Origin of the sequence: Paenarthrobacter sp. YAF11_1 (genome assembly GCF_052113445.1) — a bacterium.
Lineage (GTDB): Bacteria > Actinomycetota > Actinomycetes > Actinomycetales > Micrococcaceae > Arthrobacter.
Genome location: NZ_JBFRDF010000004.1, coordinates 114,893 through 226,926, shown reverse-complemented (window position 1 = coordinate 226,926; position 112,034 = coordinate 114,893). Strand labels below are relative to the sequence as shown.

The following is a 112,034-nucleotide window of genomic DNA, read 5'->3' as shown; positions in this document are numbered from 1 at the left end:
GCGTCCGTTCCGGCTTCTGTGGTGGCGGTATCTTCGACGGCGCCTGTGCTCACTTCTGTGTCCACGTCTTTGGTGCCTGGAACCGTCCCGCCCGTCGAGGTGACCGGGCAGTACCGGGGCTTCTATCTTTACGAAACCTCGCTTACTGCCGGAGGTGTGCTGTCCTTCACGGAGGTTCGTGACAGGGCACAGTTCTTCCTGGACGGCGTGCCCGTGGGGGTGCTGAGCCGGGAACTGGGCGAGCGCTCGGTTGTCATCCCCGGCGGTGGCCGTCTGCAGGTTCTGCTGGAGGACCAAGGCCGCGTGAATTACGGTCAGAGGATCGGCGAAGCCAAGGGGTTGATGGGGCCTGCGCTGCTGAACGGCGTGGAGGTTCTGGACTGGGAAGTCGGCGCGGTTGACCTGGGTTCACTGGAGGCTTTCCGGTCAGCAGCGGTTGCTCTTCCTCATGGTGCCGCGTCTGCCGGTGTGGCTGGTCCGTCTGTTTCGTTCGTGACCTTCGACGCCGAAGGCCCGGGAGACCGATTCCTCCGCCTCGAAGGCTGGACCAAGGGTGTTGCTTTCGTGAACGGGTTCAACCTTGGCCGTTACTGGAGCCGCGGACCGCAGCGCACGCTGTACGTTCCCGGTCCCCTGATCCGCGAAGGTGCCAACGAGCTCGCCATCCTGGAACTCCACGGAAGCGCGACACGCGAGGTGAGTTTCGCCGTCGGGCCTGACCTTGGTCCCGACGAAAAGTAACCCTCTCTCACATGCCACCTGCTAAAACCGAACCGTCTCTCACATCCCACCTGCTAAAACCGAACCGTCTCTCACATCCCACGCCCTTCCCGGTAACCCTCTCTCACTTTCTTCAGGAAAGTGAGGGACGGTTCCGAATTGGGCAACGGGATGTGAGAGACGGTCCCGAATTGGGCAACGGGATGTGAGAGACGGTTCCGTTTTAAGGGACGGGACGTGAGAGACGGTTTGCGGCACACAAAAGGGGACCGGTTGCTCAACCGGTCCCCTTTAGTGTGTTTGGCCCTGTTCGTTCAGCGACCGTGTGTTCAGCGACCGTGTGTTCTGCGCGCGGGCGTCATTAGCCGCGGCAGAGCTCGCCGTACTTGGCACCGGCTTCCTGGAAGGATGCATTGAGCTCAGCCAACTTGGCTTCACGCTCGCTCTTCTGCGCGGCGTCGGTAGGCTCGTCCTTGCCCTGCTCGTCGAGGAATTCCAAGATGGCGGTGACCACCGGCTTCATCTCAGTGGATGCTACCGGTTCGATGGGCCTGATGGCGTTGGCCGCACGGATAGTGGCGGTCTGGCTCGGGCTTTGGGGGATGCCGGCTGCGGCGACGCCAACGCGGTCACAGGTTTCCGCGGTGGTCAGCTGCTGCTGGGCGGAACAAGCGGATGCCGAGGCAATGAGCCCGGCGGCGATCAGGACAGTGGTGAGTTTCTTCATGATTCCCTCAGTGGTCGACGTCCCTTTGATTGTAATCAGAGCCGGGGCCCGGTCACGCATTAGGTCCGGCTTGCCCGCCGTCGAATCCGCTATCGAATGCCCTACAGCGCCGGCGTCCGGGGCGGCACCGTACGACGCGAACCCGTTGCTTCGAAGGCCGCAGCCAACGTCAACAGGGCAGTGTCGTCGTACGCCCGGCCCGCAAAGGTAAGGCCCACGGGCATGCCAATGTCCGCCATGGTTCCCATCGGCACGGTCACCGTGGGGATGCCGAGGTGCCTTGGAACAAGGTTTCCGTTGGCCACCCACACACCGTTGCGCCAGCCGAGGTCTGCGGAGGCCGGGTTCACGTCCATGTCTGCGGGTCCCACGTCTGCTGCCGCCGGGAACAGGACAGCATCCAGCCCGAGGCCGTCCATCCACTCCTCAAGGTCTACACGGCGTGTCTCCTCCAGGCCGCACGCGCCGCTTTCCAGCTCGGGAATTTCGGTGAAGCTGGATACGCCGCGCTCACGGACATGCCGGGGATAACCGGAAATATGGTCGTCGAATCCGGTGTAGCGGTCCGCCAAGGCGCCCTTCGGATGCGGGAAGATCATCGCGCCGTCCACGTCGGCCAGCCGGTTCAGGGATGGGTCGCCGTTGGCGCGCAGAAAATCGTCCCATGCCCAGGCTGAGAGGTCCTCGATTTCACGTTTGAGGTACCCGGAGCTGAGCAGGCCGCGGGTGGCGACGGTGGGTGCCCCGGGTCGGTCGCCTTCGTAGTTTGAGACCACCGGGAAGTCCACCAACACAACTTCAGCGCCAGCTGACTCAAGGTCCCGTTTGGCGGCCTCCCACAGATCAATCACGGAAGCCCGCGTCTCGATGCGTTGCCCGGTGGGCCCGCCAATTCCCGGCTGTGTGCTGGTTCCGGCATCAGGGTCCGCGTTGACGTACATGCGCGGCACACCGAAGCGTTTGCCCCGCAAAGCCAACCGTCCGGCGTCGAGCGCTTCCGAAGCGAGCGACACGTAGGACTCCGGCCGGACCTCGGACGACTTCGGGATCTGAACCCACGGCTGCGCGCGCCAGAAATCACCGCGGGACTCGGCGTCGTCGGCCACGATCACGTCCAGTAGTTCCAGCATGTCGGCCATGGTGCGGGTGTGCGGGACCACGACGTCCATGGTGGGGACCAGCGGCCAGTTGCCGCGCACAGAGATGACGCCGCGCGAGGGCGTGTAAGCGCACAGAGCATTGTTCGACGCCGGTGCGCGGCCACTTGACCAGGTCTCCTCGCCCAGGCCGAAGGCCGCGAAGCTGGCCGCCGTCGCGGTGCCGGAGCCGTTGGAGGAACCGGAACCGAAAGCGGCCGTCAGGAAGTCCGCGTTGTAGGGGCTTTCGGCGCGGCCATAGACGCCACGCTGCATGCCGCCGTTGGCCATGGGGGGCATGTTGGTGAGGCCGATCAGCACCGCGCCGGCGTCCCGAAGGCGCTCGATGGTGAACGCATCCCGCTGCGCCACCAGATTCTCGAAGGCCGGAGAGCCGGCAGCGGCAGTGAGCCCCTTGGCCAGGTAGCTGTCCTTGGCTGTATAGGGAATACCGTCCAACGGACCCCAAACAGTCCCCTGTGCCCGGCGTTCATCCGAGGCCCGGGCCTCCGCCAGAGCCTCGGGGTTCATGACCACCAGCGCGTTGAGCTTGATGCCGGTGCGGTCATAGGCCTCGATGCGGTCGAGGTAAGACTGGGTGAGCTGTTCGCTGGTCACCTCCCCTGCCTCCAGTGCCTCGCGCAGTTGCGCGATGGAGGCTTCAACGACGTCGAAGGGGGCCATTACGCCGTACCTCCGGCGAACTGCGCCCCGCTGAGACGAGGCTGCTGCTGGGTGATGCAGTGGATGCCACCGCCGCGGGCCAGGATGGGCCGGGCGTCCACGGTGACTACACGGCGGCCGGGGTAGGCCTCGGCAAGGATTTCCGCCGCGAGGGAGTCGGCACGTTCTTCGCCGTAACCGCAGGCGATCACGCCGCCGTTGACCACGAGGTGGTTGACGTAACTCCAGTCCACGAAGCCGTCGTCGTCGCGCAGCGTTTCCGGCGCGGGCAGCGGCACAATCTCGAAGGGCTTGCCCGTCGCGTCTGTTTGCGTTTCCAGGAATGCCTGGAGGGTGCGGCTGACCTCAAAGTCCGGGTGCTCAGGATTGGTTTGGGAGTGCAGCAGGATACGGCCGGGAGTGGGGAGGGTGGCCACCATGTCGATGTGGCCGCGGGTGCCCAGGTCCTCGTAGTCGCGGGTCAGTCCGCGGGGAACCCAAACGACCTTGGTGGCGCCGATGGTCCGGGCCAGTTCGGCCTCAACTGCGGCCTTGTCTGCAAAGGGGTTCCGGCCCGGATCCAACTGCACTGTTTCGGTGACCAGCACGGTTCCCTCGCCGTCCACGTGGATGGCGCCGCCCTCATTCACCAGGAGGGAGCTGACCAGTTCGGCACCGGACTGTTCCGCGACAAAGCGGCCCATGCCGGCACTCTTCTGCCACTCGGACCATGCCGGAGCGCCCCAGCCGTTGAAGATCCAGTCCACGGCGCCAAGCACGCCGGGACGTTCATTGTCCAGCACAAAGGTGGGTCCGACGTCGCGCATCCAAAACTCATCCAACGGCGCCTCGAGCTGCTCGATGCCACTGCCCAGCATGCGGGCGGCGCGTTGGCGCTCACTGGGGTCCACCACCATGGTGACCGGTTCGAATTCGGCCACGGCATGGGCGACGGCGGTCCAGGCCGCGTAAGCCTCTTCGGCCGAGGCGGCGTCGTCGCCGAGCGTGAGGCCGGTGCGGGGAAACGCCATCCAAGTGCGCTCATGCGGTGCGGTTTCGGCCGGCATTCTCCAAGCCATGGGTGACTCCTTCGTCTTCAGTTCGATTCTACTGTTGATCATACGATCAACAGTGCTGCAAAAGTAATCTAGACTGGTCTTTGATGTCAAGCACTCCACAGAAGCGCGCGCTCCGGAAGTCGCCGGCCGAGCGCGCCGCAGAAATCACAGAAGCCGCCCGCGAGATCGCCCTCGAGGCTGGTCTCACCGCACTCACGCTGCGCAATGTTGCCGCCCGCGTCGGTGTCGCTTCAGGCTTGGTTGCGCACTATCAGCCCAACATGGACGCGCTCGTTTCCAGCACGTTCGCCACCATCGTGGCCGCGGAAACACAAGAAGTTGCAGGCATGTTGAGCCAACGTCCAGGACCCTCCGAACGGCTTGGCCTGCTGGTGGACACCCTCTTGGACAACAGCAGGCTGGACGTCACGGCCATCTGGGTGGAGGCCTGGACCCTGGGGCGCCGCAACGAAGCACTGGCCGCCTCGGTCCGGGAGCAAATGGACGCCTGGCAGAACGTCTTCCAGGGAGTAGTGGAGGACGGGAACGCGACCGGAGCGTTCAACGTTTCCGATGCCGCCGCCGTAGCCTGGCAGATCCTCGGCATGGTGGACGGCCTGAACGCGCAGGCCTTGGTCCGCTGGGACGGAGTCAACGATCGCGGCACCCACCTCGCCCGTGCGGTGGAGGGAATGGTGGGGGCGGCCCGGGGTTCGCTCACCCCAGCACCTAGGTCAGCCCACCCAAACGCGAGTTAGCGCACGAGGTGCACGCTGGCGCCTTCGAACCACCGATGGAATGGTGGGCGCGGCCCGGGGTTCGCTCACCCCAGCACCTAGGTCAGCCCACCCAAACGCGAGTTAGCGCACGAGGTGCACGCTGGCGCCTTCGAACCACCGATGGACCGGCGGCGCGTCAGGGTGTTGGATGATCGCGTCCAGGAGTTCCGTGGCTGCCTTTCCGTAGGCACGCGGCGCCAGGTCAATCGAGCTGATCAGCGGATTGCCCGTTTCCAACGCAGCGGCACCGGCAAAGGACACAACATCCAGGTCCGCGCCCAGTGCGAGTCCCCGGCCTTCCAAGACAATCTGACTTTGAGCAGCCTGTCCCTGCGCACCGCAGACCAGCGCATCCGCGCCGCCCAGGTCCACAGCCTGGGTTATGGCCGCTACCAAGTCACGCGGGCTTGCACCGGCTCCCACCTCAAACACTTGGGGCTCCAGCCCGTTCCGGATGCACCACTCCGTGTAGGTCCGTCGGGTGTCCACGGCCCAGGATGAAGCTATTTCGTCGTCAATGGCAAGCAAAGCAGTGCGTCGCCGCCCACGGGCAAGGAGATGGTTCAGGGCCTGGGTCTGCAATTCGGCGTGGTGTGCTTCCAGTGTTCCCTGGACCCGCTCCTCGCCAGGACCGGAATACCGACCGACGCTGACCGTCGGGATGCCGCCAGCGAGCAGCGCGGCCACCAAAGGCTCACCTGGCGCGGGGTCGATGGTTATCACCCCGTCCACCTGAAAGGCCATGCGTGGAGTGAGTTCGCGTGCGAAGAGCGTGACGTCATAGTCGGCTGCGGCAGCGCCCTCAGTGACTCCAAAGGCGAAGTCCATGTAAAACGCCAGGCTGCGGGCTACCGGAGGAATGTGGAGCCCGATGGTGCCAATCCGGTTGACGCGCAAGCTGCGGGCAGCGCGGTTGGTGACATAGCCGAGGCGGTCCGCGGTTTCCTGGATAAGTTCGCGCTTCTCGTCGGAGATGCGGCCGGAGCCACCCAAGGCACTGGAGACGGTGGTCTTGGACAGGCCGAGCTCCCGCGCGATGTCCATGATGGTTGCCCGGGTTCTCGCCATGACCTCATCCTAGGCGGCGCTCGGGCGATGACGCTCCCCGGATGTTCGGGAAGCCCTTGACATCAACCCTGTGACGTCCCACACTTTTATTTGCGGGAACGTTCCCGCAAATCGTCTCCTTCGCTTACATCCGGCCAACGACGCCCGGAGGAATGGATCCCCCCAATGTCCCAAGCTGTCCTGACTTCGGACCGCCGAAGCCACATCCGCAGGACGATCTTCGTGGTCGATATCCTGCTCCTGCTCGCCCCACCCGTGCACTGGTTGTTCAGCGACGGTCAATCCACCATCTGGTACTTCCTCGTGGCCAACGCCTTGGTGACCTTGTCGCTGTTAGGACTCTGGATGATGCGGGATGCCGACGAGGAGGAAACGGCATGAACATGCTGATCGGTTACGGATCCATCTTCCTGTTCACCGTGCTGGTGGTGGTCGTCATGAGCCGCGGCCGGCGCGTGGACAAATCCATGAGTGAGTACGCAACCGGAGGCCGCTCGTTCAGCTCCTGGTTCGGCACCATGGCGTTCCTCAACACCTGGCTTGCCGGGACCATGTTCATTTCCTTCGCCGGCCTCACTGCCAGCGCAGGGGCAATCGGCTTCTACTCCCTGTCCTACTCACTGCTCAGCGTGGTGCTGATGTTCTTCCTCGGCACGCCTGTGAATAAGTGGGGCCGCATCCATGATCTCCGCACACAAGCAGACCTGCTCGGCTTGCGCTACAACTCACGCTCGGTAAGGGTCATCGCAGCCCTCATCGGCGTCCTTGCATCCATACCGTGGGTTGTCTTGGGCATGCAGTCCCTTGGGCTTGTCTTTTCCACCCTCTCCTTTGGGCAGGTTTCGCCCTACATAGCCGTGGTGATCGGCGTGCTTTTCATCGCCGCGCGCCAGATCTGGACCGTGAAGCTCGGTACCCGCGGACTGATCATCAGCGACATGGTGCAAGGGATTTTCGCCTACGGTGTCGGCTTCCTGGTGATCCTCGGACTCATGGTGTGGCTCATCACCAACGGCCACGGTTTCAACGAGATTTCACCCAGCCTGCTCCAACTGCCCGGTCCAGGCAGCGCGGCCGGCCCGTTCTATCTGTTCTCCCTGATCTTCACGGGAATGATGGGCGCCTGGTGCTGGCCAGACCTCTTTGTTCGGATGTTCAGCGTCAAAACCCCTAAAACGGTACAGAAGTCCGCCGTTCAGGCAGCACCGATCATGTTCCTGTTCTCCGCCGCGCTCACTACGGTATGCCTGCTGGCCACCAGCATCCCCAGTGTTTCCGACGCCCCGGATACCGTGTGGTTCATCCTTGCGGGAATAGGTGGCGTGGGCATGGTTGCGATTGCTGGCGTGTGTGTTGTGGCCGCCACCATGGGCAACGTCGGAGCCAACCTGCAGGCCGTTGGCACGCAGTTGGCCAACGACGTGATCGGAGTTCACAAGCATGAGCGCATCGAGTCCGCGAAGGGCGCAAAGATCGCAGTCGCCGCCATCACGCTCGTCTCAGCCGGTGCCGCGCTTTTGATGGCAAACCAGGTCTCGGGCCTGATTGTGGTGGCCTTCGTGTCCTATCAGGCCATCTGCCAGCTGGCCCCCACCCTCCTGCTCGGGATCTTCTGGCGCCGGGGTACAGCGGCCGCGGCAAACGCTGCCATGGTCTCCGGAATCCTGGTGGCCGCCGTGCTGGAACTCATGTACCCAAGCCCCCTCTCCATTCCGTGGTTGGGCGGGTTGACCTCCGGAGTGGCCGGGTTGATCGTGAACCTCGCCGTCTACCTTGTGGTCTCGATGGCCAAACCGGCTCAGGCCGCAGAACAGGCCCGTGTCGACGCCCTGTTCGAGGGGCTCAAGAAAAAGGAACCCGTGAGCGAAGGAGCACTGACGTGACAGTCGCGGACGCAATCATCCTTGCTGGCACTATCCACACCCTGGATCCACACATGCCAAGCGCCACCGCCCTTGCGATACGGGACGGCCGGATTGCCGCCGTCGGGCGTTTTGCGGACGTTGAGCAGCACCGGGGACCCAACACCGTAATCCGGGACTTCGGCGACGCGACGATTGTCCCTGGCCTGAATGACAGCCATACGCACGTGGTCTTTGGCCTGGATCTGGCCCGAGGCCTGCAGTTGACGGACCTCGGGCCTCTCGAGGAGGTCCACCGGATCGTCGCCGACGCCGCCACGGCTGCCCACCTTGGCGGGTGGGTCATCGGCTGGGGACTGGACCCAAACCTCTTCACGGACATCGGCTTCAGCGGCCGGAGCTTCGACGACGCCACCGGTCCCGTGCCGATGTTCCTGCGCATGCGGGACGGCCACTCGGCCATCGTCAATTCAGCGGCCCTGGCCGCGGCAAGCATCACGGGCCCGGTGGACTTTCCGGACGAGTCGCTGATAGACGTCGACGACGACGGGACGCCCACCGGCTACCTCGTCGAGTTCAGCGCCATGGACCTTGTGACGAAAGTCCTCCCGCAGGAAGGCTTCGACATCCGCGCCGAAAGGCTGGCCGGGCTGCTCAACGGGATGGCCGCCGTCGGAATCACCTCCACGCATGTCATGGACTATGCCGAAGGGTCCGGAAAACTTGCCGCCCACCTGGAGTCCACAGGCGATCTTCCCCTGCGGCTGCGCTTCTCTCCCATGGTCAATGCCGGGGCGTCGATGGAAGAGCTGGAAGAGGCAGCCGCCCTGCAGGGCACCGGTGGCCGAAGGTGGCGCGTGGAAGGCGTGAAGTTTTTCATTGACGGCACCATTGACAACGGATCGGCCTGGCTGGAGAAACCGGACATCTACGGCGAGAACAACGAGTCGGTGTGGACTGATCCGGACGACTTCCAGAAAGCCCTGGGATTCTTCGTTGAGCGCGGCATCCCCACAGCCACCCATGCAATCGGCGACCAAGGCGTGCGCTACGTCCTCGAAGCCCTCGAGGCTGCCGGGGATTCGCGAGGGCTGGCCGCTCACAGGATCGAGCACATCGAGACCATCCCTGACGATCTGGTGGCGAGGTTCGCCGAACTCGGTGTCGCAGCCAGCATGCAGCCGGTCCACGGGACCCACCACACCCGGGCGGACCGTACCGACAACTGGTCAGTTCGTCTGGGTGCCGAACGGGCTGCCCACGGTTGGCGGTGCCGGGATCTGCGGGAGGCAGGGGTGACCGTGGCCCTCGGGTCCGACTGGCCCATCACGCCGTACGATCCCCGGGCCATGATGGCCGACTCCATCCTTCGCCGGCCGGTTGAGAGGCCGGACGTTGAGCCGGTCCAACCAGAGCAAGCCCTGACTGCGCTGATGGCCTTGGAGGGTTACACGAGCCATGCGGCAGCCGCTGCCGGCCTTGGTGCGGAAACAGGCGCCATCAGCGTTGGGAAACTGGCCGACCTCACGGTCTTCGACCAGGATCCTCTGCTCGTCACGCCGGACGAGCTGGCAAAGACAGCGGTGGTGACCACCTTCGTGGGTGGGTTGCCTACGCACTAGTTGCTGGGGGCAGGGTGCTTGTATTCGGGAGCCGCCGCACCCTGCCCTAGGCTGGGATGCATGGCGATCATTCACAAGGCAACCCTGTCCCCGTCCAAGCTCGAACTCATCGCCGGCTACCTGCCGAAGCAGCCCTGGTTCATCCAGGACGGCACGCCGGAGCTTATTGGCGCCTACCGTTTTGACGATCCCGCCGGCGAGGTCGGGATCGAGACGCACGTGGTCGCCGCCGGCGAACGCATCTACCAGGTTCCCCTGAGCTACCGGGGCTACGAGCTGGCCGGCGCCGAGGAGTGGCTCATCGGCACCATGGATCATTCGGTCCTGGGCAAGCGCTACGTTTACGACGCCTGCGCCGACCCCATCTACGTCAAAGCCTTGGCCACCGCCATTTTAACGGGCCAGGAAGAGGCCCAGCTGATCGTCGATGGCGAGCCGGAGCCCCGTCCCAGCTCAGTGACGGTGAAAGGCAGTGGAAAGCTCGACGGCGGCGTTCCCGCCTTGAGTGCCTCGGCGCCGGTTTCGGGCAGCGGTGTGACCATCATTGACGCCGGCGAGCTGCGGTTGAAAGTGGCCCGGGTGGTTGACGTGGCCGCGGACTCTTCTGCCAACTCGGCGGCCGCTCCGGAGCTCCACGGAGAGCTGACCCTCAGCGGGCAGTGGGCCGGGCTGGAGAGCCCGGTGGAATTGGCTGCCGTAGTCCGCGACTGACGTTTCGCCGCCGGAGCACCTGTTGGTCGCAGGGGTACCTGTTGGTCATAGGGGGCTCCGGCGTAGGCTGGCTTACGGAGCCATTTACTCCCTGGAGGGGTGCATCATGTACAAAGCACAGAACATCATTCCCGCCGCGCAGGATCTCGCCCGGGAATGGGTATCACACGCGGCGGACGGCACGTCATCCCAGGCCGATGCGGTGGTGAGGTGGGCCTTGACCCGCATCAATCATGCCGATGTCCCGGCCGTGGTTCACGGCGTCATGCTCACTCTGACGGGCAACAAGAAGGCCGCCAAAGAAGCCCAGCGCGCGGCGGCAAAAGCAGTGAACAAGACAACGCAGGCCTTGAAACGGAGCAGTCGGCAGCGCGCACCGCGCCTGTCCGGGTGGGTGATCGGCCTGCTCATCGGGGTTGTCGCTGGCGCGGGCGCTGTCCTGGCTTGGCGCATGATGGTGCCCCCGGGCGAGCCTCAACCCGTCAAGCAGCCTGAGACGCCGGTCCAGCCGCACGTGCCGCCGGTTCCCTAGGGGACGACCCGCACGAGCAGCCGCCCCCGCACAATCGGCACTAATCAGCGCGGCGCATCAACATTACTGGGTGCCCGGAGCCGACAGGCGAGGGGCCCCGCTAAGGTACGGGTTCGCCGTCGTGCCTTCCGGATTTTCTCCGAAGTGAGGTCCCGGACAGCAGCCAATACGCCCCGGCGCTGGCCAGCAGGAAACCTACCACGCCCAGGACAACAAGCTGGGTGATGATCCCGGCGATCACCATGACAAAGCCGCCTAGAACGGCCAGACTGCCGAGAATCGTGCGGGCAGCCTCTCCCCGTGGCCGGCCCGATGTCAGCTCGGAGGCGAGATCGGGATCGGTCGAAGCGAGTTCCCGCTCCAGCTCTTCCAAGCTCCTGCGTTCTTCATCGGACAACGACACCGTTATCACCCTCACGATGCTCGGGCCATCAGCACGCGCGCTGCTTGCCGTGCCATGCCTTCATTATCTGCCCGTTTTGCCGATCAAGCCACAGGTCCGCCTGCCGAACCCAGCCACGCTGTTCAGTTGGCCGGGACGACGTCGTTGAGTACCCGGAGCGCGTTGAGCGTCCGCGGATAGCCGATGTAGGGCAGCAAGGCGTTGATGACCTCAAGCATCCGCGCACGGTCATTGCCGACGTTGAGGTTGCCCTGGATATGCCCCTTCACTTGAGGTTCGCAGCCGCCCAGCGACACCAGCATGGACAAGGTGAGGAGCTCGCGCGTAGCGACGTCGAGGCCGCCGCGGGTGAGGTAGTCGCCAAAGCAGTTGCCAGCCAGGTAATCCTGGAAGTGCTTCTCATCTCCGGCTGCGGCAGCACGCATGGCCTCCACCCGCTCGGGGCCCGCGATGACTTTCTGGACGGACAGGCCCCTCTCTGCCCGGTCGGCCAGTGTAGTGGTGGATTGACCTGTGAGCGGCAATTCCACTCCGTGGTCGGTGAGGACCTGGTTGGTGACAGTAAGGAAGTCCGAGACTTTCCCCATGCCGACGTAGGGCACCGCCTGGTAGACGACTTCCTTGATCTGAACCGGAGTCACGCCGACAGTGAGGGCCGCGCCCACCAGGGTCCTGTACTCCCCCATGCCCTGGCATGCGATGAGCGAGGCAAGCTGGACCATGAGGCGGGTCCTGATGTCCAGGTTTCCGTAGCGGCGGGTCTCGTCAAAGCTGAAGTTGTTGAAAATCTCCACGAGTTCAGGGTCCGTGATCGCAAGGGCGGGGAGCTGTCCGGGAAATAGTTCATCGTGGTTCTTGCGTGCAGTTTCGGTAAGTGCCAAGGGGTGTCTCCTTTGATTGATTAGTTCTGGATCCGACGAATGAAAAGGCTCGCAACTGCCGTCGCGAAGAGCAACAAGGCTGCGATCAGCAGGCTCGTCTGCAGACCGGGGACAAACCCGGCAGGCGCGACCAGCAGGGCGCCGAACACCGCTACCCCAAGGGCACCGCCGAGTTGCCGGAAGGTGTTGAAGACTGCGCTGGCCGTCCCGGAGCGATGCGCCGGGACGCTGTCCAGGACATGGGCGGTGATGGGCGGCATGGCCAGGGCTCCCCCGACGCCGATGGGGATCAGAAGAAGTGCGACAGTCACCAGCGATCCCGTGGGCGCAGCCAGGAGCATGCCCAGCAACCCCGCCACCATGAGCAGTTGGCCCATAACTGCCGGGACACGCGGGCCAAACTTTGCCGCCATCCGGCCGGCCACCACGTTGCTGATGGCAATGAGTACGGACGCCGGCAGGAAGGCCAAGCCGGCCAGCAGCGGGGACAGGCCGAGGTGCTGTTGGAGGTAAAGGCTGATAACGAACACCATCCCGTACCACCCCACCATGAAGCTGAAGCCCACCGAAAGGGCGATCCGCAGTCCCGAAGACTGGAAAAGGTCAAGGGGCATCATCGGGTTTCGACCGCGGGCCTGAGCCACAAGGAAAACGGTGATCGCCACAGCCGCTGCACCCAAGGAAGCGATGACCTGCGGCGCCGCGAACCCGAGGACCCCTCCCTCGATCAGCCCATAGATGAGGGCCCCAATACCGAGGAGGGCTGTGATTTGCCCGAGCCAGTCGAACCTCGCCGGCCGCACCGGTGAGACGGGGACCTTCACCAGCAATGCCACCGCCACCGCACCCACCGGGACGTTGATGAGGAAGACCAACCGCCAATCCAGGGTGGTGAGCAGGCCACCCAGGGCTGGTCCGGCCGCAGCGGCGACCGCTCCACCCAACGCCCAGAGGCCGATGGCCTTGGAACGCTGGATCGCGTTCGGGAAGGCTTCGCGGATCAGGGCCATCGACGGCGGCAGCATCAGCGAGGCGGCAGCGCCCTGCACGAACCTTGCGAGAATCAGCACCCATAGAACCGGAGCAAAAGCACAGGCGGCCGATGCGAGAACGAACAGCACCAGCCCGAGGGTGAACGCACGTTTAGCCCCAATACGGTCCGATAAAGTGCCGGCGAACAGCAGCAAGGCCGCGAACATGAGGGTGTAGCCGTCCACGATCCACTGCTGGCCTGCCGTTCCGCCACCCAGTTGGGCGCCAATGGTTGCCAAGGCCATGTTGACGATCAGGGCGTCGAGCGTGATGACGAAGAAGCCCAGAGTCGAAACAGCCAGTGCAATGCGGCCTGTTGAGGGCGGGGCCGGCGACAGCGAGGGTTTTGAGGAAGTGCTGGTGGAGGTCACCTACCCATCAGAACCCGTAAAGGGGATGTGTGGGAGAGCCCCTTGTTACGGGTAGCGGCAGTACCTCCCTCAGCGCCAAAGGCCGCGAACCGCCGTCGAGCGTTGAGTACTCGACGGCGGTACGGGGCTGCACCAGCGAAACAGCCTGCCGCTGAGGTGCGTTAGTTCGCGGCGGCGAGCGCCGCCGTCGCGGTCAATTCCACCTTCATTCCGGCGATGCCTAGCCGGCTGACCCCGAGGGCGCATCGGACCGGACGGGGTGCCGGGAAGTACTCCCGGTAGAGTTCGTTGAAGGCAGCCCGTTCGGCCATGTCGGTGAAGTAGATGGTCATGTGGAGAACGCGGTCCAGGCCGCTTCCGGCCCGCTCAAGAGCGGAGCGCAGGTTGTCCAGCACCTGCCTGGACTGCGCCTCAATGCCATCGGGAATGCTGCCATCCGGCCCTGTGGGAATCTGGGTGGTCCAGACAACTCCGGCGGCCGTGGCGGTATCCGAGTACAGTGCGGTTTCCGGGTCCGCCCCGGGTTCGGCAATGAACGTCGCCGTCTCCTGTGCCACACTCATTAGCTGGTGTGCGCTTTGGATTCGGTGATCTTGGCACTCTCGAGGCCCCACTTGGCGAAGATCTCGTTGTACTTGCCGTCCGCGATCAGCTTGTTGAAGGCTGCCTGGAAGGCGGCGGAGAGCTTGCTGCCCTTGGGCAAGGCGATGCCGCCTTCAACCGTGTGGAAGACCTTGCCGGCGGTCTTGAGCTTTCCCTTGGACTGCTGGGCAACGTAGCCCGCGACTTCCGCACCCATTCCGGTGGCGTCGGCGCGTCCGCTGGTGACGGCAAGGGTGGCTTGGTCCTGGGTCTTATAGCCCTGGATCTCAACGGTTGGCTTGCCGGCCGCCGTACATTCCTTTCCGGCGTCTTCGGCGTAGGTCATCTCATAAGAGCCGCTTTGGAGGGCAACCGAACGACCACAAAGGTCGGCGAAACTGTCGATGGCACCCTTGCTGTCGTCCCCCCGGACCAAGTACTGAGAGCCGCTTTGGAAGAAGGACACCATATCCACTGCCTTGGTGCGTTCCTCGGTGATCCAAAAACCGGCAAAGCTTGCCTGGTACCGCTGGGACTGCAGGGCGGGCACTATCGCGTCGAAAGCCACAGTGGTGGGCTTGATGGTGACGCCCATGAGCTCGCCGGCAGCGGCCCAGATTTCCGGTTCGATGCCCACCATCTTCTCGCCTTCCATGAAGTCCATGGGAGGGTAGGCGGAGTCGACGGCGATCTCCACGGTGCCGCCCTTCTTGAGCTCCTCGGGCAACAGCGCCTGGACTTCTGTGTTTGCCTTGACGCCGGAGGTGGCTGCCGGAGCTGCGGCGCCGTTGCCGCAAGCTGACAGCAGACCGACGGCCAAGAGGGCTGAAGCTGCCGCCACTGGCTTCTTCAGGGCATGACGGGGTTGGGAAATGGCTTTCATGAGAGTTCCTTTGTCGGTGGTGGGAATGCAGGGTGGCCCTGTCAGAGGACCTTGGAAAGAAAAGCCTGTGTTCTAGGGTGCTGCGGGTTGTTCAAGACGTCGCGGGGGCTTCCGCTTTCTATGACGGTGCCGCCATCCATGAATACCAGCGAGTTGCCCACTTCCTTGGCAAACGCCATCTCATGCGTGACCACTGCCATGGTCATTCCTGATGCCGCAAGCTCACGCATGACGTCCAGGACCTCCCCAACAAGCTCGGGGTCCAGCGCTGACGTGGGTTCATCAAAAAGCATGACCTTGGGCCGCATTGCCAACGCCCGGGCGATGGCGACGCGCTGCTGCTGGCCGCCGGAGAGCTGGCCCGGGAAGTTGCCGCTCTTATTGCCCAGCCCAACGCGTTCAAGGAGTTCCAAGGCTTCGGTGCGGACTTCCGCGCGCTTCCTGCCCCGTACCTGCATGGGCGCTTCCATGACGTTTTCCAGTGCGGTCATGTGGGCGAACAGGTTGAACTTTTGGAAGACCATTCCGACGTCGGCACGCTGCCGGCATACGTCCTTGTCCTTCATTTCGTGAAGGTTGCCGTTGCGCTCCCTGTATCCCACCAGCTCACCATCCACGTGGATGGTGCCGGCGTCGATCTTCTCCAGGTGGTTGATACAGCGCAGCATGGTGGATTTACCGGACCCGGAGGGCCCCACCACGCACATCACCTCTCCTGCGTTGAGCGACAGGTTGATGCCGTTGAGGACGTGGAAGTCGCCGTAATGCTTGTGGACATCGCTGACCTGGACCATGGGGAGGGCGTTCATCGGTTGCCTGCCTTCAAGAGACGCCGCGTGTTGAACAGCTGCGTGAATTTGTTCGATTGGCCGGAGATCTGCTGATCGCTGCGGCCGAACTTCCGTTCCAGCCGGGACTGCCCGACGGACAGCACGGAGGTTGCAAGGAGGTACCAGAGGCTGGCGACGATGAGCAGCGGGATGGTCTGGAATGTCTGAGCAGAGATGAGGTTGACCTGGTACATCAGGTCCGCCACGGCCACTACGCTCACCAAGGATGTGCTCTTGAGCATGGTGATGGTCTCGTTGCCTGCAGGCGGGATCATCACCCGTGATGCCTGCGGAAGAATGATCCGGCGCAGTGTCTTGGCCCTGTTCATGCCGAGGGCACTGGCCGCCTCTACCTGGCCCTTGTCCACGGCGGTGATTCCGGAGCGGACAATTTCGGCCATGTACGCGGCCTCGTTAAGCACCAGGCCCAGGAGGCTTGCGACGATCGGTGTGATGATCTTGTTGGCGTCCAGGCTGGCGAAGACCGGCCCTCCAAAGGGGATGCCAAGGTTGATGGCTGGAAACAGGACCGCCAGGTTGTACCAGAACACCAACTGCACCAGCAGCGGCGTCCCGCGGAAGAACCACACGAAGGCCCATGCGGTGTAGGACGCCACCGGGTTGGATGACAGGCGCATGATCGCGAGCACCACGCCCAGGGCTATGCCGAGCACCATGGCCACCACAGTGAGCCAGAGTGTCAGCCACAGCCCTTGCATGATGGGCGGAGCGAAGATGTAGCTCGCCACCACCTCCCATTCGAAGTTGGGGTTGGTAAACAGGACCAGGGTGCCTTGGGCAACCAGGACCAAAATGATGATTGCCGAGACGATCCTCCCGGGACGGCGGAGCGGGATGACCTTGCGCGGCACCGTAGCGCCCGCTGGTTTGGTGGTTGATAAAGCGCTCATGCCATGACCTCGCTGTAAAGACGCATCCAGTTTCCGCCCATCACGGCCGAGACCTCCGAAGAGTTGAGTCCGCGGCCGGCCAGGCCATCGGCGATGCCGGCGAACGACTCCATGGAGGTGAACCACTGGGGATCGTCGTCGCCGGGGGATGCTGCCGAGGCAGCGCCGTAGTTCGCTTTCCGGGTCCAGCGCCCCTGCCGCATCCAGGACAGGTCCTCATCCGTGGTGCTGCCACCCAGATCCGAGCCGATGCCCACATGCTCGATCCCGGCTATGTCCGCGGTTTTGAGGACCATGTCGCACCAGGCATCAAGGGACTTGCTATATTCGGGTCCGGCAAGGTTGGGGTAGAGCGCACAGCCGATCACTCCGCCTCGCGCGGCCAATTCTTTGATGGTGCTGTCCGAAACGTTGCGGGGGTGCGCATAAAGGCTCGCCGCATTCGCGTGGGTGATGGCCACAGGCTGGGCGGAAGCGGCAATTGCGTCTTTGCAGGTCCGCTCCCCTACGTGCGAGAGGTCCACCAGGATGCCGTTCTGGTTGAGTTCGCCCACCACTTCGTAGCCGAACCTGGTCAGTCCTGCGTCGCCAGGCTCGTAGCAGCTCGATCCGACGTCGTTCTGGTTGTTGTAGGTCAGTTGAAAGACGCGAACTCCCAGTTCGGCGAACAACCGCACAAAACGGATACGGCCCTGCAGGGAGGATGTGTTCTGGAAACCCAGCAGTACTGCGGTGCGGTTCTGGGACCTCAGCCGCCGGATGTCATCGGCATTTCGCGCGATCCCCGCAACGTCACTGTTCTCCTCAATGAGTTCACGCCATTGTGCAATGGAGTCCATGGACTCCAGGGCGTCATCCCAAAAACCGCACGTGACCGTAATGCAGTCGACATGCCCGGACCGGATGGTCCTGAGCGTCCCGGAATCGAAGCTGCCGCTTTCCATTCCGTCGACGTAGATGGTGTCGGGTGTTTTCATGGTCTGGTAGTTCCTCTGGTCTGTACTAGTTGGCTGGATGCCACAGCGCATGGAGGTTGTCAGCGCCGGCTTGGAGCCTGCGCGCCACGTCCTCAATATCCAGGCGCTCTTCGGGTCCAAGGACGCCGAGGGCGGCAACGCAGTAGCCGCGATCGTCCATCAGCGGGACGGCAACGGCCGTGATCATGTCTTCGTCATCGGGTTCCCGCGCCGACACGGCATAACCGTTACGACGGACGCGGGCGAGTTCTGTTTGTGTGGAAAGTTTTGCGCCGGCGGCCCTGAGTTCATCGACGACGGCGGGATCGGCGAACGCTGTCAGCACCCGTCCCGAAGCACTATCGTCCAGCGCCCAGCTCATTTCCGAGCTGATGTCGGCACGGATACGCCTGCGTGGCTCCATCCGTTCAACGATGTGGGCCGCATCGCCGTCGAGAACTGCCAGGAACGTTGATTCCCTGGTGGCTTCCGTGAGTTGGCGCATCAGCGGCAGGACCCGCTCGCCGATGCTGGACTGCTCCATGGCAGCCCTTCCCACACGGCTTGCCCGCATGGACAACCGGTAGGAACCATCCTCGAGTTGCTCCAGCCAGCCTGCATTCACAAAGGTGACCAGGTGCTGGTGCAAGGTAGCCCTGGACCAGCCCAGTTGCCGGGACAACGTGGGTGGCTTGACGGGACGTCGGTGCTCCGCGATTGCTTCGAGCAGGCCGAGGGCCCGACTGGCTGAGCTGAGGGTCCGGGTTGCGGACTTCTGAGCGGACTGTTCTTCGAGGGCTGATGTGTTTTCCATTTGTGAGGAGCATACGTGTGCTGTGACACAGATACAAGACCTAAATTTCTTAGATGACCATTTTGGCCAAAAACCGCTCTATCGCTGGATTTTACGTATGTGTATGCTGAACACTGTCACGTATGCGTAGACATACGCTTAGAATCTGGCCCGCTCATCCGGGCACACCACAAGCCATTGAATGGAGCAGGAATGATGCAATTAAGGGACCCGGGGGTTGTCATGACACCCGATGCGCTGGGCGCGCTGCAGCCTACGCGCTTCAGCGCCAGCCGAACGCTGGTCACCAAGATGGTCCAGGAGCGCTGGGTCATCTCCCGGGCAGAGTTCGACATCGACGCTTCCGGCCAAGGAAACGCCCGCTATCACGTGGCCGTCAATGACGACTGGTCCTTCGAATTTGTGGTGTTCTCCAACGCACCCAAGGAGGGCGTTGAACGGACAGACCGAATCATCGGAAGCCACTGGGACATGATGGGTGCGCTCATTGAGGGCGCCGCGGGTGACGAACGCATTGAGCAAACCAAGCGTGAGCTACCCAAACTTTACGGCGGACGGGCAGCCCCCGGAACCTTGATCTGGTGCCGAGCCAACCGCAGCATGCGGGCCTTTGACCTCACAGTTGAGGCGTTGTCCCGGGGCGAACAACCGCCGGCAAGGGTGCTGGGAGCTGTTTGCTACCTCATGCGGAACACCGGTTTGGACGGAAACGGGACCTTCGGCACCCGCTCCTTCGCGGCCTACGAGCCCGATCACCCACTACGGACGCCGTATCACGCCCAGATGTTGACGTCGTACCTGATGCGCGAGTTCAGCCTTGATCTCGCGGAACACATGGCTGCAGCCCAGAGCCGGTCCGCTGTAGCACTGAGCTATGAGTTCCGTCGTTTTCTTGGACTCGGCAACGCTTCCGGGCTCGGCTTGGTGTTGTTCGCCAAGAACCACCCCGGGATGGTGGACCGTTGGATCACACTGCGGGAATCAAGCCTGGCCGAGGCACGGGATCTGGTACTGGTTGCAGATGCACCGGAACTGGATCGGCTGGACTCATTGTTGGAACGTGCGGTGAGCTACAAAGCCAAAGACCGGATGCGGTACACGTATCAGCCTGCTGCGGAGCTGGTCAGTTCGGAGCTTGCCCAACTCCGCTCGCGGCTTGCCAATTTGAGGAAAACCGCAGGCGAACCCGGCAAACTGTTGGAGTCCCTTTATCAGGCGTCCACGGACTTCACGTCCGAAACACAGGAAATCCTGAGCGCCTTGCTGATGGAACTGCTGCCGGCCCCGGAGAATATGTCCACCCTGATCACCGTGGAAGAGCACGCCCCGGCGTCGCCCGCCACACGAGTCAGTGTGCTCCTGGACATTATTGCCAAGGACTACGCCTGGGCAACGGCGGTGGATTTGGATGAACCGTCTGCCCTGCACTTCGCCTGGTACAAGTCCGCGAATGCCGAAGAGCCACGCCGCGGTCCGCTCAAGGAGCTTCCGGGAATATTCGACGACATGACCTTGGACCTGCCACAGAAGCTGCAGCAACTGATCCCCCTTCTCAGGGACATGGATCCAACCAGGACCGCCGGGTCCGTTTCGCGCCAGTTCCCTGAGTACCGCGCCACCATTGAACGCCTGCTCGCGCTGCGGGACACCAGTTATCACACCGTTCGGGCCAACACCCGTGACGAGCATTTCAACCCAGCCCACATCATCCGACTTTTCAACAGCGCGTTCTACGGCCTGGACAAAACCAAGGAAGACGGGCCCGTTGGCGTTGTAGGAGTCCTGTTCCACGGCGCCCCCACTCCCACAGAGATCGCCCACGGAACGGGCCAGGACTGGCTGTTCCCCGCAGAACCAGAGGACTAAACAATGAGCGATTCAAAACTGACGCCCCCGCCCGGCAAAGCAGCAATGTCCGTCCGCGAATGCCGGCTCATCCTGGAGCGGCTGTTGGTCGCTTCCGGCTCCTTGCCAGGGGAAGTACCCGCAGCCCGTGATGCCCTCCTGGCTGCGGAGGTCCACGGACTCGGCCTGCTTCACCTGATCCATGCCCATCCGTTGAGCCTTCCCGGCGAGCCGGTGCATTACGACGAAACCGGACCTGCCGTCGTCGTCGATGGCGCAGGCCGCCTGTCAGCGCTCCTGATTCCGGCGCTGCGGGACATCATTCTTGAACGCGTCACTGTGGACATTTCCGTCCGCAATATCAGCGCACCAGAGCTGCTGCAGGCGCTTGACTCCGTCCCGGAGCTGGATTCCAGTCGAATCTCGGTGTCCGTTGCTGCTGATTCCGGGGCTGTTGTCAGCGCGTTGCCCGCCGACGACGTTGAAGCTGCAGCACGACGTGCCGCGCGCACCCAGCGCATCACCGACGCCCACCTGAACGGTCTCCCCGTGCCGGGTGTCGTGTGGCTCGAGCTGTACCAGCGGTCCAATGCAGCACTGCTGGGCGAGTCCGCCGAAACCCGCAGTCATGCAGGCTACAAGGACGTGGATGAGACGGGAAGGATCGTCAAGCAAATGGACGACGACGTCGATGTTGAGTTTGCGCTGCAGCAGTTGGCCGGCTGAGGTACTGCGCAGACAGCTCCGCCCTTGGTTCTCGTTGACGGGAACCAAGGGCGGAGCGTGTTCCTGCGCGGTCTCGACTTACCAAGGGTTCTCAGCATGCTTACGATGGTGTGGCGGGTTACGGCCTGCTCATGCACGGACTATCGAACGCCGACGGAAAGTTGAACTCCCCATGGCACGACGAAGCTCAAAGAAAGCACCAAGCATCACTGAAGCCGTTCAAAGGCGCCGCGGACCGGGAAGGGCCATCTGGCTCATCGCCGCGGGCCTCGTCGCTGGCATAGCGGGTGGGGTTTTTGGCTTCCGGATGCTGGTCCAGCCCGGCGAAGCTGAGCCGGCCAAAAAACCGCAGACGCAACCCGACGAGATTCTTGTCAGGGAAGAACCCGTGGAGATCTCCACGAGGATGCGGCCTGGCGAATGGACTGAAGAGTCGCTGCAGGAGCATCTTGAGGATTACCGGCAGCAAATCCGTGACATGGGTGCCATGGAATCGCAGATCGTCACCAACGTTGAGCGGACCGAAGAAGGTGCTGCACGCGTGGTGGTCAGCTGGGACCGGAGCCGGGCTTAGCTCCAGTGGCTAAGCGCGGCTCTCCCCCGTTCGCGGCCTCCACACCACAACAGCCTGCGACCGGGCCCGGGGACGCTGCCCACGGGCCAAACTAACGACGTCGCCCGCCGCACCTGCCGCGAAGATACGGGCATCCAACGGTGAGCGACGGCGGGACAGCTCCTCCGTCAGTTCGGTCACCCGGTACTGCAACGCAGCAACCTGGTTTTCGAGGTCGAGGATGCGTTTGATGCCCTCAAGCGAGACGCCTGACTGCGAGAGCCGCTGGACCTCCCGCAGCTTGTTGACGTCGTTCTCCGAGTAGCGGCGGGACTTCCCGGGAGCACGGCTGGGCGAAACGATGCCCAAGCGGTCGTACTGGCGCAACGTCTGCGGATGCATGTCGGCAAGCTCCGCAGCGACGGAGATGACAAAGATCGGCTGGTTGACGTCGATGGCCATGACCGCCTCCTTACAACCGGGCCTTTGCGGCCAGGTCGTGACGCGGGTCCGCGTCGGTGGTGGCGGCAGCGAACGCCTTCACGGCTTCCTCCGCTTCCTTGTTCAGGTTCTGCGGGACAGCGACGTCGATGGTCACCAACAGGTCTCCGGTCGCCTTGGACGTTTTCACGCCACGGCCCTTGACCCGGAGGGTACGGCCCGACGGCGTTCCGGCCGGGACGCGCACCTTGACGGTGTCGCCGTCGAGCGTGGGAACCTCGATGGTGGCGCCAAGCGCCGCCTCCGCGAACGTGACGGGCACGTGGATGCGGATGTTGTCGCCGTCGCGGTGGAAGAAGTCATGCGGCTTCACGCTCACCGTGATGATGAGATCGCCATTGCCGGCAGGGCCAACGTTGCCTTTGCCGCGCTGGCGGACTTTCTGACCGTCCTTGATGCCGGCGGGGATCTTGACGTCGATCACGTTGCCGTTGCTTTCGCGCAGGCTCACCGTGGTGCCCTTGATGGAGCCGGCAAACGAGATGGACGTGGTCGCCGTCCGGTCGGCGCCCTTCTGCGGGGCACGCTGGAACCCGGTGGGGCCAGCTCCACCGAAGCCGCCACCGAACAGGTCGGCAAACTCGGGCGGGATACCGCCACCACCGGCAGGCTGACGAGCGCCAGGCCCACCGCCGAACAAGCCACCGAACAGGTCCTCGAACCCGCCGTTGGCTCCGGCACCACCACGGCCGGCGCCAGCACCCGGAGCAAACCGGGCACCGCCCATGGCACGGATGGCGTCATACTGCTGCCGGTCCTCAGGACTCGACAACACCGAGTAAGCCTCGGAAATGTCCTTGAACTTCTTCTCCGCAGCAGCATCCCCGGAATTGGTATCAGGGTGGTACTGCCGGGCGAGCTTGCGGTAAGCCTTCTTAATATCCGCGTCGGACGCGTCCTTGGCGATACCAAGGATCGCGTAAAAATCCTTTTCAACCCAGTCCTGGCTGGCCAAGAGCGTTTCCTTTCGTTGAAGAACGAGATGGCAGTTCGCGCCAATGTTTTAGTAAATCACTGTCACGAACTGCCATCTCGGTGAGTAACTACGCCGGGACAGCCACGATGACCTGGGCTGCACGCAGGACCCGCTCGCCGGAGCGGTATCCGGAGCGCAGCACCTGGCTGACCGTGTCAACCTCGATGTCTTCGCCGGGCTGCTGGATGAGTGCTTCGTGGATGGTGGGGTCGAATTCGACTCCGGTATCCGCGATGCGTTCCAGTCCGTACGTCTTCAGCGCGTTCTCCAGCTTGGCGGCGATGGCGGCAAAAGGGCCGTCTTCGAGGTCACCGTGCTGGCGTGCGGCGTCGACGTCGTCCAGCACCGGGAGCAGGGAGTTGAGGACGCCGATGACGGCCATCTCTCCTGCTACGGCGCGGTCGCGTTCGACGCGCTTGCGGTAGTTGACGTACTCAGCCTGAAGGCGGAGGAGGTCGTTGCGGAGCTCCGCTGCCTGGGCTTCAGCCGCGGCACCGGAGGCTACCGATTCCTCGGCCGGAACCTCTACCCCGTTGAGGATTTCCTCAGCTTGGGACAGGGCGTCACCGTCCGTGGGAGCGGCGTTGCCTTCGGTGGGAGCCGCAGCTTCGCTGTCAGGCTGACGTGCTTCGCCGGTCTCCGGGTCAACCTTGCGGTTGTCCCGAATAACTGGCTTGCGCGGCTCGTTGCCTTCAGAGTGCTCTGCTTCGTTGCCGTGGTGAGGCATGGCTACTTCTTCGCTTCGTCTTCGTCGATGATCTCGGCGTCGACGATGTCTTCGTCATCGGCGGCCTTTTCACCGGCGGGAGCGCCTTCAGCGCCGGCACCCGGAGCATCAGCTGCGGAGGCCTGCGAGTAGATGGCTTCGCCGAGCTTGGTCTGCGATGCCTGGAGCTTCTCGAACGCAGTCTTCACGGCGGCGTCGTCAGTGCCTTCCAGCGCGGACTTGAGGGCGTCGACGTCGGCCTTGACCTCAGTCTTGACCTCTTCGGGCAGCTTGTCGTCGTTGTCGGCGATCAGCTTGTCCACAGAGTAGGCGAGCTGCTCAGCGGAGTTACGGGTGTCCGTAGCTTCGCGGCGGGCCTTGTCCTCTGCAGCGTGCTCTTCCGCTTCACGGACCATGCGGTCGATGTCGTCCTTGGACAGTGCCGTGCCACCAGTGATGGTCATGGACTGTTCCGTGCCGGTGCCCTTGTCCTTGGCGGATACGTGGACGATGCCGTTGGCGTCGATGTCGAAGGTGACCTCGACCTGCGGAACGCCACGCGGTGCCGGAGCGATTCCGGTCAGTTCGAACGTGCCCAGCGGCTTGTTGTCGCGGGTGAATTCACGCTCGCCCTGGAAGACCTGGATGGCCACGGACGGCTGGTTGTCGTCAGCGGTGGTGAAGGTCTCGGAACGCTTGGTGGGGATAGCCGTGTTGCGCTCGATGAGGTGCGTCATGACGCCACCCTTGGTTTCGATGCCGAGGGACAGCGGGGTGACGTCGATGAGGAGGACGTCCTTGCGCTCGCCCTTCAGGACACCGGCCTGCAGTGCAGCACCAACGGCCACAACTTCGTCCGGGTTGACGCCCTTGTTGGGCTCCTTGCCGCCGGCGAGTTCCTTGACGAGCTCGGAAACAGCAGGCATACGGGTGGAGCCACCGACGAGGACGATGTGATCGATGTCGGAAACCTTGATGCCGGCTTCGGCGATGACGTCCTGGAACGGCTTCTTGGTGCGGTCCAGCAGGTCCTTGGTGAGGTCCTGGAACTTGGCGCGGGTCAGCTGCTCGTCCAGGTGAACCGGACCGTCGGGGGTGACGGAGAGGTACTGGAGGGAGATGTTGGTGCTGGTGGAGGAGGACAGTTCCTTCTTGGCCTGCTCTGCAGCTTCACGGAGACGCTGGAGGGCGATCTTGTCCTTGGAGAGGTCGATGCCCTTGATCTTGAGCTGGCTCAGGAGCCACTCGACGACGCGGTTGTCCCAGTCGTCGCCACCGAGACGGTTGTCACCGGCGGTTGAGCGGACCTGGATGGTGGAGAAGTTGTCTTCGTCCTTGCCGACTTCGAGGAGGGAAACGTCGAACGTTCCGCCACCGAGGTCGAAGACCAGGATGAGTTCGTCTTCCTTGCCCTTGTCCAAGCCGTAGGCCAGTGCAGCCGCGGTGGGCTCGTTGACAATGCGGAGGACGTTGAGGCCAGCGATTTCGCCGGCTTCCTTGGTGGACTGGCGCTCGGCGTCGTTGAAGTAGGCCGGAACGGTGATCACAGCGTCGGTGACCTTTTCGCCCAAGTAGCTCTCGGCGTCGTTCTTGAGCTTCATGAGGATACGCGCGGAGATTTCCTGCGGCGTGTACTTCTTGTCATCGATGGCGACGTTCCAGTCGGTGCCCATATGGCGCTTGACGGAAGCGATGGTGCGGTCGATGTTGTTGACGGCCTGGCGCTTGGCAATTTCGCCGACCAGGACTTCGCCGGACTTGGAGAACGCAACGACGGACGGCGTGGTGCGGCCGCCTTCTGCGTTGGCGATAACGGTGGGCTCGCCACCTTCGAGAACAGAGACCACGGAGTTGGTGGTTCCGAGGTCGATACCTACTGCACGTGACATATCTTGTTTCCTTTCAATGGCCGATGTTGGAGATTGCACCTGACAGCGGTCCGCTGGGCGGTCTACGTGCCGGAAGCCTGCTCAACAATCGGCTAGTTGAGCGTTCTGCACTCAACTGTACTCAGCCTCAGTTTTAAGTCAATCCAAAGTTGAGCGAAGTACGCTCAACTTTGCTTTCCAAACCGAAAAGTTCCCCGGAATCACGGGGCCCAGGGGCTGGTTTCGCCGTCGGTGAACTGCGAGACTGGCGCGATGAAGCTCACTGGATTCCTGCCCCCGGACGAGTTCTGGGCCATGAATGACCGGATGGATCAACAGGTCCGGGACGGCGCCGGACTTCTCCCGCTTTTCAGGATCAATACCTGGGAAGGCCCAATGATGCTGGGCTCCTGGCAATTGGATGGCAGCGAAGGCGGGGTGATGCACGGGAACGCTTTTTCCCCGGCGGGCCCGCTGGTGGAAGTGGTCACAACAACCCAGGATCCCGGCGAGACTGCCAGAAACCGATGGCGCGCTTCGGCCGGAATCCCGCACAATCTGGAGGAGCTTCAGCGCCAGAACGCGAAGTTCAGCGCCCTCACCAATAGGCGCATAACCATCACGGTGGACGGCGTGGCCACGGACTTCACTTTCTGGCCCGGAAAAGGATCTTGGCTCGCTGCCGCCGCGACCGGAATCTTCAGCATCGTCATCGACGCCCAACGCAACCCGCCCGTGCCTGAAAGCGTGAGCCTCAGCCGGGTCCCCGACGTCGAGCCCTTGCTTCAAGCGCGCCGCAACGCGCTCAAGGCGCTACGCGGCGAAGCCTAGGAAGTTCAACCCCGGCGTCGAGCGGTTCCGGCCTGTACACCCACGCCACCAGCACCACCGAGATGATCATGAGCAGGAACCAAGCCAAAAGCTTGTCGATCGAGACCGCTTGCCAGCCCGCCAACTGGTTCGGATACAGCCACGCTCGCGACCAGGTGCCGATGTTCTCGGCGAACCATATGAACAGGGCCACCAGCAGGAACGACACCAGAATGGGCATGCGGAAACGACGGCGGAACACCCTGAAGTGCATCACGCACCGCCCGTAGACAAGCACGACGGCGGCCAGCAGCACCCAGCGGAGGTCGAGGATGAAGTGGTGCGAGAAGAAGTTCACATAGATCGCGCCAGCAACAATGGCCGTGATCCACCGGCGCGGGTATCGATCGAAGCGGAGGTCGAACAGCCGGAAAACGCGCACCATGTAGGAGCCAACAGCGGCGTACATAAACCCGCTGAACAAGGGCACGGCGCCAATCCGCAGGACGCCTTCGGCCTCGTACGCCCAGGATCCGACGTCCGTCTTGAACAGCTCCATCACCGTGCCCACCACATGGAACAGCACGATCACCCGCAGTTCCCGCAGGGTCTCCAGCTTGAAGGCGATCATCAGGACTTGAATGACGACGGCGGCCAGGGTCAGGAAATCGTTCCGGGCCAGCCCTGCATCCGACGGATACCAGAGTCGGGCCCCGATGATCACGGCGAGCAACGCGGCCCCGAACACGCACGCCCACGCCTGCTTCAGTCCAAAGACCACGAACTCGGTGAGCCCGGCCTGCAGGCGGCCTCCCCGGAACCGGTCCAGGTAGCGGTGGGCAAGGGCGTCGATGGACTCTTCCACCGAGGTGGAGTTACGCATGAAGGACCTCGGCTTCCACAACAAGCCGGCCAAGGTAGTAGTCGCGGGGCCAGTGCCGGATCCGTTGCGGCAGCCGCGGATACACACGACCCATCAGTCGCATGGTCCGCTCGAACCGGCGGGCGTGGCCGGCACTCCACTCAAAACCGAAGCCTTCACGCAGGTGGTCCGGCAACAGGCCGGCGGTCAGGAAGCGTGCCAGTGGCATCGCCAACCGCAGGAACCGCGGACCACCAGCCGGATAGAGCAGGTCCCGGGCAACCCTCAGCGCTTTATCGTCGGGATGGAGTCCGCGCACGTGGCTGTCCCAGTAGGCAGCGAACGCAGCACGGTCGGCCGGCCACCTGTCCGCCGGAAGCTGCAGGGCTGTCCCGATCCGCGCGTACTCGCGGTAAATGCGGTCGGCGGTGTCGTCGTCGAGCTTTCCATGGATCTGCTCGTATACGGTGACGGCGGTGTCGTAGAGGGTGGCGACCACCCACAGCTGCGACTCGGCATCGAAGGCGCTGTATCCCTTGGAGGCGCCCTCCGGTCCGCGGCGAACGGGCGCATGGGCGCGGTTGACGGCGCGACGAACGGCTTTTAACTGCTCCTCGGATCCGTAGACCACCGCATAGACGTACGTCATGGTGGCGCGCAGCCGGTCCATGGGGCGCTCAGCGAAATTGCTGTGCTCGGCTACGCCGTGCCCCACTTTGGGGTCGGCGATTTGCAAAAGAATGGCGCGGCCTGCACCGGCGAGAAGAACACCTTCCGCGCCAATGTCTGCCAGTCCTCGAGCCATCTGAATACTGTAGCGCCCTAGCCTTGGAGCCCCACCACGCCTTGAAGGACGCTGAGCTGATGGTCGAACAGCTCATCGCGGGCGGCGAAGGTATCGCGTCCGTACTGCCCAAAAACCTCGAAGCTGATGGCCCCAAACACGGACGTCCACACCAGGACACCCCGCGCCAAGGTTGCGTCGGGTGCGGCGAGATTCATCTCGCCCCGAATGGTTGCCAGGTCTGCGGCCAACCCGTCGGGAATCACGACGGCGGGACTCACCGTGGCGTTGAGCGCGCCTGCCCGGTAGGCGGCATCGAAGATACCGACGAGGCGGACGATGACCCGCGTTCCAGGGACGGTAGTGCGCTCACCCGGTGCTTGATACCCCGGGACGGGACTGCCGAAAAGGAGGGAATAGCTGGCCGGTTCCCGGATAGCCCACGTTCGCACCGCCTGAGCCAGTGCCCTGAATTGTGCTGCGAAGTCATCCTCCGTCTCGGCATTCACTGCTTCATCGACGTCGTCGCCAAGCTGGTTGTAGGCGTCGATCAGCAGGAGGGTGAGAAGTTCATCGCGGTTCTCCACATAGCGGTACACGGCAGAGGACACGACGCCGAGATCCCTCGCCACTGCGCGGAGGGACAGGGCGGCCGCGCCATGAACAGCAAGGTGCTCGCGACCCAGCCGAACAATGTCGGCGATGGTCTGCGTTCGGGCACGTTCGCGGGGAGTCGAGGGCTTCTCCCTGGCTTCGACGGCGGCGGGTTCGGCTGAAGTCATGATCACAGCTTCCCACAACAGAGAGCGCTGTCAACAAACGAGAGCAGTGCTCTTGACATTGAGTTGGAGAACGTTCATTCTGATTGAGAGAGCACTGCTCTCACTTTTCGACTCTTACGTCATTAGCCCCGGAAGAAGGAACCCATGTACGTCGTCACAGGAGCAGGACCCGTTGGCTACACCGTCGCGGAGCAACTGGCAGAAAAGGGTCATCGAGTCCGGGTTCTGACGCGCTCGGGCAGCGGCCCAGAGCATCCTTTGGTAGAACGGGTCCGGGCGGACGTCTCGGATCCTGCGCAGCTTGATGAGGCGCTGAGGGGCGCAACCGCCGTCTTCCATTGCATCCACGGATCCGCCTACCGGGCATCAGCGTGGGCCGCCGAGCTACCCCACGCCGAGCAGGTGGTGATGGACGCAGCGGCGGCCGCGGGCGCCGTCGTCGTCTTCCCCGAAAGTCTCTACTCGTACAGCGAGCCGGACCGGACCATGACGGAATCGAGCCCGCGGGAAGCAACAGGCGGCAAACGCGGCATTCGGACTGAGTTGCTGAAGGCGCGGCAGGCGCACGCGGCCGACACGGTCAGCGTGGTTGCCGGCGACTTCTTCGGGCCACGCGTGAAGACAGCTCATGCCGGCGAGCGCATGGTGACGCCGATCCTGGCGGGCAAGGCGGTGACGTTCATCGGAGCTACGGGCCAGCCCCACTCCTTCACGTACGTCCCGGACCTCGCAGCGGCAATGATTGCAGCTGCGCAGAAGCCCGAACTCTGGAACAGCGTGCTGCATGCCCCCACCGGCCCGGCCGTGACCCAACGGGAAATGGCCGCAGCCCATGCGACCGCCGCGGGCGTTGCTGCACCCAAGGTGAGCGCCGTACCAGGTTGGGTGCTGCGGGTAGCGGGCATCTTCTCCACGGACATGCGCGAGCTGGCCGAACTCCTGTACCAGTTCGAGCGCCCGTTCGTGATGGACTCGGCCGCGAGCCAGCGACTCCTGGGCCTGGAACCGACTCCCCTGCCGGAAGCTGCAGAAGCAACGATGACGTGGTGGCGCGGCGCTATCAAGGAGGCAAAGTAACTGTCCAAAAGCGGGCTACAGTGGACATCTGGGCCGTGGCCAAACAAGAAACTTGCGCGCACGTCATCTCCTTTGCAGAAGGCGCCCCGTCGTTTCCACACTTGTTACGGTGGAACGGGAGACCTTGAAAATTTGAGAATAGGATCACTGAAGAAATTTCTCATTGGAAAAATGAAGCTGGTTCCTCTAGAGTAGTTTCCGGTAGCGGGTTCCATAGCGGATTACGCGCCATTTCCGAAGCCCGCGCTCTGCGCGGGCTTTCGTGTTCTCCGGCGGAGCAGTTGTAGCATCGAGAAATGCTCATCGCTTATCTGGACGAGTTCGGCCACATCGGTCCATACATCTCGGATTCCCACACGAAGTTCAACACGCATCCGGTCTTCGGATACGCCGGCTTTGTTATGCCCGCTGAGAACGTCCGTGAGTTCGGCGGCTACTTCGAGTACATCAAGGAGAACCTTCTCCGCTTCGAGATCGAGAGAGACGGTGCGCACCCGCGACGCTGGGAGAAGAAGGGCGCCTCTTTGTTCACGACTAAGAACATCGAGCAGTACCCGGAACTGACCAGGGCATTCAAGCGCCTGATGCGCAAACTCGACAAGCTCGGCGGCAAGGTCATCTTCTACGGCCAGGTCAAGCCACTGGGCAGCGCCAAGGAAACCGGCGAAAGTGCCGCAGACCGCAGCGCCCACGCCTTACGTCAAACCCTTCGGAGGCTCAGTTGGCATGCCGGTCGCCTGGACAGGGACATCATGATCGTTCTGGACAGCGTTGACGATAAGCCCCGCCTCGAAGCGGTGTCCGTGATGGCCAGTTTCATCTACTCCAACAGCAAGACCGATCTGCGACGAGTGGTCGAGGCCCCGATGCAAGTCGAGAGCCATCTTTATGCAACCATCCAGTTCGCTGACTGGCTTTGCGCTCTCCTCGGCCGCGCTGCTCACCACCAGTTCGTGGAAAACTCCCAATTCGCGTGGGCTCCAGCAAACTTCTCATCCGTGATAACCAGCGCGTCCTGCTCGGAAGAGTCAAAGATCCTCGTCCCCCAGAACCCAACGAAAAGCGTCCACTCCAAACACCTCTTCAGCGCCCAGAACTGGATTGAACGCACGAAACCAAACCCATCGGTGCGGGCAGCACCGATGCCGGGTCCACGCCCGATCTTTCAACGACTTGCCACCAACAACCCCGAGCTAGCCGAACTCCGCGACAAACTGTCCAGCGGCTAACCACTTCTGCGAGCAAAAAGGGGTAACAAGTGCGAGTCGAGTACGTCGGGAAGAGCGTTGCCGACCTGGATGTGAATGTCAGGAGTGGACCCTCGATCCAGTGTGGTTTCACCTACGGCCTGCGATTCCGCAAGTATGCCCATGACGACATCTTCAAGGAGAGCGTCACTTCCATCAATCCCGCACGAGAGGATGACGCCGACATCCTTGTGCTGGATCCGCATATAGACGACGACCCCTACGAACTCATCGTCGTCGTGGTCGACCAAAAGTGTCTGCAGAACCGCCGACTCTACCAATGGCTTAACCACGCCCTGACCTCGGACCCAGATGCTCCCTCAACTGCTTTGATGTTCGTTCCGGAGGCCCAACCCGGCGAAACGCGGGCCGCTCACATTCTTGGGAAAAGGCTGAATCGTGAACGGGTGGTTGCGGAAGCGTGCTCCTACTATCCGACGCTCGTTGAATGAAGCCCACGACGCCGGAAAAAGAAGTTTCGCTCAATCGGATAGTTCCGTGATCGATTCCTCGCAAAGCCAGAAGCTCCTGGGCCTGGAACCGACTCCCCTGCCGGAAGCTGCAGCGGCCACCGTGGAGTGGTGGAAAGTCGCCGCGGCGGGTTAGAGGCCGTCGTCGTAATTCCAATGCTCCTGCCAGCGCCAATCGATAGGTTCGCTCAGCCGCTGGTAGCGGATGTCGGTGGACAGGCGCATGGTGCCATGGCGGTCCGTGTTGTCCAGAGCGGCATGAACAATATGTGCTGAGTGGACCACGACGTCACCCACCTCGTAGTCGGTGACGAGCCATCTGGCATCGCGCTCGTTCGCCAGCGCCGGAAGATCGGCGGTGATTGAGGCAGCGGGCATCTTCAAGGTTCCCTCGCGCTCCTGGGCCATCACCCAGTGGTGGCTGCCCTCGAGGTAGGCCAAGCCGCCCCGCTCCCGAGGGCAATCGCCCAAAGGTATCCACATGGAGAGCACTCGATCGCTGCCCTCGCGCAGATAGACAAGATCGTAGTGGGCCTGCGTGGCCGTGCCGATGCCGCTTTCGCCCGGTTTGGTGTGTCGGATGATCTTCCGGCGGTGCAGATGGACATCATCCCCAAGGAACCAGGCGAACCAGTCGGCAATCCCCTCCGCAGTGCACAACGCCTGGTACTCCGGTCCCGGCACTATGCGGTCGAAGAGCCCCCGGCGCAACGCAGCACGGTCCACATCACCTGGCGCTGCAAGGCCATCACGCGGATCCGTGCCGGCCGCGTACACATTGGCTTCGCCTAAGGACTCGAAGTAGAACTCCCGGAAATCCAGCAGCTGGTCCGGTTTCAACTGCCCCTTCAAGTAGAGGTAGCCATCCCGGCGGAGCCTTGCCCACAGCGCGTCACGATCCCGGCGCTCGGAAGGGGGTACCGGTTCCAGCTCGGCGAGGCGGGTCTCCGATTCGTCCAGAACATAGCCATTCGAGGTCAACATGTTCTCCACTGTGGCAGTGGCAGGCAGTGAAGTGAATGGACTCCGGTTTGCTGATACTTGGACTTTTGTGCGGCTTGTTTTTGTACTTCGGGTAAGTGCAGCATGGGAGCCTATGGACAATTGGTCAAGCTACCGGCACCCGGCACTCCCCCTTCGTGACCTTGGCCTTGCTTGTCTGGGCGTCGGGGAACAAAGTGGCCTGCTACCGTCCTTTGCCGGCCGGACCCTCAACAGCCACGGCATCGTCCTGGTATCCGAAGGTTCGGGCCATTTTTCTGTTGATGGTAAGAGATTCGAGGTCCGCGCCCCCGCGATCATGTGGCTTTTCCCGGGTGTGAGCCATGGGTACGGACCTGGGCCTGCAGGGTGGAACGAACACTGGCTGTTGTTCACCGGACCTACGGCGAGAGCGTTTGAAGAGTTGGGGTGTTACGTCCGCGACTACCCCGTGCTGCAGATTAATGGTTCCCCGGGAAACACCTTGATGGAAGCACTTGGACTTTTTCCAGCCCTGCGTGCGGCTCTCTCGGTGGGCGGTCACCACTCAGACCTGGACGCTTCCTTACTCTGCCAGCGGGTACTCGTCGAGGCCGGCAAGCATCGCAATCATGGCGCCAGCGGGTCCCCCTTGGATGAGGAGAAACTGCTCACCAGGCTTCATGAGATGGCCCACCTCCCGCTCAGCCTGCCGCAACTGGCCGCTTCAATGGACATGACCGCCTCCGAACTCCGGCACGCAGTCCAGGCTGCCACGGGCGTGGGGCCGAAAGAGCTGGTGATTCAGCTCCGGATGTCGCGTGCCCAATCACTCTTGGCGGACACTGACCTGCCCGTCCAACGCGTCGCCACGCTCACCGGATACGACGATCCCGCCTACTTCAGCCGGCTCTTCACCAAGAAGACCGGGGTTTCTCCGAGCCAATTCCGCCGGGATCATCACCGGAAAAGTCCGCACTGACCTCCACGCAGCCAATGTCTGAAAATGTTCGAATCATGGATTTCCCAGCCCCTGCCTGAAACCCTGAGTGCAGTGCACAGGACGTATCCGGAACGTCCCCAACGACACCACACCACCCAACGATCACTGCCCCACGGGATACTCAATGAGGAGATCTTCCATGTCCACATTTGCCATCAATCGTCGCCAATTGCTGCAGACCGGGGGCATCGGCGGACTCGCCGTAGCACTGTCGGCAATGTCCTCCGGCGCAGCCCATGCTGCACCAGGAAAGCAGACCGCTGGTGGTCCGCAAATCACCGATCTGGGACCCGCCGTCGTGCAGTTTTCCCTGATGAGCTCGCTGCTGGTGGGCGACACCGTCTACATCGGTTCCCGCAACCTCAATCCTGTGCGGATCATCGGCTTCCACCTCCCCACCCGCACCATCACTTCAAGGACAGACCTCGGCTCCGGGTACAGCATTCAAGCCCTGGCTGCTGACTCCACCGGCCGCTACCTCTATGCGGGCGTGCTGCGCGAGGGCATCGATGGGAAGGCAAACCTCTACCGTTGGGACCTCAGCACACCCAATGCTCCTGCAGTGGGTGTCGGCGAAACAGGAGACCGGGACATCCGGGCTTTGGCTGTAGCCCCGGACGGCAAGGTCTACGTTGCCGGTGGCGGGTTGACCACCAATGCACCCTCCCTCTGGGAGTACGATCCCGCCACGAATGCCATGACCAGTTGGGGTGTCCCGGACCCCGGAGCCACCATTGCCCAGGCTGTGGCTGCCACTGCCAGCCAGGTGTACTTCGGCACAGGCAGCACACTGGGAGGCGGCAACGGCTCCAGCCCGGCCCGCCTCTTTGCGTTCGATCGGACAACGAAGTCCTCCACGAACATCCTTCCGGCCGAGGTAGCCACGGGTGTGTCCGTGACTTCGTTGAGCGTTTTGAACGGACAGCTGGGAGTAGGGGTCAAGGGACCAGGAAAGTCCGTGCTGATCAATCTGGCGGACCACTCCAAGTACACGATCATCGCCAAGACCGGCGTGATGTTCCGGCAGTTGGGCAACGACGTTTTCTTCGTCAAGGAGCCGGGCGTCTGGTCCTACAACATGGTCAGCAAGAAGATCACCCAGATCCTCACGGAGGATGTTGGCGCTATGTGGGGCCTGGACGTCTACGGCAACAAGGCTTTGACGGTGTCTTCTTACGATGTCATCGAGGTGGACCCCGTCGCGAAAACTGCCGTGAAGCATGACCTCACCCAGGCCGGAGCGCCGGGCGGACCGCAGTCGTGCATGGGCCTCGCCGCGGGAGCCGGGGACGTTTATGTGGGCGGCACTGGCACCATTGCGCGTCACCAATTGGCCTCAAACCAGGTTTCTTACCTCCGGGCGACGGGCGAGGCCAAGGACGCCGTGGTGGTGGGCGGAATCCTGTTCACGGGCCAGTACAACTCCAGGGGCATCTACTCCTACGATCCCTCCACCGGGCAACTCCCCTATCAAGTGGCTGCCCTCCCTGCCGGGCAAAACCGCCCGCTGGATGTCTGCTGGGACGCCGTCAACGGGCTGGTCATTGCCGGCGCGCAGAACGATACCGGCGGAGGCGGCTGCTTCGCCGCCTATAACCCGGTGACAACGCAGGTCATCACCAAGGTCAATCCAATCGATGCCCTCCAGATGGTCCGGGCCGTGGCCACCAAGGATGGAGTGGCCTACCTCGGCGGGGACAACATCTACGCCACCGGCCCCCGGAGCACCGTGGTTGCCTGGGATCCGGTAGCAAACCAGGAGTTGTGGCGCCTTGATCCGGGCCAGCCCCAAGGGATCGCAGCAATGGCCATCCACGGCAAGTACCTCTACGGCATGTCCCGCAAGGCTGCGGGCCTGTTCGTCATTGACCTCGACACCCGTCAAGTGGTTCACCGGGGCGACCTGAGCAGCGTCTGCACGGACTTCGGCGCCCTCCAGGTCAGCCGTGGGATTGTCTACGGAGTATCCGACACCACTGTGTTCCGCATAGACCCGATCACGTTCGCGACGTCCGTTGTTGTGGCAGACATCAATGGCGGCTGGTACAGCGGGCCCCACATCACAGCCGACGAGGACGGTCTGCTGTACACCCTCCGGGGACCCAACCTCGTGCGGATTGACGATCAGCAGGCGATGCAAACCATGCGGCGCTAGGCCGAATCCAAGTAGCAGCAGATGCCGTTTTGAGCTCTCAAAACGGCATCTGCTGCTACCCAGTTGGGCTGGCAGTGAACAGTCCCGCAAGCACCGAACAAGCAGCACCCCTGGCCAGCGCTACGGGATCCGCAATGGCGGTATCAAAGATTGGAGGCGGAGTATTCGCGTGGTCGTATTGGCGCACGAACGCGTCTTTGGTCTGCTCGGCAAACGTGCCCAGAGCGGCTTCAGGAGCGAACCCGACCACCACCTGTCCGGGGCCCAGGACCTTGGCCATGTTCGCCATGCCGATGCCCAAGTGCAGGGCTGCGTCGGCAATCAGTGCGGAGTCGCCGTCGGGGTCCAGCCGCCTGTCCTGGCCGTGTCGCTCCAGTTCACGCTGCATGCCCCACAGGCTGCCGCGGGTCTCGAAACAGTCCTCCGCGCCGCAGTGACAGGGCCTGGCCGGCTCGGGACCGGTGATCGCCCTCGAATGAGCGAAGCCGCCTGCAGAACCGTTGAAGCCACGCTGGATACGGCCTTCAACCACGACGGCGGCGCCCAGGCTGGTGCCGACGCTGAAGATGAGCATCTCGCGGCCTGCAAAGACGTCGTCGAAAAGCAGCCCGCGCGTGTAGGCGTTGACGTAACTGTCGATGATAACGGGGTGGTCCGCGGCTTCTTCGAGGAGCCCTTGGAACGCTATGTCAGCCCAGCTCATCGCCCCGCTGTGCCGCACCAGGCCACTTGCTTGGTCCACCACGCCGGAGACGGCCGCACCCACACCAATAAGCTTGGGCTCCCTCCCGTCTGCAGCAGCGCGCACAGCCCGCGCCGCGGCTGCTACAGCTTCGGCAGGTTCCGTGGACGCCAACGGCTCGCTGTGCGTGGCCACCACGTCACCGCGCAAATCGACGACGACGGCGTGCGCTTCCGTAGCGGACAATCTCACGCCCGCGGCGAAAACGCCCTCGCGGCCAAGTTCGAGCAGGCGGGCGGGCCTGCCGCCCGTGCTGGGCGCGATCTCGGTTTCCACCAGCAGGCCCGAGTTGATGAGCTTGCCCGTAATTCCGGTGACGCTGGCAGCGCTCAAGCCGGTCTGAACAGTGATGGCGGCCCGGGAGACGGGCGATTGAGTCCGCACGACGTCGAGCACCAGGGCCTCGTTGATCTCACGGATCAGGGCCTTGCTGCCTGCACGTGGCTTCATCGCTGGTGGCTCCTGTTGTTGCGCGGCAAAGGATCCCACCCATTCTGGCATCCGTAGCGCGGTTGCTTTCACACTCTCCATGATACTTACTTTAGTCATTGACAAAAGATATTGAAACTGGCAATCTCAACCCATGAACATCAACAACGGCGTTGCATCGACACCACCGCCACCCACCACCTCCCGGCCGAGGATTCTCATGAGCATCCCGGACGTGGAACGGGCGGCCTTCATCTCACCGGAAACCCACGCTGCGCTGAACCAGCTGGGCGAAGTCACCGCCATCGCGCCGGCCCAGCTCCAGTCATTGGAGGCTTTCGCCGCGGCGGCAGCAGAGACAGAAATCTTCATCACAGCCTGGGGCTTCCCCCGCCTCGACGCCGAACACCTGGCAGCGGCACCGAACCTCACATGCGTCGTTCACGCCGCGTCCTCGCTGCACGCCCTTGTCAGCGACGCTTTCTGGGCCGCCGGCATCCCCATCTCCCAAGCGGGCGCAGCAATGGCCCCGGCCGTCGCCGAGCTCTCGCTCACCTTCACGCTGAGCCTGCTGCGCCGCGTGCACCAGCTGGATCACAGCCTCCGCTCCGGCACCAACTGGGACGATGCCCGCACCGTCCCGAGGGCCCGTGAAATCTCCGGCGCCCGCATCGGCGTTGTCGGCGCCTCACGAACAGGCCGCCGCTATATCGACGCCTGCCGGGCACTCGGCGCAGAGGTACGTGTCTATGATCCGTACCTCCTTGAGGGGGATCCCCTTGCGGACAGCTCAGCCACCTTGCATGGCTTGATGGCAAACAGCGATGTCGTCGCCATCCATGCCCCCGCCACCAGTGAAACCGCGGGGCTGATCGGTGCTGCCGAACTCGCACTGCTTCCGGATGGGGCAGCGTTCGTGAACACGGCCCGCTCCACCATCGTGGACATGGAAGCCCTCTACAAAGAGGTGCACTCGGGCCGGATTGACGCTGCGTTGGATGTCTTCGACGCCGAGCCCCTTCCCGTAGATGATCCTTGGCGCTCCCTGCCGAACGTGCTCCTCACGCCCCACCTCGGCGGCGCCACTGTTGACTCGCGGCGCCGGGCAGGCGGCATCGTCGTTGACGAGCTGAACCGCTTCATCAGCGGCCGGCCCATGGAACACGCCCTCACCCGGGCCGACCTCGAACGGATGGGCTGACATGCGCAACATCCTCTTGATCCACTGCCACGACCTCGGCCGTTTTCTGGGCACGTACGGAGTGGAGACGGTCTCAACCCCGCACTTGGACGCCCTGGCCGATGAGTCCGTGCTCTTCGAGCAGGCCTTCGCCACCGCTCCCCACTGCAGCCCGGCCCGGGCCTCCTTGTTCACCGGTACGTATCCCCAGACCAACGGTGTCCTCGGGCTGACGCACGAGCCGTTCGGCTGGGACCTCAAAGAGCCGAAAGACCACATCGCCTACAGGCTGAAGTCCGTCGGCTACCAGACCGAGCTCGTAGGCGTGCACCACGAATCGCGGGTTTTGGCCGACGACGTGGTGGCCGGCAGGCTCGGGTTCGACCACGCCCGTACGGGAGGTGCCCGGGACGTCGTCGTGGATCGCGCCACTGACGCGCTGCGTCGGCTGTCCGGCAGCGACCGGCCTTTCTACCTGCAGGTCGGCTTCACCGAGCCGCACCGCGTGCCCTCCGCAAGGGACCGCCCGGGAGTGATGGGCTTCCTGTCCGACGGCGTGGAACCGGACGTCTCCCTGGGCCACACCGTTCCAGCCCACTTAGTGGACGACGACGGTGCCCGCGAGGAAATCGCCGAGCTCCAGGGCGCGGTCAAACACATGGATGAAGGCGTCGGCAGCATCCTCGCCGAACTGGATTCCCTGGGCCTTCGCGAGCGGACGCTGGTGCTGTTCACCACCGACCACGGGCTTGCGCTGCCCCGCGCCAAATGCACCTTGTACGACGCCGGACTCGGCGTGGCGCTGATGCTTCGCCATCCCGGCAACCCGGCGTGGTCCGGGAGACGCGTGTCTGGCATCGTCAGTCACGTCGATGTCCTGCCCACCTTGCTTGACCTGGCAGGACTGCCGACTCCGGATGGCCTCGCCGGGACCACGCTGCGGCCCGCCGTCGAAGCAGGCGAGGCCACGCGAAGCCACTGTTTCAGCCAGCTGAGCTACCACACGTACTACGACCCCAAACGATCAGTGCGGACACCCACCCACAAACTGATCATCAACTTTTCCAACGCACCACGCTCTATGGATCCCACACAATCCTGGATCCATCGCAGCCTGCCGGCGGACCTTGGCGGGCCCACCATCGGCACCAGCCCGGCGACGGAACTCTATGACCTCACCACAGACCCCGAGGAACTGGACAACATCGCCGGCCATCCGGAGCAGTCGGAAATCCTCAGGGATCTCTCCGCTGCCCTCTTCGACTGGATGCGGGAATGCGGCGATCCCCTCCTCACCGCCCCCGTAGCAGCCAGCCGCCACCAGCTCGCGCTCAGCGCGATCCAAGAAGCCACCCTCACCCGAAAGTAGCCACCATGTTCATTCGAAAGATGCACCGCACCGCTTTGGCGACAGCCGCCGTCGTCACCGCCGCTATGGCGCTCACCGCCTGCGGTTCCGCCGGTTCTACAACGTCCGACGGCGGCCAGGCCACCGGCAAGGTGACGCTCTGGATGTATCCGGTCATCAAGGACGAGACCGCCAGCAAGAAGTTCTGGCAGGACACCGAGGCCAGCTTCGAGAAGGCGAACCCTGGAATTGACCTGTCCATCGAACTCCAGACGTTCGACAAGCGGGACGCCCAGATCTCGGCGGCGTTGGCCGCAGGCTCGGGACCCGACGTCGTACTCATTACGCCCGACCAAGCCGCAACCTACCGCAACGTGCGCGGGCTGCTTCCAGTGGACAAGGCCGTGGAGCAGGACAAGGACAGCTTCTACCCCGGGACTTTGGAAGCGGCGACGTTCGACAAAGAGGTGTTCGGCGTTCCGCTGTTCCAGAACATCAACACCACGTCGTACAACACCAAGATCTTCGCGGACGCCGGGATTCCACTACCCAAGACCTGGGACGACCTCCGCAGTGCTGCGCCGATCCTGGCAGAGAAGGGCATCGCAGTGATGGACTACGCCGGCAGCCCTGAGCAGACGTTGAACCTGTCCTTCTATCCCCTGTTATGGCAGGCCGGCGGAACAGTCTTCACCGATGACGCCAAGGACATCGCCTTTGATTCAGAGGCCGGCGTTTCGGCCCTGCAATTGCTGATCGACCTCAAGAAACTCGGTGGACTTCCCGCGGATGCCGCCACCGACGGCCCCAAGGTTGAGGGTGCACCGATCGCCGCGGGCAAGGCAGCAATGCGGGCCACCACGTCACTGCCGGAGCTGAAGCAGATGCGCGCCGCGCTTGGTGCCGAAAACGTTGCCTTGGGTGCTCCTTTGCAGGGCAAGGTCCAGGCGACGTACGGCAACCCCGGGCTGCTCGCACTGACTTCCATCAACAAAAAGGAGAACCGCGAAGCTGCCTACAAGGTGATGAGCTACCTGAGTTCAGCTGAGTCCCAGAAGGCCCTCAACGCCGCTGCCGGCAACCTGCCCACCCGTACAGATGCCGCCGCCTTGGGCACGGACGCCGATTCTTTGGCCATGGCCGAGGCCCTGAAGTCCGCCAACCCCGGCGAACCGTCCCCGGTTGCACGCCAGGTCATGGGTGCCCTCGCACCGAATATCCAAGCTGCGCTCCGCGGCGATGTCAGCGCCAAGGAAGCCCTTGACCGTGCTGCCAAGGAAGCCCGAGGCATCCTCCAGCGCTCGGCATCCTGAGTCCAGCCCAACCACCGATTGGTCACCCCATGTCTGTAAACACCCGCACCAGAACCACGCTGGCCGGCCGACATCCAGAGCTGACGGCGTCACCGCTCAAGCCTTTTGGGGCCAAGAAGGCCCGTAGCCGCGAGGCACTGGCCGGCATCCTCTTCGTCCTGCCCACCCTGGTCATTTTCGGTCTCTTCAAGTTCCTCCCCATCTTCGGGGCCGGCGCCATGAGCCTGACCGAGTACAGCCTCAACGGCGACTTCGAATTCCTCGGCGCAGACAACTACACCCGCTTGGCTGCTGATCCCAACTTCTGGCAAAGCCTCAAGGTGACGTTCCTGTACGTGGCGATCTTCGTCCCATTCATCATCGCCGTATCGCTGGCCGGCGCCGTCCTCCTGGACAAACTGGTCAGGTTCACCGGGACTTTCCGGGCCCTGCTGTTCATCCCCTACCTCAGCTCCTTCGTCATGGCCGGCATCATCTGGACGTGGATCTTCTCAACGGATGGTCCGCTGAATGCAGCGTTGGTTGGCCTGGGCATGGGCCCCGTCCCCTTCACGTCCGGGCCCCAACTGCTGGTCCTGCTCTCCTTGGCCGTGGTGTCCGTATGGAAAGGGTTCGGCTACTCCATGCTGATCTTCCTGGCCGGGCTCAAAGCACAACCGGCCGAAGTCCACGAGGCTGCGCGTATTGACGGAGCCGGCGCTTGGAAATCGTTCTGGTACGTCACGTTGCCCCTGCTGAAGCCCGTGGTGTTCTTTGTCCTGGTCATCGAGACGATTGTCGGATTCCAGGTCTTCGACACCATCTACGTCATGACTGGAGGCGGACCCGCCCGGGCCAGCCACAGCCTCATCTACTTCCTGTTCGATGAAGGATTCAAGTTCTTCGACTTCGGCTATGCCTCGGCCATTGGCGTGGTGCTGTTCGTCATCGTGCTCATCCTGTCGCTCATCCAGCAGCGCTTCTTCGAAGGTAAGGACTCCAAGTGACTGCCACTCTGCCTGCTCCCGCCGCTGGGCAACGGCCCGCCACGGGCCCCGCCCCGCGCAGCCCCCGCCGCAGCACCGAAAAGCGCCGCCAACGCACCCTGACCTGGGTGCTGGCAGTGATCTCACTCTTCACGGTGGCGCCCCTGATTGCCGTTGCCGTGCTGGCCCTCTCCCCGGAAGATGCCCCCACGCTCCCCTACGCGTTGCCGTCGTCTCTGACGTTGGACAACATTGTGCGCATCTTCAACGTGGGCGAATTCCCGCTCTGGCTCTGGAACTCGTTCCTGTACTCGGCAGTGTCCGTGGTGGTTGTCCTGCTGACGGCTTCCATGGCCGCCTATGCCTTGGCCCGCAAACGGTTCCCCGGCCGTAACGCATTGCTGTGGGCCATCATCGCCACCATGATGGTGCCCGTCCAAGCCACGCTGATCCCCACCTTCATCCTCATCTCCAAGATGGGCGGCGTGAACACCCTGTGGGGCCTGATCCTGCCGACTTTGGCCAACGCCCAGGCAATTTTCCTCATCCGTCAGTTCGTCCGGGACATGCCGGAGGAACTGTTCGACGCCGCCCGGATCGACGGTGCCGGCGAATGGCGGACCTTCTGGCAGATCGTGCTCCCCCTGATCCGGCCCGTCCTGGCAACCCTGGCCATCTTCGTCTTCCTCTGGCATTGGAACGACCTCCTCTGGCCGCTGGTCGTGGGCCAATCGGACGCGGCGCGGACCCTCACCGTAGGCCTGGCAACGTTGAACACCGAGACAGCCTCCACGTCCAACGTCATGGCCGCAACGCTGGTCAGCTTCATCCCCTGCCTGGTGATTTTCGCCCTCCTGCAGAAGCACATCGTCGCCAGCATCACGCACAGCGGGGTGAAGGGATGACGCCTGTTGCGCCTATCCGTTTCGGCCTCATTGGCGTCGATTCCCCGCACGCGCCGTCGTTTACCCGCCTCTTCGGCAACGGTTCCGACGGCGTTGTCCCCGGCGGCACGGTGACGCACGCCTGGAAGGGGGAATCGGCGTCGGACTTTCCCTTGAGCCGCGACCGGATCGACGGCTTTGCCGACGAGGTGAGTGGGCTGGGCGTCACCCTGTGCGACTCGCCGGAAGAGGTGGCCGCGGCCTGCGACGCCCTGCTGATCGTGTCCTCGGATGCGCGGACGCACCCACGCTACTTTGAGCGTGTGGTGCGGTTCGGCAAACCGGTCTATGTGGACACGCGGTTCGCTCCCACCCTGGCTGAGGCCCGGACCATGCTCGCCCAGGCGCAGGCCTCCGGGACTTTGGTCCTGGCCGGGTCCCCCAAGCGGTTCACACCGGAGTTCCAGGCGGCGCTGACCGGAGGGCCGTATCACTCTGTTTCCTTGGACGGCCCCCTCCCCACCCAGCCCGGCCACCCGGGCCTGGCCTGGTACGGCGTGCATCTGGTGGACCTCGCGGTGGCCGCGCTCGGTGCCGGCCCGGAAACTGTAACGGTCGACGCCGGGAGGCCGGGTCCTACGGACGGCGCCACCACGGTGACGGTCCGGTGGGGAGACGGACGCGAGGTCGCCATGACGGGCGAAGCGGCGTGGAGCCCGTTCACCATAGGGCGCATCGAATCCGAGGGCGGCTGTTCCGAGTTCTCGATCGAAGCCGGCCCGCCCATGCTGGTTGGCCTCCTGGAGGGGATCGTGAATTCCATCCGCAGCGGGACACCGAATGTACCGCTGCGGGAAATCCTGAGCATTGTCGCGATCGTGGAAGCCGCCAACAGAAGCCTGGAAGCCGGCCGCCCCGTCCCCCTCTCACCCAACTAAGTAGCAGCAGATGCCCTTTTGAGCACCCAAAACGGCATCTGCTGCTACCTATTTGGGTGCCAACCCCGAAAGATCACTGATGACACTGAGCTCCACCCCCGTCTTGCCCGCCCCGCACCCCGCTGAGCACTCAGCTACGCAAACGGTGAGGATCGGCGTCGACATTGGCGGCACCAAGATCGAAGCGGTCGCCATCGATCAGGACTGCACGGTCCTGCACACCGTCCGCCGTCCCACCGGATTTGGGAATGAAGCGCTGCTCAGCTCGCTCTTTGGCGTCCTCGGCGAGTTGCGCGGCGCGGAAAACCTGGCGGACTGCACCGTGTCCGGGCTGGGCATCGGCATCCCCGGAACGGTAAATACGGAGTCCGGGTACGTAGCCAATGCCGTGAATGTCGGCGTTGCCGGCGTGGACCTCGGCAACCTGGTGGCAGCTGAGCAGGGACTGCCGGTAGCGGTGGAGAACGACGTCAATGCCGCCGCCATCGGCGCCCACTACTTGCTGGCCGATGCCTCCGGTTCCAGTGCCTACCTCAATCTCGGCACCGGGTTGGCCGCGGGCTACGTCAGCAACGGCGTCGTGGTCCGTGGCACGTCCGGAGCCGCGGGCGAAATTGGGCACCTCCCCCTCGGGCTGCAGGGCGAGGAATGTCCCTGCGGCCAGGCAGGTTGCCTTGAACTGATCGCATCAGGTTCGGGCATTGCCCGTCAGTGGAGGGGCGACGGCCAGTGGCCCGCCGTCTCGCTGTTCGAGGCAGCGCTCGACGGCGACCCCGTCGCCAAAGTTGTTCAGCAGCGATTCTTTGAAGGTGCTGCCACAGCCATCAGAATCCTTGGGCTGACGTACGACCCCTCCGCCATCTACATTGGCGGCGGCTTGAACGCCCTGGGACAGCCACTTCTCAGCGGTATCCAGCGGGAGCTTGCCCGGTTCAGCGCTCCCTCCCCATTTCTTTCCGGCCTGGCGCTGGGGGACCGTGTCCAGTTGGTTCCGCCGGGGCTCTCCATTGGCTCTGTCGGTGCGGCCATCGCCGCCGACTAACTACGCTTTTCACCAGTTACTCAAAGGAAACCCATGGCAGAAGTCATCATTGTCCGCGACCCCATCGAGGCAGGAAACGTCGCCGCGTCGATCTTCGCGCAGCAGATCATCGCCAACCCAGCTACCGTACTGGGCCTGGCCACCGGATCCACCCCGCTGACCACCTACGCTGCGCTTGCAGCCGCTGTCGCGGAGGGTCCCCTCGACGTCTCCGGAGTGCGTGGCTTCGCCTTGGACGAGTACCTCGGCGTCCCACCGGAGCACCCGGAGAGCTACCGCTCAGTGATCACCCGCGAAGTGGTGGAGCCATTGGGCCTCAACCCGGACCAGGTGTGGACGCCGCGAGGCACCGGCCCTGACATCACCCACGCCGGAGCAGAGTATGAAGCCATGATCGCCGAAGCGGGTGGAGTCGACATCCAGATCCTGGGCATCGGGTCCAATGGGCATGTGGGGTTCAACGAACCCGGGTCCTCCCTGGCCTCCACCACCCGCATCAAGGCTCTGGCCGAGCAAACGCGCAGGGACAACGCACGGTTCTTCAGCACTCCGGATGAGGTCCCTACCCACTGCATCACCCAGGGCCTCGGGACCATCCTCCGGGCCAGGCAGTTGGTCCTTCTCGCGTTTGGAGCGAACAAAGCGGACGCCGTTGCAGCTGCGTTGGAAGGACCCGTCTCCTCCGCCGTGCCGGGCTCAGTGATCCAGCAGCATCCGCGTGCCACTGTGATCATCGACGAGGCAGCCGCCGCTGGCCTTGCACACGCCGAGTACTACCGGCACGCCTGGCGATCGGCGCAAGATCTACGTGCAGTAGATTTCTAAACGGGACTATTCTTCGTCCCGCAGACTCAAGGGGGCATTTCGTGGACCAGACCGTCCATTCATCGCGTTGGAAAGCATTCTGGGACAAGGGTGGATGGTGGCGGGCCATCCTGCTGACCGTGCTCTATATGGCGATCTACCTGGGCGCCGGCCTGGTCATCGGGACCGTTGCGGGCGACCAAGTGGTGGCCGAGGACATCTTCCGCACGCCTCAGAGCGTCTTCGTCGGCCTGACTCTGTCCTTGATTGTGGGCAGCGTGGCCCTTGCTGCGTTCGTGTACTCCGTGGGCTGGTTCAAACCGCTGTTCGCTCCCCAGCCCGTCAAGGGAAGCTGGTGGATGTGGGCAGCACCGTTCTTCCTGATGGCCGCCATCGCACTCCGCTTCCTGGGCATCAACTACGGCAGCTACCAAGCATCGGTGGTGGTCCTCATGCTCGTCACCGGGCTGCTGGTGGGCTTCGCCGAAGAGATCCTCACCCGGGGCATCGTGGTCAAAATGCTCCGCGATTCAGGTAAGTCCGAGTGGGTAGTCATGGTGCTGTCCTCTTTGGTCTTTGCACTGCTGCACTCTGCAAATGCCCTGTCAGGCATGCCAATCGTCACAGTCTTGGCGACCATCGTGTTCACGTTCGGCTTCGGCATCTGCATGTACCTGACGCTGCGGGTCACCGGCAATCTGATCTGGCCCATGATTCTGCACGCGCTTTACGACCCCACGCTTTTCCTGTCCACGGGTGGAATCGACCAGGCCGCCACGGGTCCACAGAGCCCGCTCCTGCAGCTGGCGGGCCCTGCCAACATGATCTACATCCTGATCGGCGTCATCGCCCTGATTGTGGTGCGCGGACGGGCGCAGCGCTCACCTCTCGCGCCCCCCAACGCTTCTTCTGTTTTCTTTGGCTGTAGTCGGTGCACCGCTACGCCTGGCTGATGTCGATGCCCGTCACGGGTGCGCCTGCACGCTCGTAGACGAGCGCAACAGCGCCTTTCGAGAACCCCTGCGGCGGCTGGGCCAAGCGGAACGCAGCGGGCACACCGGCACCGTCAGGGAACAAGCGCTTGCCCGAGCCGAACGTGAGCGGGTAGAGGTACAGGTTGAGCCGGTCCACGAGGTCGGCTTCGAGCAGTGACCGTGCGAGGTCGCCGCTGCCGATGACGTGGATGTCGCTGAACCGGTCCTTGATCCCCGCTACCTCTTCGATGTCCGCCAACGCCGTGGTCCCCTGCCAGCCGGGGTCGGTCAGGGTACGGGACACGACGAAGCCGCCCGAACGGTCCTCGTCCGGGCCGCCGGGCGCTTGATACACGCCGTCGAGGGTGATGAAAAGGTCAACGGAGAGAATTCCCATGGTGTGCTCCTCTTACTTGTGGTTCAGGGTCGCTGATCTTGCCAGCCCTGAGCTGTCGGGGCGTCCAGGAATGTGGTGACAACGTCCAGCACAAGATTGGTCCTCGCCAAGCCGAAGAAGTGGGTGGTGCCCGGGAAGACAGCGAGCTGTGAGGCGGGCACGCCGTCGAAATCGCCGTTCACGTCTCCCCCGCGCAACTGCAGGAACCGCACCGCATGCTCAAGTTTGACCATGTCGCAGTCGCCGACGGTGATCAAGGAAGGGGCTTGGATTCCGCGGATCTCGTCGTCCGACCAGCCCTTTGACCTGGTGTCGTAGCCTCCGAGTTTGGTCAAGAGCCCTTGTAGGTGCTCGTGGTCCGGGTGCGGTGATACGGCCATATAACGCTGCTCCATCGGGGTGCCGGCGATCATGTCCACGGTCATTTCGGTAACAACCTCAGCGTTTCCACCGCGATCGCCGTCGGGGTTGAATGACACAGACGAAACGATGAGCTTCCGGACGAGCTCGGGGTGTTTGATCGCCAGATGCAGAGCAACGGCCCCACCGACGCTGAAGCCGAAGACATCAACCTCGCCGACGCCCAGATGCTCCAGAAGACCAACGACGTCCGCTGCCAAGTCAGCGGTGTTCAACGGGCGGTCGATGTCGTTGGTTCTACCGTGGCCTTGGAAGTCGGCGGCGATCACCCTGCGCTCCGCTGCCAAGGCCGGGATCAGCGTGCCGAACTGCTGCTCGATGTCGAACAGTCCGCCGTGCAGGAGCAGCAAGGGTGTGCCACCGGAGCCGTGCAGCTCGTAGTACATCTGTAGTCCGTTGACCTCCGCGTAACCGGCTTCCGGGTCTGGGGTCTGATAGTTCATACGTTGTCCTCCTGCGCCGTAAGGATCGCTCGCCGTTGCGCGTCATCCTAGTCCCGCCGCGGGGCTGGCGGCAGGGTCGCGGGGTTGACGTAATAGCGCTAATCTGACGCGCATGGCCCAGGCAATTCCGTCCGCTCGAGCATGGATCGGGACGATTCTCTTCCTGTTCCTGGCCCCTGGCATCGTGGCAGGACTCGTTCCGTGGCTCATCTCCGGCTGGCGATGGTTTGACTGGGGCTCAGTGTGGATCGTGGTGTTGTTTGCGTGGATGGCTATCGCTGCTGGGGTGGTTTTCCTCCTGCACGCCTTCACACTATTTGCCCTGCACCGCGGAACGCCCGCTCCCGTGGCTCCCACCGAAACGCTCGTCGTGACGGGGGCTTACCGCTACGTGCGCAATCCTATGTACATCTCCGTCGTCAGCATGATCCTCGGCCAGGCTTTGCTGTTCGTCAGTTGGGGACTGGTGATCTACGCAGTGATTGTCCTCGACACGGTGTTCGCGTTTGTGAAGGGCTACGAGGAACCAACCCTCACCGAGACCTACGGCGAGCAATACCTGAACTACCGACGCAATGTCCCGGGGTGGTGGCCGCGGATCACGCCGTGGCGGGGGTGATCGAAATTGTTGTCGGGAAGCGCTGATTGGGACGGGATTTCCAGCCCTAGTTTGCAGCGTCTGCAGCTTTACGGAACGTCCGTTATCGGCGTTAAAAGCACGGGAGTAGAAGTAGCTGCGAGAACTCCCGTGCATCAACGAATCCGGCGTTTCCGCAGTCCGAGGTCGTGGATTCCGCCACGCCGTAGACCTTCGCGTTCGCAGCCGACTCAGCATAGGTTATCAACTTGACTTCTAAGTCTATATAGCTAGATTAGGGGTATGGAGAACCTGGGACGTGTCACACCCGCTACTGCGCTTGTCCTGGAGGCTTTGTTGTCAGCGGAAAGCGTGTGGGGGCTGCAAATCGTGAAAGACACGGCGAAGAAGCCGGGTACGGTTTACCCCATCCTGGAGCGCCTTGAATTGGCGGGCTGGGTTGAGGGGGAATGGGAAGAGGAGGACGGCCGCAAGGGGCCTCGCCGCCGGTATTACCGGCTCATGGCAGACGCTCGCCCGTTGGCTCGGGCATATGTCAGGCAGCTGCAGTCGCGACTTTCTTCCGTTCCGCGGCCGTCCCCGGCGTTGTCAGAGTGTGCATGGGGCCCGGCGTGAAGCCAGCTGAAGCCCTCCTGACGATGTGTATTGCGTTGACGCCGGCAAGGCTTCGCGCTATCCGCGAGGAGCAGTGGAGGGCGGATCTCAGGGACGGTCCAAGGATGGGCATTTCTTCGTCTGCGGTGTTAGTCGGCACCGTTTGTGCGTCGGTAATGTCCCGGTTCAATGATTTGTCACGGCGCGGCAGCATGGTGCTGTCGCGCCTCACTAAGGGGGAAGACGTGAAATTGGTACTAGGTGTTGTGGGTGCTGCGGCAGTCCTGGCTGTAGCCGTGGTCGTCGGTGTTCAAGCCAACGCCGCGGATGGGCAGGATGGTTCCCTGATGGTCAAAGCACCCATGGAGGACCGGGTGCTCGGTGGTTATGAAGGGTGGTGGACCTCCACTCCGGTCGCCGGAAACTCCGCCAATCTGCCTCAGGAGACGATAGCCGTAAACACTACGAGCGGTGAAATTGTTGACGTCTTCAACCGCGCCAAGAGTGCTGCGGGACAGGAAATGTCAGTTTCTGATGTGCAGTTCAACGTTGTTCCCGACACGACGTGGCCAAAACATTCGGTGGTGATCATCGATACAGCTTCAGGAAAAGTAATTGAGGATTTCCCGGTAGATGACAAGGGCTTCCCGATCATTTCGAGTGGCCACTAGTAAGCCTTTCGCGAACCCATTTACACTTCGAACCGGGCCATCAACCTCTTTACACTGATCGGGCGGCACGCCGAAACAGAAGACACAAAACGAACGCAGGACCTTGGCAGCGGCCAAAGTCCTGCGTTCGTTCATTCACCCGGCAAAGAAAGGGATGCCTAGTAAATGGCTACACTTGTTACAGTAACGGCACCACTGAAGTAGAAGCACGTTGTCCTCGGGGTTACTGGACCCCGCCTTGGGCTGATGTAGTAGTTGCCATCAGACGCCTGATAGGTAACGTTTCCATTGTTGTTCCCTGGGCACAGCGCGGTGATTCCCGGCATGTAGAAGCTCATGCTTCCAGCATTTGCGAAGCACCACTCCTTGCTATCCGCGCCGCGAACGATGCTGTAGAAGTCCACGTTGTTGCAGATCGGGTTAGTAATCCGCAGCTGGGGTTGGGCAGCAGCTTCGCGCTTGATCGCCTTGACCTCTGCGGCAGTGGTTGCCGGATAGAACTTCTTGACCTCGCCCAAGCTTGCACCACGCAGGACAAAGTCCTTCACGCTGTACAGACTACGGACCTCATCGTCGGAGAGCTAGTGGCTGTTCTCTGTAGTAATCACTTGGCCGCCGTCGATCTTCTGACCCGCAGCGGATTCGCCGACGTAGGCAATATTGCCGGACGTCGTCCCTCCGACGTACGAAGTGTTGCCGGCGGAGGCGTTCGCTGCCCCGACTCCGCTTCCGACCAGTGCCGACAGGACAACTGTCAGAACGACAGCCGATTTGCTTAGAAATCGCATAAATCCCCCATTTGAGTTATTTGAAAAGAAAATTCCCACACAAAAGTCAACCCCCCTTGACATTCAGAGGGTCGTGTTTGAAGGGAGTTCCTGATTTTTAGTGGTGAATCAGGCGAATATCATTGTGCACATGTGTCCGCGAAACACAACGTACTGGATGCGGATACAAGTGGCTGCACCCTGATGAAGATGAGTCGCCTGTCACTACCACTAAGCTCAGATATTAGAGCCGAATGTGACTGAATGCCAGGCGTGCTGATAGCTACCGGATTGATCGATACCGTCAGGCGGCATCGACACCTTAAAGTCATGCATTAGAAGTCCCCCAAAACCTTGACCTGCGTGGTCAGTAAAGAAAAATAACACGATTATACGAACCGAGCGAAATTTGACGGGTATGTTGTGTGGGGAGATGTTGTTGGCGCACCTGCGAGAACTGTGTGACCGAGTTGATCGCCCCGATGTGTCCTCCTTGCGCGTCGGGCGAGTGAACCGGCGTGGACCCGAAAACAGCCTGCCGGTATTCCAGGCGGCCGGGGCAGCCGGACTGGACCGCGGCACGGGAAGAGACGCGATGATCATGAGCTGGTCGGTGCTGTGGTGACTGCGGTACGACAGCAGGAAGACTGTGTTTCGTTACCTGCGCCAAGCTGCTCAGATGGGAAGCCCAGTCGACGAACATCCACAAGCCGCTGTGCTGATGGCGGCAGCACGACAGGCTAAGACTGGACGAGGGGGTGGCCGCCTGTGTTGATAACGCATATCAACCTATTTAGGTTGTCATTTGGGTGCTTATCGGCGTTTGCCTCGTTCCACGAGGTCTGCGGATGACGTGAGGTGGCTTAACTGAATCGTCCAAAGTTCTTTGGACAATTCAGTTGGATCGTGTCAGCCTCTGCCGCGGGCGTCGACGCAGCTTTTCGCGGCAGGTGCAGGTATCTTCAGACCAGCGCCCGCCATGATACCAGTCTCAGCCCGGCTTTCCGGTCCGTCGCAGAAGTCGTACAGCCGGGATTGGACCATCCATCGTCGGGATCTGACCGTTCGAGTATCGCAACGAGGTCCCCTTCGTCGGGCAGGCATATTGATCGGCTTCAGGGTGTTTGTCGTAGGTATAGGCGGCGACTGCCAGGGGTGAGTTTGACCGCCCGAGACTGTACCGATGAGGAAGAACAGCGTGTCGATGTAGTAGTCGTCGCCGTCGACATCGAAGTGGATCTGCCGGCCAACAAACGAGAATCCCGGCCCGGGTTCCCTTAGGTCCCTTTATCTCCGGGAACTCTGCCTCAGAGCAAACCCCCTACTCCGCGTCCTCCCCCATCACCGTGGACTCCCGGATGATCAGCTTCGGGGCCAGGCTCACGCGGCGGAGGGCAGGCGAAACAGCCGATCCGGTCTTCCCCGCAAGGCGTTCCATGCACATGGTCACTGCCGCGTATCCGACGTCGCGTTTTGGCGGGGCGATGGAGGTCAGGGGGACGGGGGCGAGGTCGGCCACTTCGTCGTCATAGGCAACGATCGCGAGGTCCTCCGGGACGTCGACGCCGGACTCCTCGGCAAGGTTGATCAGCGTGATGGCTTCCTCATCGGGGAGCACCAAGGCAGCGTGGGTATCGGTCCGGCGGCAGTCTTTGAGGAACTTCGCAAACTCCTTCTGGTTGTTGCCTGCACCCACCACTGACCGGACGTACTCCATGACGGGGGCATCATTGTCGAGGCCGAGCTTGGCCACCATCCGCTCATGGCTTTCACGGAGCCAAGGGGCCGTGGGGCTGGCGGCAATGGCCAGCCCAATCCGGCGGTGGCCCAGCGAAGCAAGGTGCTCGATGGCCAGCTCTGCGCCGTAGCTGTGATCGGACATCACGGATTCGAACACCCGGCTTGAACGTTCCACGAGCACTACGGGGATTCGCAGCCCGGACAGCAACTCAAAGGTGGGCGAACCGGGTTCAAGGGGGCCTGCTGTCGCCAGGAGAATCCCATCCACGGAGTTGGCCACCATGCGCTGGAGTTGGCGAAGCTCGTCCTCTGCCGAGTAGTTGCTGACACCGAGAATGAGGCGGGCGTTCAGCGCATTTGCTGCAGCTTCCGCGCCGCGGATGACTTCCGGAAAGTAGTAGCCGGTGGTCGGGACAATGAGCCCCAGGGTGGCCAACGGCTGGCGCGGCCTCCTGTGGACGGTGTCGCCAGGCCGCTCCACCACCATCCGGACTGCCCCGCCATGGACCCTCCGCAGCAGGCCCTGGGCAGCGAGCTGCGTCAGGTCCCGGCGGATGGTCATGGTGGACTGGCCGCTCTTTTCGGCAAAGTCGTTCACGGTCAGGGTCCCCCGCAGCTCCAACTCACGGAGTATCTTCTCGTGGCGTTCCCCGCTGAGCATGCCAATCCTCTTCCGGAATCCCAATGTTCAAACAAGCATAAATGACCGAATACAAACAACGTTGCGGGGCCCGCTCTGCGCGTAAAACACTCGCCAGAGTGCGCAGAGCAGGCCCCGCAACGCCAGCCACTACCGCCGGGGGTGGTCGTCGATCCGCACGAGGTTCCGTCCCCGCATGGTGTAAAGGTAGCCGTCCTCGTCGTTGTTAATATGCGAGCCGCTGTACCAAGCGCCGTCGATATCAGCCACCACAGTGGCTACTTCGAAGGTTTTCGGGTCGAAGCGGAAGACGTGGGTATTGGAAACGCCGTACACCGCGCCGCGGTTGGTGACCAGGGCCGCGAAGCCGTAGCTGACCGAGGTGATGTCCGAACGGTGAACAACCTTGCGTTTGGGTAGGTCTATGACAAAAAGACCACCCTTGCGCGTCACACCGTAGAGGTACTTGCCCTGTACGGCGAGGGCTGCGATGCCCGCACCTTCCCCGGCATCCAGCCGCCACAATTCCTTCCCTGCCACAGGGTTGAATGCCACTACTGTTCCTGCGCCATCGAGACTTGGATTGCCGCCGCCCAAATAGGCCACGCCGTCGCGGGACGCCACCGCCCGGAGCAATTGCACATTGTCGATGGGATTCAGGAAGAAGCCCTTCTTGCCGGTGCGCGGGTCATAAGTCCACAGCGAACCACCGCCCTCGGTGTCTGCTTGCGCCCCCACGAGGACCAGCCTGTTGCTCTCATCCCAGCAGACATCCAAGGGGCGGTTCTGCTCCTTGGGGAATTCCGCCACCTGCGTGAGCGGCTTTCCGTTCTTGGGGTCAAAGCTCCAAATGCCCTGGCCGCTGTATTGCCCTGTGTACAAGGCGCCGTCCACCACGATCGCATCCTTGGCCTCACCGGGGGCGAGCATATTGGCAACTTCCCCTGTCCTCAGCGAGCGCCGGGCTATGACGCCGTTGCCGCCCACATAGACGTAGCCTGCGCCAGCGGCAATTCCCATCACCGATTGCGGGTCAGAAGGTGCGCCGGCTTCGCCGAGGTCGGTGGTTTTGGTGGTTCCAGTTGCCGGGTCAATTTCGGCCACGAACCCGTAGCCCGAGGTCACCAGCAGCTTGCCGTCCCGAGCGTCAACGCCCCAGATCTCGCCCAGCGATGGGCCTTGGTACGGCACCGCCACTACCGCGTTGGCAGACAGGTTGTAGGCCAAAAGCCCGGCCTCGTTGGCGAAATACACTTTGTCGCCAATAGCCGCAAAGTTCTTGGCAGTCTTCCCCTCGGAGAGGGTTTGCACGTAGGTCTTCGGGTTGCTGAGACTCACGGCAGCAATCTTGGAGTTCTCCAAGGAACCGGCAGAACTCACCATCAACTTGTTTCCCACGATGCCAAGGTCGCGAATGCTGGGATCCTTCAGCATTTCGGCCGGGGTGACGTTGGTGAAAGCCTTGGCAGCGCGGTCGTAAGCGAACAAGCAGGCCCGGCTCGCGCCGCTTCCACCATTGAGCGTGCTGCCTGCCCCGAAGAAGATCGTGGAGTCGGTGGCGGCCACCGCACGGGCGAGGGTGGCACCGGCGTCGGGGATTCCCAGGCTGGTGATTTGCCCCGTGACGGGGTCGTACTCCCACAGCGCCGGCGCCGTGGGGCTTCCGCCACCCACAATATAGAGGCGTCCGTTGGGCGCCACGCTGAGGTCCCGGACATCCCGGTCACCGATGTAGCCGATCGCGGCGGCCTTGGTACCAAGGCTGTTGAGGTCCCAGCGGAAAAGGTTGGGCTGCGTACCGGTCGACTTCTGCAGGACACCGGCGTAGAGGTACCGGCCCGAGGCGTCGGCAGCCAGGGTCTGGATGGAGTGCCCGTTGGTGAGCTCGGTCTGCCCAATGACCTTTCCGGTGGGGACATGGAAGGCAATGATCCGAACCGGTTCCAGGTTGCGGGAACCGATGTAAAGTACGTCGCCCACCAGCAGCCCGCTCATGAGGGAGAACTGTACGACGCCGGGACCCAGGTCCAGGATTTCGGTCGCCTTGGGCTTGGACCCCAGGAAGGTGGACGCCGACGCCGGGTGGCTGGCTGCCAGCCCGAAGGCCGCCGCGAGCGAAGCCGCGCCTCCCACCTGTAGGACTGCCCGCCTGCTGATGTTCGATTTCTCCATTGGAATCCCTGTTCTTAGGTAGTGACTTTGATGAGTCGCCGTTCGGGTATCCAGAATTCATAGCAGCGCCGAGCGGACAGCGTCCAGCTTCTGTGTTCGTTCAAACAAAGATGTCGAACCGCTCTCTATGAGATTCCTTGAAGAACTCAGCAACACTTCGAATGAGAAATGTTTGAATTTGTTTGAAACGTTGAAGATGTTCGAACTTGCGGATTACATGGATCCATCACCGTGTGGCCCCAACCACATGTCCTCCCTCTTCGCATCGCAAGTCTTCAAAGGAGAACACCATGAAGCGTCGTCACCTATTCGCAGGGGTGGCCGGCCTGGCCGCAAGCACCCTGCTGCTCGCGGCCTGCGGGACCGGCCCCAGCACCTCCGCTGCTCCTACCCCCACGGAAGATCCCTCAGGGTCCATTACCTTCTGGTCCTCACTGGCCGGGATGGACAAGGTGGCTGAGGCGTTCAACGCCAGCCAGGACAAGATCAAGGTCAGCTTCGAAACCATCCCCAACGGCGCCAACGGTGGTTACGCTAAGCTCTCCACCGCCATCACGGCCGGCAACGGCCCGGATGTCGCCACCATCGAATACCCCCAGTTGCCGCAGTTCGTCAGCAACAGCCAGGTCATTCCGCTCGATGGCCTGATCAACAAGGCCGAAACAGTGGACAAGCTCACGGACGAGACCAAGGCTTTGGTCCAGTTCGGCGAGAAAACCTACGCCCTTCCGTACGACGCAGCCCCGATGCTCATGTGGTACCGCAAAGACATGCTGGCGAAGGCCGGCGTCGAGGTCCCTAAAACCTGGGACGAATTCGAAGAGGCCGGCAAGAAGCTCAAAGCCGTTGCACCTGACTCCTACCTGGCCAGCTTCAACCCCAACGAGGTAGCGGCGAGCGCAGGTCTGGCCTGGCAGGCAGGGGCCAAGTGGTTTGGCACCGAAGGCGACAGCTGGAAAGTCGGAGTCAACGACGAAGCAACGCAGAAGGTTGCCAACTACTGGCAGAAACTGATCGACCAGAAGATCGTCAAAGTCCAGCAGGCTTACAGCGACGAGTGGAGCCTGGACCTCGCCAACAGCACTGTGGTTGGCGTCGTGGGCGCGAACTGGAGTGCCACTGGAATCCAGAAGCGCACTGAGGCCAGCGGCCAGAAGGGCCAGTGGATCGCTGCCGAACTCCCCAACTGGGGCAACGAATCCGGCGCGTTCTACGGCGGTTCCAGCTTCAACGTGACCAAGAGCAGCAAGAACCCGGCTGCGGCCGCCAAGTTCGTCGAGTTCCTCACCACCAACCAGGACGCCATCAAGGCCCGCGGCAACACCGGCTCCGCGTTCCTTGCCTTCCCGGGCCTGACGCCCGTAGCCCAGCAGGCCTATGACGCCAGCTACTTCGGCAACGACATCTACGAGGTCTTCACCAAGGCGTACGGCACCATCACCCCGGGCTGGCAGTGGGGACCCAACTGGGACGTCACCAACACCGCCCTCAAGGATGCCTACGGCAAGCTCACCACCGGCGGCACCATTCTTGGCTCCGTCGATACCGCCCAGGACGCCACGGTGGCCAGCCTGAAGCAGGCCGGCCTGTCCGTCAAAGAGTAGTTCCGTCATAGAGCAGTTCCGCTAAGGAACCGTCGCTCACCGAGTAGCCCCACAGTCAGGGGGCCTCTTCCCGAGGTCCCCTGACGAGGCCCCCTCCCAGCTAGGAGAATCCCATGGCCACCCAGGCCCTCACCACCACAGTGCGCCGCCGAGGCCGTGCACTGGCAGGAACCGGCGGACGGACTGCCGCACTGTTCCTGGTCCCCTTCTTCGCGGTCTTCGCGATCGCCATGATCGCACCGGTGATCTACTCCCTGGTGCTGAGCTTCCACTCGCAGCAGAAGTCCGGACTGGGCTTTGGGGAAGCCAAGACCGTGTTCGTCGGGCTTGAGAACTACGTGCAGGTCTTCCAGTCCGAAACGTTCATGGAGGGCATCGCCCGCCTTGGCTTGTACTGCCTGATCTACATTCCCTGCATGGTGGGTGGCGCCGTGATTTTCGCTCTACTTTTGGATGCGACGGTGGCAAAGGCCCGCAAACTGTTCCAGCTCCTGGTGTTCCTTCCGCACGCCGTTCCGGGCGTCATTGCGGCGCTTATCTGGGCCTACCTCTACACTCCGGGCATCAGCCCGCTGGTCCAGGCGCTCCAGGGCGGCGGCATCCAGATCAACTTCCTGGATGCGCACATGGTCCTCCCGTCCATCGTGAACATCGGTGTGTGGGAATGGACCGGCTACAACGTGATCATCCTCTTTACCGCTCTCCAGGCCGTACCCCGGGAAATCCTGGAAGCCGCGCGTGTGGACGGGGCCGGCGAAATCCGCGCCGCCGTGAGCATCAAGTTCCCGCTGATCCTGCCGGCCTTGAGCGTCATCATGCTGTTCACCATCATCGGCACCCTGCAGCTGTTCACGGAGCCGAACATCATCTCCAAGGCCACAGCATCAGTCACCAGTACCTGGGTTCCCAACCTCTGGGCCTATGATGCAGCCTTCATCCGCCACAACCTCAACCAGGCCGCGGCGGCTTCCATCATCATTGCCGGACTGGCCGCGATCCTGTCCCTGGCCGTCACCCGCCTTAGCTCCAGGATGAACAAATCATGAGCACCCCAACACTCTCCCGCCCTGGCAACACCACTCCCTCCAAGCAGGCTCTCCGCCGCCACGGTTCCCGTTTTAACCGCAGCAGCACCCGCGGGAGCAACGGCGGCAGCTCCAACCGCAGCGGTGGGTTTGCCAGCAAGCTCACGGTCAACGGCCTCCTGATCATCGGCTCCGCCTACATGGTGGTTCCTGTCCTGTGGCTGGTCTTCGCTTCCACCAAGAACGCAGCCGACCTCTACGGCACCAGCGCCTATGCCTTGGGGAACTTCTCCCTGTTCGAGAACATCGCAAACGTGGCCAACCAGGACGGCGGCCTCTTCTTCCGCTGGCTGGGCAACTCCGTGATGTATGCCGGCGTGGGTGCCGTCTTCGGCAGCCTGATTTCGGTCATGGCGGGGTATGCGTTCGACAAGTTCCAGTTCCGTTGGAAGGACTCACTGTTCGGCTTCGTACTGGTGGGCGTCCTGATTCCCAACACCGCCACGGTGCTGCCCATGTACCTCCTGGCCTCCCTGGTGGGCATGACCAACACCATCTGGGCCATCCTCATCCCGGTCCTGTGCAACCCGTTCGGCGTCTATCTGGCACGGGTTTACTCCGCCAGCTACGTGCCGGCCGAAACGCTCGAGGCCGCACGCATGGACGGCGCCGGACCCGTCCGATCCTTCTTCTCCCTGGGGCTGCCCATGATGATGCCCGGCTACATCACCATCGCCCTGTTCCAATTTGTGGGCGTCTGGAACAACTTCATGCTCCCGCTGGTGATGCTCCAGGACCAGCAACTCCTGCCTGTCAGCGTCGGTATCTCCATCTGGCAGGGCTACTCCGTCCCACAGCCAGAGTTCACGCCCATGGTCATCACGGGTTCGCTGTTGTCCATCCTTCCCCTGCTGGTGGCGTTCATCATGCTCCAGCGCTTCTGGAAGTCCGGCCTCACCGCAGGGAGCGTCAAGTGACCACCACTCCACTGAACGTCGCGCTCGCCATGGGTCCCGGCGTCGTATCCCGGGTCTTTCCCCGGCGCAGGTTGGAGACCATGCCTTCCGGCCTGCGGCTGCTCAGCCCGGAGCCCATGGAGGACTTCACCTCCCCACGTTCCTTGGAGCTCCTGGCGGAGACGGACATCCTCATCACCGGGTGGAACTGCCCGAGGCTGGACGCAGCCGCCCTGGCCGCAGCCCCGCGGTTGACCCACGTCCTCCACGCCGGCGGAACGGTCAAGCACCACGTGGGCGACGAATGCTGGGAAAGGGGCATCGAAATCAGCACCGCCGCAGATGCCAACTCCATCCCCGTGGCCGAATACACCGTGGCCATGATCCTGCTGGCCAACAAGCGGGTTCTCCAGATCGCCCGGAAGCTGCACACGGAGAAAACCGGGATCGAGCCGGACCAGGTATTCCCGGACATGGGCAACTTCGGCAAACGGGTGGGCATCATCGGCGCCTCGAGGATCGGCAAGCACGTCATCCGGCTCCTGAAGTCCTACGACGTCCAGGTTGTGGTAGCCGATCCGTTCCTGGACGATGCAGCGGCCGCGGCCCTCGGCGTCGAACGTGTCTCCCTGGAAGAGCTCGTGGCGACGTCCGATGTCGTCAGCCTCCACGCGCCGTCGCTCCCGTCCACCCGCAACTTGATCCACCAGGGCCTGGTGGCCGTCTTCAAACCTGGAGCCACGTTCATCAACACCGCCCGCGGTGAACTGGTGGATCAGGACGCGCTGCTCCGGCGCATCGAGGCAGGCGACCTGTACGCCGTCCTGGACGTCACCACGCCGTGGGTACTCCCGGCGGACTCGGGCTTCTACACCCACCCCAACGTGTTGCTGACGCCGCATCTGGCAGGCTCGCTGGGTATGGAACTTGAGCGGATGGCTGTCAGCACCATCGAGGAAGCCCGTCGCATCGCACAGGGTCAACCACTCCTCCACAGGCTCCACGAGAAGGACCTCGCCTTCACCGCCTGACACCGCCGACGGCGACATAACCCGCCGTGGCTGGCATACTCAATCCCATCGCTCCACCGGCTCAACAATGGGGGCATGAGTGCCAAACGACAAAGACCTGCCAGGGGTAGGCGTCCGGCTAGTGGGGTCCTCGGCGCTGGGATTGAGCACTGCCGAGGTTGCCGAGCGGGTTGCCGCAGGACAAACCAACGCGTTCGTCCAGGACACCAGCCGCAGTGTGTGGAGCATTGTCCGCGCCAACGTGCTCACCCTGTTCAACGGCATCATCCTGGCCTGCTTCATAGTTTTGTTCGCTATTGGTCGCTGGCAGGATGCCCTGTTCGGGTTCAGTGCCGTGGCCAACGCGGTGATCGGCAGCGTCCAGGAGTACCGGGCCAAACGTGCCTTGGACCGCCTCGCCCTCCTGAACGCCCCACACGCCAGGGTGATGCGCGAGGGCTCCGAGGCCGACATCGACCTGGACGACGTAGTGCTGGATGACACCCTGATCCTCCGGGCCGGTGACCAAGTACCCGCCGACGGACTGGTGGCCGGATCACGGGGCCTCCAAGTGGATGAGTCCATGCTGACCGGGGAGTCAGACGCCGTGGAAAAGGCCGACGGCGATCGCGTCCTGTCCGGGTCCGTGGTGGTGGCCGGAGAAGGCACGGCGGTGGTGGACCGGGTGGGCGCGGATTCCTTCGCCAACTCCCTCGCCGCCGAAGCCAAACGATTCTCGCTCGTGGCCTCGGAACTTCGCTCCTCGATCGACCGCGTCCTGAAATGGGTCACCTGGTTCGTGGGTCCCGTGGCGTTGTTGGTCCTGAACGCCCAGATGATCGCGCAGGGCGGGTGGGCCGAGGCCTCGGCGAGTGGAGCGTGGCGGGACGCGGCGACGGCGACCATCGCCTCCGTCGTCGCCATGGTTCCGCTGGGGCTGGTGCTCATGACCAGCATTACCTTTGCCGTGGGGGCAGTGAAACTGGCCCGGCAACAAGTGCTGGTGCAGGAGCTTCCCGCTGTGGAGGGCCTGGCACGAGTGGACATCATCTGCCTCGACAAAACAGGCACCCTCACCCAGGGCGACATCGTTTTCGACGCAGCGCATCCCCTGGCCAAACGCCCTGGTTGGGAGGCCGTGCTCTCCTGGTATGGGGTGCAGAACGACGCAAACGCCACGGCCCGCAGCCTTGCCGGGCATTTCACGGAGCCACCCGCAGAGCCACCGACAGACCGGGTGCCGTTCTCGTCAGCGCGCAAATGGAGCGCGGTGATTTTCGACGACGGAATGTGGATCCTGGGCGGCCCTGAAATGGTGTTCCCCGGGCACAGTTCCACTGATCCTTTGCGGCAGCAGCTCGCCAACCAGGCCACAGAGTTGGCCACCACCGGCCGCCGCACACTGGTCCTGGCCCACGGCACGCCCACCGATGACGAGACCGTACCAACAGACGCCGTCCCGGTTGCGCTCCTGACTTTCAAGGAGAACATCCGCCCTGATGCTGCGGAGACGCTCACCTACTTCGCGGCACAAGACGTGGATGTCCGCATCATTTCGGGTGACAACCCGCAGACAGTAGCCGCCATCGCCCGGGAGGTAGGGCTCGATGCGCCCCACGGCTTTGACGCCCGCCAACTGCCGGATGACGACCAGGAACTCCTGGAGATCATCAACAACCACGTGGTTTTCGGCCGGGTTACCCCGGACCAGAAGAAGCGGATCGTGGTGGTGCTCAAGTCCGCAGGCCGCACGGTGGCCATGACAGGCGACGGCGTGAACGATGCGTTGGCCATCAAGGAAGCCGACATTGGCGTCGCCATGAACTCCGGTGCTGCAGCTACCAAGGCTGTGGCCCGGTTGGTGCTCCTGGACGGAAAATTCTCGCACCTGCCCAGTGTGGTGGCGGAAGGCCGGCAGGTCATCGCCAACATTGAGCGCGTCTCCATGTTGTTCCTGACGAAAACCGCCTATGCCACGTTCCTGGCCATCGCTTTCGGCATTCTCCTGCTGCCTTTCCCGTTCCTTCCCCGGCAGCTCTCAGTCACTGATGGTTTGACCATCGGCATTCCGGCGTTCTTCCTGGCCCTGTTGCCCAATGCCCAGCGATACATTCCAGGCTTCCTTCGACGCTCACTCACGTTCGCCGTACCGGCCGGTGTCTCTGTGACCTTGGGGCTTGCCTCCTACGCCCGCCTCGCCGCGAACCTGCAGATCCCGGAAGCGGAGATCAGGACCGGGTCAACCCTCATCCTGACGATCATCGGCATCTGGATCCTGGTGGTGCTCTCGCGTCCGGTCACACGCTTCAAAGGGCTGGTCATCGGCGCCATGATGATCGGACTGGTGCTGGTCTATTCCGTGCCGATCGCCCGGGACTTCCTGCAATTCACCGACCCAACGCTGCCTACGGCACTACTCGTCCTGGGAACGTCGGCAGCCTGCATCGCGCTGATTGAGATCGTCCGCTTCGTTCACCGCCGCGTTGCCTACCGGGATGCCCAGGAGGCACTGCATCAGCGGGTCTCGAAGTAGCGGCGTCCGCGTCCCACCCACAGCGGCACCAGCACGGCGACCGTGGCAATGGACTGGGAGATGACGGCCGACCAGTCCCCATCCCCGGCAATGATGAGATCCAGCACGGCAAAGACCAGCCCCAGCAGCATGACCGCCGTTGCGCCACGGCGTGCCGCGCTGCTTCCCCGCGCCACTCCTGAGGCAAGCCCGATCACCAACAGCCCGAACAGGATCATCCCGGCACCGAGCAACGTGATGGGCAGGGCGATGCCGCCGGACTGGGCCTCCGGGGTGTACCGCAGGAAAATCGTCAGGATCCCCAGAAGGATCTGGGCAATGCCACCGATGTACATCAGCACCACCGAGAATGTCACCACACCCGGCCGCTGAGGGCGCTCCCCCTTGATCATGACCTGAGCATAGACGAGTCCCCGGCAGTTCCGGCACCGGCGCAGAGGGGGATAACACCTTTTGTCACAGAATTAACCGCTCATTCATACCGCCCTTGAATCCAGTCAATCAGGGAATCCTAGGCTCGGCCATATGGAAAACATCTCCCGTAGATCCCTCATCTCAGCCGGCCTCGGGGCCAGCCTTGTCGCCGCCGTATCCGCTCCCGCCGCCAGTCCCGCCGTCGCGGTTTCAACAGCGGACGACGCCGGTCTCCGCACCGATCCCTTCACGCTAGGCATCGCGTCGGGCGAACCGTGGCCCGACGGCTTTGTCATCTGGACCCGCCTGGCAGTGAACCCGGTGGCCGAGGACGGCCTGGGCAACATGCCTTCCCGCCCCGTCGCCGTCGCGTGGGAAGTTGCCGAAGACCCGGCAATGCGCCGGGTAGCAGCCCGCGGCGTCGAGCATGCCAGGATCGAAACCGCCCACTCCGTGCACGTGGAACTCAAGGGCCTCAAGCCGGGCCGGGAGTACTTCTACCGTTTCCGTGCAGGGCGGCACGTGAGCGAAGTGGGGCGCACCCTGACCAGTCCGGCGCCCGGCGAGACCCCCGCCGCCTTGGCCATGGCATTCGCCAGCTGCGCCCAGTACGAGCACGGCTACTTCACTGCGTACAAGCGCCTGGCCGAGGACCACCCGGACCTGGTGCTGCACCTCGGCGACTACCTCTACGAGTACAAGAAGGGCAGCTACGTGATCGGCGGCGGCAACCCGCGCGATCATGAGGGTCCCGAGACTGTGAGCCTCGCGGGCTACCGCCAGCGGCATGCCCAGTACAAGTCCGACGCCGATCTCCAGGCAGCGCACGCGATCGCACCGTGGCTGGTGGTCTGGGATGACCACGAGGTGGACAACAACTGGGCGGACGAGATCCCCGAGAACAACGACGCAGGCCAGCTCAACGACACCACGGAGCATTTCCGCCAGCGCCGCTCGGCAGCGTTCCAGGCGTACTACGAGAACATGCCGCTGCGCCGGTCATCAGTCCCTGCCGGGTTCGACATGAAGATCTACCGCACCATCCAATGGGGCCAGCTGGCCAACTTCCACATGATGGACACCCGCCAGTACCGCGACGATCAGCTGGCGGGTGACGGCTGGCGGAAGAACATCGCCGAACGCCTGGACGAAAACCGCACCATCACCGGCGCCGAGCAGGAGAAGTGGCTGCTGGACGGGTTCAGGAACTCCACGCAGCGGTGGGACATCCTGGGCCAGCAGGTCTTCTTCGCCGAGCGGGACCGCGACAAGGCGCCGGAAATCGACGACGTCTCCATGGATGGCTGGGACGGTTACGCCGCCTCCCGCCGCCGCATCACCCAAGGTTGGGTGGACGCCAAGGTTCGCAACGCCGTCGTACTCACCGGCGACGTTCACCGCCACTGGGCCACCGACCTCAAGGTGGACTACAAGGACCCCGCGGCGGCCGTGGTGGGCTCGGAACTGGTGTGCTCATCCATCACCTCCACGGGCGATGGCACGGGGTCCATCACCGACCCCACCATGGCGTGGAACCCGCACCTGAAGTTCTACAACGACAACCGCGGCTACGTGAACACGCGCATCACCAAGGATGCCTTGACCGCGGACTTCCGCGTGCTGGACTACGTCACCACACCCGGCGCACCTGTCAGCACCAAAAAATCCTTCACGATCACCGACGGCGTCCCCGGTCTCGCCTGAGCCTGGTTCACCCAACTAGGTGACAGCACCTGCTCCAATGAGCCTTCATTGCGACGTTTGCTGTCACCCAGTTGGGTTGCCCGCCTTGGGCTATGAACCGAGGATCAGTTCCGCCGCTTTCTCCCCGATCATGATGGACGGCGCATTGGTGTTGCCACTCGGGACGAACGGAATGATGGACGCATCCGCCACCCGGAGCCCCTCGATTCCGCGGACCCGGAGCTGCGGATCCACCACGGACAGATCGTCCACACCCATTTTGCAGGTGCCAACCTGGTGGTGATAGGTCCCGGCCACCTGGCGGGCGAACTCCCGCAGCTGGTCGCGGGTCTGGACTGCGGAGCCAGGAGTGAACTCATTCTTTCGGAGCGGCGCGAAGGCCTCCTGCCGGCCGATTTCGCGGCACAGTATGATCGCGTCCACCAGTGCCTCCAGGTCATACTCGTCAGCCAGGATGTTGGGATCAACAAGCGGCGCAGCCGCCGGATCGGCCGAGGCCAGCGTCAACGTTCCGCGTGAGCGTGGACGGACAATTCCGGGTGCAATGGTGTAGCCGTGCTCAGGTGCTGCCCCTCCGTCGGTGGGGTACGGGAGGTGGAGGAACAGTGGCTGAAGGTCCGGCGCTTCCTCATCGGTCTGGTTGCTGTGCGCGTAGAGCTGGCTTTCAAGGAGGTTGTGCCGTCCCGCCACCAGCGGCTCCTTGGCTTCGTAGATGTTCCCGGCAAGCAGATGGTCGTGAAGGTTCTCACCGACGCCGGGAAGGTCCACCACCGAGTCGATGCCCAGCTCGCGCAGCTGTTTCGATGGCCCGATGCCGGAGAGCAGCAGGACCTTGGGAGAGCCGATCGCACCGGCGCTGACGATCACTTCCGCGCCGGCCGCCGCCCGGCGCAGCTCCCCGCCTGCCTGGAATTCGACGCCGGTGGCCCGCCCTTCGTGGACCACGATCCGCGTCACCAAAGCGTCCGTGGTGACCGTCAGGCGTGGGTGGTCGAGCACCGGAGCCACAAAACTCTGCCAAGCGCTGGCACGCTTACCGTCCTTGGTGGTGGTGTGGTTGAACCCGACGCCGGTCATCTGGATTCCGTTGAAGTCTTCCGTTTCGCTGTGGCCCAGTGCTTTGGCCGCGTCTACGAACGCCTGGGCGGCGGGGTGTCGCTCGGCGATGCGCTCCACGTGCAGGGGTCCGCCCTTTCCATGGAATTCGCTGGCACCGTCCTCGTGGTCTTCGGACTTCTTGAACAGCGGCAGGACTTCGTCCCAGGACCACCCCTCGGCACCATTGGCAGCCCAGGAATCGTAGTCGTTCTTGTGGCCTCGGATATAGATCATGCCGTTCAAGGAGCTGCTGCCGCCCAGTACCCTGCCGCGGGGCCAATACAGGCTCCTGTTATTGGCGTGCTTCTGCGGCGTGGTCATGACCGCCCAGTCGTTGTCGCCGGTCAGCAACAGCGGCCAGCCTTGGGGACTGTGGATGTTGGGATCGGTGTCCACGGATCCGGCCTCCACAACATGGACAGTGTGGCCGGCATCCAGCAAGCGGCGGACAATGACACTTCCTGCTGAGCCTGCACCGACCACCACATAATCCGAACGGTGGGTTGGGTTTTCAGCCATGGGTTCCTCCTTGAACGGGGCGTAACACTGAGTCTGATGCGCAACCGGGCCACGCTGGCCAGCGCCTTCAACAGCAGTCTGCCGCGCACCGCCGTCGTACATCTTGACCCGGTGCGCACAGCACTGCGCACCATCCGCACGCTTGTGATGCGGATCACTGGGCGGGACATGCCCGTGGGACACTGGAGATGTCATTTCAAAGGAGAACCGACGTGACCGGTGCCATCGCCAAACAGCCGCGGGAAGAATTCACCACCACTGCCCTCGCCAGGACCGAGCGCTTTGACGCGTGGAGCCAAGCCGTGAACAACGCTTTCGTCCCACTGTCCGTGGTGGCACGAAACCCCGACGAATTCGACGGCGGACTCATCAACCAGACAGTGGGGCCGGTCTTTCTTAGCGCGGTCTCCGGAACGGCGAGCCACGTCAGCCGGAGCACCAAAGAGATCCAGGCCAACGATCCCGGCTTGGTGAAACTCGGCCTTCAGCTCAGGGGCTACTCGGTAGTGGCCCAGGACGGGCGGGAAGCTGCCCTGACTCCCGGCGACTTCGCCATCTACGACACCACCAGGCCCTACGACCTCTACTTCGATGACGCCTTCCGGATGATGGTGGTCATGTTCCCGCCCGAGGCCCTCCACCTGAGCCGCAAGAGCATCGCCGCGCTCACCGCGTCCAGGGTTTCCGGCCGGCAGGGTCTGGGCTCGCTGACGTCGGCCCTGCTCGGGGCTGTGGCCAAGCAACTCCACGAGGGTGCCGTGGCCGATGCTGCCACCGTTTCGGATGCCCTCATGAACCTGGTCTCCGCCGTGTTCGCCGAGCGGGTGCCGCCGTCGTCGCCTCTGTCGCAGGAGCGGCTCGCGCTGATGGAGCGGATCGAGGCGTTCGTCGGTGCCCGCCTGGGCGATCCCGAACTGACCGTCGGCGACATCGCGGCTGCCCACAATGTGTCCGTGCGGTACCTCCAAAAACTCTTCGAAGAGCGCCACGACACCGTCAGCGCCTGGCTCCGCCGGCAGCGACTGGAGAAATGCCGCACGGATCTGGTTGACCCCCGCTTGCAGATGCGGCCAGTGTCCGCCGTCGGGATGCACTGGGGGTTCACGGACGCCTCCAGCTTCTCGCGGGCCTTCAAGACGGCGTTCGGATATTCGCCCTCGGAATACCGCTACTCGTACCGACCTGCCTGATCGCTCAGCGGGTGCTCTGGGTGAGCCAACCGTCAACCGAATGGAATTACCCCTGAAACCCCAGTGACTACGCGCAACAGCGGGAGTAACCTAGTCCCAGTTGCATTTGTGGTCACCTTTCGAGTTCTGGGTTCTGCCGTGGGCTATGTGCGTTCGTCGTTGACCGACCTTCTGGGTGTGCTTTCCGACGCCATCTCTCCCCAGCGCGTGCGGTTCGACGACGGCTCCCCCGTTGCAGGCGTACCGCCGCCTGACGCTCCCGTGACCGTCCATGCCGTCACGTTGAACCGTGTGGGAAGGTCCCGCCGGGACGGCCCTGTGTTGGACCTCGAACTCCGGGTAGCGGTTGAATGCCATGGAGCCGATCAGCTCGACACCATGGAAAAACTGCTTCTGGCCGTGGAGCACCACAGCCAGTATTCAGTGGTGTCAACCGGCGAATTCCGTCCCGAGGAATACTCCGGCTCCCTCCGGCAAGGACTGGGCTTCCTTGTCCGAATCCCTGTAGCCCTCCGCTTCGAAGAACCCTCCGGACCACCCGTCCTGGAGCCACTCATCGCCAAGACTGGCGTTGCCCGCCGAATCCACGGACGCCTTGTGGACGCCCACAACAAAGGCATCCCCGACGCCTATATCCACGCCCATTCCTCCGCCACGGCCGTGGTCAGCGATGCCACCGGCCACTTTGAGGTCCTGGCCTCGACGGATGAACTCCAGCACTTTGCCGTGGCTGTCCACGGCACGGAACGGGAAGTCTCGGCCAGCACCAGCAGCCTGCCGGTCATCATCCGGTGGACGTGAGCACCCGCTGAAGCGGGCAGGAAAGAGAGCGCACCATGGCGAACTATCAGGCGCCAGGCGTTTATGTTCAGGAAGTGCCCAGCGGCGCACGCGCTATCGGGCAGGTCAACACCAGCATCGCCGGGTTCGTGGGCCTCGCTCCCAACCGCGACGCCCTGGTTGACGAGCTCCGGGTCCTGGACAACTGGACCCAGTTCGTGGACCAATACGTCGGCAACGCGACAGCGGGCACACCGCTTTCGAACGCTGTGTACGGCTTCTTCTCCAACGGAGGAAGCCGTTGCTATGTGGTGAACATCGGCGAGGACGGCAGCCTCACGGGGACCGCGGCGAAGCCCACGGGACTCACCCTGTTTGAGGCTGTGGACGACATCTCCATGGTGGCCGCGCCAGGTTTCGCCACCGCCGAAGCGTACGCCGCACTTCAGGCACACGTTGAGCATCCGCTCCGCCAGGACCGCATGGCGATCATGGACACGGTGGAGAAAGTGGACGACGTCGGCGCTCTCACCCGGGCGGCGACGTCCGGCGTACCTGATGGTGCTGCTTCGCCTGAATCGGATGGCGCGACGGCGGACGCGGACTCTGATGCCGACGCTTCAGAAGCCGGGGACGCAACGGAGGAAGCGGACGACGCCGGAGGCAACCCGCCGTCGTCGTCCTCTGTGCCGTCTGACGCACCCGAATGGCCCGACTCAACGCGTGCCGCAGCGTCCGCGTCCGCATCAGCCAGCCCGGATGCGGAAGCCGGCGAACAACAGGACCTCGGCGCCCCGCAATCCCCCGGCGGCTACACGGCACTGTATTACCCGTGGATCGTGATGATCGATCCCGTGTCCGGCAAGAAGGTGACCCAACCGCCGTCGGGCCATATTGCTGGTGTGTGGGCACGCGTTGACGCGACCCGCGGCGTCCACAAGGCGCCCGCCAACGAGCCCATCCAGGGCGCCATCGACCTTGTTCGTCGGGTGAGCCGCGGCGAGCAGGAAGTCCTGAACCCGGCCGGCGTGAACTGCATCCGCTATTTCCCTGGCGAGGGCATCCGGATTTGGGGCGCCCGAACCAAGGCGCCGGAGGCCAGCGAATACCGCTACGTGAACGTCCGAAGGCTGACCAACATGATCAAGGAATCCGTGGCAGATGGCACGCGCTGGGTGGTGTTCGAGCCCAACGACCACACCCTGTGGAAGTCGATCCGCCGCGACATCGGCGCGTTCCTGACGAATGTGTGGCGCGATGGAGCGTTGCTGGGGACTACTCCTCAACAGGCGTTCTTCGTGAAGTGCGACGAGGAAACCAACCCGCCCGAGGTCCGCGACGCCGGGCAAGTGGTCACACTGATCGGGATCGCGCCCGTGAAACCGGCCGAGTTCGTGATCTTCAAGCTCATGCAATCGGCGGACAACACCAGCGAGACAGAGAGCGCAGGAGCCTGACATGACCACCCCAACACCTGCCGCCCAGCCCGGCAATGTGGTGGACCCGTACCGGGCCTACAACTTCAAGCTGGTCATTCAAGGCGTCGTGCAAGGCCATTTCACCAAGGTGGAGGGACTCGGCCTGAAGATCGACCGCATCCTCTACCGCTCCGGCGGCGAGAACAGCACCGTCCGCGTCATCCCCGGCCAGGTGGAATACACGCCGGTGACCCTCAAGTACGGACTCACCGACTCCACCGAAATGCTGCAATGGCTCTTCAAGGCCGTGGATGGAAAAGTGGAGCGCCGCAACGTGTCCATCGCGATGCTCAACGACGCCGGATCCGTGGAAGTACGGCGATGGAACCTCCTGGGTGCCTGGCCGTGCGACTGGTTCGGTGCGCCCCTTGACGCCCTGGGCAAGGACCTCGCCATCGAATCCCTCAGCATCGCGTACGACCGCCTGGAGCTCGACGATGCCCGCGCTCCCGTCGCCTGAGACCGGGTCTTCCTGGCGGGGGTCGGCGGCGCGTCGTTTGCGGGGGGTGGCTGCGTGGCTGGATGGTGGGGCTACCGGGGATTCGGGGGCGTCCTCGGAAGGCACGACGTCGGTGCGCGGGTTTGAGCTGGCTGGCGCACCCGAGCATTGGGTCCAGTTACTCCGCGACGCCGGGCTGGCCCCACCCGTTGCGGGGCCCGCTCTACGCCCTTGGTCCCGTTTTAGGCGCGCACACCAGGCCCCACAACGCACCCCACAACGCACCCCCAGCGAAACCCCACCCGTTGCGAGGCCCGCTCTGCGTGCCTGGAAGCGCTTGAGAGGCGCAAAGCGGGCCTCACAAGTTGCTAAAAGCATCCCAATTTCTCAGCCCGGCCCGTCCTTCCCCATCCCAAGCCCGCCCGAATCACCCGCGCCGGATCCAACTCAGCCTTCTAATACGCACCCCTCTTCCGGTAACCGGCGACCCTTCGTGCCCCCGGTACCCCAAGCAAGTCTCGCTGTGAGGCCCGCTCTACGCGTCTGGATACGTTCCAAGGGCGCAGAGCAGGCCCCACAACACATCCCCAGCGAGGCACCACCCCTTGTGGGGCCCGGTGTGCGCCCTTTGGCTCCCCGTAAGGACGCAGAGCAGGCCCCGCAACGCATGCCCGTGTTGAGGCTTCGTCCGGCTCGGTCAAGATCCCTGCTCGCCGCCCCCACCAACGTTGCGGGGCCCGTTGTGCGTGACTCAAGCACACCCAAACGCGCAGAACAGGCCCCACAACACACCCCACCCCTTGCGGGGCCCAGTATGCGTGACTCAAGCACACCCAAACGCGCAGAACAGGCCCCACAACGCATCCCCAACGAAGCCCCACCCCTTGCGGGGCCCGCTGTGCGTGACTCAGGCGCACCCAAACGCGCAGAGCAGGCCCCACAACGCACCCCCGAGCCCCAGGGACACCCAAGCGCCGTCCGGAACCACACGCCCGCGCCGCCCACCCGTGGCACGTGGCCCGAGCTCACCCCACGACCCGCCCACACCTTAAAAAACACCCAGTCCGCCCCACTGACTCCCCTGGAAAACGCAATATCCCGCCAGACCCGCCTCCACGACGAACAGGCGGCACTCTGACATGGAACGTGTCGCTTTCCTGATCGAGGACACCGGGGAACACCTCGGCTGCCTGCTGAACCCTGAAACGGTGGTGATGCAGCGATCGGCCGGTGTTGAGCCGCGTAGGAGTGCGGGCGGCAAACTGAGCGGCAGCGGATTGGCGGACGATCCCCTGCTCTTCACCGGGGGCGGCCACACGGAACTGCGGCTGGACCTGTTGTTCGACGTCGACCTCGCGCCGGCGTCGCTCCATGTCCAGGATGTGCGCCAAATGACCCGCCCCATCTGGGCGCTGGCGGAGAACAGCGCCGAAGTCGAAAGGCAGCGCAGGCCGCCGTCGGTCCGGTTTGTGTGGGGCCGTGCCTGGAACGTGCCGGGCATCGTGACGGAGGTGGCGGAGCGTTTCGACCGGTTTGCCCCGGATGGTTCCCCGCTCAGATCCTGGATGCGCATGGTCTTCGTCAGGGTGGGGCAGGCCGCCGATGAGGAAGGCGGCGAAAACTACGAACTCGCCCAGCGTCTCCCCGCCATTGACCTGACGGCCCCTCCTGTGGACACGCTGGCCGTGACCGGCGACGGCAGCACAGACCGGGATGCGTTCATGTCCGACGGCGGCGAACTGCTTCCCGAGGTACCCCCGGCTGAGCTGGGACGACTGTCCGTGGAAGCGTTCGGCACACCCCTGCTCTGGAAACTCCTCCTGGAGTACAACAACATCGACGACCCCGCGCACTTCAATGGACCACTCGCCGTTCCGCCCATGGGTGACACGCCATGAGGCAACTCCAGGGCCTACCGGAACTCATCGTCACCCTCGGCCGGCGCAGGCTGAGCACGGCCGAAACCGCCGCCATAGTTTCCGTCCAGGCGCTCAGCTCACTGGCACGCCCGGCCCAGTGCCTCATCAGCTGGCGTCCCGGCCCCGGACGCACTGCGTCAGCAAGGGGAGGCGTGGATCCAGCACCCGGAGACGCCCTCAGGGTCGAGCTCGGCGGCCAGCGGACACCGCTCTTCGTGGGCGAGGTGACGGTAGTGGAGTACAGCTACGGCGCGGATCTCGGACAGGAAATCCGGATCAGGGCATACGACGCGTTGCACCGCTTGCGGAAGCGCCAATTCACCCGGCTGCACAACGACGTGGACCTCGCCGGGCTCGCCAGGACGCTCTGCGAAGGCACCGGGCTGGACGTGGTGGGCGGCGGCGACCGGCTCGGCCAGGTGTACCAGTGCGCGCGGACCGACCTCAGCCTCCTCGTGGAACAAAGCGCCCGGGTGGGCGCCTACCCCGTGGTGCACGATGGCACCCTCAGGCTCACAGGACTCGACGGCGAAGGCGAACCTTTGGAGCTAAGCCTTGGAGCCACGCTTCATTCCGCGGACGTTGAGCTCAGCCAAGAACCGGCATATGCAGGGGCCCAGGCCAATGGCTGGCGCAGTGACGACGCCTCCGTCCACCAAGCTGACGCAACAAACAGCGACGCCAAAGCCCAGGTCACAGCCGATCCGGCGCTGGCCAGCGTCGGGGCCGGCGGCAACCTCAGACGCGACAACGAGGTCCTCGAATCCACCGCGCTCGCCGACGGCCTTGCCATGGCAGAGCTGGACACAAGGGCCGCGGGCCAGGTCACGGCCGTCTTTGTCGCCGAAGGCAATCCCCGGCTGAGGGCAGGCGGTCGGGTAAGGATCAAGGGAGTCGCGCCGAGCATTGAGGGAACGTACCTGATCGCGAGCGCCTCGCACCGCTTGGACGGGACCGGCTACGAAACCACCCTGACCACCCGGCCTCCGAACTCCGTCCCGGAACGGCGTCCGGACGTTTTTACCCTCGGGATGGTCACTGATGTGGATGATCCCGAAGCCCGGGGCCGCGTCCGGGTCAGGCTCCCCGCCTACCCCGACCTCGAAACCAATTGGGCTCCTGTGCTGACTGCAGGCGCAGGTCCGGGCAAAGGACTCGTTGTCCCGCCGGCTCCCGGAGACAACGTCCTGGTCCTGCTCCCGGCCACCGATCCGGCGCAGGCCATCATCCTGGGCGGCCTCTACGGCAGCGAGCAGCCCCCGGACAGCCGGATCGGCACTGACAGGGGCAGCCGCTACACCTTCCGTAGCGCGGACGGTCAGCAGGTCATGCTCGACGGCGGTGCCCACACCGTCAGCTTCACCGACGGCCACGGGTCCTCCGTTGAGCTGGGACCGGACAAACTCAGGATCACTGCCGCCACTGACCTGGTGCTCGAGGCCCCTGGCAAGGCCATGAAGATCCGCGCCAAATCCGTCGACTTCGAGGAGGCCTAGATGAGAATCCTCGTCAAGGAAGCAATCCTGCGCTGTGGGCACGACGGCAAGGTGGAGAACGTGCCCTCCCAGGAGTGGGTCCGCATCAAGGATTCCCCCATTCTGGTGGACAGCGATCCCCAGGGACGGGATATCAGCATGTGCCCGCATATCGGCATCAACATCAAGCCCTGCAACAAGACCCTGCCGGTGACCAAGGGCTATTCAACGTTCATCACGATTGGCGGCAAGGCGGTCTGCCTGGACACCGTGGAGGGCTTCACGGACGGGACGCCCCCGGGTGCGGTCAAGTACAACGTCCGCAGGCCCGGACAAATACTCGTGGGAGCCGGTTCATGAAAAGCCACCAGCCATGAGCGCCCCACGTTACAAGTCGGTGGCCTTCATCCACCCCGACTTCGACGCCACCGCAGGCATTCCCGGACTCAGGCTGACGGCGTCGGGAATGCTCGCCACGGTCACGGACGCGGCGTCGGTGAGGCAAGCCCTGCTCCTCCTGCTGAGCACCCGGCCAGGCGAGCGCGTGAACCGACCAACGTACGGGTGTCATCTCTTTCGCCTGGCTTTCGCACCGGCCGACGACACCACGGCCGGTCTCGCTATCCACTATGTTGCCAGGGCGGTAGAGCAGTGGGAGCACCGCATCACCGTCCTGTCCCTTGACGCCTCAAGGTCGCAGGAGGGGCCCGAAGTTCTCGAAGTCAGGCTGAAATACCGCGTGCGGACCACCCAGCTTGAGGACCAGATCACCATCGCCCTGCCCGTGGAATCCGGAGGTGCAGCATGAGTATCCCCGTGCCCAACCTGGACGACCGCAGCTTCGCGGACCTCGTGTCCGGTGCCCGCGAGCGCATCCAGCAGATTGCCCCGGAATGGACCGATCTCTCCGTCCACGACCCCGGCATCACCATCGTCGAGGCCTTCGCGTACCTCACGGACACGCTGATGTACCGGCTCAACCGTGTGCCGGACAAGCTGTACGCCGTGTACCTGAACCTGCTGGGAACCTCCCTCTATCCGCCAAGCACAGCCGAAACCATGCTGGAATTCAGCCGCGCTTCCGCCTCGACCCCCGATCATGAAATCCGCATCCCGCGCGGCACCCAGGTCAGTTGCCCTCCCGGCGTTCCCGGTTCACCCCAGCCGGTATTTACGACGACGGCGGCAGCCACGTTGGCGTCCGGCAAGACCACCGTCCTGGTCCCGGCGGCCGATGTCGCACTATACGATGCCGTTCCTATCGGTACGGGAACCGGCAGACCCGGCCAAAGCCTGGTGATCCCCAACGCGCCGATCGTCTCGGGCGCAGGGCTGGCAATCGCCGTCGAGGTTCCGGCAGGGACGCGGTTGAGCAGCGGCGAGGCGGTACTGGTGGACGGCAGGACGTTCCGGTATTGCCAGGAAGTGGGGGCGTTCGCTGACGCAAGGCCCGGGGAGATGCCGGTGCGGATAGATCGAAGTGCCGGCGTCGCGATGTTCGCCTGGTGGGACGAGGAGTCCACAACGCGGACAGGCGCCGGGGAAAAAGCACCGGTTCCGGGCCCCGGCGCCGAAGTCCGGGCCTGGTACCGCAGCGGCGGGGGTGCCGGTGGGAACGTCGGGGCCGGCCAGCTCACGGTGTTGCGCTCCGCTATTCCGGGGGCCAAGGTCACCAATCCGGAACCTGCCACCGGGGGCCGTGACGGGGAATCGTTGGAGAACGCGCTGAGGCGTGCCCCGCAGGATTTCCATGCCCGCGACCGCGCTGTCACCGTCCGCGACTACGAGGTCCTGGCCCTGCGGCACGGCGGTGTGGGCCGTGCGCGCGCCTTCACTCGCAAGGAGCTGTGGGCGTTCGCCCGCCCCGGTGAGGTGGAAATCGTGCTGGTGCCGTTCGTCCCCGGAAGCGGGGCAGCCGGAAGCCGTGCATCGGTACAAAAGCCCCTTAGGGCAGCCGAACTCGCGGCTCATGCCCGGGACGAAGTACGGCTTGAGGTGGAACAGTATCTTCGCAGGCGCTCCACGGTCGGCGCCGAGCCCGTGGTGCGCTGGGGACTCTATAAGCAGGTGCTGGTCGATGCGAGGATCGTTGTCCGTCCCGACGAGGATGCAGAGGCCGTGAAGTCCCGGATCGTGGGAAGGCTCTCTGAAGGAATCAGCCCGTTGAGCCCTGACGCCTCGAGTTACGGATCGGGGTTCGGCAAGCCGTTGCGCGTATCCAACCTGTACCGGGCCATGGAGGAAGCCGAACCTGGGGTGCAGTACGTGGACCGGGTGACGCTGGAGGTGGACAAGGTTCCGGACTCCGACGCCGTGGCGTTGGTGCAGGCAGAGGGCCAGGACAAGACGTGGTTCGTGGCACAGGGCAGCACGTTGTTCCGCACTACGAACGCCGCCGACGGATGGGAAGCCTGCGCAGAGTTTGGTGATACTTCCGACGGGGATGCTGAGGAAACAGTGCGTGCGATCGCGCCGTTCCGTTCACCCGCGCCGGGCCGGGTCGGGCCCGAAAAGCATCCGGGGATGGTGGCTGTCAGTACCGTCACGGCCACGGGTTCCCGTATTTACATCAGCGATGACCTCGGCGAATCCTGGCGGAAGGCAGCAGAGCTGGGTTTCGTCGTCGCCGATTTGTGCTGGGTGGACCGGCAGGGCGAGCCGCTGTTGCTGTTGGCCGGCGAGCACGGACTTTACGAACTTCCCGTCGGCCAGGGCGCCATTCCGGTGCAGAATGTGGTGGACACGAGCCAGCCTGACCGCGGCTTCTATGCCGTGGACGCGCTGGTGGACGTCCGCGGCAGGACGGGGGTGGTGGTGGCCGCCGAGGCGTCGGCGGGTGTGTGGCTCTCCCCCGACGCCGGAACCGCGGGGAGTTTCAAACAGGTGAAAGCGGCAGGCGAGGACATCCGCTGCATGACCGTCCAGTACGACGGCGGCGCGAGCTATGTGTGGCTCGGCCGCGCAGTGCCGGAGGGCACCGGGACGGGATGCTTGCGGTTGAAGATCGACGAACTGGGCCGCACGGATTTTGACGAATCGTTCATGAACTCCTGGGAGCAGTTCAGCGCCGGGTGGACCGGCGGCAGCTGTTGGGGCGTGCACGTGATGGGCAAGGCCGCATATGCCGCGACCCAAAGCGGCGGTGTCCTGCGGCTGCAACTCGGTCACGCCGCGGCGCAGTGGAGCGTCCCGGACGTGAACTGCAAGCTGCCGTTGCGGGACCGGACGCGGTTTGAGCCCGTCCGATCTGTGTCCGGCGCAGTTCTTGCCGGCGGCCAGGTCCTGGTGCTGGCCGCCGGACCCAAGGGTGTCTACCGCAGCAAAGACGACACCGTCTCTTGGGAAAGTTGCACCAGGCGGGTGGTGGACGATGTTGTGACGCTGCCGGATACGTGGCTGTTCTGCTCGGGTGACCACAGGATCGAGGTGGTCCACGGCAATGGATAGACCTTCCGAATCATCGAAACTCCTCAAAGTCCTCCCCGAAGTGTTCCAGGTAGCCGCCGATGCCAGCGCACCCATGCAGGCACTTCTTGCCGTGGCAGAGGACATGCACCAGCCCGTCCGGAAAGTCCTTGACCGCCTCCATACCGTTCCGGATCCGGGGCGGGCACCGGCGTCGTTGATTCCTTTCCTGTCCCGGTGGGTGGACCTGGACTGGTTGACGCTCCCCGGGGCAGAAGGCGCCACCGGGGGTTCCGGCGCGGTGCCCATCACACGTCAACGTGACCTGATCGCCGCCGCAGCGCAGCTCTCCTCACGGCGCGGAACCGTTGACGGGCTCACCCGGTTCCTCCACCTCGCCACGGGGGTGACGGGTTTCGACGTCGAATCCGTCCCGGGTGCATTCCACATCAAGGTGATGGTCCCCGCCGGGGCTGCCGGGCAGTTGGAACTGATCCGGAGGATCGTCAAAGGCGTGAAGCCGGCGCACGTCACCCACGAGATCGAGGTGCGGACCGGTGAATAAGGAGAACCGGACACCCATCATGGTGGTGATTGCCTGCGGGGTGATCGCGATCCTGGTGCTGGTGTTCGGCGTCAGCTGCGGCGGAGGCAACGACGACGCCGCCGCGGATTGGCAAGGCGGATTCTCCGGACCGGCCGTGGGCGCCAAACTCACTGCCGCGGACTTGTCGGTGCAGAGTGGCTCCTGTTCGGCGTCCGATACACAGTTGGTGGTGACCGGCACCTGCGTGTTTGACGTGATGGAGTTCGGTGGCGGCCTGTTCTCCTTTGGGCCGCCCACCAAGCGGGCCAGGCTCGCGCCCCAACAAGCTGTGACTGTTTTCATGTTCGTCCAAGACACCCGTGCCGAGCAGGACTCCGGCCCGGGGAAGACCGTGGACGTGACCTTCGGGACCTCCGGCGGACAGCTGGGAATTGCCTGCCGGGCGCTTGGAGTTTGTGTGCTCCTGATCCAGGAACCCGGAGGATGACATGACCTGCTGTGCACCGAATCCATCACCCGCCATCCCAGGAGTTGTTGTGCCATGACTGCCATCACCATGACGTTGAGCTCCCCGGACGTTGTCCTCAAGGATGGAAAGGGATCGCTGACGGCGTCCGTCACCAACGGCTCCGCCGAAGCCGAGCGGGTGGTGCTCGGCGCGTTCCCCGGGCAGGTGAGCAGTCCGCCGTCGAAAACGTATGCCACCATCTCCAACCCGTTGCGGACCATCGCTGCCGGGGCCACAGAACAGTACGTTGTCAGTTTCGACACCGCAGGTGCCGCCTCAGGCAGCTACCCGGTGAAATTGATCGCATACTCCGCCGACGACGCTCCGGAAGATTACGCGGACCAGGCGCATGTGGTCACGCTGAGTGTTCCCGCTGCCGAAGAACCCAAACCGCCCCGGCCTTTCCCATGGCTGTGGGTGATCATCGGGGGCGTAGTGCTGCTCGCCGTCGTGGGCCTGATCCTGTTCTTCATCTTCAAGGACGCCAACGTGCCGGATGTGAAAACCAAACCGCAGGCCGAAGCGGTGAAGATCATCGAAGATGCAGGGTTCAAAGCCACCACATCGCAGACCGAAAGCACCTCACCTGAAGGAACTGTGGTGAACCAAAGCCCGGCAGGCGGCGAAAAGGTGGGCCGCGGCAGCACGGTGAATCTGGAGATTGCGGCGCCGGTCCAGATGAGGGTTCCCGAAGTTGTTGGTCTCTCGGTTGAAGATGCCCGCAGTGTCCTCCAAGGGGCGGGGTTGCAAATGGACTTCACAGTTGCAGCCGCCTGCCGCACCTCCAGGGACGCAGGACGGTTTGGCTGCTTTGTGGCGGGAGTTTTTCCTAACCCCGGCGAACCCATCAGATCGAATTCGCTGGTTTTGGTGAAAACGCGTATCGGGCTGCGTCTTGACGTTGATGTGAAATTCAATGAGTGTCTCACCGACCCCAGGTGCAGGGAGGTCCTGCAACGATGAGACGTGTTTGCCCGCTGGGGCCGGCGCCATGAAAAGATCAACCATGCGTCCGATGCAGCACTCCAGCAAACTCCAGAACGTCCGCTATGAACTCCGTGGACCCATCCTCCAGGCGGCCAAGGCCATGGAGGCCGAGGGACACCGCATCCTCAAGATGAACCTTGGGGACACCGCGCCGTTCGGTTTGGAGGCCCCGGAGTCTGTTGTGGTGGACATGATCCACCACCTCCGCGGCGCGCAGGGCTACAGCGATTCCAAGGGCATCTTCTCCGCCCGCACCGCCATCTCGCAGTACTACCAAACCCGCGGGCTGATGACCATCGGCGTCGAGGATGTCTTCATCGGCAACGGCGTCAGCGAGTTGATTTCCATGACCCTGCAGGCCTTCATGGAAAATGGCGACGAGATCCTCATCCCTGCCCCCGACTACCCGCTCTGGACCGCTGCCGTGACGCTGACCGGCGGCCAGGCCGTGCACTACCTCTGCGATGAGGAGGAGAACTGGTGGCCGGACATGGCCGACGTCGAAGCGAAGATCACCCCACGTACGCGTGGGATTGTCATCATCAACCCGAACAACCCCACGGGCGCCGTCTACCCCCGGCACATCCTGGAGCAGTTCGCATCACTCGCGCGGAAACACGATCTGGTCCTGTTCTCGGATGAGATCTACGAGAAAATCCGTTACGTCGATGCTCCCCATATCCACACGGCCGCTGTAGCCGAGGACGTATGCGTCCTGACGTTCAGTGGGCTGTCCAAGGCGTACCGCATGCCCGGCTACCGGGCCGGCTGGGTTGCCGTCACGGGACCTTTGACGGCGACGGCGGCCTACCGCGAATCGCTGGAACTGCTCGCCTCACTGCGGTTGTGCGCCAATGTTCCTGCGCAGCACGCCATCCAAACCTGTCTGGGCGGGTACCAAAGCATCGAAGCCCTCATCCGTCCCGGCGGACGTCTGCGCGAGCAGCGGGACCTGGCATGGAAACTCCTGACTGCGATTCCGGGCGTCAGCTGTGTCCCCGCAGCCGGGGCCATGTACTTGTTCCCGCGTTTAGACCCGGAAATCTACCCCATCGCCTCTGATGAGAAATTTGTCCTCCAGCTCCTGCAAGAGCAGAAGATCCTGGTCTCGCACGGCACTGCTTTCAACTGGCCCACACCGGACCATTTCCGGTTCGTGATCCTCCCCGACGTCGGAGACATCGAAGAAGCAGTCCGTCGCATCTCCACGTACCTGGCCGCGTACCGGAACCGGGCGGAAGACCCCGTACACGAGGAATAAAACCGCAGAAAACAGCGGCTGCGTGTTCAATAATCCAATCGATAGACGTAAAATCACTCTGATAGACACCGCGCACCTTCCTAAGCTGGTACAGCATGTGCGAACAGCCCAAGCGACATATCCGAAGCGCCTTGACTCCGCTGCGGGTTGTGCTGGCAGGTCTGGGAATCGCCGTGATTATTGCCGCAGTGGTGATGCTCCTTTCCCCTGAGGATGTCCTTCCCGAAGCCGTCCCTGACGTATTGCTCCCTTTGGCCGTGGGCGCCGGTATTGTGCTGCTCGTCGCTGGCGTCTTCATGCCGATGGTGAGGGAGATCGAACTCGGCCCTATCCCCACTCTCAAGATCGCCCCAGCACTGAGGGATCGCGAAAGTGAGCTCCGCAGCGTCTTCGAACGGCAGAAAGGGGACATGGAGTATTGCGCCCATCTGCTGTGCGATAACCCGGAGACGGCGCGGAAACTGCTCGAGGCCTCCTGGTCCCTGGCGTCCAGCGCGTGGAAAGGACCGGTGACTCCCCAACTGCGCGTCTACACGTTATGCGTTTTTGTGGAGCTCCTCCGTAAGCATGAAAAGTGGCTCCAATCAGATGGCGACCGGACACGAAAACCACCCCGGCGGAACCGGAACCCGCTATCCAGGCTTCCCTACGAGGAGCGGATAGCCATTGTGCTCCACGAGTTTGCCAACCTGACTGTTGGTGAAATTGCGGGCATGACGGGGCGTCCGGCAGAGAGCGTCGGTAAATCCTTGGCGCACGCCGAGGCAACGACCGGTCGCCTGGCCTTGGAGGAGGGCCGGCCATGAGGGACGTGCTGCGGGAACGGTTGCTGGCCGAGGCCTCGTTGCACGCACAAACACATCCCGCAGATCTGGGTCTTGCCCTGGCCGAAGGGATGTCCACCGTTCGCCGCCGGATCATCCGGGCCTGGGTGATAGCCGTGGTGGTGTCGTTGGCTTTAATGGCGGCCTTTGTGGCAGCAGTGATGATGAGATCCGCGCCGTCACCATCGCCTATTCTGCAATCAATCACCATCACGGCTCCAAGCCAGCGCCTCCATCCTGATGCCACAGTTGATCTCAAAGCTTCGGGAACTTACAGCAACGGCGAGACAAAGGAACTGGGCGACGGTCTGTCGTGGAATTCAGACATGCCGGAGGTTCTTGCCGTTTCCGAGACCGGGGTTGCCACGGCGGCCACGACAGGTGCTGCGCAAATAACAGCGGCTCATAGTGGGGTCTCCGGCTTACTGGAATTTCAGGTCGTCGATCCGGACCCTGGTCTAAGCCTCGTCAGCCTTGTCATAGTTCCTGGCAGCAGAACAGTTCCTGCGGGTGAAACCACCCAGCTCATGGCCCACGGCACCTTCAGCGACGGTTCAATCGGGAACCGCAATGAACCGGCTATCTGGGACTCCCTCAACAAAGGCATTGCTACCGTCGACGGAAACGGGCTGGTCACAGGTGTCAGCCAGGGTGCCGCCACCATCACCGCCAAGGAAGGCAACTTGCAGGCTACGGCTGCCATCACGGTCACTGGTCCGGGCACCCCCACCGATCCCCCCGCGGGGTGCGTTGTTAACCCTGCCACGCTGCGTGTCAAGCACACCCAAACACAACCACTGACGGCCTTCATCACTGCTTCGAATGGGACGCGGGCACCCCCCACGACGGTGACGTGGTCTTCGAAGGATTCCAAGATCGCGAGCGTGAATACGTCGGGTTCAGTCACAGGCACTGGTCATGGATCGACGACGATAATCGCGCTGTGCGTCGACGCCAACGGCAAGGAGTGGCAAGCTACGGCATCCGTCACCATCGAACCTGTGGCGACAGCAATAGCCGTCTCTCCCGCAGGACCGCACGGACTCACTATTGGTCAGCAGCGGCAACTCACCGCGACGGTCAAGTTCAGTGATGGAACAACGAGCACCACTGCTCCAGTAGCGTGGCGTGCCATTCCCCCGCTCGCGGCAAGAGTGGACGCGAGTGGCCTCGTTACCGGTTTGCGTAACGGGCAGGCCAGTGTGACCGCCTCACTCGACAACGCAATCAGTAAACCCGTCTCATTTGCCATAGGCGACACGGTGGCCACCCAGCAACCACAAGCCCAATAACGGTTGCTGCCGGCCCACTCCTGCTGTACGAGGTGTCACACTTTCGGCGTCGGATCCGACATCCCTGATGTAAGGCTCCATCACTGAAGGGAAACACCATGACCCGCATCAACATCGGACGCAGCAACAAGCTCGGCTACGCCGCCGTCATCGGACTGGAGGGCTACGCCCGCAAATCGGTGGATCCTGATCTGTACGAACTCATCAAGCTTCGCGCCTCCATCCTCAACGGGTGCGGCTTCTGCGTTGACATGCATGCCACGGACGGCCGGAAACGTGGGATTCCGGCCCGCAAGCTGCATGCTGTGGCGGCCTGGCAACATTCCAAAGTGTTCTTCGATGCACGCGAGCAGGCCGTGCTGGCACTCACGGACGCTGTGACGCAGCTCGGTCCCGACACCGTGACAGACGAAATCTGGAACGCGGCAGCCACTCATTTCGACGACAGCCAGATGGGTGGCCTGCTCCTGGCCATCTCCACCATCAATGTCTGGAACCGGATTGCCATCAGCACGCAAATGGAGCCGCCATTGGATGAGAAGAACCCGCTGGTCTGAGCGGTAGCGTTGGCAGCATGACTCTTGGGGTGTCGGCCACTGTGGCGTGGCAGAGCGAACGGAATCGTCTGTTGGGGATTGCCTACCGGATGTTGGGCGATTTCGGCCATGCAGAGGACGTCGTCTCGGAAGTGGCGATCGACGCCGTACGGCAGGAGCGGAAGCCGGAGTCCCGGGTGGATTCCTGGCCTGCGTGGCTGACCACCGTGTGCGTGCGGCGATCCGTGGATCGCGTCCGCCAACTCGCCGCAGCGAGGGAGGAATACATTGGCCCTTGGCTGCCCGAGCCGGTGGACACGTCACAGCTCCCGGAGGAAACGCTGGCCAACCGCGAGCTCCTGTCCTTGACCTTGTTGCATCTGGCTGAGCAACTGGCGCCGGAAGCGCGGGCGGCGCTGGTGCTGCACCGCGCTTTCGGGATGTCGGCCCCGGAGATCGCGGAGATCCTGGAAAAGACCCCCGCCGCGGTACGCCAAATGATTTCGCGCGCCGAACGCCGCCTGGACATTGACCCGGACGCCCCGGCGCCCCGGGCTAAAGACCGTGCGGCGTTGGACAAGCTGGTGCACGCGATTGAACAGGGCGAGCTTGAGACCGTGGTGGCCATGCTGGACCGGGATGCGGTGCTATGGGCCGACGGCGGAGGCAAGGTCAAGAGCGCCATGAACCCGCTGTTCGGGGCAGCAAGGATCGCGCGCTTCTTTGCAGGCGTGCTCGGTAAGGCGGTGGTTTTCGATCCTGTCCGGCCGGTTCGGGCAGAAATCGTCGAGGTGAACGGCGAAGCGGCCCTCGTGCTCAGGCACAACGGGCGCGCTGACATCGTGACCATCAATTGCAGAGCGGACGGCGCCATCCGCGAGCTGCGCCAGGTTTCCAACCCGGACAAGCTGACGCGGCTTTCGCTCGTTCCTTAGGTCCTTAGTCCCCCGCCGAGCCGCTGACGCGCAGGGCGTTGATGATCGCCGGGATGGAGGCGATCAGCATAATCAACGCCCACACCAGCGCCACCACCACGGTGATCAGCGCCCAGAACTGATCACCGATGGACACCAGCGGTCCAGGCAGGAAGCCGTGAATGATCCCCAGAACAACCTGCAGCAGCACCGAAATCACCAGCAGTACCACCAAGCCAGTGACCTTGAGGAACTTCGGCTGGCTCAGGATCAGCAGCACGGCGAAGACGATCTTGAGCAGCAGCAACAGGCCAAGGATGGCTGCGGCCTGGCCTTTGGGAAAGCTCCCCCACAAGGCCAAGTACGCGATGGTCCCGAATGGTGCGGACACGAAGAGCCCGATCATGAGGAACAACTTTGCCAGCGCCAGCATCGCAGTGAGGAAGGCAGCGATGACCCACAGCAGCGTCACGATCAGCGTGGCAATTCCCTGAACCCGCCCGTACGTTCGCAGGTCCATGATCAGGCTGAGCCCCAGCATCACCACGGTGAACAGCAGCAGCCCATCCAGGAAAGCCAGAAAACCAATCCCGGCACCGGGCGGATCGGCGTCCGGCCGCTGCAAACTGCTGAACACCGGAAGCGGAACACCCAGCCTGGTGGCTTCGGCTGCGGATACGGGCTCGACGGCGGCCTGGCCCAGCAGGAGCGACATCCCCACCTCGGCCAGGACTACTACGGCGAAGACCACCAGTGCCGCGTAGAAGAAGGGACGGCGCAGGGCCTCCGGGTCAGGCCCGTTACGGAACCCCTCACGAAGTGACCACGCTGCGGCCATGGGTCCATTGTGGCACCGGGGGTTTCAAATACAAGGTTGGTCCAGTGCATCGTTGGGTCAGGACACCACCGCGACCCGGCGCCGAAGCCGCGCTACCAGCGTGGCGGCGAGTAACGCCGTCGTGATTTCCAGTCCGATCACCAGCAAAAGTCCGGCAGCGCCGGATGACACAACCGTGCCGGATGAGACAACAGCGTTCGACGCCGGTCCCCCGCCGTGGGCGTGGCCGGAACCGCCCGTTCCCAACAGCAGGACAGCGTGGAGTCCAACCATGGCCAACGCCGAAATGGTCACTTGATGCAGCGCGCCGACCCGGCTGTGCCTCCAGATGTGGACTGTGCACGGGACGCAGACTGCCGCCAGGCCGATCATGAGGATGCCCAGCCACGCCTGATGGTGTCCAGTGGCTGCGAGCCACAGGTGCACCAGGCAAGAGACAGCCGTGAGGGCCGCGCAGATCCGGGGGTGCAGGACGGGCCCGGAGACCCGGACCCGTCCTGCCATTGTTGTCATTTCTTTATTCCGATGCGGTTCAGTGGCAGTGCCCGGCGGGCTCGCCATGTTCGCCGCCGGCCGCGCCGGACTCGCTGTGGCAGCTCGCACCCGAGGCGTTGGCCGGCACGTCCAGGACCGGGCTGCGGTCGAAGAAGCCTTCCGGGCGGAGCTTGAAGCCAACCGTGTCCACGGGCATGATCGGCCAATCTTCCACGCGCGGGAAGTGTGTGAGTCCGAAGGTATGCCACACCACAATGTCCTGGCCGTCGATCTCGCGGTCCTGGGCAACGTAGGCCGGCAAGCCCGCACCGCCGGAATGCTGGTTCACGAAGTCGCCCGTAGGGTAGCGCTCCTCGTCGGAGTAGCGGGTGACCCACAGGTCCTTGGTGGCGAAAGCGGCGCGCTTCGCGATGGACGAGCCGGGATCGGCCAGCAGCGTGGGCTGGTTCTCGGCGTGGAGCTTGTAACCAACTGGCTCGCCGAGACGATTCCTGGACTCCGGGTTGGAGATGATCCACGTCCTGCCTGCGCGGGCGTCGGCCTCGCGGACGGCTTCTGATTCTTTGGTCAAGAGTGTGCGCTTGCGGGAGAACGCGTTGCCACGTTCATTGCCTTCACCCATCGCTTGGCGGACCACGTCTTCTTCCTCCACCTGGTTGGTGAAGCCGTCAATGGCCATGTCCAGCCGGGCGCTGAAGAGGTGTTGGTGGAAGGGTGCACCGAGGCCCGGGGCGAGCTGGGAAATGTTGTCCGAGCCGCCTTCCGGGAAAGCGCTGGTGAAGACGACGCCGGTGGCTTTGGCCTCGAACTCGATGGTGCCGTCCAGGTAGAGGTACCAGTAGAAGCCGTAATCGTAGTTGCCGATGGTGGTGAAGAAGGAGATCACCAGGCGGCGGTTGCGGCGGGTGTAGTTGATGCCCGTCCAGAGGTCCGAGTGCTTGGAGAGGATGCCCCAGTCTTCCTCGTGCATGCAGATGCCGTTGCGGATTTCGCGGGGGTTGCCGAAAGCGTCACTGATGACGGGGCTGAGGTAAGTGATGTCCCCCAGGCAGTCACAGCCCAGTTCCAGGGAGTTGGCGTACTGACCCACCAGGTATTCGCCGGTGTCGAAGTAGTTCTGCCAGGACCTGATGGGCGAAGGGTCGCCGTAGGGAACCACCATTTCTGCGATGGAGGCACGGTTGATGATGGGGCGCTTTGTGTCGCCGTCCTGGAAGGCGAGGTTGTGGAGGACAACTCCCTCCCTGACATCGAAGCCGACGTCCACGCTCCACTTTTCCCACTCAACATGGTTGCCGCCGGTGACGCTAAAGCTCGGGCCTTCGGGCTGGGTAATGCTGATGGGCTTTTGGGTTTCGCGCAGCGGACCTGTGAGATCAGGATCTGTGTAGTTTCCGTGCTCTGTCGGGATCGGCATGGCGCCGAGGTCGATCACCTGGGTGACTTCCTTGTTGACCACGTCCACGTAGCCCACCAGTCCGTCCACGGGGTGGGCCCAGGCGCTGTCTTCCGGGAAGTTTTGCACGAAAGCCAGGCCACGGAGGATACGGCGGCCCCGCTCCTCCTCATATTCAAAGTAGCCGGCAGACAGAGGGGCTACACGGACTTTGGCGACGTCCAAATTGCGCACAGCGAGTGCGGCAAGCCACCGTTCGTCGGTTGCGAGGAGCGTCTCCACTACCTCGAATTCTTCCTCGAGTACAGGAAGTTCGCCGGAAACCATGGTGTCCAGTTCCTTCGTGGTCAGGATCTCGCCGCGGGTCACGGAGACCAGGACGTCGCTGGGCGCTCCTCCGGAAATGTCGTGAAGGAAGATGCGGAAGCGGCGGTCCTGCTCCGGCTGGTTGCGGGACGGGTCCACCAACCCCAAATAGGCGATGCGCTTCTCAGCGCCAAGGTGGCCGGCGGCCTGCAGGATCCCCTGCACCTGGGAGATCTCGGCGCCTGTTGCCAGGGCGTACTGTGTTTCCTCAATGGCGACGGCGTCGGTTGCTGTCTCAGTTGCTGTGGGCGTCATGGCTGCCTCTTGTCCGGGACCTATGATGGGTCAGGATTTATTTTCTATAGGTGTAGAGAATAACCAAAACGTAAGATGGGTCACAAGACCTGTCCACCATTTATTTTTCGGGAGCCCCTCCAGTGCCAAAGATTGTTGACCACGATCAACGACGCCTCGAACTGGTGGACGCAACCTGGCGGATCATCGCGAAGCTGGGCATGGAAGGTGCCACCATGCGCGAGATTGCCGAGGAAGCCGGCTTCGCCAATGGCGCCCTCAAGCCGTACTTCCCTACCAAGGACCTCCTGCTGACCTCGGCGTTCGGCCACGTCTTCAACCGCACCAATCAGCGCATCGCCACCATGACCGAGGGGCTCTCAGGGGTGGCGGCACTCCGCGCGTTCTGCGCCGAAGTCCTGCCACTGGATGAGGAGCGCGTCAACGAAGCCCGCATCGTCATCCCGTTCTGGCAAAAGGCCCTCAACGACGCCGGCATGGCAACCCTCCACAGCGAGTCCATGAGCCAGTGGCACACCACCATCACCGCTCATTGCGCAGCAGCCCGGGCGGCCGGCGAGATCAAAGCCCCCATCGGGGACGCCGCCGTCGCCGACCACTTGCTGAACATGATGCTCGGTGCGCAGATTGTTTTGGCGTTGTCCCCGGCCGAACATTTCTCGCAGGATCTAGCGGGGCAGTTGGATAACTACCTCGCGCTGCTTGCCGCTAGCTAACTGGTGGCGCCCGACGCCACTACGCCAACGCCCAGGCCGGCGATGACACCGCTGCTGACGCGCTCGACGACGGTGCTTACCTTGGGGCGCTTAAGCCACCGCATCGCCTTGAACGCGACGACGGCGATCATCGACAGATACGCGAAGGCGATAACAGCCACCACCACGCCGAGGATGAGCGAGGTGCCCATGGTGTCCCCGCCGTGCGGGATGAACTGCGGCACCACGGCCAGGTAGAACAGTCCCACTTTGGGGTTGAGCAGCGTGGACAGTGCCCCTGCTCCCAGAGCGGAAAGCCTGCTGTATGGGAGGGGCGCGTTCTCCACCGCTCCGGTTCCGGCTGCGGTAGCGGCGTTTGCTGCTTTGGCCGCTTTCCGGGACTTGACGAATGAAGAAACGCCCAAGTACAGCAAGTACAGGCCTCCGGCGATCTTGACCCAACGGAACAATTCCGCGGACTGCTCCAGGATGGCGGCCAGACCTACGCCCACCAACGCAGCCCAGGCAATAGCGCCAACGGCAGACCCTGCAGCCGCAGCGATTCCAGCGCTGGGACGGTTCAAGGCAATACGCAGAACAAGGAACGTGTCCGGTCCAGGCGTCACGGACAAGACCAGGCAGAGGCCAGCGAAGGCTGCGAGGGAAGCAAGAGTCACAAGCTCGATTATCAGGCACTGGGCGCTCAACAGAAAGCGTTCGCTTCCCGTCAAGGGCCGTTCGTGCGTAGACAAGGCCTATCTGCGTGACGCCGACCACACTGGAAACATCGCCGCGCGCCTCACTGGCCGCCAAGAATTACTACCCGAGCGGAGTACCAATGGAGACTTACGACGCCCTGCTGGCCTCGATCACCCCGGCCACCGGCCAGATCAGCCGCACCATCCTTGACCCGGCCACGGGCGAGGCTGTCGGCGAGGCACCTGTTCACACGGTGGAAGACCTCGAAGCCGCCATCACCGCCGCTACCGCAGCACAGCCGGCATGGGCTGCCTTGGGCCACGACGCCCGGTCCGCTGCGCTCATGAAGGCCGCCGACGCCGTCGAACGTTCCGCCGAAGAACTCGCCCAGCTCCTCTCCCGCGAGCAAGGCAAGCCGTTGAACGGGCCGAACGCCCGCTTCGAAGTCGGCGCCTGCGCCGCCTGGCTCCGCGCCACCGCTGCCACGCCCCTTGATCCGGAAACCGTGGTGGACGACGGCGAAACGCGCGCCGAACTGCATTACCGGCCCATCGGCGTCGTCGGTGCCATCGGCCCGTGGAACTGGCCCATGATGATCACCGTTTGGCAGATCGCGCCGGCCCTGCGCATGGGCAACGCCGTGGTGGTCAAGCCCTCCGAATACACCCCGTTGTCCGTGCTGGCACTGGTCTCGATCATCAACCAGGAACTGCCGGAAGGCCTGCTCTCCGTAGTCTCCGGCGGGCGCGACGTCGGCGCCCGGCTTGCTGAGCACCCGGCCATCGGCAAGGTCATGTTCACCGGCTCCACTGCCACGGGCAAGGCGATCATTCGTTCCTCGGCCGATACCGTCAAGCGGCTCACCCTGGAGCTTGGCGGCAACGACGCCGGCATCGTCCTCCCCGATTCGGATCCCAAGGCAATTGCTGAGGGGTTGTTCTGGGGCGCGTTCATCAACACCGGCCAAACCTGCGCGGCCCTGAAGCGCCTCTACGTGCACGAGTCCCAGTACGAAGCCGTGTGCACCGAGCTCACCGCCGTAGCCGCCGCCATGCCCATGGGCAACGGCCTTGATGAGAACAACGTCCTCGGCCCGTTGCAGAACCGGCAGCAGTACGACATCGTGGCCCGGCTCGTGGAGGCCGCCAAGGAATCCGGCGCCCGAGTGCTCCTCGGCGGAAACCCGGACGCGGAGCAGCCCGGCAACTTCTACCCCACCACCTTGGTAGCCGACATCGACAACGACAACCCGCTGGTCGCCGAAGAACAGTTCGGACCGGCCCTGCCGATCATCAAATACAGCACCGTTGACGAGGCAGTCGCCAAGGCGAACGGGCTCGACGTCGGACTGGGCGCCTCCGTCTGGTCCTCAGACCTGAACGCCGCACGCGAAGTCGCTTCCCGCATCCAGGCAGGCACCGTGTGGATCAACAAGCACGGAGCCGTGGACCCCCGTGTCCCGTTCGGCGGAGCGAAGCAGTCCGGCTACGGCCTGGAGTTCGGAGCCGAAGGCCTCAAAGCACTCGGCGTCCCCCAGATCATCAACGGCTAACCCCCGCCGCCCTTTCCCAAGTAGGTAACAGATAACGTCGCAATGAGCCCTCATAGCGACGTTATCTGTTACCTACTCTTGCTTCCCAGTGTTTGGCCATGCTGCTATCGCAAGAATGATCACGCCGCATGCACCTATGACGACGCCGTCGAGCTCGTGCCCAAGCCTGGCGACAACGGCCGCTCCCAAGGCCAGGACTCCCGTCCCGGCCAGTAGCGGTCGCCGGGCGCTGGCACTCCATGCGATGAGCGCGACGCCGAAGAACGGGCTGTACTGAAATCCCAAGGCGACGTCGGCGAAGAAGGACACCACGGCCGCACAACAGAGAAGCCCGGAGGCGCTGGTCCGGTGAGCCAAACGCCGGCAGTAGAGGTAGACGATGAGAGCTGACAACAGGCTCAACCCGTGTGTCGCAACCTGCCACGGCCCTGATGCCAGGACGTTCTGTCCCGATGCTCTTGAAAGCAGGACTGCCCACAAGACCGTGAACAGGCCGATGATCGTGCCCGCGAATCTTGCTACCCGCTGCTCGTTGACATTGTTTGCCGTGTTTCTTTGGAACGCTGTCGCAGTCGTCATCGGCCGCCCCCAATCCTTGTTGCGAACCTAGGGTCGGTGGCACCCAGTTGTCCAGTCACAGGGTGGACGCGGTTGGGAGCCCGGGCGCTCAGCGTGTAACCATGAGCATCATGGCCCAGAAGATTGCGTACCAAGGTGAGCCCGGAGCCAATTCGGATCTCGCGTGTAAGGAAATGTTCCCCGAACTCGAGAGCGTGCCGTGCGCCAGTTTTGAGGACGCCTTTGAGCTGGTGTCCACCGGGGAAGTCGATCTTGCCATGATTCCCATTGAGAACTCCATCGCCGGGCGTGTGGCCGATATCCACGTCCTGCTCCCTCAGTCCAAGCTGCAGATCGTGGGCGAGTACTTCCTGCCGATCCGTTTCGACCTTCTGGGCATTCCGGGCAGCACCATTGAAGGCGCTACGGAGGTCCACAGCCACATCCACGCTCTGGGTCAGTGCCGCAGGATTATTCGCGAAGCCGGCCTCAAGCCCGTGATCGCCGGCGATACTGCCGGTTCAGCCCGTGAGGTCCGGGACTGGAACGATCCCCGCAAGCTGTCCCTGGCTCCGCCGCTCGCCGCTGGACTGTACGGTCTCGAAGTCCTGGCTTCCGGTGTGGAGGACGATCCCACCAACACCACCCGCTTTGTTGTTCTGGCCCGGGAACGGGAGCTCCCCACCAAGGAAGAGCTGCCCGGCCCTGCGATCACAAGTTTCGTCTTCCGGGTGCGCAACGTTCCTTCGGCCCTTTACAAAGCACTTGGTGGCTTTGCGACCAACGGCCTCAACATGACGCGGCTGGAAAGCTACATGGTGGGCGACGAGTTCGCGGCCACGATGTTCCTTTCCGACGTCGAAGGCCACCCCGAAGACGCCCGTCTCCGCCGGGCCTTGGAAGAACTGGAGTTCTTCACTACCGAGGTGCGCGTCCTGGGTGTCTACGCCGCTGATGGTTACCGCGAACGGAACACTGTCAGCGCTTGAGCACTCGGACTGGAACGTCGGCCAGCCACGTTCTACCCGCCTGAACGGCCGTGGGCCAGCCCGGTGGGGAAGCCAACAAATGCCGGCTCTGGAGATGCGCAGCAGCCGGCCTCCTTCTCCGCTGCTGTAGCTGGTGACGAAGCAGCCACGGCAGGAACGTCACAGCTGGTACCTGCATCGGAGGAACAGACTCCGGTCTCCGGAAGTTCAAGGTGAACGGTGTCGGCCGCAGCCTGGTCGCCTGCGAGTGCCGCGGCCACGGAACGGACTTGCTCATAGCCGGTGGCCAGCAGGAAGGTGGGCGCACGGCCGTACGACTTCATTCCGACGATATAGAAGTCCTTCTCCGGATGGGCAAGCGCCTTCGCGCCGTGCGGCGGGACTGTGCCGCAGGAGTGGAATTCGGGATCGATCAGCGGTCCCAATTCCGTCGGCGCTTCAACAGCAGGGTCCAGGTTGAGGCGTAGTTCGCGGAGCATCGCAAGGTCGGGACGGAACCCGGTACAAGGCACGACGACGTCTGTCACCAGGGTGCGTCCGTCACCGGCCGTCACGGTGAGGCCGGGATCGGAATCGGTCAGCGAGCTCGTGCCGAAACCGGCGTGCAGTTCGATCGTGCCAGCGTCCACCAGCCGACGAAGCCTGACCCCGAGCTGGCCGCGGGCCGGCAGTCCATCCGAGTCGCCCCCTCCGTAGACCTTCTCTGCGGAAGCGCCACGAATGGCCCAGAGAATCTTCGTGTCAGGGGCGTCCTTGGCCAATTCCGACAGTTTGATCAGCGTGTTGGCTGCCGAGTGCCCTGCACCCACCACCAGGACGCGACGACCAGCGAAGGCGGCCCGGTCCCGGCCGGTAACATCGGGCAGGGGCGAAGAGATGCGGTCTGCTGCACGCTCCTCACCGATGGCAGGCAAACCCGAGGTCCCCAACGGGTTCCGGGTGGACCACGTTCCGGAGGCATCGATGACGGCTGAGACCATGACATCGCGTACCTCGCCCGCAGCGTATTCAACCCGGACGATAAACGGCGTGGTGTCGCGGAGACGCACATGGGTTTTGTCGAGCCCGACGCGGGTAACGGCGATGACACGGGCGCCAGTTCGCAGGCGGGAAGCAATTGCCGGGAGTTCTGCCAGCGGGGCAAGGTAGTCGTCGATCAGCTCCCCGCCGTAAGGCAAAGCCGTCGGTCGAGGCGATTCCCAGCCAGTGCCCTCGAGGAGCCGGACAGCTGCCGCATCCATGGTGAACCTCCACGGCGAGAAGAGACGGATGTGCCGCCATTGTTCGATTGCTGCCCCTGCAGAGCTGCCGGCTTCGAAAATGATCGGCTCAAGGCCGCGTTCGAGCAAATGAGCTGCGGCTGCCAGCCCAACCGGGCCCGCACCGATGACTGCGACGGGGAGGTTCTTGTCCATGCGTACTCGTATCTCCGTTGGTGAAACTCAGAAGTGGGTGGGCTCTTCGACCAATGCCGTGGCAATGCTGTGGGCGTCGTCCAAGGCGGCGAGGTAGCGCTCAGCATCGAGGGCAGCTGAGCAACCAGTGCCGGCGGCGGTGATGGCTTGGCGATAACGATGATCCACCGCATCACCGCAGGCAAAGACGCCCGAAAGGTTGGTGCAGGTAGTGGGTGAGTCCACTTTGATGTAGCCCTCGGCGTCCAGGTCAACCTGTCCTTCCACCAGCTCTGTTCGCGGCAGGTGTCCGATCGCAACAAAGATACCGGTGGCCGCCTGCTCCCGCGTTTCACCCGTCCGGGTGTCCTTGAGCGTCACGCCGGTGACCTTGGCGTCTCCGTGGATGGCCGTGATGGCCGAGTTCCACGCGAACGTGATCTTGGGATTGTCCTTGGCACGCTGGGCCATGATGCGCGATGCCCGCAGCTCATCCTTGCGAACCACGACAGTCACGGACTTACCGAAACGCGTCAGGAAGGTAGCTTCCTCCATGGCGGAGTCGCCGCCACCCACCACAATAATGTCCTGCTCGCGGAAGAAGAAGCCGTCGCAGGTGGCACACCAGGAGACACCGTGCCCGCTGAGTTTCTTCTCTTCCGGAAGCCCCAGTTCCTTGTATGCAGACCCGGTGGCCAGGATGACGGCCGAGGCCTCGTGCGTCTCGCCGCCTCCAGTGACCACCCGCTTGAGGTGACCCTTGAGGTCAACCTCAGTGACGTCGTCGAACACTATCCGGGCTCCGAACTTTTCGGCCTGTTCCTGGAGTCCATCCATCAGCTCCGGCCCTTGGATACCAGCAGGGAACCCCGGAAAGTTCTCCACTTCCGTGGTGTTCATCAGGGCGCCACCAGCAGTGACGGAGCCGGCCAGCACCAAGGGATTGAGTCCGGCGCGGGCGGCGTAGATAGCGGCCGTGTAGCCGGCAGGGCCGGACCCGATGATGATCAGCTGTTCGGTGCTCATGGGACTCTCTCCTGGTGGTTGGATTACTTGGCTGTGGGGCTCAACGAGGCAATCAGGTTCTCGATGCGGGTCTTGATTTCGTCGCGAATGGGCCGGACAGCGTCCACTCCCTGTCCGGCGGGATCTTCAAGGACCCAGTCCTCGTAGCGCTTGCCGGGGAAGTAGGGGCATTCGTCGCCGCAACCCATGGTGATTACTACGTCCGATTCCTTGACGGCCTCTGTGGTGAGGACCTTGGGGATCTCGGCCGACATGTCGATGCCAAGCTCGGACATGGCTTCAACGGCAGCGGGATTGACCTTGTCGGCCGGCTGGGAGCCAGCAGACCGAACTTCGATGGCCCCCTGGGAGATAGCGGTGAGGAACGCTGCTGCCATCTGCGAGCGGCCAGCGTTGTGGACGCAGACGAAAAGGACGGAAGGCTTCTTTACGGCATCGGTGGTCATGAATTTCCTCGAAGGTCAGGCGGCGATATTGGTGGGGTGAAATAGCGCTTGCGCGCCCATAGGGCCACATACACAAGTGCAACAAGGACGGGTACTTCAATCAAGGGGCCGACGACACCGGCGAGTGCCTGACCTGACGTAACACCGAAGGTTCCAATCGCTACAGCGATGGCGAGCTCGAAGTTGTTGCCCGCAGCGGTAAAGGCCAAGGTCGTGGTCTTGGCGTACCCGAGATTCAGCAGGCGGCCAATCACCATTCCGGCACCGAAGACCACAACGAAGTAGACCAACAACGGCAAAGCGATGCGAAGGACGTCCATCGGCCGGGAAATGATGGTCCCGCCCTGGAGCGCAAACAGGAGCGTGATGGTGAAAAGGAGTCCGCAGAGCGCCCAGGGACCAATCTTTGGCAGAAAGCTCTCCTCGTACCAGCCCCGGCCCTTGGCCTTCTCACCGATGACGCGGGTGAGTAGGCCGGCGAGCAGCGGGATGCCCAGGAAGATCAGCACAGAAAGCGTTATGGCCCAGAAGGAGAAGTCGGCGGCCGTGGTGGGAAGTCCCAGGAGGGACGGCAGCCACTGGAGGTAGAACCACCCCAAAGCCCCGAACGCGACCACTTGGAAGACAGAGTTGATGAACACCAGGACAGCGGCAGATTCACGGTCCCCACAGGCGAGGTCGTTCCAGATCATGACCATGGCGATGCAGCGTGCCAAGCCGACAATGATCAGCCCGGTCCGGTACTCCGGCAGGTCAGGGATGAACACCCAGGCAAGCGCGAACATGAAAGCTGGAGCCAGTACCCAATTGATCACCAAGGACGTGACCAGCAGCTTTCGATCGGCCAGCACACGGAACGATTGGTCGTAGCGCACCTTGGCAAGAACCGGGTACATCATCACCAGCAGGCCTATGGCGATAGGCAAGGAGACTTCGCCAATCTTCACGGCCTCCAGTGCGGTATTCAGGCCGGGAATCAGGCTGCCCAGCAGCAGGCCCAGCGCCATGGCCGCGACGATCCACACTGGCAGGAACCGGTCCATGGCCGAGAGTTTCCCAGCGGCGTCATGACCGGCGGCACTCTGCTGAGCCGCGATGTACGTTGGGGTGCTCACTGAACTCCAGACTCATGTTGGTGGGTTGCCGAAAACCAAAGATTGATGAACTTCGATATGAGTATGTCCAACTATATCGATGATTGTCAATGTGTGTGCATAATGGATGCATGAACCCAGGGGAAACTCTTGAGCTGACACCAGTGGATGCAGAAGCGTGCTGCGAGCCGTCGGGACAACCATCAATCGACGACTACGAAGCACAGCTGAGGGCGTCCGTGTTCAAGGCCCTCGCAGATCCCAACCGCCTGCGCCTGCTGTCCATCGTCAGGGGTTCAGAAGGTGGCGAGGCGTGCGTTTGCGACCTCACCCAGCCCCTGAACCTCGGGCAGCCGACAGTATCGCACCACCTGAAAATCTTGGTCGACGCCGGCCTCCTCCACCGAGAAAAACGTGGCACATGGGCCTACTACTCGCTCGTCCCCGGCGCCATAGAACGCACCACCGGCTTGCTGGAGAGCCTGTGACCAACCAAGCGGTAACCGACCCACGTCCCAAGGACGGCAAAGGGGTCCGCATCCGACCCATGACAACGACGGACTGGCCACGCGTAAGGGAGATCTTCACTGCAGGCATCGAGTCTGGGCACGCCACCTTTGAAGCCGCTGCGCCAGAGTGGGAACAATTCGACGCAACGCGACTCAAGGATCACCGCCTCGTCGCTGAAAAGGAGGGTCAGGTTCTGGGCTGGACCGCCGTGTCCCCGGTGTCGTCGCGGGCCGCTTACACGGGTGTCGTGGAGCATTCCATCTACGTAGCAGGAGATGCCCGGGGTCTTGGCGTCGGAAAGAGCCTCCTCCGCGCCCTCATCGCCTCCACCGAGAATGCGGGTATTTGGACAATCCAAGCCAGCGTTTTCCCCGAGAATGCAGCCAGCCTCAGGCTCCACGACGATGAAGGGTTCTGCGTTGTGGGCCGGCGAAACCGAATCGCCCGCATGCCGCACGGTCCCCTCGCCGGGCAGTGGCGGGACACAGTCCTGATTGAGCGCAGATCTTCCGTGTTTTAAGCACCAGTGGACACCGTCGTCGGAACGGGCGACGCAACCCGGCGCCTGCATACCGGCCAGCGCGTGACCGTGGATGGAGGCGCCGGCTACGTCGACACGAGAGACCAACAGGACTGACTTAGCGCCCCACCGACGCCTCTTCCTCTTCACGAGGCCCCACCGCGTCCGACGAAGACTCACGCGCCAGCTTGTGCGGCCACCAGATCTTGCTGCCGATGTCGTACGCCAGGGCAGGTACCAGCAGCGACCGGACCAACACGGTATCCAGCAGCACACCGAACGCCACGATGAAGGCCAGCTGCACCAGGAACATGATGGGGATGACACCAAGCGCTGCGAACGTAGCAGCCAGGACCACACCGGCGGACGTGATGACCCCACCAGTTACCGCCAGCCCCCGCAGGATTCCCGGGCGGGTCCCATGCTTCAGGGACTCTTCGCGCACGCGGCTCATCAGGAAGATGTTGTAGTCCACGCCCAGCGCCACAAGGAACACGAAGCCAAACAATGGCACCGTGGCATCGGCGCCCGAGAATCCGAAGACCCCGTTGAACACCCACGCCGAGACACCCATGGCGGCACCGTAGGAAAGCACCACGGAGAGCACCAGCAACACCGGAGCCACCACGGAGCGCAGCAGAAGCATGAGGATGAACAGGATGACGATCAGCACAATCGGGATGATGACCACAAGGTCGCGCTGTGCAGTCGTGTTGGTGTCCAGCGCGGTCGCGGTCACTCCACCCACCAAAGCTTCGGGATCAACCTCGCGGACGGCCACCCGCAGCGACTTCACCGCTTCTTCCGCTTCAATGGAGTCCGCGGCCGAGTTCAGCGTCGCATTGATCAGTACCCTGCCCTCGCGCACGACCGGGTCAGATGGAGCGCCGGGAGCACCGGTGATGGGCACGTTTCCGTCGGCCAGCAGGTAGGCGTCGCCCACGCCGTCGGCGGTTTTGACCTTCTCCAGGACCTGCTGCGCGGAACCTTCCGAGGCGACCACGACGGCGGGGCTGCCGCTGCCGGCGTCGAAATGGCGCGCCAGTGCTTCCTGTCCGTCCACGGCGTCGGAGGCCGAAAGAATGACGTCCGTTTGCGGAACTCCGTTGGCTTTCAACTGCATCAGCCCGGTGGAGGCCGCAAGGAGCAGGAGCACCGAAGCCACCCACACAACGCGGGGCCGGCGGGAGACCAGACGACCCGTGGCGCGCCACAGACCCTTTTGCCCCTCAAGTCCGGTGACAATCTCAGGTTCGCGTTCGTCGTCGGGCAGCAATTTGGGACGGAAGGGCCAGAAGGCGGCCCGGCCAAGCAAGGCCATCAGCGCAGGCAGGAGCGTGAGCGCTGCGAACAAAGAGCAAAGGATGCCGGCAGCGGCCACCGGGCCCAGTGCCTTGTTGGAATTCAGATCGGAGAACAGCAGGCAGAGCAGCGCGATGATGACGGTGGCCCCGGAAGCGAGGATCGGCTCGAACGATGCCTTCCACGCCGTGATCACGGCGTGCGTGCGGTTGGTGGTGTGGGTCAGCGCTTCACGGAACCGCGCCACGTACAGCAGCGCGTAGTCGGTAGCCGCGCCAATCACCAGGATGGACAGAATGCCTTGGCTTTGGCCGTTCAGCTGGATCCAGCCTGCCTTGGCCATGCCGAACACCAGCAAAATGGCGGCACACAGGGCAAAGACCGACGTGAAGAGCACCGCCAGCGGCAGCACCACGGAGCGGTACACCAGAAGGAGGATTACGAACACTGCACCCAAGGCAACCAGGAGCAGGATGCCATCGATCCCGCCGAAAGCGTTGACGAGGTCGGCGGTCAGGCCCGCGGGTCCTGTGACAAAGGCCTTCATGCCATCGGGCGCTCCGGGCTGAACGACGTCGCGCAGTTCCTGGACTTTCTCGCGGAGTTCATCGGAGGAGGCCATGGGGACGATGAACTGGACGGCTTTGCCGTCTTCCGAAGGGATGGGCCCGACGACGGCGCTCCCCAGCTTGAGTGCCTCAATGTCGGCCTTCAGCTGGGCTGCTTCGCCCAGCTGGGCCGGGGTGAACGCGGCATCGCCCTCAACGATGACCACGGCGGGGATCTCTTCGGAGTCCCGGAACTTGGCCTGCCAGTCGCCCGCCTCCGTGGCTTCGGCGCCTGAGGGGAGGAATGAGGCTTGGTCGTTGGAGGAAACCTCTTCCAGCCGCCCAAAGGTAGGGCCGCCAATGCCGGCGATGCCCAGCCACGTAATGACCAGCACCACGGGGATCAGCCAGCGCAGCCAGAACGGTACTTTCCGCGAGTTCATGAGTCCTTCTTCTGTGGGGATGCTTGAGGCCTTTATTCCATCACAGATTATCTCTATGATGGAACTATTCCAAGGGTTGGCCCAACCGGATGCCAAAATCCTTCACTGCTGGGAGTAATATCCGGAAGGCAGTAATCACCAGACAAACGCTGGCAGGAGGGCGGATATGTCGGACACACCAGCCATGCGCCCCGAAAACGCAGCTCCCCAAGAACTGGTGCGGCTCCTTCAGGACTTCACCCTCGAAGCCAACCACTACGTTGACGCAGCCGGTGGCCGAAACGACATGCACCGTACGGACCTCAACGCACTCGCCGTCATCATGCGCCACTCCGCGGCGGGCAAGGTTGTCACGCCGGGTGTTCTCCGCGCTGAACTCCGGCTCAGCTCCCCCGCCACCACGGCATTGGTTGATCGCCTGCATGCCTCCGGGCACGTGGTGCGCGAACGACTCGGCACGGACCGCCGGCAAGTTCAACTGCAGATGACACCCAAGGCCTATCGGGACGGAAGCGCCATGTTCATGCCGCTTGCCATCCGCATGGGCACGGCCATGGCCGCCTACAGCTCCGAGGAATTGGAACTTGTCACCCGCTTCATGACGGACATGGTGGAAGCAACCCTCGCCGCGCGCGAGGAAGCATCCCAACCCGACGCAACGCATTCCACCTAATTCCACCTTCCAAGTTGTAGCGTTTCCCTATGAACGCGCAGCAGCCTGAAGATGTCTACACCCACGGACACCACGAGTCGGTTGTCCGGGCCCACGCCTCACGGACCGCCGAGAATTCGGCCGCGTTTGTGATCCCCCATCTCACCGCCGGGACTTCAGTGCTCGACGTCGGCTGCGGACCCGGCAGCATAACGTGCGATTTCGCGGGGATGGTTTCGCCCGGGCAGGTGATCGGTTTGGACCGTTCACCTGATATTGTCGCCCAGGCCACCGAGTTGGCTACTGAGCGGGGCGTGGACAACGTGACCTTCCAGACCGGCAACATTTACGATCTCGACTTCGAGGACGAGTCCTTCGACCTCGTCCATGCCCACCAAGTCCTCCAGCACCTCACCGACCCCGTAGCCGCCTTGCGCGAGATGCGCCGGGTGGCCAAACCCGGTGCGATCGTTGCCGTGCGCGACGCTGATTTCCACGGCATGAGCTGGTACCCGGAAGTTCCGGAGCTCGACGACTGGATGGAGTTGTACCAGAAGATCGCCCGCCGCAACGGAGCAGAACCCGACGCCGGCCGACGCCTGGTTTCGTGGGCCCAGCAGGCTGGATTCACCCAAGTGGCTCCCACCAGCAGCAACTGGCTCTACGCCACCGCCCAGCAGCGCGCCTGGCAGTCGCGGGTCTGGAGCGAAAGGGTGCTGCACTCCGCATTCGCTGAGCAGGCGTTGGAATACGGTTTCGCCAATGAAGCCGACCTCGCCCGGATCGCCGCGGGCTGGCACCGCTGGGGAGCCACCGATGACGGGTACTTCCTCATCCCCAACGGCGAGGTCATTGCACGGGCCTGAAGCTTTTGAAAAGAATTTCCCGAGCCATGTAGAAAAGCCCACCGCAGTTCCGACCCATGAGTGAAGGCAACCACAAAGGGTGCCCCTCGCAAGGAGTTTGAGATGAAATACATGATCATGATGTTCGGGTCGGCCGAGGGCATGATGGAAACCGCTGATCCGGAGTGGATCAAGGAAATGATCGGGTTCATGATCCAGATCGACAAGGACCTGACCGAGTCCGGCGAGCTCGTTTTCAACGCAGGGCTGGCCGACGGCAGCACCGCGAAGCTCGTCAAGCAGACCCCGGACGGCGTCATCACCACTGACGGCCCCTATGCCGAGTCCAAGGAATCGCTGGTGGGCTACTGGGTGGTTGATGTCGTTAGCGAGGAGCGCGCGGTGGAGATCTGTTCAGGCATCGTGAAGTACGCGCAGGTAGTCGAGCTTCGCGCTGTTCAGGAAGCGCCCCCGGAGGTCTAGCTGGACCTTCCACCGGAAGCACCAATAGAGGACCTGCTGCGCACCTTGGCGCCGCAGGTCCTCGGCGTGCTGGCGAGGACTCACGGCCAGTTCGATGCGTGCGAGGACGCCGTCCAGGAAGCACTCCTTGAAGCCTCCCTACGATGGCCAACGGCCTTGCCGGACAACCCGAGGGCGTGGTTGATGACTGTCGCAAACCGCCGGTTGGTGGACATGTGGCGCAGCGAAAGCGCCCGGCGCGTCCGGGAGGAACGCGCCTCAGCCATCGATTTCCCAGCAGGTCCAGTCCCGGAAGCAGACGACACCCTTACCCTCATGTTCCTGTGCTGCCATCCGGCACTGTCTGCACCATCGCAACTCGCCTTGACGCTTCGCGCAGTTGGAGGACTCACGACGGCGGAAATCGCCTCGGCTTTCCTGGTCCCCGAAGCGACCATGGGACAGCGCATCAGCCGCGCAAAACAGGGGATCCAGAAGGCGGGAGCCACCTTCACCCTGCCGCCTGCGTCCGAGCGCAACGCGAGGCTCGGCGTCGTTCTTCACGTCTTGTACCTGATCTTCAACGAAGGTTACGCGGCAAGCTCGGGTCCATCCCTGCAGCGCGAAGAGCTCACCACGGAAGCCATCCGGGTGACGCGCCTGCTGGTGGCCGTCGCACCGCATGAGCTTGAGGCCGTCGGCCTGCTGGCGCTGATGTTGCTGACCGATTCCCGGCGGGCGGCGCGTACTCTGCCGGACGGAACACCGGTGCCGTTGGCGGAGCAGGACCGAAGCCTGTGGAATCAGGAGCAGCTGAAGGAGGGCATCGCGCTGTTGTCCTCCGTGCTGGGGCGTGGGGCGGCCGGGCCGTATCAACTTCAGGCGGCCATCGCTGCCGTTCACGCAGAGGCCGCCGCAGACGAACAGACTGACTGGCCGCAGATTCTGGCCCTCTACACGGTCCTTGATGCCGTCGCACCCAGTCCCGTGGTCACCCTGAACCGGGCGGTAGCTGTGGCCATGGTGCATGGGCCCGTCACTGGGCTGGAACTATTAATCGGCCTGGATGAAGCGCTCGGCAGGACCCACCGCTTGGACGCCGTGAGAGGCCATCTACTGGAGATGGCCGGCTCCTACGCTGAGGCCCGCGCAGCGTATCTCTCGGCCGCCAAGAAGACGGCCAGCCTGCCGGAACGAAAGTACTTAATGGGAAAAGTTGCGCGGATGGACGAGCAATAACCCCATATAGTCGAATCCATGGAACAGCGCATACTTGGCAAGACCGGCCGGTCCGTCTCAACCGTCGGGCTGGGAACGTGGCAACTCGGAGCCGACTGGGGTTCCGTCACCGAAGAGGACGCCTTTGCCGTCCTGGAAGCCTCTGTACAAGGCGGCGTCAACTTCTTTGACACGGCAGACGTCTACGGTGATGGCCGAAGTGAGCAGTTCATTGGCCGCTTCCTGCGCGCCAACCCGGACCTGCACATCACGGTCGCCACCAAGATGGGCCGTCGGGTGGATCAAGTCCACGGGAATTACACGCTCGAGAACTTCCGGGCCTGGACCGACCGCTCTCGGCGCAACCTGCAGCAGGACACCCTGGACCTCGTTCAATTGCACTGCCCTCCCACGTCCGTGTACAGCAGCGACGAAGTCTACGACGCACTGGACACCTTGGTCAGCGAAGGCGCCATCCGCAACTACGGTGTCAGCGTCGAGCGCACGGATGAGGCGCTCGAAGCCATCAAGCGCGGGAACACCGCTTCCGTGCAGATCATCCTCAACGCCTTCCGCTTGAAACCACTCGACGAGGTGCTGCCCGCAGCCAAGGAAGCGGACGTTGGCATCATTGCCAGGGTGCCGCTGGCCTCCGGCCTGCTGTCCGGGAAGTACACGCCGGATACCCAATTCCCGGAAAACGATCACCGCAATTACAACCGCGACGGGTCCTCATTCGACGTCGGCGAGACCTTCTCCGGCGTCGATTTCGCCTCTGGCGTCAAGGCCGCACAGGAGTTCAGCGGTTTAGTGCCCGACGGCGTCAGCACCGCCCAAGCGGCCCTCGCCTGGGTCATCGCCCAGGACGGCGTCACAGCGGTCATTCCCGGTGCTCGCTCAGCTTCGCAGGCAGCTGCAAACGCCGAGGCGGACGGGCTGCAGTCTGTTGGAGCAGGTTTGGCTGACGGGGTGCGGGACATCTACGACCGCTACTTCCGCGAAGCGATCCACCCGCGCTGGTAGCTGACGGTCCGCCGTCGTGCGCTGGTTTTTACCAGCCGCTGCGCGTCGGCGTGTGGCCTTTGCGGGCCTCTTCGGGCATGGACATCTCTGCACGCAATCCGAGGAGCCGAATGGGACGGTCCGGCTCCATTTTTCCTGTGAGGTCCAAGGCCTGCGCGAGGACTTCTTCCCTGTCGAAAGTCTCGGGAATTTTCCTGGCGTAGGTCTTGGTGAAGAACGGCGCGTAGCGGACTTTCAGGGTCAGCCCGATCACCGGGCGTCCCTCCGCTGCGACGTCTTCCAGGACGCGGGCGGTCAGTTCCTTGATGGCGTCGCTGATCTGGGTGGGCTCGGTGAGGTCCTGCTGGAAGGTGGTCTCGCGGCCATGTGCCCTGGCGACCCACGGAGTGTCATCCACTTCGCTGGAACCCTCACCGCGTCCCAACTGCGCATACCAAGGGCCCATCTTGGGGCCAAACTCCGTGACGAGATCCAGGGGATTGCATGCGGCAAGCTCAGCCACCGTAGTGATCTGGTGCTTCGCCAGCCGTTGCGACACTTTGCTCCCGACGCCCCACAATTCCTTGGTGGGCTTTTCGCCCATGACGTCGAGCCAGTTCTCCTTGGTAAGCCTGAAAATTCCGGCGGGTTTGCCGAAATCCGTGGCATTCTTGGCGCGGACCAACGTGTCACCGATGCCCACACTGCAGTGCAGTTGGGTTTGCTCGAGGACGGCGGCCTGGATCTGCCGGGCATAGGCGTCCGGGTCCTCAGTTTCGATACCAACGAAAGCCTCGTCCCAGCCAAGCACTTGAACCGTGGCTCCCGGCTGTGCGCGCAGCGTGGTCATCACTACATCCGAGGCCGCCAAATACGCCTCCTGATCAACCGGCAGGATGATGGCGTCGGGCACTTTCCGGGCCGCAATCCTGAGCGGCATCCCCGAGCCGACGCCGAACGCCCTGGCTTCGTAGGATGCGGTGGACACCACAGCCCGCTCCGTGGGGTCGCCCCGGCCTCCGACGATGATCGGTTTGCCCGCGAGCTCGGGCCGCCGGAGTATCTCGACAGCGGCAATGAACTGGTCCAGATCGACGTGCAGCACCCACGGGATTCCGCTCACGACACCAGTTTGCCCCACGGCGTTGCTTGGGCTGTACCTTCCCCACCTACTTTGAGCTTCGGGAGCCCGGGAAACAACCTATTCCGGGTGCATTCGGGGCGGTCAGTCGCCAAAGAGGGTGGTGACGGCACGCGCCCCGGTTTCTCGCCCAACGGTCAATCGTCATTTCTCCGTCAGGAACATCATGCAGTCCAACATCGGCGGGCACACCTTGCCCTCAGTAAAGGTGATTGGTGGTTTCTGCCCTCAGGGACAAGCCGCTAAAAAGTCGGCACCCTGCTTTAGCGTCGCAATACGAACTCATCTCGTGCCCGGGGTACGAAGAAAGGACGGTATCAGCATGATTACGCTTCAGCTCACACAACCGGACAGTGAGGTTATGAGCTCGATTGCGGTAGCAATCTTCGTAACCTCGGCAGCCATTGGCTTAGCTGGCTTTGTATGGGCGTTTCTTCAGCAGACCGTTTTGCGCTCCGAAGCGTCCAGGAACGCTTGGAAGTTCTATCCGAGGCTACGCAACCGCTATGGGGCCAGGATTGCACCTTTCATGCCAAGAGCCATTCGGGATCAACGTGAAATTGTTCTCGACCTTAAGCTGAACACTTCTCTGGCGTTTGCCACCTGCGTATTCGGCCTTACAACAGCTATCTCGTCGTATCTGCTTCTTAGCTTGGCATGGCAATTTTCAAGACTTCGAAACTGGAATGGGTTCGAATCTGCCGTAGCCTTCTCAGTGGTTTTGGGGGTATTGGCAGCCGTTCTGACGTATTCAATACAGGTAACCGCATCTCGGCGTCGACGACTCCTTCGTGCGGCCATGGCTGTCGCCCTAGGGGCAAGGAATTATGGCCCGGCCTCCACCGGAGCCGACCAGCGATCCTTAGTTTCCTCCGGTCAGGCTTTTCTTTCGGCCGCAATCGCCCTAGGGATACCGCCGGAAAATCCGCGCATAGCTAAGGTCAAGCGCCATCTCTCGGACGAGGGACGTCAGCGTCACAGCAGGGTGAATAAGAACCTCGTCAATCAAGTCACGAAGGTAGTGTGCGAGGTGTACTCAGGTGACCACGCCATGACGATGCGGAGAGGATTCGGCGACGTCATACCTAGCAGATTTCAGAGATGGTTCACAGCCGTCTCTTCATCAGCAATTGTTGTCGCGGCCCTCAATTGGGTGCTGAGCCTGATAAAACCGATCCCTTAGATCCTGTGTTGTGGCTTCCTGACCTGCTTTGGATTCAGTGGGCATAGGAATCAACCTATTCCGGGTGCATTTTGCTGTCGCGAGGACCAGACAGGGTCAGGAAGCAACAGGTCCAAACCACCCACTGACCGGGCATAAGCTGAGGTGTGCAGTTTTCACTTTGGCTGGCCCTCGTTGGTGCCGGCACCCTGATCAGTTTCACCCCCGGCGCCGGCGCGATCTTCACCATGAGCAACTCGCTCAATTCCGGCTTCCGACGCTCCATCTGGGGCATTCTCGGACAGCAGGTGGCTCTGGTCATCCACATCGTCATCGTTGCCTTGGGTGTCGGCGTACTGGTTTCCAACTCGCCGGTCATCTTCAACGTCATTCGCTACGCGGGCGCGGCCTACTTGGTCTACCTGGGCATCCGGCAGTTCCTGCGCAAGCCGGACCTGGACGAGGAAAAGGTGGAAAGCGAGAAGAACGAGTCCGCCCTGTCCATGTTCCAGCGCGGCATTTGGGTGAACCTGCTGAACCCGAAGGCAATTGTCTTCTTCCTTGCCTTCATGCCGCAGTTCATCAGGCCAGACCAACCCCTGCTTCAGCAGTACGCTGTGCTGACGGCCACGGTCTTGTTCATTGACATCATGGTGATGTGGTTCTTCTTCGCCCTTGCCGCCAGGTCCTTCCAACGGTTCACCCACGATCAACGCGGCCAAACAATTTTGAACCGCATCTTTGGCTGCCTGTTCGTCCTTGTGGGCATCCTGCTCGCAGTCATTCACTAGCTCCCCCGAACACACGCGGCTGCTACCGTCGAAGCCATGGAACCGGACTGGATCGAACACCGACGAGCGGACGACCGTGAGCACGTGGGGTGGATGAAGCCCGTTGACGACGGATTCGTGGCCATTGACCTGCTGGGACGCCCGCGCACGGAAGTCGTGGATTGGTTGAGCGCGGAGGAAACTCTTGACGAGCTCGGGCTGCGCTACCTCGCCGACCCGCACGAGCTACTGCTCGACGACGGCGCGTGGCAGCGGGTCCGGATCGCGGAAGTAACGCCAACGGTGGTCAGGGTGAAAAAGGAAGATTGGGGCGATATGACCGCTCCGCAGATCTACTTCACCGTGCCCAACCCCGTCTCGGAGGACCAGCTTCGCCCGCTCTCCCGTTGATAACCACCCCGTGTGCAAGGCTTCACCTATGGAACCTTTGAATTCGGAACGTCGGGTCATCGAGGCAGCCGAAGCGCTCGCCAAGACCCTCGGCACCGATCTAAACCACACTGTTGCAGCAGCCGCTATGGACGCGAACGGTCACATCTACGAGGCCGTCAACGTCCATCACTTCACCGGTGGCCCCTGCGCTGAACTCGTCGCTTTAGGTATTGCTGCCACAGCAAAGGCAGGACCGTTAGTCACCATGGCAGCAGCTGGTTGCGGGGGACGCGGGCTGATTTCACCGTGTGGCAGGTGTCGCCAGGTGATGCTCGACTTGCACCCAGATATCCTAGTAGCCGTTCCCACGACGGACGGACCACAGATGCGACCCATCGCGAAGCTGCTTGCGGACGCGTATGCCTTTCCGGAAAGCAACGCTGAGCGGGTGGTCCGCTTCAACAAGCGCTACTACGACGCGATTGTTAGTGGCCGGAAGACCTCGACGGTTCGATGGGACGAACAAATATCAGTCGGTACGGCGCTCTTCTACTTCGAAGACGACGTAGAACACGCGCCGTTGCAGGGCCACGTTCTTGAAGTCCAACACCACCGGCTCTCTGAATTGACGATCGAGAAGCTCCGACTGGAGGCAGGCGCAAGCGTGGAGGACTACGTTGAGGGGCTTAAGCGCCACTACCCGTTCATGCCGCCTGAGGCATATGTCGATGTCGTCGACTTTCGAGTAGCTAAGACGTAGACCCCCGAACCACCAGCGAGCTCTCGAGCGTCACGTGGGGCTCGTCCAGCGGCAGGCCCTCCATGAGTCCCCGCAGCTGCTCCCCCGCTTTACGGCCCAAGGGCGTTGCCGGCAGGTGCACGCTGGTGAGGCTGGGGTTGCTGGTGGCTGAGTAGGGCAGGTCATCGAACCCTGCCACAGCCAGCTGCTCCGGGATCCGGACACCCTCCACACGCGCTTCCTGCAGAACGCCATAAGCGTGCGTGTCAGTACCGCAGACGACGGCGGTCACCCCCTCGCGCTGCCACTCCGGCCAGGCGTCGGCGAACGCGGCGGCGGCAGCACCGACGTCGATCGGGGTGCTGATGACATGTCCAGGGGCTACCGAAAGTCCACAAGCCGCAGCCTCCGCAAGGAAGGCTTCGCGCCGCAACTGGAACGTGGTTGTTCCCGTCACGCCATCCACGTAGGCGGCGCGGGTGTGCCCGGAAGACGCCAAATGCCGGGCAAGTTCCCGCGCACCCTGGGCGACATCAAGGTTCACGGACGGCGCGTAGGACTCAAGACCGGGCGCATCCAGCAGGACCAGCGGGCCGACCGCGGACAGATCTTCCAGGAACTCCGCGCTGGGCGCCCCCACCAGCAAACCGGCGGGGCGCAGCGCCAGGAGCTTGCGGACATCGTCAGCCTGCGGCGACTCACCGGCGTCGGTCACGGAAAGCAGCAGCTGGTACTGGGATCCAAGCGATTCCCGTACGCCTGCAATGACGTTGGCGAAGAAGGGGTTGGAAACATCCGGTGTCACCAGGATGACAATCGAACTGACGCCGCGGGCCAGGGAACTGCCGATGCTGTCCACCACGTAGCCGAGTTCGGAGATAGCCAAGCGGACCCGGGAGATGTTGTCCTCGGAGACGCGCCCCTGGGTTTTTCCGTTCGCCACCAGGGAGACGGTCGCCGTCGAAACGCCTGCACGGGCGGCCACCATCGCAGCCGTCACCCGAGGCGAACGGGGCGGGCGGCCGTGGCGCCGATCCAGGGATTCCATGCATCGATCGTAGCGTTCATAGACCGGCCTGACCTGCGACAAGGCATCAAGCGCTTGACGTTGCGAGCACAGCAGTGGATGCCAGAGCAACGTTAAGCGTTTGACGTAACCCACAAACCAGTGCCAGAATTCCCCTGAATGCTTAGCGCCCTGCCCGGGGCAAGTACCTGGCAGGCCCCAATGACGTGGAGAGAACCGTGGAACCCAACACCATGACACCAGCACGCAAGAAGATCATTCTTGACTGCGACCCTGGCCATGACGACGCCGTGGCGTTGCTGCTGGCGCACGGCAATCCGGACATCGAGCTCCTGGCCGTCACAACGGTGGTGGGCAATCAAACCCTGGAAAAGGTCACCCGGAACGCCCTCTCGGTAGCCACCATTGCCGGCATCACCGGCGTCCCCTTCGCAGCCGGCTGCGACCGCCCCCTGGTCCGCACCATCGAAACGGCCCCCAGCATCCACGGCGATTCCGGCATGGACGGCCCGGAGCAGCCCGAGTCCGCCATCGAGCTGGACCCGCGCCACGCCGTCGACCTCATCATTGAAACCGTCATGGCACACGAGCCGGGCACCGTCACTCTGGTCCCCACTGCTGGCCTCACCAACATTGCGATGGCTGCCCGCAAAGAGCCGCGCATCGTGGAGCGCGTGAAGGAAGTTGTCCTCATGGGCGGCGGCTACCACGTGGGCAACTGGAGCGCCGTGGCGGAGTTCAACATCATCATCGACCCCGAAGCCGCACACATCGTTTTCAACGAAAAGTGGCCCGTGGTCATGGTCGGTCTCGATCTCACGCACCAGGCGCTGGCCACGGACGAGGTGGTGGACCGCATAGCAAAAATCGGCACCAAGCCGGCCAAGTTCGTCATGGAGCTCATGGACTTCTTCCAGAAGACCTACAAGGACGCCCAGGGCTTCGATTTCCCGCCGGTCCACGACCCCTGCGCTGTGGCCTACGTGATCGACCCCACCGTCATGACCACCCGCAAGGTCCCTGTGGACATTGAACTCCAGGGCAAGCTCACACTCGGGATGACCGTTGCCGACTTCCGCGCTCCGGCCCCCGAGGACTGCCACACGTCGGTCGCCGTCGAGCTCGACCACAAGAAGTTCTGGGACCTGGTCACCGATGCGATTGAACGGATCGGCGAACCAACGCACGACGCCGGCGCTGCCGCCACCGCTGACGTAAACGCCACCGCAGAGGCCATCCTGGCAGGAGAGGCAAAGTAATGTCCTCCCCCGCAGCTGAATCCAAGTCCGCCCGCGGCAACGTCACAGCCCTCATGGTTGCCCTGTTGGCAGCCTGTGTGGCCTTCCAGCTCAACGCCTCCATGCTCAGCCCGGCCTTGGTCACCATGGGCAACGAACTCAACACGGACCAGGCCACCATCGGCCTGTCCCAGACCTGGTTCTTCACGGCAGCAGCGCTCTTCTCGCTGTTCCTCCCCCGCCTGAGCGACATCGTGGGCCGCAAGAAGATCCTCGTCGGCATGATGATCCTCATGGCTGTCGGTTCGGTCATCGCAGCGATGGCCCCGGACGTGACGTGGCTCTTCGTGGGCCGCATCATCCAGGGCGTTAGCGGCCCCACGGTTCCACTGTGCCTGATCATGCTCCGCTCCGCCGTCACCAACCCGCGCAAGTACGGCACACTCATGGGCCTCATCACGGCAGTCAACGGCGGCGTGGCCGGCGTCGACTCGTTCGTGGGCGGCTACTTCGCTGAGAACTTCGGCTTCCGCAGCATCTTCTGGCTCATGGTTGCACTGGCCTTGGTAGCCACCGTCCTGATCGCCGTCCTTGCCGGTGAAAGCAAGCCTGCCGCCGGCACCACCATGGACTGGCTGGGTGTGTTCTTCATCGTTGTCGCCGTTGGTGCACTGCTTACGGCTCTGAATGAGGGTGCCAAGCTGGCCACGGCTTTCGATGCCGGCACCCTAACGCTGGCGATCGTGCTCACGGTGATTGCCGTCGTCGCATTCTTCGCCTTCTGGACCGTGGAGAAGCGCGCCAAGCAGCCCATGGTGGAAACCGTGCACCTGCGCCAGCGCTCCACGTGGGCGCCGCTGCTGACCACCACCCTCACCATGACAGGCATCTTCGCAGTCATCAATGGCATCGTCCCCGCCTACGTCCAGGCTGCAGATCCGGGCTTCGGCGTGGGCCCTACGGAGATGTCGCTCATCATCCTGACCCCTTACGCCCTGCTGGGTTGGCTGTTCGGCCCGATCAGCGGCCGCCTGGCACCCGTCCTCGGCTACACCAAGGTCCTGCGCATCGGCCTGGTCGGCAGCCTCGTTGCCTTGGCGATCATCGCGTTCTTCGGCCTGAACAACCTGCCCATGATGATCGTGGGAACGGCCTTGCTGGGCATCATGTACGCCGGTACCGTCAACATCATGCTGAACGGACTGGGCGTAGTTCTCTCGCCGCAAGGTAACCCTGGCTTCCTGCCTGGCATGAACGCCGGCGCCTTCAACCTCGGCGCCGGGCTGAGCTTCCTGGTCCTTCCGGCCGTCCTGGTGGCCACAGCTTCGCTCAATGATGCCAAGGCCTCTTACCTGACCGTTGTAGTGGTGGGCCTCGCCATCACACTTGCCGCCTTCGCCGCGTCGCTCCTTATTCCCAAGCCCGTGGACGCAGAAGTGACCGAGAACCAGAAGGTGACCGCATGACCACGGCACCCAAGGCGGGAATCGTCGTCGTCGGCTCCCTCAACGCAGACCTCACCATCTACTGCGACCGCCTCCCCCAACCCGGTGAGACGGTTCACGGCAACGGTTTCGCAGTGAATCCCGGCGGCAAGAGCGCCAACCAGGCGGTGGCTGCCAGCAAGCTCGGTGGTCAGGTCAGCCTGATTGGCGCCGTGGGCGACGACCCCAACGGCACCATGCTCCTGGACTCGACGGCCAGCGCGGGTGTGGACGTGTCACGCGTCCTCCGCAGTGACGTGGCCACCGGCGTCGCCGTCATTTCCGTGGACGCGAGCGGCGAGAACAGCATCATCATCTCGGCCGGTGCCAATGGCACGCTCAGGCCTTCGGACGTCACGTCCGATGCCTTCCAGGATGCGGCGGTTGTGTGCCTCTGCCTGGAAGTGGGGATTGATACTGTGACGGCCGCAGCCCAAGCAGGGCACGACGCCGGCGCAACCGTTCTGCTCAACCTCTCGCCTTACGCGGAGGTACCGGAGGTTCTGGCGGACTTGAGCGACGTGCTGTTGGTTAATGCCCACGAGGCGTCGTTGTTCCTTGGCGCCGAAGCGGACATTCCGGACGCCGACGCAGAAACCGAAGCCTGGGAGCCGGTCCGGAGCCAGTTCGCGGACCGCGGTCTGCAACGGGTTCTGGTGACACTGGGTGCGCATGGCTCGGTGGTCTTGGATTCGATGGCACATGGCGTTGAAGACCAGATCACCCGTATTGCCCCGACACGTGTTTCCGCCGTTGACACCACGGGTGCCGGCGATGCCTTCACGGGCGCTGTCGCTGCGCGTCTGGCGGCTGGAGAATCCTTGGCCGATGCCGCCGCGTTTGCCTCAGTGGCCGCTGCTTTGGCTGCAACCAAGAAGGGCACGCAGGCCGCGTACCCGGAGATCGCCGACGTCGAGCAACTGCGGGACGCCTAGCCCCGCGGCGGCACCCAACTGGGTCGCAATTGAGCGCGTTTTGAGCCTTCAAAACGCACTCAATTGCGACCTACTTGGGTTAAGCGGCTTTGCGGGCTGCTCGTTGCGCTGAGCGCTCCACTGCCTTGCGGGACAGGGCGCCGTGGCCGGCCATCAACCGGGGCACCACGACGTAAACAGCGGCCGGAACCACGAGCGCCGTGAGCAGCAGCGCGCGAAGGACTGGGTGCAACGGCTCCATGATGGGGCCGAGGAGCAGCATGCCGATGGATACCAACGGGAAGATGGCGAGCCAGGTAATAAGCGCCCGCATGTGAACGGAGGGCCCCTGCGGGCGGGCGGCTGACGCTGTGGGTTCGACGGCGGCTTGGGAGGTTGTTTGGGTGGTCATGGCATTCTCCAACTAAACGGTTGCTTTTGGCTTGAGATCACAATATCCCCACCTGCCAAGATTTACAACCATCCAGTTGGAAACTGGTAATATGACTGCTATGG

Annotated in this window: 112 protein-coding genes and 1 pseudogene (2 of these 113 running past the window's edge); 69 read left to right on the top strand and 44 right to left on the bottom strand. The window is 63.2% G+C overall.

All coding sequences use genetic code 11. The features are described 5' to 3' along the window. On the top strand, window positions 1–741 hold the end of the coding sequence (locus tag AB4Y77_RS08610) for a glycoside hydrolase family 35 protein (RefSeq protein WP_442013602.1). Its footprint begins 1,008 nt before the window's first position; 741 of the gene's 1,749 nt are visible here — the last part of the coding sequence; its start codon lies off the left edge, out of view; it ends in the stop codon at window positions 739–741. A gap of 340 nt (window positions 742–1,081) precedes the next feature. On the opposite strand, the gene AB4Y77_RS08605 is transcribed toward AB4Y77_RS08610, so the two are convergent. From AB4Y77_RS08605 to AB4Y77_RS08595, 3 genes are all read right to left on the bottom strand, one after another. Continuing rightward, entirely contained in the window at window positions 1,082–1,447 is a 366-nt protein-coding gene (locus AB4Y77_RS08605) for a hypothetical protein (protein WP_311215160.1), read from the bottom strand. A 101-nt stretch (window positions 1,448–1,548) separates the two neighbouring features. Further along, window positions 1,549–3,267, bottom strand: coding sequence for an amidase (locus AB4Y77_RS08600; RefSeq protein ID WP_442013601.1), 1,719 nt, complete (start codon window positions 3,265–3,267; stop codon window positions 1,549–1,551). Beyond that, window positions 3,267–4,325 carry an agmatine deiminase family protein gene (locus AB4Y77_RS08595; protein ID WP_442013600.1) on the bottom strand — a complete coding sequence of 353 codons (1,059 nt, stop codon included), beginning with the start codon at window positions 4,323–4,325 and terminating at the stop codon, window positions 3,267–3,269. Before AB4Y77_RS08595 ends, AB4Y77_RS08600 begins: the two co-directional genes overlap by 1 nt. A gap of 83 nt (window positions 4,326–4,408) precedes the next feature. On the opposite strand from AB4Y77_RS08595, the gene AB4Y77_RS08590 reads away from it, so the two are divergent. Then, window positions 4,409–5,062, top strand: coding sequence for a TetR/AcrR family transcriptional regulator (locus tag AB4Y77_RS08590; RefSeq protein WP_311215157.1), 654 nt, complete (start codon window positions 4,409–4,411; stop codon window positions 5,060–5,062). Between the two features lie 102 nt (window positions 5,063–5,164). Here AB4Y77_RS08590 and AB4Y77_RS08585 read toward each other — a convergent pair whose 3' ends face one another. After that, window positions 5,165–6,151, bottom strand: coding sequence for a LacI family DNA-binding transcriptional regulator (locus tag AB4Y77_RS08585; protein ID WP_442013599.1), 987 nt, complete (start codon window positions 6,149–6,151; stop codon window positions 5,165–5,167). A 165-nt stretch (window positions 6,152–6,316) separates the two neighbouring features. On the opposite strand from AB4Y77_RS08585, the gene AB4Y77_RS08580 reads away from it, so the two are divergent. The 5 genes from AB4Y77_RS08580 to AB4Y77_RS08560 all read left to right on the top strand — a co-directional run bounded on the left by AB4Y77_RS08580 (window position 6,317) and on the right by AB4Y77_RS08560 (window position 10,878). Beyond that, complete coding sequence (locus AB4Y77_RS08580; RefSeq protein WP_311214882.1) at window positions 6,317–6,532, top strand: hypothetical protein; 216 nt, start codon at window positions 6,317–6,319, stop codon at window positions 6,530–6,532. Then, window positions 6,529–8,034 (top strand): sodium:solute symporter family protein, encoded by a 1,506-nt coding sequence (locus AB4Y77_RS08575; protein WP_442013598.1) that lies wholly within the window; start codon window positions 6,529–6,531, stop codon window positions 8,032–8,034. Before AB4Y77_RS08580 ends, AB4Y77_RS08575 begins: the two co-directional genes overlap by 4 nt. Continuing rightward, window positions 8,031–9,635: an amidohydrolase gene (locus AB4Y77_RS08570; RefSeq protein ID WP_442013597.1), complete on the top strand. Its 1,605-nt coding sequence runs from the start codon at window positions 8,031–8,033 to the stop codon at window positions 9,633–9,635. Before AB4Y77_RS08575 ends, AB4Y77_RS08570 begins: the two co-directional genes overlap by 4 nt. A gap of 60 nt (window positions 9,636–9,695) precedes the next feature. After that, window positions 9,696–10,346 (top strand): CG0192-related protein, encoded by a 651-nt coding sequence (locus tag AB4Y77_RS08565; RefSeq protein ID WP_442013596.1) that lies wholly within the window; start codon window positions 9,696–9,698, stop codon window positions 10,344–10,346. 106 nt (window positions 10,347–10,452) lie between these two features. Further along, window positions 10,453–10,878: a hypothetical protein gene (locus tag AB4Y77_RS08560; RefSeq protein WP_442013595.1), complete on the top strand. Its 426-nt coding sequence runs from the start codon at window positions 10,453–10,455 to the stop codon at window positions 10,876–10,878. Between the two features lie 100 nt (window positions 10,879–10,978). Here the strand turns inward: AB4Y77_RS08560 and AB4Y77_RS08555 are convergent, their stop codons facing one another. From AB4Y77_RS08555 to AB4Y77_RS08515, 9 genes are all read right to left on the bottom strand, one after another. After that, window positions 10,979–11,281 carry a DUF3040 domain-containing protein gene (locus AB4Y77_RS08555; RefSeq protein ID WP_442013594.1) on the bottom strand — a complete coding sequence of 101 codons (303 nt, stop codon included), beginning with the start codon at window positions 11,279–11,281 and terminating at the stop codon, window positions 10,979–10,981. A 122-nt stretch (window positions 11,282–11,403) separates the two neighbouring features. Then, window positions 11,404–12,162 carry a carboxymuconolactone decarboxylase family protein gene (locus tag AB4Y77_RS08550; protein ID WP_442013593.1) on the bottom strand — a complete coding sequence of 253 codons (759 nt, stop codon included), beginning with the start codon at window positions 12,160–12,162 and terminating at the stop codon, window positions 11,404–11,406. Between the two features lie 20 nt (window positions 12,163–12,182). After that, window positions 12,183–13,565, bottom strand: coding sequence for an MFS transporter (locus AB4Y77_RS08545; RefSeq protein WP_442013592.1), 1,383 nt, complete (start codon window positions 13,563–13,565; stop codon window positions 12,183–12,185). 161 nt (window positions 13,566–13,726) lie between these two features. Then, complete coding sequence (locus tag AB4Y77_RS08540; protein ID WP_442013591.1) at window positions 13,727–14,128, bottom strand: RidA family protein; 402 nt, start codon at window positions 14,126–14,128, stop codon at window positions 13,727–13,729. Beyond that, entirely contained in the window at window positions 14,128–15,030 is a 903-nt protein-coding gene (locus AB4Y77_RS08535; RefSeq protein ID WP_442013590.1) for an ABC transporter substrate-binding protein, read from the bottom strand. The genes AB4Y77_RS08540 and AB4Y77_RS08535 overlap by 1 nt, the downstream gene beginning before the upstream one ends. Window positions 15,031–15,071: 41 nt before the next feature. Then, the gene (locus AB4Y77_RS08530; RefSeq protein WP_442013589.1) at window positions 15,072–15,839 is read right to left on the bottom strand and encodes an amino acid ABC transporter ATP-binding protein; all 768 of its coding nucleotides are present in this window, start codon (window positions 15,837–15,839) and stop codon (window positions 15,072–15,074) included. Beyond that, window positions 15,836–16,771, bottom strand: a complete 936-nt coding sequence (locus tag AB4Y77_RS08525) for an amino acid ABC transporter permease (protein ID WP_442013588.1) — start codon at window positions 16,769–16,771, stop codon at window positions 15,836–15,838. The genes AB4Y77_RS08530 and AB4Y77_RS08525 overlap by 4 nt, the downstream gene beginning before the upstream one ends. Continuing rightward, entirely contained in the window at window positions 16,768–17,748 is a 981-nt protein-coding gene (locus AB4Y77_RS08520; RefSeq protein WP_442013587.1) for a dipeptidase, read from the bottom strand. Before AB4Y77_RS08520 ends, AB4Y77_RS08525 begins: the two co-directional genes overlap by 4 nt. A 25-nt stretch (window positions 17,749–17,773) precedes the next feature. Then, window positions 17,774–18,541, bottom strand: coding sequence for an IclR family transcriptional regulator (locus tag AB4Y77_RS08515; RefSeq protein WP_442013586.1), 768 nt, complete (start codon window positions 18,539–18,541; stop codon window positions 17,774–17,776). A 222-nt stretch (window positions 18,542–18,763) separates the two neighbouring features. On the opposite strand from AB4Y77_RS08515, the gene AB4Y77_RS08510 reads away from it, so the two are divergent. The 3 genes from AB4Y77_RS08510 (at window position 18,764) to AB4Y77_RS08500 (ending at window position 21,686) form a co-directional block, all read left to right on the top strand. Then, window positions 18,764–20,407: a hypothetical protein gene (locus tag AB4Y77_RS08510; RefSeq protein ID WP_442013585.1), complete on the top strand. Its 1,644-nt coding sequence runs from the start codon at window positions 18,764–18,766 to the stop codon at window positions 20,405–20,407. A 3-nt stretch (window positions 20,408–20,410) separates the two neighbouring features. Continuing rightward, window positions 20,411–21,112 carry a hypothetical protein gene (locus AB4Y77_RS08505; RefSeq protein WP_442013584.1) on the top strand — a complete coding sequence of 234 codons (702 nt, stop codon included), beginning with the start codon at window positions 20,411–20,413 and terminating at the stop codon, window positions 21,110–21,112. Window positions 21,113–21,284: 172 nt separating this feature from the next. Next, window positions 21,285–21,686 (top strand): hypothetical protein, encoded by a 402-nt coding sequence (locus AB4Y77_RS08500; protein ID WP_442013583.1) that lies wholly within the window; start codon window positions 21,285–21,287, stop codon window positions 21,684–21,686. Between the two features lie 9 nt (window positions 21,687–21,695). Here the strand turns inward: AB4Y77_RS08500 and AB4Y77_RS08495 are convergent, their stop codons facing one another. From AB4Y77_RS08495 to dnaK, 4 genes are all read right to left on the bottom strand, one after another. Then, the gene (locus tag AB4Y77_RS08495; protein WP_442013582.1) at window positions 21,696–22,127 is read right to left on the bottom strand and encodes a heat shock protein transcriptional repressor HspR; all 432 of its coding nucleotides are present in this window, start codon (window positions 22,125–22,127) and stop codon (window positions 21,696–21,698) included. Between the two features lie 10 nt (window positions 22,128–22,137). Next, window positions 22,138–23,121, bottom strand: coding sequence for a DnaJ C-terminal domain-containing protein (locus AB4Y77_RS08490; protein ID WP_311214872.1), 984 nt, complete (start codon window positions 23,119–23,121; stop codon window positions 22,138–22,140). Between the two features lie 88 nt (window positions 23,122–23,209). Beyond that, window positions 23,210–23,869, bottom strand: a complete 660-nt coding sequence (locus tag AB4Y77_RS08485) for a nucleotide exchange factor GrpE (RefSeq protein ID WP_442013581.1) — start codon at window positions 23,867–23,869, stop codon at window positions 23,210–23,212. A 2-nt stretch (window positions 23,870–23,871) separates the two neighbouring features. After that, window positions 23,872–25,737: a molecular chaperone DnaK gene (dnaK, locus tag AB4Y77_RS08480; protein ID WP_311214870.1), complete on the bottom strand. Its 1,866-nt coding sequence runs from the start codon at window positions 25,735–25,737 to the stop codon at window positions 23,872–23,874. Between the two features lie 252 nt (window positions 25,738–25,989). Here dnaK and AB4Y77_RS08475 point away from each other — a divergent pair, with 252 nt between their 5' ends. Continuing rightward, window positions 25,990–26,547 (top strand): hypothetical protein, encoded by a 558-nt coding sequence (locus tag AB4Y77_RS08475; RefSeq protein WP_442013580.1) that lies wholly within the window; start codon window positions 25,990–25,992, stop codon window positions 26,545–26,547. Here the strand turns inward: AB4Y77_RS08475 and AB4Y77_RS08470 are convergent. From AB4Y77_RS08470 to AB4Y77_RS08460, 3 genes are read right to left on the bottom strand one after another with little or no spacing between them, the layout of a single operon-like run. Next, window positions 26,522–27,409 (bottom strand): DUF817 domain-containing protein, encoded by an 888-nt coding sequence (locus AB4Y77_RS08470; RefSeq protein ID WP_442013579.1) that lies wholly within the window; start codon window positions 27,407–27,409, stop codon window positions 26,522–26,524. The genes AB4Y77_RS08475 and AB4Y77_RS08470 overlap by 26 nt on opposite strands. After that, complete coding sequence (locus tag AB4Y77_RS08465; RefSeq protein ID WP_311214867.1) at window positions 27,402–28,193, bottom strand: oxygenase MpaB family protein; 792 nt, start codon at window positions 28,191–28,193, stop codon at window positions 27,402–27,404. The genes AB4Y77_RS08470 and AB4Y77_RS08465 overlap by 8 nt, the downstream gene beginning before the upstream one ends. 17 nt (window positions 28,194–28,210) lie before the next feature. After that, window positions 28,211–28,954: a TetR/AcrR family transcriptional regulator gene (locus AB4Y77_RS08460; RefSeq protein WP_442013578.1), complete on the bottom strand. Its 744-nt coding sequence runs from the start codon at window positions 28,952–28,954 to the stop codon at window positions 28,211–28,213. A gap of 144 nt (window positions 28,955–29,098) precedes the next feature. On the opposite strand from AB4Y77_RS08460, the gene AB4Y77_RS08455 reads away from it, so the two are divergent. The 3 genes from AB4Y77_RS08455 (at window position 29,099) to AB4Y77_RS08445 (ending at window position 31,730) form a co-directional block, all read left to right on the top strand. Beyond that, window positions 29,099–30,031, top strand: coding sequence for an NAD-dependent epimerase/dehydratase family protein (locus AB4Y77_RS08455; protein WP_442013577.1), 933 nt, complete (start codon window positions 29,099–29,101; stop codon window positions 30,029–30,031). Window positions 30,032–30,327: 296 nt separating this feature from the next. Continuing rightward, window positions 30,328–31,260 carry a DUF3800 domain-containing protein gene (locus AB4Y77_RS08450; RefSeq protein ID WP_261610713.1) on the top strand — a complete coding sequence of 311 codons (933 nt, stop codon included), beginning with the start codon at window positions 30,328–30,330 and terminating at the stop codon, window positions 31,258–31,260. 29 nt (window positions 31,261–31,289) lie between these two features. Then, the gene (locus AB4Y77_RS08445; RefSeq protein WP_442013576.1) at window positions 31,290–31,730 is read left to right on the top strand and encodes a hypothetical protein; all 441 of its coding nucleotides are present in this window, start codon (window positions 31,290–31,292) and stop codon (window positions 31,728–31,730) included. Window positions 31,731–31,880: 150 nt separating this feature from the next. Here the strand turns inward: AB4Y77_RS08445 and AB4Y77_RS08440 are convergent, their stop codons facing one another. Next, the gene (locus AB4Y77_RS08440) at window positions 31,881–32,732 is read right to left on the bottom strand and encodes a phytanoyl-CoA dioxygenase family protein (RefSeq protein WP_311214864.1); all 852 of its coding nucleotides are present in this window, start codon (window positions 32,730–32,732) and stop codon (window positions 31,881–31,883) included. Window positions 32,733–32,844: 112 nt separating this feature from the next. On the opposite strand from AB4Y77_RS08440, the gene AB4Y77_RS08435 reads away from it, so the two are divergent. After that, on the top strand, window positions 32,845–33,690 hold the full coding sequence (locus AB4Y77_RS08435; RefSeq protein ID WP_442013575.1) for an AraC family transcriptional regulator: 846 nt from the start codon (window positions 32,845–32,847) through the stop codon (window positions 33,688–33,690). A 160-nt stretch (window positions 33,691–33,850) separates the two neighbouring features. Then, window positions 33,851–35,866, top strand: a complete 2,016-nt coding sequence (locus AB4Y77_RS08430) for a hypothetical protein (RefSeq protein WP_442013574.1) — start codon at window positions 33,851–33,853, stop codon at window positions 35,864–35,866. Between the two features lie 55 nt (window positions 35,867–35,921). Here AB4Y77_RS08430 and AB4Y77_RS08425 read toward each other — a convergent pair whose 3' ends face one another. Then, window positions 35,922–37,058 (bottom strand): ROK family protein, encoded by a 1,137-nt coding sequence (locus tag AB4Y77_RS08425; protein ID WP_442013573.1) that lies wholly within the window; start codon window positions 37,056–37,058, stop codon window positions 35,922–35,924. A gap of 133 nt (window positions 37,059–37,191) precedes the next feature. Here AB4Y77_RS08425 and AB4Y77_RS08420 point away from each other — a divergent pair, with 133 nt between their 5' ends. From AB4Y77_RS08420 to AB4Y77_RS08380, 9 genes are all read left to right on the top strand, one after another. Beyond that, window positions 37,192–38,238 (top strand): hydroxyacid dehydrogenase, encoded by a 1,047-nt coding sequence (locus AB4Y77_RS08420; protein WP_442013572.1) that lies wholly within the window; start codon window positions 37,192–37,194, stop codon window positions 38,236–38,238. Window position 38,239: 1 nt separating this feature from the next. Further along, entirely contained in the window at window positions 38,240–39,586 is a 1,347-nt protein-coding gene (locus tag AB4Y77_RS08415; RefSeq protein WP_442013571.1) for a sulfatase family protein, read from the top strand. 5 nt (window positions 39,587–39,591) lie between these two features. Next, window positions 39,592–40,878 (top strand): extracellular solute-binding protein, encoded by a 1,287-nt coding sequence (locus AB4Y77_RS08410; RefSeq protein ID WP_442013570.1) that lies wholly within the window; start codon window positions 39,592–39,594, stop codon window positions 40,876–40,878. A 29-nt stretch (window positions 40,879–40,907) separates the two neighbouring features. After that, window positions 40,908–41,864 (top strand): carbohydrate ABC transporter permease, encoded by a 957-nt coding sequence (locus AB4Y77_RS08405; protein ID WP_311214857.1) that lies wholly within the window; start codon window positions 40,908–40,910, stop codon window positions 41,862–41,864. Then, window positions 41,861–42,748: a carbohydrate ABC transporter permease gene (locus tag AB4Y77_RS08400; RefSeq protein WP_442013569.1), complete on the top strand. Its 888-nt coding sequence runs from the start codon at window positions 41,861–41,863 to the stop codon at window positions 42,746–42,748. The genes AB4Y77_RS08405 and AB4Y77_RS08400 overlap by 4 nt, the downstream gene beginning before the upstream one ends. After that, entirely contained in the window at window positions 42,745–43,665 is a 921-nt protein-coding gene (locus AB4Y77_RS08395) for a Gfo/Idh/MocA family protein (protein ID WP_442013568.1), read from the top strand. The genes AB4Y77_RS08400 and AB4Y77_RS08395 overlap by 4 nt, the downstream gene beginning before the upstream one ends. A gap of 79 nt (window positions 43,666–43,744) precedes the next feature. Then, complete coding sequence (locus AB4Y77_RS08390; RefSeq protein WP_442013567.1) at window positions 43,745–44,707, top strand: ROK family protein; 963 nt, start codon at window positions 43,745–43,747, stop codon at window positions 44,705–44,707. A gap of 33 nt (window positions 44,708–44,740) precedes the next feature. Next, complete coding sequence (locus tag AB4Y77_RS08385; RefSeq protein ID WP_442013566.1) at window positions 44,741–45,532, top strand: glucosamine-6-phosphate deaminase; 792 nt, start codon at window positions 44,741–44,743, stop codon at window positions 45,530–45,532. 41 nt (window positions 45,533–45,573) lie between these two features. After that, entirely contained in the window at window positions 45,574–46,464 is an 891-nt protein-coding gene (locus AB4Y77_RS08380) for a CPBP family intramembrane glutamic endopeptidase (protein ID WP_442013565.1), read from the top strand. Here the strand turns inward: AB4Y77_RS08380 and AB4Y77_RS08375 are convergent. Together AB4Y77_RS08375 and AB4Y77_RS08370 are read right to left on the bottom strand one after the other, a co-directional pair. Then, window positions 46,451–46,882: a dihydrofolate reductase family protein gene (locus AB4Y77_RS08375; protein ID WP_442013564.1), complete on the bottom strand. Its 432-nt coding sequence runs from the start codon at window positions 46,880–46,882 to the stop codon at window positions 46,451–46,453. The two genes, AB4Y77_RS08380 and AB4Y77_RS08375, sit on opposite strands and share 14 nt — an antisense overlap. A 23-nt stretch (window positions 46,883–46,905) precedes the next feature. After that, window positions 46,906–47,745 carry an alpha/beta fold hydrolase gene (locus AB4Y77_RS08370; RefSeq protein WP_442013563.1) on the bottom strand — a complete coding sequence of 280 codons (840 nt, stop codon included), beginning with the start codon at window positions 47,743–47,745 and terminating at the stop codon, window positions 46,906–46,908. 112 nt (window positions 47,746–47,857) lie between these two features. On the opposite strand from AB4Y77_RS08370, the gene AB4Y77_RS08365 reads away from it, so the two are divergent. The 3 genes from AB4Y77_RS08365 (at window position 47,858) to AB4Y77_RS08355 (ending at window position 49,608) form a co-directional block, all read left to right on the top strand. Then, window positions 47,858–48,364: a methyltransferase family protein gene (locus AB4Y77_RS08365; RefSeq protein WP_442013562.1), complete on the top strand. Its 507-nt coding sequence runs from the start codon at window positions 47,858–47,860 to the stop codon at window positions 48,362–48,364. 261 nt (window positions 48,365–48,625) lie between these two features. Further along, window positions 48,626–48,958: a helix-turn-helix transcriptional regulator gene (locus AB4Y77_RS08360; protein ID WP_442013561.1), complete on the top strand. Its 333-nt coding sequence runs from the start codon at window positions 48,626–48,628 to the stop codon at window positions 48,956–48,958. A 104-nt stretch (window positions 48,959–49,062) separates the two neighbouring features. Further along, window positions 49,063–49,608 (top strand): hypothetical protein, encoded by a 546-nt coding sequence (locus AB4Y77_RS08355; RefSeq protein WP_442013560.1) that lies wholly within the window; start codon window positions 49,063–49,065, stop codon window positions 49,606–49,608. A gap of 158 nt (window positions 49,609–49,766) precedes the next feature. Here AB4Y77_RS08355 and AB4Y77_RS08350 read toward each other — a convergent pair whose 3' ends face one another. The 5 genes and pseudogenes from AB4Y77_RS08350 to AB4Y77_RS08330 form a co-directional block, all read right to left on the bottom strand. Continuing rightward, window positions 49,767–50,156, bottom strand: coding sequence for a beta/gamma crystallin domain-containing protein (locus AB4Y77_RS08350; RefSeq protein WP_442013559.1), 390 nt, complete (start codon window positions 50,154–50,156; stop codon window positions 49,767–49,769). Window positions 50,157–50,189: 33 nt separating this feature from the next. Next, the gene (locus tag AB4Y77_RS08345; protein ID WP_442013558.1) at window positions 50,190–50,396 is read right to left on the bottom strand and encodes a hypothetical protein; all 207 of its coding nucleotides are present in this window, start codon (window positions 50,394–50,396) and stop codon (window positions 50,190–50,192) included. Window positions 50,397–51,337: 941 nt separating this feature from the next. Then, window positions 51,338–51,656 (bottom strand): annotated as a pseudogene (locus AB4Y77_RS08340) (hypothetical protein); the annotation flags it as partial. A gap of 40 nt (window positions 51,657–51,696) precedes the next feature. Continuing rightward, window positions 51,697–52,776: a substrate-binding domain-containing protein gene (locus AB4Y77_RS08335; RefSeq protein WP_311214845.1), complete on the bottom strand. Its 1,080-nt coding sequence runs from the start codon at window positions 52,774–52,776 to the stop codon at window positions 51,697–51,699. A gap of 129 nt (window positions 52,777–52,905) precedes the next feature. Then, window positions 52,906–54,927, bottom strand: a complete 2,022-nt coding sequence (locus AB4Y77_RS08330) for an outer membrane protein assembly factor BamB family protein (RefSeq protein ID WP_442013557.1) — start codon at window positions 54,925–54,927, stop codon at window positions 52,906–52,908. A 290-nt stretch (window positions 54,928–55,217) separates the two neighbouring features. Here AB4Y77_RS08330 and AB4Y77_RS08325 point away from each other — a divergent pair, with 290 nt between their 5' ends. The 5 genes from AB4Y77_RS08325 to AB4Y77_RS08305 all read left to right on the top strand — a co-directional run bounded on the left by AB4Y77_RS08325 (window position 55,218) and on the right by AB4Y77_RS08305 (window position 62,055). Further along, window positions 55,218–56,531 carry an ABC transporter substrate-binding protein gene (locus tag AB4Y77_RS08325; RefSeq protein ID WP_442013556.1) on the top strand — a complete coding sequence of 438 codons (1,314 nt, stop codon included), beginning with the start codon at window positions 55,218–55,220 and terminating at the stop codon, window positions 56,529–56,531. Between the two features lie 113 nt (window positions 56,532–56,644). Continuing rightward, window positions 56,645–57,577 carry a carbohydrate ABC transporter permease gene (locus AB4Y77_RS08320; RefSeq protein WP_026547885.1) on the top strand — a complete coding sequence of 311 codons (933 nt, stop codon included), beginning with the start codon at window positions 56,645–56,647 and terminating at the stop codon, window positions 57,575–57,577. Continuing rightward, a complete protein-coding gene (locus AB4Y77_RS08315; protein WP_311214842.1) occupies window positions 57,574–58,533 on the top strand; it encodes a carbohydrate ABC transporter permease in 960 nt (319 codons plus the stop codon). The genes AB4Y77_RS08320 and AB4Y77_RS08315 overlap by 4 nt, the downstream gene beginning before the upstream one ends. After that, on the top strand, window positions 58,530–59,543 hold the full coding sequence (locus AB4Y77_RS08310) for a hydroxyacid dehydrogenase (RefSeq protein ID WP_311214841.1): 1,014 nt from the start codon (window positions 58,530–58,532) through the stop codon (window positions 59,541–59,543). Before AB4Y77_RS08315 ends, AB4Y77_RS08310 begins: the two co-directional genes overlap by 4 nt. 79 nt (window positions 59,544–59,622) lie before the next feature. After that, window positions 59,623–62,055: an HAD-IC family P-type ATPase gene (locus AB4Y77_RS08305; protein WP_442013555.1), complete on the top strand. Its 2,433-nt coding sequence runs from the start codon at window positions 59,623–59,625 to the stop codon at window positions 62,053–62,055. Here the strand turns inward: AB4Y77_RS08305 and AB4Y77_RS08300 are convergent. Next, entirely contained in the window at window positions 62,037–62,447 is a 411-nt protein-coding gene (locus AB4Y77_RS08300; protein ID WP_442013554.1) for a hypothetical protein, read from the bottom strand. The two genes, AB4Y77_RS08305 and AB4Y77_RS08300, sit on opposite strands and share 19 nt — an antisense overlap. 133 nt (window positions 62,448–62,580) lie before the next feature. On the opposite strand from AB4Y77_RS08300, the gene AB4Y77_RS08295 reads away from it, so the two are divergent. Continuing rightward, the gene (locus AB4Y77_RS08295) at window positions 62,581–64,173 is read left to right on the top strand and encodes an alkaline phosphatase D family protein (protein ID WP_442013553.1); all 1,593 of its coding nucleotides are present in this window, start codon (window positions 62,581–62,583) and stop codon (window positions 64,171–64,173) included. A 90-nt stretch (window positions 64,174–64,263) separates the two neighbouring features. Here the strand turns inward: AB4Y77_RS08295 and AB4Y77_RS08290 are convergent, their stop codons facing one another. Next, a complete protein-coding gene (locus tag AB4Y77_RS08290) occupies window positions 64,264–65,790 on the bottom strand; it encodes a GMC family oxidoreductase (protein WP_442013552.1) in 1,527 nt (508 codons plus the stop codon). A 212-nt stretch (window positions 65,791–66,002) separates the two neighbouring features. Between AB4Y77_RS08290 and AB4Y77_RS08285 the strand changes: the two genes are divergently transcribed. From AB4Y77_RS08285 to AB4Y77_RS08205, 17 genes are all read left to right on the top strand, one after another. Continuing rightward, the gene (locus tag AB4Y77_RS08285; protein ID WP_442013551.1) at window positions 66,003–66,980 is read left to right on the top strand and encodes a helix-turn-helix domain-containing protein; all 978 of its coding nucleotides are present in this window, start codon (window positions 66,003–66,005) and stop codon (window positions 66,978–66,980) included. Window positions 66,981–67,088: 108 nt separating this feature from the next. Further along, on the top strand, window positions 67,089–67,781 hold the full coding sequence (locus AB4Y77_RS08280) for a hypothetical protein (protein ID WP_442013550.1): 693 nt from the start codon (window positions 67,089–67,091) through the stop codon (window positions 67,779–67,781). Between the two features lie 35 nt (window positions 67,782–67,816). Then, complete coding sequence (locus tag AB4Y77_RS08275; RefSeq protein ID WP_442013549.1) at window positions 67,817–69,217, top strand: phage tail sheath family protein; 1,401 nt, start codon at window positions 67,817–67,819, stop codon at window positions 69,215–69,217. A 1-nt stretch (window position 69,218) separates the two neighbouring features. Then, the gene (locus AB4Y77_RS08270) at window positions 69,219–69,698 is read left to right on the top strand and encodes a phage tail protein (RefSeq protein ID WP_159708998.1); all 480 of its coding nucleotides are present in this window, start codon (window positions 69,219–69,221) and stop codon (window positions 69,696–69,698) included. A gap of 1,118 nt (window positions 69,699–70,816) precedes the next feature. Further along, the gene (locus AB4Y77_RS08265) at window positions 70,817–71,575 is read left to right on the top strand and encodes a CIS tube protein (RefSeq protein WP_442013548.1); all 759 of its coding nucleotides are present in this window, start codon (window positions 70,817–70,819) and stop codon (window positions 71,573–71,575) included. Further along, entirely contained in the window at window positions 71,572–73,092 is a 1,521-nt protein-coding gene (locus AB4Y77_RS08260; RefSeq protein WP_442013547.1) for a phage baseplate assembly protein V, read from the top strand. The genes AB4Y77_RS08265 and AB4Y77_RS08260 overlap by 4 nt, the downstream gene beginning before the upstream one ends. After that, window positions 73,093–73,431, top strand: coding sequence for a hypothetical protein (locus AB4Y77_RS08255; RefSeq protein ID WP_442013546.1), 339 nt, complete (start codon window positions 73,093–73,095; stop codon window positions 73,429–73,431). A 13-nt stretch (window positions 73,432–73,444) separates the two neighbouring features. After that, entirely contained in the window at window positions 73,445–73,879 is a 435-nt protein-coding gene (locus AB4Y77_RS08250) for a GPW/gp25 family protein (RefSeq protein ID WP_442013545.1), read from the top strand. Further along, window positions 73,876–76,518: a baseplate J/gp47 family protein gene (locus AB4Y77_RS08245; RefSeq protein WP_442013544.1), complete on the top strand. Its 2,643-nt coding sequence runs from the start codon at window positions 73,876–73,878 to the stop codon at window positions 76,516–76,518. The genes AB4Y77_RS08250 and AB4Y77_RS08245 overlap by 4 nt, the downstream gene beginning before the upstream one ends. Then, window positions 76,511–77,041 (top strand): phage tail protein, encoded by a 531-nt coding sequence (locus tag AB4Y77_RS08240; RefSeq protein ID WP_442013543.1) that lies wholly within the window; start codon window positions 76,511–76,513, stop codon window positions 77,039–77,041. The genes AB4Y77_RS08245 and AB4Y77_RS08240 overlap by 8 nt, the downstream gene beginning before the upstream one ends. Then, window positions 77,034–77,510: a hypothetical protein gene (locus AB4Y77_RS08235; protein ID WP_442013542.1), complete on the top strand. Its 477-nt coding sequence runs from the start codon at window positions 77,034–77,036 to the stop codon at window positions 77,508–77,510. The genes AB4Y77_RS08240 and AB4Y77_RS08235 overlap by 8 nt, the downstream gene beginning before the upstream one ends. 54 nt (window positions 77,511–77,564) lie before the next feature. Continuing rightward, entirely contained in the window at window positions 77,565–78,494 is a 930-nt protein-coding gene (locus AB4Y77_RS08230; protein WP_442013541.1) for a PASTA domain-containing protein, read from the top strand. 43 nt (window positions 78,495–78,537) lie between these two features. Beyond that, a complete protein-coding gene (locus tag AB4Y77_RS08225; protein ID WP_442013540.1) occupies window positions 78,538–79,779 on the top strand; it encodes a pyridoxal phosphate-dependent aminotransferase in 1,242 nt (413 codons plus the stop codon). A 95-nt stretch (window positions 79,780–79,874) separates the two neighbouring features. Then, window positions 79,875–80,585 carry a hypothetical protein gene (locus AB4Y77_RS08220; RefSeq protein WP_311214824.1) on the top strand — a complete coding sequence of 237 codons (711 nt, stop codon included), beginning with the start codon at window positions 79,875–79,877 and terminating at the stop codon, window positions 80,583–80,585. Next, window positions 80,582–81,895, top strand: coding sequence for an Ig-like domain-containing protein (locus AB4Y77_RS08215; RefSeq protein WP_442013539.1), 1,314 nt, complete (start codon window positions 80,582–80,584; stop codon window positions 81,893–81,895). The genes AB4Y77_RS08220 and AB4Y77_RS08215 overlap by 4 nt, the downstream gene beginning before the upstream one ends. Before the next feature lie 98 nt (window positions 81,896–81,993). Continuing rightward, a complete protein-coding gene (locus AB4Y77_RS08210; RefSeq protein WP_311214822.1) occupies window positions 81,994–82,452 on the top strand; it encodes a carboxymuconolactone decarboxylase family protein in 459 nt (152 codons plus the stop codon). Between the two features lie 17 nt (window positions 82,453–82,469). Beyond that, on the top strand, window positions 82,470–83,366 hold the full coding sequence (locus AB4Y77_RS08205; protein ID WP_442013538.1) for a sigma-70 family RNA polymerase sigma factor: 897 nt from the start codon (window positions 82,470–82,472) through the stop codon (window positions 83,364–83,366). Between the two features lie 4 nt (window positions 83,367–83,370). Here the strand turns inward: AB4Y77_RS08205 and AB4Y77_RS08200 are convergent, their stop codons facing one another. The 3 genes from AB4Y77_RS08200 to AB4Y77_RS08190 are packed head-to-tail and all read right to left on the bottom strand — an operon-like array spanning window position 83,371 to window position 86,695. After that, window positions 83,371–84,183 (bottom strand): hypothetical protein, encoded by an 813-nt coding sequence (locus AB4Y77_RS08200; protein ID WP_442013537.1) that lies wholly within the window; start codon window positions 84,181–84,183, stop codon window positions 83,371–83,373. 57 nt (window positions 84,184–84,240) lie between these two features. Then, window positions 84,241–84,696, bottom strand: coding sequence for a hypothetical protein (locus AB4Y77_RS08195; protein WP_442013536.1), 456 nt, complete (start codon window positions 84,694–84,696; stop codon window positions 84,241–84,243). Window positions 84,697–84,715: 19 nt separating this feature from the next. Further along, a complete protein-coding gene (locus AB4Y77_RS08190; protein WP_442013535.1) occupies window positions 84,716–86,695 on the bottom strand; it encodes a primary-amine oxidase in 1,980 nt (659 codons plus the stop codon). A gap of 122 nt (window positions 86,696–86,817) precedes the next feature. Between AB4Y77_RS08190 and AB4Y77_RS08185 the strand changes: the two genes are divergently transcribed. Next, complete coding sequence (locus AB4Y77_RS08185) at window positions 86,818–87,411, top strand: TetR/AcrR family transcriptional regulator (RefSeq protein WP_442013534.1); 594 nt, start codon at window positions 86,818–86,820, stop codon at window positions 87,409–87,411. On the opposite strand, the gene AB4Y77_RS08180 is transcribed toward AB4Y77_RS08185, so the two are convergent. Beyond that, complete coding sequence (locus AB4Y77_RS08180) at window positions 87,408–88,067, bottom strand: LysE family translocator (protein WP_442013533.1); 660 nt, start codon at window positions 88,065–88,067, stop codon at window positions 87,408–87,410. The two genes, AB4Y77_RS08185 and AB4Y77_RS08180, sit on opposite strands and share 4 nt — an antisense overlap. Window positions 88,068–88,228: 161 nt before the next feature. On the opposite strand from AB4Y77_RS08180, the gene AB4Y77_RS08175 reads away from it, so the two are divergent. Then, window positions 88,229–89,641: an aldehyde dehydrogenase family protein gene (locus AB4Y77_RS08175; protein ID WP_442013786.1), complete on the top strand. Its 1,413-nt coding sequence runs from the start codon at window positions 88,229–88,231 to the stop codon at window positions 89,639–89,641. A 72-nt stretch (window positions 89,642–89,713) separates the two neighbouring features. Here the strand turns inward: AB4Y77_RS08175 and AB4Y77_RS08170 are convergent, their stop codons facing one another. Next, the gene (locus tag AB4Y77_RS08170; protein WP_442013532.1) at window positions 89,714–90,220 is read right to left on the bottom strand and encodes a hypothetical protein; all 507 of its coding nucleotides are present in this window, start codon (window positions 90,218–90,220) and stop codon (window positions 89,714–89,716) included. A 110-nt stretch (window positions 90,221–90,330) separates the two neighbouring features. On the opposite strand from AB4Y77_RS08170, the gene AB4Y77_RS08165 reads away from it, so the two are divergent. Further along, a complete protein-coding gene (locus AB4Y77_RS08165) occupies window positions 90,331–91,188 on the top strand; it encodes a prephenate dehydratase (protein WP_043806369.1) in 858 nt (285 codons plus the stop codon). Window positions 91,189–91,220: 32 nt separating this feature from the next. On the opposite strand, the gene AB4Y77_RS08160 is transcribed toward AB4Y77_RS08165, so the two are convergent. From AB4Y77_RS08160 to arsB, 4 genes are read right to left on the bottom strand one after another with little or no spacing between them, the layout of a single operon-like run. Beyond that, window positions 91,221–92,603 (bottom strand): FAD-dependent oxidoreductase, encoded by a 1,383-nt coding sequence (locus AB4Y77_RS08160; protein WP_442013531.1) that lies wholly within the window; start codon window positions 92,601–92,603, stop codon window positions 91,221–91,223. A 27-nt stretch (window positions 92,604–92,630) separates the two neighbouring features. Then, on the bottom strand, window positions 92,631–93,608 hold the full coding sequence (gene trxB, locus AB4Y77_RS08155; RefSeq protein ID WP_442013530.1) for a thioredoxin-disulfide reductase: 978 nt from the start codon (window positions 93,606–93,608) through the stop codon (window positions 92,631–92,633). 23 nt (window positions 93,609–93,631) lie between these two features. Next, on the bottom strand, window positions 93,632–94,054 hold the full coding sequence (locus AB4Y77_RS08150) for an arsenate reductase ArsC (RefSeq protein WP_311213878.1): 423 nt from the start codon (window positions 94,052–94,054) through the stop codon (window positions 93,632–93,634). Then, complete coding sequence (gene arsB / locus AB4Y77_RS08145; protein WP_442013529.1) at window positions 94,051–95,169, bottom strand: ACR3 family arsenite efflux transporter; 1,119 nt, start codon at window positions 95,167–95,169, stop codon at window positions 94,051–94,053. The genes AB4Y77_RS08150 and arsB overlap by 4 nt, the downstream gene beginning before the upstream one ends. A gap of 110 nt (window positions 95,170–95,279) precedes the next feature. On the opposite strand from arsB, the gene AB4Y77_RS08140 reads away from it, so the two are divergent. Beyond that, window positions 95,280–95,636: an ArsR/SmtB family transcription factor gene (locus AB4Y77_RS08140; RefSeq protein ID WP_311213879.1), complete on the top strand. Its 357-nt coding sequence runs from the start codon at window positions 95,280–95,282 to the stop codon at window positions 95,634–95,636. Window positions 95,637–95,695: 59 nt separating this feature from the next. Further along, the gene (locus AB4Y77_RS08135) at window positions 95,696–96,178 is read left to right on the top strand and encodes a GNAT family N-acetyltransferase (RefSeq protein ID WP_442013785.1); all 483 of its coding nucleotides are present in this window, start codon (window positions 95,696–95,698) and stop codon (window positions 96,176–96,178) included. A 118-nt stretch (window positions 96,179–96,296) separates the two neighbouring features. Here AB4Y77_RS08135 and AB4Y77_RS08130 read toward each other — a convergent pair whose 3' ends face one another. Next, window positions 96,297–98,471 carry an MMPL family transporter gene (locus AB4Y77_RS08130; RefSeq protein WP_442013528.1) on the bottom strand — a complete coding sequence of 725 codons (2,175 nt, stop codon included), beginning with the start codon at window positions 98,469–98,471 and terminating at the stop codon, window positions 96,297–96,299. Between the two features lie 166 nt (window positions 98,472–98,637). On the opposite strand from AB4Y77_RS08130, the gene AB4Y77_RS08125 reads away from it, so the two are divergent. The 5 genes from AB4Y77_RS08125 to AB4Y77_RS08105 all read left to right on the top strand — a co-directional run bounded on the left by AB4Y77_RS08125 (window position 98,638) and on the right by AB4Y77_RS08105 (window position 102,671). Next, a complete protein-coding gene (locus AB4Y77_RS08125) occupies window positions 98,638–99,144 on the top strand; it encodes a MarR family winged helix-turn-helix transcriptional regulator (RefSeq protein WP_442013527.1) in 507 nt (168 codons plus the stop codon). A 29-nt stretch (window positions 99,145–99,173) separates the two neighbouring features. After that, a complete protein-coding gene (locus tag AB4Y77_RS08120) occupies window positions 99,174–99,989 on the top strand; it encodes a methyltransferase domain-containing protein (protein WP_442013526.1) in 816 nt (271 codons plus the stop codon). 102 nt (window positions 99,990–100,091) lie between these two features. Then, the gene (locus AB4Y77_RS08115) at window positions 100,092–100,451 is read left to right on the top strand and encodes a YciI family protein (protein WP_442013525.1); all 360 of its coding nucleotides are present in this window, start codon (window positions 100,092–100,094) and stop codon (window positions 100,449–100,451) included. After that, entirely contained in the window at window positions 100,452–101,669 is a 1,218-nt protein-coding gene (locus AB4Y77_RS08110; protein ID WP_442013784.1) for an RNA polymerase sigma factor, read from the top strand. Window positions 101,670–101,687: 18 nt separating this feature from the next. Then, window positions 101,688–102,671, top strand: a complete 984-nt coding sequence (locus tag AB4Y77_RS08105) for an aldo/keto reductase (RefSeq protein WP_442013524.1) — start codon at window positions 101,688–101,690, stop codon at window positions 102,669–102,671. A 28-nt stretch (window positions 102,672–102,699) separates the two neighbouring features. Here the strand turns inward: AB4Y77_RS08105 and AB4Y77_RS08100 are convergent, their stop codons facing one another. Beyond that, on the bottom strand, window positions 102,700–103,773 hold the full coding sequence (locus AB4Y77_RS08100; RefSeq protein ID WP_442013523.1) for a DNA polymerase IV: 1,074 nt from the start codon (window positions 103,771–103,773) through the stop codon (window positions 102,700–102,702). Between the two features lie 340 nt (window positions 103,774–104,113). Here AB4Y77_RS08100 and AB4Y77_RS08095 point away from each other — a divergent pair, with 340 nt between their 5' ends. From AB4Y77_RS08095 to AB4Y77_RS08080, 4 genes are all read left to right on the top strand, one after another. Then, window positions 104,114–104,974, top strand: coding sequence for a hypothetical protein (locus AB4Y77_RS08095; RefSeq protein WP_442013522.1), 861 nt, complete (start codon window positions 104,114–104,116; stop codon window positions 104,972–104,974). A 146-nt stretch (window positions 104,975–105,120) separates the two neighbouring features. Further along, window positions 105,121–105,744, top strand: a complete 624-nt coding sequence (locus AB4Y77_RS08090; RefSeq protein WP_311213886.1) for a LysE family transporter — start codon at window positions 105,121–105,123, stop codon at window positions 105,742–105,744. Window positions 105,745–105,780: 36 nt separating this feature from the next. Continuing rightward, complete coding sequence (locus AB4Y77_RS08085) at window positions 105,781–106,134, top strand: hypothetical protein (protein ID WP_442013521.1); 354 nt, start codon at window positions 105,781–105,783, stop codon at window positions 106,132–106,134. Window positions 106,135–106,162: 28 nt separating this feature from the next. Then, window positions 106,163–106,876: an ASCH domain-containing protein gene (locus AB4Y77_RS08080; RefSeq protein ID WP_311213888.1), complete on the top strand. Its 714-nt coding sequence runs from the start codon at window positions 106,163–106,165 to the stop codon at window positions 106,874–106,876. Here AB4Y77_RS08080 and AB4Y77_RS08075 read toward each other — a convergent pair. Then, complete coding sequence (locus AB4Y77_RS08075; protein WP_442013520.1) at window positions 106,866–107,903, bottom strand: LacI family DNA-binding transcriptional regulator; 1,038 nt, start codon at window positions 107,901–107,903, stop codon at window positions 106,866–106,868. The genes AB4Y77_RS08080 and AB4Y77_RS08075 overlap by 11 nt on opposite strands. Window positions 107,904–108,115: 212 nt before the next feature. On the opposite strand from AB4Y77_RS08075, the gene uriH reads away from it, so the two are divergent. From uriH to AB4Y77_RS08060, 3 genes are read left to right on the top strand one after another with little or no spacing between them, the layout of a single operon-like run. Next, window positions 108,116–109,141 (top strand): uridine-preferring nucleoside hydrolase UriH, encoded by a 1,026-nt coding sequence (gene uriH / locus AB4Y77_RS08070; protein ID WP_442013783.1) that lies wholly within the window; start codon window positions 108,116–108,118, stop codon window positions 109,139–109,141. Next, window positions 109,141–110,586 (top strand): uridine transporter UriT, encoded by a 1,446-nt coding sequence (gene uriT, locus AB4Y77_RS08065; protein ID WP_442013519.1) that lies wholly within the window; start codon window positions 109,141–109,143, stop codon window positions 110,584–110,586. The genes uriH and uriT overlap by 1 nt, the downstream gene beginning before the upstream one ends. Next, window positions 110,583–111,539 carry a ribokinase gene (locus AB4Y77_RS08060; protein ID WP_442013518.1) on the top strand — a complete coding sequence of 319 codons (957 nt, stop codon included), beginning with the start codon at window positions 110,583–110,585 and terminating at the stop codon, window positions 111,537–111,539. Before uriT ends, AB4Y77_RS08060 begins: the two co-directional genes overlap by 4 nt. A 79-nt stretch (window positions 111,540–111,618) precedes the next feature. Here AB4Y77_RS08060 and AB4Y77_RS08055 read toward each other — a convergent pair whose 3' ends face one another. Further along, window positions 111,619–111,930, bottom strand: coding sequence for a hypothetical protein (locus tag AB4Y77_RS08055; RefSeq protein WP_442013517.1), 312 nt, complete (start codon window positions 111,928–111,930; stop codon window positions 111,619–111,621). 100 nt (window positions 111,931–112,030) lie between these two features. Here AB4Y77_RS08055 and AB4Y77_RS08050 point away from each other — a divergent pair, with 100 nt between their 5' ends. After that, a protein-coding gene (locus AB4Y77_RS08050; RefSeq protein ID WP_442013782.1) for a TetR/AcrR family transcriptional regulator crosses the window boundary here: on the top strand, window positions 112,031–112,034 show its beginning. 611 nt of this gene lie beyond the right edge of the window; only the first 4 of its 615 coding nucleotides appear in the window; its start codon is at window positions 112,031–112,033; the stop codon falls past the right edge of the window.

Bases quoted from the DNA above. Each gene is read 5' to 3' on its own strand.
- AB4Y77_RS08395 (WP_442013568.1), top strand. From the start codon at position 42,745: ATGACGCCTGTTGCGCCTATCCGTTTCGGCCTCATTGGCGTCGATTCC.
- AB4Y77_RS08230 (WP_442013541.1), top strand. From the start codon at position 77,565: ATGACTGCCATCACCATGACGTTGAGCTCCCCGGACGTTGTCCTCAAG.
- AB4Y77_RS08260 (WP_442013547.1), top strand. From the start codon at position 71,572: ATGAGGCAACTCCAGGGCCTACCGGAACTCATCGTCACCCTCGGCCGG.
- AB4Y77_RS08115 (WP_442013525.1), top strand. From the start codon at position 100,092: ATGAAATACATGATCATGATGTTCGGGTCGGCCGAGGGCATGATGGAA.
- AB4Y77_RS08485 (WP_442013581.1), bottom strand. From the start codon at position 23,869: ATGCCTCACCACGGCAACGAAGCAGAGCACTCTGAAGGCAACGAGCCG.
- AB4Y77_RS08375 (WP_442013564.1), bottom strand. From the start codon at position 46,882: ATGGGAATTCTCTCCGTTGACCTTTTCATCACCCTCGACGGCGTGTAT.
- AB4Y77_RS08265 (WP_442013548.1), top strand. From the start codon at position 70,817: ATGGAACGTGTCGCTTTCCTGATCGAGGACACCGGGGAACACCTCGGC.
- AB4Y77_RS08315 (WP_311214842.1), top strand. From the start codon at position 57,574: ATGAGCACCCCAACACTCTCCCGCCCTGGCAACACCACTCCCTCCAAG.
- AB4Y77_RS08475 (WP_442013580.1), top strand. From the start codon at position 25,990: ATGAAGCTCACTGGATTCCTGCCCCCGGACGAGTTCTGGGCCATGAAT.
- AB4Y77_RS08250 (WP_442013545.1), top strand. From the start codon at position 73,445: ATGAGCGCCCCACGTTACAAGTCGGTGGCCTTCATCCACCCCGACTTC.
- AB4Y77_RS08505 (WP_442013584.1), top strand. From the start codon at position 20,411: ATGAGCGATTCAAAACTGACGCCCCCGCCCGGCAAAGCAGCAATGTCC.
- AB4Y77_RS08540 (WP_442013591.1), bottom strand. From the start codon at position 14,128: ATGAGTGTGGCACAGGAGACGGCGACGTTCATTGCCGAACCCGGGGCG.
- AB4Y77_RS08220 (WP_311214824.1), top strand. From the start codon at position 79,875: ATGTGCGAACAGCCCAAGCGACATATCCGAAGCGCCTTGACTCCGCTG.
- AB4Y77_RS08360 (WP_442013561.1), top strand. From the start codon at position 48,626: ATGGAGAACCTGGGACGTGTCACACCCGCTACTGCGCTTGTCCTGGAG.
- AB4Y77_RS08365 (WP_442013562.1), top strand. From the start codon at position 47,858: ATGGCCCAGGCAATTCCGTCCGCTCGAGCATGGATCGGGACGATTCTC.
- AB4Y77_RS08580 (WP_311214882.1), top strand. From the start codon at position 6,317: ATGTCCCAAGCTGTCCTGACTTCGGACCGCCGAAGCCACATCCGCAGG.
- AB4Y77_RS08600 (WP_442013601.1), bottom strand. From the start codon at position 3,267: ATGGCCCCCTTCGACGTCGTTGAAGCCTCCATCGCGCAACTGCGCGAG.
- AB4Y77_RS08370 (WP_442013563.1), bottom strand. From the start codon at position 47,745: ATGAACTATCAGACCCCAGACCCGGAAGCCGGTTACGCGGAGGTCAAC.
- AB4Y77_RS08425 (WP_442013573.1), bottom strand. From the start codon at position 37,058: ATGAAGCCACGTGCAGGCAGCAAGGCCCTGATCCGTGAGATCAACGAG.
- AB4Y77_RS08295 (WP_442013553.1), top strand. From the start codon at position 62,581: ATGGAAAACATCTCCCGTAGATCCCTCATCTCAGCCGGCCTCGGGGCC.
- AB4Y77_RS08435 (WP_442013575.1), top strand. From the start codon at position 32,845: ATGGACAATTGGTCAAGCTACCGGCACCCGGCACTCCCCCTTCGTGAC.
- uriH (WP_442013783.1), top strand. From the start codon at position 108,116: ATGACACCAGCACGCAAGAAGATCATTCTTGACTGCGACCCTGGCCAT.
- AB4Y77_RS08170 (WP_442013532.1), bottom strand. From the start codon at position 90,220: ATGACGACTGCGACAGCGTTCCAAAGAAACACGGCAAACAATGTCAAC.
- AB4Y77_RS08210 (WP_311214822.1), top strand. From the start codon at position 81,994: ATGACCCGCATCAACATCGGACGCAGCAACAAGCTCGGCTACGCCGCC.
- AB4Y77_RS08135 (WP_442013785.1), top strand. From the start codon at position 95,696: ATGACAACGACGGACTGGCCACGCGTAAGGGAGATCTTCACTGCAGGC.
- AB4Y77_RS08190 (WP_442013535.1), bottom strand. From the start codon at position 86,695: ATGACGCCCACAGCAACTGAGACAGCAACCGACGCCGTCGCCATTGAG.
- AB4Y77_RS08270 (WP_159708998.1), top strand. From the start codon at position 69,219: ATGACCACCCCAACACCTGCCGCCCAGCCCGGCAATGTGGTGGACCCG.
- AB4Y77_RS08120 (WP_442013526.1), top strand. From the start codon at position 99,174: ATGAACGCGCAGCAGCCTGAAGATGTCTACACCCACGGACACCACGAG.
- AB4Y77_RS08440 (WP_311214864.1), bottom strand. From the start codon at position 32,732: ATGTTGACCTCGAATGGCTATGTTCTGGACGAATCGGAGACCCGCCTC.
- AB4Y77_RS08535 (WP_442013590.1), bottom strand. From the start codon at position 15,030: ATGAAAGCCATTTCCCAACCCCGTCATGCCCTGAAGAAGCCAGTGGCG.
- AB4Y77_RS08410 (WP_442013570.1), top strand. From the start codon at position 39,592: ATGTTCATTCGAAAGATGCACCGCACCGCTTTGGCGACAGCCGCCGTC.
- AB4Y77_RS08105 (WP_442013524.1), top strand. From the start codon at position 101,688: ATGGAACAGCGCATACTTGGCAAGACCGGCCGGTCCGTCTCAACCGTC.
- AB4Y77_RS08085 (WP_442013521.1), top strand. From the start codon at position 105,781: ATGGAACCGGACTGGATCGAACACCGACGAGCGGACGACCGTGAGCAC.
- AB4Y77_RS08415 (WP_442013571.1), top strand. From the start codon at position 38,240: ATGCGCAACATCCTCTTGATCCACTGCCACGACCTCGGCCGTTTTCTG.
- AB4Y77_RS08060 (WP_442013518.1), top strand. From the start codon at position 110,583: ATGACCACGGCACCCAAGGCGGGAATCGTCGTCGTCGGCTCCCTCAAC.
- AB4Y77_RS08255 (WP_442013546.1), top strand. From the start codon at position 73,093: ATGAGAATCCTCGTCAAGGAAGCAATCCTGCGCTGTGGGCACGACGGC.
- AB4Y77_RS08430 (WP_442013574.1), top strand. From the start codon at position 33,851: ATGTCCACATTTGCCATCAATCGTCGCCAATTGCTGCAGACCGGGGGC.
- AB4Y77_RS08450 (WP_261610713.1), top strand. From the start codon at position 30,328: ATGCTCATCGCTTATCTGGACGAGTTCGGCCACATCGGTCCATACATC.
- AB4Y77_RS08275 (WP_442013549.1), top strand. From the start codon at position 67,817: ATGGCGAACTATCAGGCGCCAGGCGTTTATGTTCAGGAAGTGCCCAGC.
- AB4Y77_RS08515 (WP_442013586.1), bottom strand. From the start codon at position 18,541: ATGGAAAACACATCAGCCCTCGAAGAACAGTCCGCTCAGAAGTCCGCA.
- AB4Y77_RS08150 (WP_311213878.1), bottom strand. From the start codon at position 94,054: ATGACCACCGATGCCGTAAAGAAGCCTTCCGTCCTTTTCGTCTGCGTC.
- dnaK (WP_311214870.1), bottom strand. From the start codon at position 25,737: ATGTCACGTGCAGTAGGTATCGACCTCGGAACCACCAACTCCGTGGTC.
- AB4Y77_RS08355 (WP_442013560.1), top strand. From the start codon at position 49,063: ATGGGCATTTCTTCGTCTGCGGTGTTAGTCGGCACCGTTTGTGCGTCG.
- AB4Y77_RS08240 (WP_442013543.1), top strand. From the start codon at position 76,511: ATGGATAGACCTTCCGAATCATCGAAACTCCTCAAAGTCCTCCCCGAA.
- AB4Y77_RS08605 (WP_311215160.1), bottom strand. From the start codon at position 1,447: ATGAAGAAACTCACCACTGTCCTGATCGCCGCCGGGCTCATTGCCTCG.
- AB4Y77_RS08530 (WP_442013589.1), bottom strand. From the start codon at position 15,839: ATGAACGCCCTCCCCATGGTCCAGGTCAGCGATGTCCACAAGCATTAC.
- AB4Y77_RS08420 (WP_442013572.1), top strand. From the start codon at position 37,192: ATGAACATCAACAACGGCGTTGCATCGACACCACCGCCACCCACCACC.
- AB4Y77_RS08460 (WP_442013578.1), bottom strand. From the start codon at position 28,954: ATGACTTCAGCCGAACCCGCCGCCGTCGAAGCCAGGGAGAAGCCCTCG.
- AB4Y77_RS08470 (WP_442013579.1), bottom strand. From the start codon at position 27,409: ATGCGTAACTCCACCTCGGTGGAAGAGTCCATCGACGCCCTTGCCCAC.
- AB4Y77_RS08345 (WP_442013558.1), bottom strand. From the start codon at position 50,396: ATGCGATTTCTAAGCAAATCGGCTGTCGTTCTGACAGTTGTCCTGTCG.
- AB4Y77_RS08465 (WP_311214867.1), bottom strand. From the start codon at position 28,193: ATGGCTCGAGGACTGGCAGACATTGGCGCGGAAGGTGTTCTTCTCGCC.
- AB4Y77_RS08125 (WP_442013527.1), top strand. From the start codon at position 98,638: ATGTCGGACACACCAGCCATGCGCCCCGAAAACGCAGCTCCCCAAGAA.
- AB4Y77_RS08330 (WP_442013557.1), bottom strand. From the start codon at position 54,927: ATGGAGAAATCGAACATCAGCAGGCGGGCAGTCCTACAGGTGGGAGGC.
- AB4Y77_RS08385 (WP_442013566.1), top strand. From the start codon at position 44,741: ATGGCAGAAGTCATCATTGTCCGCGACCCCATCGAGGCAGGAAACGTC.
- AB4Y77_RS08215 (WP_442013539.1), top strand. From the start codon at position 80,582: ATGAGGGACGTGCTGCGGGAACGGTTGCTGGCCGAGGCCTCGTTGCAC.
- AB4Y77_RS08095 (WP_442013522.1), top strand. From the start codon at position 104,114: ATGATTACGCTTCAGCTCACACAACCGGACAGTGAGGTTATGAGCTCG.
- AB4Y77_RS08165 (WP_043806369.1), top strand. From the start codon at position 90,331: ATGGCCCAGAAGATTGCGTACCAAGGTGAGCCCGGAGCCAATTCGGAT.
- AB4Y77_RS08520 (WP_442013587.1), bottom strand. From the start codon at position 17,748: ATGAAAACACCCGACACCATCTACGTCGACGGAATGGAAAGCGGCAGC.
- AB4Y77_RS08590 (WP_311215157.1), top strand. From the start codon at position 4,409: ATGTCAAGCACTCCACAGAAGCGCGCGCTCCGGAAGTCGCCGGCCGAG.
- AB4Y77_RS08390 (WP_442013567.1), top strand. From the start codon at position 43,745: ATGACACTGAGCTCCACCCCCGTCTTGCCCGCCCCGCACCCCGCTGAG.
- AB4Y77_RS08245 (WP_442013544.1), top strand. From the start codon at position 73,876: ATGAGTATCCCCGTGCCCAACCTGGACGACCGCAGCTTCGCGGACCTC.
- AB4Y77_RS08325 (WP_442013556.1), top strand. From the start codon at position 55,218: ATGAAGCGTCGTCACCTATTCGCAGGGGTGGCCGGCCTGGCCGCAAGC.
- AB4Y77_RS08075 (WP_442013520.1), bottom strand. From the start codon at position 107,903: ATGGAATCCCTGGATCGGCGCCACGGCCGCCCGCCCCGTTCGCCTCGG.
- AB4Y77_RS08320 (WP_026547885.1), top strand. From the start codon at position 56,645: ATGGCCACCCAGGCCCTCACCACCACAGTGCGCCGCCGAGGCCGTGCA.
- AB4Y77_RS08495 (WP_442013582.1), bottom strand. From the start codon at position 22,127: ATGGCCATCGACGTCAACCAGCCGATCTTTGTCATCTCCGTCGCTGCG.
- AB4Y77_RS08080 (WP_311213888.1), top strand. From the start codon at position 106,163: ATGGAACCTTTGAATTCGGAACGTCGGGTCATCGAGGCAGCCGAAGCG.
- AB4Y77_RS08510 (WP_442013585.1), top strand. From the start codon at position 18,764: ATGACACCCGATGCGCTGGGCGCGCTGCAGCCTACGCGCTTCAGCGCC.
- AB4Y77_RS08160 (WP_442013531.1), bottom strand. From the start codon at position 92,603: ATGGACAAGAACCTCCCCGTCGCAGTCATCGGTGCGGGCCCGGTTGGG.
- AB4Y77_RS08140 (WP_311213879.1), top strand. From the start codon at position 95,280: ATGAACCCAGGGGAAACTCTTGAGCTGACACCAGTGGATGCAGAAGCG.
- AB4Y77_RS08300 (WP_442013554.1), bottom strand. From the start codon at position 62,447: ATGATCAAGGGGGAGCGCCCTCAGCGGCCGGGTGTGGTGACATTCTCG.
- AB4Y77_RS08130 (WP_442013528.1), bottom strand. From the start codon at position 98,471: ATGAACTCGCGGAAAGTACCGTTCTGGCTGCGCTGGCTGATCCCCGTG.
- AB4Y77_RS08560 (WP_442013595.1), top strand. From the start codon at position 10,453: ATGTACAAAGCACAGAACATCATTCCCGCCGCGCAGGATCTCGCCCGG.
- AB4Y77_RS08595 (WP_442013600.1), bottom strand. From the start codon at position 4,325: ATGGCTTGGAGAATGCCGGCCGAAACCGCACCGCATGAGCGCACTTGG.
- AB4Y77_RS08200 (WP_442013537.1), bottom strand. From the start codon at position 84,183: ATGGCCGCAGCGTGGTCACTTCGTGAGGGGTTCCGTAACGGGCCTGAC.
- AB4Y77_RS08525 (WP_442013588.1), bottom strand. From the start codon at position 16,771: ATGAGCGCTTTATCAACCACCAAACCAGCGGGCGCTACGGTGCCGCGC.
- AB4Y77_RS08055 (WP_442013517.1), bottom strand. From the start codon at position 111,930: ATGACCACCCAAACAACCTCCCAAGCCGCCGTCGAACCCACAGCGTCA.
- AB4Y77_RS08500 (WP_442013583.1), top strand. From the start codon at position 21,285: ATGGCACGACGAAGCTCAAAGAAAGCACCAAGCATCACTGAAGCCGTT.
- uriT (WP_442013519.1), top strand. From the start codon at position 109,141: ATGTCCTCCCCCGCAGCTGAATCCAAGTCCGCCCGCGGCAACGTCACA.
- AB4Y77_RS08335 (WP_311214845.1), bottom strand. From the start codon at position 52,776: ATGCTCAGCGGGGAACGCCACGAGAAGATACTCCGTGAGTTGGAGCTG.
- AB4Y77_RS08585 (WP_442013599.1), bottom strand. From the start codon at position 6,151: ATGGCGAGAACCCGGGCAACCATCATGGACATCGCGCGGGAGCTCGGC.
- AB4Y77_RS08565 (WP_442013596.1), top strand. From the start codon at position 9,696: ATGGCGATCATTCACAAGGCAACCCTGTCCCCGTCCAAGCTCGAACTC.
- AB4Y77_RS08290 (WP_442013552.1), bottom strand. From the start codon at position 65,790: ATGGCTGAAAACCCAACCCACCGTTCGGATTATGTGGTGGTCGGTGCA.
- AB4Y77_RS08175 (WP_442013786.1), top strand. From the start codon at position 88,229: ATGGAGACTTACGACGCCCTGCTGGCCTCGATCACCCCGGCCACCGGC.
- AB4Y77_RS08195 (WP_442013536.1), bottom strand. From the start codon at position 84,696: ATGACAACAATGGCAGGACGGGTCCGGGTCTCCGGGCCCGTCCTGCAC.
- AB4Y77_RS08225 (WP_442013540.1), top strand. From the start codon at position 78,538: ATGCGTCCGATGCAGCACTCCAGCAAACTCCAGAACGTCCGCTATGAA.
- AB4Y77_RS08455 (WP_442013577.1), top strand. From the start codon at position 29,099: ATGTACGTCGTCACAGGAGCAGGACCCGTTGGCTACACCGTCGCGGAG.
- trxB (WP_442013530.1), bottom strand. From the start codon at position 93,608: ATGAGCACCGAACAGCTGATCATCATCGGGTCCGGCCCTGCCGGCTAC.
- AB4Y77_RS08405 (WP_311214857.1), top strand. From the start codon at position 40,908: ATGTCTGTAAACACCCGCACCAGAACCACGCTGGCCGGCCGACATCCA.
- AB4Y77_RS08575 (WP_442013598.1), top strand. From the start codon at position 6,529: ATGAACATGCTGATCGGTTACGGATCCATCTTCCTGTTCACCGTGCTG.
- AB4Y77_RS08205 (WP_442013538.1), top strand. From the start codon at position 82,470: ATGACTCTTGGGGTGTCGGCCACTGTGGCGTGGCAGAGCGAACGGAAT.